A 115,343-nucleotide genomic window follows, 5' to 3' on the forward strand; every position below is an offset into this window, starting at 1 on the left:
TTTGGAGACCCGTCACATGGACGTAACTCGTATCCTCTCGGAGATCGACGCCGAAATCACTCGCCTTCAGGAAGCACGTTCAGCCCTCGTGGCCATCGGAGGCAGCGGAACGGTTGCTGCTCCGGCTCCACGTCGTCGTGGCCGCCCAAAGGGAAGTACGAACATCGCAAAAACGGTAACCGCAAAGGCCGCCAAGACTGCGGCTCCTGCGCGCACAACCAAGCGTAAGCGCAATCTTTCGCCTGAAGGCCGTAAGCGCATTGCCGACGCGATGAAGAAGCGTTGGGAAGCCCACCGCGCAAAGAAAACCAAGTAAGCGTACAAGTAAAAAGCAAAGGCGTCCGAATCTTTCGGACGCCTTTCACTTTGCCTGCAAGTTGCTGTTCCCTACCGAACAGCGATCACTTCGCGGATATTATCTTTGCCAAGTAGAAACCGTATATCGGCATAGCCACTCAGAAACTGCTCCATCTGCCGCGTTTGAAACGTAGACAGCACCGGATAATCCCCCGAAGGCTGCAACGTCACTTCGGGCTTCTCCGAGATATGGAAACGCGAAAACTGAGTCTCCGGTCCAGTTGCTTTTCCATGAGTGAACGCAAGCAGCCGTCCGCCGGGATGCAGCACATCCTTCAGCCGCGAAAAAAGAAGCGGAGCCGCTTTCGCAGGAAGGTAATCTGCCGTATCCCAAAGCAGGACGGCATCGAACTCTTTCCCTGAAAAATCAAAGTGCGTAGCAGCAAACTTTTCCGCCTGGAAGGTCGGCTTTCCATCTTCATCCGGCGCAATCCACTCGGCACTTGCTGCGTCTGCCACGACGTTTGCCATGTAGACGCTATGCCCCAGCGACGTAAGAAAGTTGATGTTTGCCGGAGAGGTATCTCCAAAGTCGAGAACGCGCAGCCCGTCTTTCTGCTTCAGAAACTCGAGCGTCTCGCCCCAGCCACGTGAGGCCCTGACGACGGGTTCTGCTGCGCCCCGGTTGTTGCCACCTTTGCTGCGACCAAACAATCCCATAGCCCCAGCTTACGCTCCGGGCTCGTGACTTTCGGCTTCATCCGACAAAGCGTTCAGCCCAGTCGAAGGTCCACCGTTCTGCCCGAGCGAGCGAGCGGCGGCAGCCAGCCCTGCAGGCATCTGCCCTGCGACGCGCGAGCCTTGAGCCTGTCCGAAGAGGCCGGGAAGGGGCTCAGGAGCGGGAGGATACGCGGCCTCCGTTTCGTGAACCGGAGCGGCTGTCTCAGACACATGCGACTCCGAGACAGCAGACAGCGAGCCGACACGGCCCCGCAGTTGAGCTTCCTCTTCCATCGAAAACCGTTTCGCCACCACATCGCCCACGACCGAGGCCGTCGCGCGAAGTTCAACGCGCTCTGAAGCGTGAAGCGTTCCTTCCACCTTACCCAGCACCAGAACATGCTGTGCGGAGATGTCTGCGCGCACACGAGCCTCGCGGCCAATCGTGACGCGAGCGCCCTCGGCGTGCACTGTTCCGTCGATCTGACCTTCGATCACAACATCGCCCGTAGCGATCAATTCGCCACGCAGATGCGCCGTTGTGCCGATCACTGTGGTCGCTTCGCCCATGTTCATCCTGTTCACCATCTTCCCGTCTGCGGCTCGAAAATCGGCTATGCCGACTTTCGACAGAGTACAGCCGAACTATACCGGGCAGCCCGCCGCCGACACAATCATTCGCGCTCCCTTTTTCTTGCGTCTAAAGTGTCACTGAGGGAGGATCGTCTCGCTTGCCTTGCTGCTTTACTCATCCCGGTCGTTTTCTTCGCGCAGCGTTCGCCGTACTCGCGCTGCATACGTCAACCGTTTTGCTCACAGCGCAAAGCGGCGAAACAGCACACGTTTCCACCAACATCCCCACACCTGTTTCCTGGGTGCAGGCGGCTACTGTGCACGAACTGCGCATCATCGATGACGATGGGGAGTTCCCTGTTCGCTATCGAAGCCGCCGCGTTGACAGCAAAAACGATATTACCCGCGAAATTATCGAAAGCCGCGAAGGCACAGTTGCGCGTCTGATCCAACGCAACGGCCAGCCTCTCCCCGCCGAAGAAGACCAGGCCGAGCGCTCACGCCTGCAGGCCATACTGGACGACCCGAGCGACTACCTTAAGAGCAAGAAGCGCAACACGGCCTCTCGTGGTTATGCCACAAGCCTCGTCAAATTGATGCCCATAGCGATGATCTACAGCTATGCAGCCGGGCAACCTCAGCCACCGAACTCGCCCGGCCAGCAGATCGTTCTGGACTTCCGTCCCGATCCTAACTTCAAGCCGCCCACAACGATCTCCGAGTTACTCACGGGGCTCGAAGGCCGCATGTGGATCGATCGCAAGACCGGCGTGCTCACCCGTGTCGACGCCCGCGTAATCAAAGGCGTCAACTTCGGCTGGGGTGTGCTCGCGCACATCTACCCCGGCGGCACCGTCGAGTTCGAGCAGGCTGAAGCAGGCAACGGGCGCTGGATTTACTCCCAGCTCAACGAGCATGTTGTTATCCGTGAATTTATGGTGAAGACCGCAAACGAAAACACGCGTATGAGCGCAGCCGAAATCCGGCTGCTACCCAACGCTCTTACCTATCGCGAAGCTATCGTGCAGCTTCTCGCTATGCCTTTACCGAAGTAAACGACTAACTCAACCGCAACGTCTTCTGGCGCACTGTAATCGCATTGATGCGCTCACGAACGATCTCGTAACCGCGCCCCGGAGTCGTCGGCACAACGATCTCTCCCTGCGCGCTGACCGTCACCTCGGGCTCGATAATGTCCTGCGCCCAGTAACGCTTCGACGCCGAGACATCGCCCGGAAGCTTGAAGTTTGGCAGGCTCGATAGCGCCACGTTCTGCGCCCGTCCGATGCCCGTCTCCAGCATCCCACCGCACCACACCGGAACACCAAACTCTTCAGCCACATCGTGTATCGCAATCGCCTCGGTAAAGCCGCCCACGCGACCGACCTTGATGTTGATGATCTTTGCCGAGCCCAACTCCAGCGCAGCGCGAGCATCACGGCGATTGCGAATCACCTCGTCCAGGCAGATCGCCGTCTTCATCTTCTTCTGCAGCTGCGCATGAAAGTAGAAGTCGTCGTACCAGAGCGGCTGCTCGATCATCAGCAGATTGAAGCGGTCCCACGAAGCAATACGATCTGCGTCATCCAGCGTATAGGCTGAGTTCGCATCGCAGCTGAGCAGAATCTCCGGCCAACGCTCCCGCACCAGGGTGAAGATCTCTTCATCCCAGCCCGGCTGGCACTTCAGCTTGATGCGCTGATAGCCCGCAGCCACTTCCTTCTCCACCGTCGCAAGCTGCTGCTCGATCGACGGCTGGATACCAATGGAGACACCACAGGCGATCTTCTCGCGTGTGCCGCCAAGCAGCTTTGCCAGAGGAATGCCCTGCCGCAGCGAATCAAGCTCCCACACAGCGTTTTCCAGCGCAGCCTTTGCCATACGATGCCCGCGAACCTGCTTGAACACATCCGGCACATCGCGACCGCTGGAGACGTCCGCCTTCAACAACCGGGGCGCAAGCTCCTGCTCAATGATCGTCCAGGCCGTATCGACCATCTCATCGGAAAAGTACGGATGCTCGCCGGCGACAGACTCGCCCCACGCGCTGAGGCCCTCGCACTCGATCTCTACCAGCAGCATGCGCCGCACGGTATGTACACCAAAGCTGGTACGGAACGGGTTCACCAACGGCATGTTTACTTCGCGCAGATGGATTGCTTCAATCTTCACTTCGATTCCTTTCGCTTCGCCTTCATCCAAAGTGCTTCAAGCTGTTCAATGTCCATAGCTTCCATCGCTTCGTGGCCGCCAGCCTCTGTTTCCACGGAGCCGAAGCGGCGACGGAACTTCGCGTTCGCGCCCCGCAACGCCCCCTCCGCATCAATCCGCAGGTGCCGAGCGAGATTGACCGCCGTGAACATCAGGTCACCAAACTCCTCTTCGACCTGCTCCTTCTTGCCAAGCTCAACCTCTACCATCAACTCGGCAATCTCTTCATCCAGCTTGGCAAAGAGCCCCGCAGAGTCCGGCCAGTCGAAGCCCACCTTCGAAGCCTTGGAGCCAAGCTTGTGCGCTTCCATCACCGCAGGCATCGAGCGAGGAACATCCTCGAGCAAACCTGTGCCAGCACGCTCTGCGCTCGCTTTTTTCTCCTCCCGCTTCACGCTCTCCCATGTCGAGACGACGGCTTCCGCGTTCTCCGCCACAGCCTCACCAAAGACGTGCGGATGGCGCCGCAGCAGCTTCGCGCTCAGGTTATCGGCAACGTCTTCCATCGTGAAGTGGCCTTCGTCCTGGGCCATCTGCGCGTAAAAAAGCACCTGCAGCAGCAGGTCACCCAGCTCATCCTTCAGTGCTGGCCAATCGCGCCGCTCAATTGCGTCGAAGACCTCGTAGGTCTCCTCCAGCGTGTGCCGCTTGATGGAGTCAAAGGTCTGCTCGCGGTCCCATGCGCACCCCTGCGGCCCGCGCAGGCGCGCCATAATGGCCACAGCCACGCCCATTGCCTGCGAGGTAGGCTCGTGCGGTTCAATCCCTGTTCCGTCTAACTCAGGTTTCATGCAAACAGATTACGCGTATCGTGGCTGCGCTTCGTATACTGCTTCCGATACCTCAACGGGAGTTCTGCAACAAACATGGCTGACGGCGGCATTCGTACCTGGCGCGCATTTCTTACTCACATGGGCACAGTAACCCTCGGCCTGCTGATCGCCGTAGGCATCGCGCAGATCGTAGAGTCCATTCGCCACCACAACCAGCGCCAGAGCCTGCAGCGCCAGATGCGCGCAGAGTCTGAGCAGAACCTGGCCGTGGTGGAAGACGACAGTAACGGCCTGCGCACCACGATTCAGAACCTCGAGGCCATGCGCACGGCGCTCGATAACGCCAAGACAAGTGGCGGCAAGTTGACCTTCGCCGTTCCCGCAGTGCAATCCGCACGCCCGGGCTGGTACTTCCGCACCCCGACACGCGCTACCTGGAACGTCGCCGTCTCCGCCGGTCGCGTCACGCTTCTGCCGGCCGAACAGGCAAAGTCGTATGGTCGCCTCGACTTCAACTCGCAGTACGTTGCAGAGTCAGAAAACATCTTCAACAACAGCTTCTACGACTACCTGACTGAACTGAGCGTGAACCACCTCGACGCCGCGACCACCGGCTCGACGGCAACGCTCACGGCGGACTCCCGCGACCGCCTGTTGCGCGCCACCGTGCAGGCGCAGGAGAAGGCCATCGACCTGTTGCAGGACCTTGCCCTGTACAAGGGCGCTCTGGAATCGGTAACCGCCGACACGCGCAGCCTCGCCGACATGTACCGCAACCAACAAAAGGCTATCGACGAAGACCAGCGCGCCGTCTCCGCGCTGCTGCATCGCGAGATTGTCACTCGATAAGCGGCCCACGCATCCTTCCAGCGCGAAACGCGTCCAATGTCTCTGGACGCGTTTCGCTTTTTCTACGTCCGCGTTCTAAGCTCAAAAACTGCCGCATGGATCTCTTCGAGAAAATCCGAACGCTGCCGACCGGCCCCGGCTGCTACCTCTACAAGAATGCAGAGGGCGAAATCATCTACGTGGGCAAGGCTAAAAACCTGCGCTCACGCGTGCGTTCGTACTTCCTGAAAGCCAACCAGCTCGCCAATCCTAAGACCGGCTCGCTGATGCGCGAGGCCGTCGACCTCGAGTACATCCTCGTCGACAACGAACGCGAAGCCCTTGCACTCGAAAACAACCTCATCAAGCAGCGCAAGCCGCGCTTCAACATCCTACTGCGCGACGACAAGACCTACCCCTACATCAAGCTCACGCTCGGCGACCGACACCCAAAGGTCTTCGTCACCCGCAAGCTGCGCAAAGACGGCGCCGCCTACTTCGGCCCCTACTTCCCCGGCAACCTTGCGCACCGGCTCGTCGACCTCATCCACCGCTCCTTCCTCATCCCGAGCTGCAAGGTCGACCTGAACCGCTATCACCCGCGCGCCTTGCCTGCAGTACTACATCAAGCGCTGCCTCGGTCCCTGCGTCGAAGACCTCATCTCCACCGACGCCTACCGGCAGACCATCCGCGACGTGCAGCTCTTCCTCGAAGGCTCCGTAGGCGAGCTGGAAAAGCGCCTGACCGCACGCATGGAGCAGGCCGCGGAAGAGATGCAGTTTGAGCTCGCCGCACGCCTGCGCGACCAGCTCATCACCGTCTCGCAGTCGCAGGACCGCCAGCGCATCGCCTCCCCCGGCGATGAAGACGCCGACGTCTTCGGCTTCCACTTCGAGAAAGAGATGCTCGCCGTCAACCTCTTCCACATGCGCGGCGGCAAGATCGTCGATCGCCGCGATATGTTCTGGGAAGACCTTCCTGACTTCGAAGACGCCGGCGACGACAACGACTCGCTCGCGCAGCCGCAGGCAGAAGACGACGACCTCATCGCCGACACAACCTTCGAACCCCATCCCGGCCAACCCGCACCAGAGATCGTTGCCGACTCCGAACTCAGCGAAGAGCACTCCGTTCTCGCCTCTCCTGAGTCTGAAGCCACCGCAGGCTTCTCCCCCGCAACGTTCTTCTCTGCGCTGCTGAAGCAGCTTTATCTCGATCAGGGATACGTCCCGCGTCACATCTACGTTCCCGTCGACTTCCCCGACCGCCAGCTTCTTGCCGACGAACTGCGCGAGCGCTCCGGCCACAAGATTGAGATCGCCGCGCCGCAGCGTGGCGACAAGCGTTCACTCGTCGACCTCGTCTGCCAGAACGCGAAACAGAGCTACGACCAGCGCTTCCGCGTGCTGCAACCTTCGATCAAGAACATGCAGGAAGCCTTGCAGGACGCACTCACGCTCGCCGAGGCTCCCAAGCGCATCGAGTGCTTCGACATCTCGCACATCCAGGGCGCTGAGACCGTCGCCTCGATGGTCGTATGGGAAGACGGCGCGATGAAGAAGGCCGACTACCGCAAGTACCAGGTGAAGACCGTCAGTGGCGTCGACGACTTCGCCTCGATGCATGAGATACTGCTGCGCCGTTACAGCAAGTTCGCCAACGGCGCAAAGCCCACCGGCAAGGACGCCGAACTACCTTCGCTGATCCTCATCGACGGCGGCCTCGGCCAGTTGCATGCGGCCGCAGCGGCGCTGCAGGAACTCGGCCTCACCACGCAGCCGCTCGCCTCCATCGCCAAGAAGGAAGAGATCATCTACGTCTACGGGCAAGAGGACGACCCCGTTGTTCTCGACCGCCGCAGCCCCGTCCTGCACGTCGTACAGAAGATCCGCGACGAGTCGCACCGCTTCGCCATCACCTACCATCGCAAGCGCCGCCAGATGCGCGACCGCACCAGCGAGATCGACGAGATTCCAGGCGTTGGAGCCATTACGCGCCAGCGCCTGCTCACCCACTTCGGCAGCGTCCGTGCCCTGAAACAGGCAGCCGAACAGAACCCCGATGCGTTGCTCGCGGTCACCAACAAAGCCACCGCAGAAAAGATACGGCGCTTCCTCGTCGAGGAAACGCCGCAGGAACCGCTGGTGCAGATCAATCGCTAATCAGAGCTTCCGCCGAACGTATTGCAGCTCGCAATGTCCCCACTCTGCAGCCCGGCTTTGAACCAGCGCTCGCGCTGTGCGCTGGAGCCATGCGTCCAGCTTTCGGGGCTTACGGAACGTCCACTCATCTTCTGCAGATGGTCGTCACCGACCGCCGCCGCCGCGCTCAGCGCATCATGAATATCCGCATCATGGATAATGCCCTGCTGCTCGGCAGAGTGCCCCCACACACCCGCATAACAGTCAGCCTGCAGCTCCAGATCGACCGACAGATGGTTCTTCTCGCTCGGCTCCTGCTGCATTAACCGCTGCACTTTGTTCTCCGTTCCAAGCAAATTCTGCACATGGTGCCCAAGCTCATGCGCGATCACGTACGACTGCGCAAAGTCTCCCGTGCTGCCGCCGAACTTCTTCAGCTCATCCCAGAAGCCAAGGTCGATGTAGACCTTCTGGTCTGCCGGACAGTAGAACGGGCCGGTCGCCGACTGGGCCGTCCCGCAGCCGGAGTACGTCTGGTTGCGGAAGAGCACCAGCTTGGCGTGACGGTACGTCTTGCCATGCTCCGCAAAGTACTTTGTCCAGAACTGCTGCGTGTTGTCGAGCGCAAACGAGATCAGATGCGCGTCACGATCTTCACCCTGCTTCTGCGCAGCCGAACGCGGTGCCTGCTGCTGCGTATATCCGCTCTGCGGCGCGCTTGTTGCACCACCGCCATGCAGGAAGCCGCCCAGGAAGTTGCGCCCCGTCACCAGGCTGATCACCAGCAGAACAAGGAAGCCGACGATGCCAATGCCTCCGCCGCCAAAACCAAAGCCGCCACCACCGCCGCCGCCCGAATCATCCCGGCGGTCTTCAATGTCGCTGCTCATGTTTCCCGGTTGCCAATCCATCGTTGCTCTCCTTCGTACTCCTGCATTTGACTTTACCTAGGATGCAGTCTGTTGCGCGGAGATGGAACCAAATCCTTCGCGACAACGTATCTTCGCATCAAGCCATGTCCACAGCGACCACATCCTCAGCCGTCGTCCGTCCACCGGATCAAGCCCTCCGCGCCACCCTGCAGCTCGCAGCCATCTTTGCGCTCGTGCGGCTGCTCTTTCAATTCGCGCTGACGATCTACAGCTCGCACCTCGGCTACGGCTACTTCCGCGACGAGTTCTACTACATCGCCTGCGGCCGTCATCTGGCCTGGGGATACGTCGACCACGGCCCCATTGTCGCCCTGCAGGCTCGCCTCAGCGAGATGCTCTTCGGCGACTCCGTCTTCGGTATCCGCGTGCTCTCCACCACCGCCGGTGCCGTCATGATCTTCCTAACCGGCGTCCTCACATGGGCCTTCGGCGGCCGCCGCCCCGCACAAGGGCTCGCGATGCTCGCGGTCTTCCTTGCTCCCGGCTTCATCGGCGTCGACGGCTTCCTCTCCATGAACTCCTGCGAAGCGATGTTCTGGATGTCGGCTCTGCTCGCGCTCGTGATGGCGCTCAAAGGCCGCAGCCCTGCCATCTGGTGGACCGTCTTTGGCATGGCTTCCGGCCTCGGCCTGCTCAACAAACCGTCGATGACCTTCTTCCTCGTCACGCTCGGCATCGCCTTGCTCTGCACCCCGCAGCGCCGCATCCTGTTCACCCGCTGGGCCGCAATGGGCATCGCGCTCGCAGTCCTCATCGCGCTGCCGAACCTCCTTTGGCAGATCCACAACCACTGGCCCACGCTGGAGTTCCTGCGCAACGGCCAGAAGGCTGGCAAGAACATCCCACTGCGCTTCCCACAGTTCCTCCTCGGACAGTTCCTCCAGCTACATCCCCTCAACGCAATCGTCTGGGTCACTGGCGTCGTTGCCCTGCTGCGGGGACGCTCGGTCAAAAACATGCGCTGGATCGGCATCGCCTTCCTTGTCTTCCTGCCGCTCATGTGGAAGCTCCACGCCAAGGACTACTATCTCGAGCCGTTCTACCCCGCGCTCTTTGCCGCCGGAGGCGTCGCCTGGGAGCATCGCAACCGCGCACGTCAACGCGTAGCCGAAGGCCGCGTCTTTGCCCTGCCCATCCTGGAAGCAACCCTCACACTCGTCATCCTCTCCTCGCTACCCATGGCCTCGCCCATCCTGCGGCCGATGACCTGGGTCCGCTACGCCGACGTCACGCACTTCCGCCCCAAAGAGCAGGAGCGCGGCAAGCAAGCTATCCTGCCGCAGTTCTACGCCGACCGCTTCGGTTGGGACAACGAAATCAACCTCGTTCTCAAGGCCTTCCGCACTCTCACACCAGAGGAGCAGCGCCACGTCTGCATCTTCACCAGCAACTACGGCGAAGCGGGAGCCATCGACTTCCTCGGCAAGCAGCGCGAGCCCATGCTCCCCCCGGCCATCTCCGGCCAGAACAACTACTGGCTCTGGGGCACCCACGGCTGCGACTTCAACATCGCCATCGCAGTGATCGGCGACAGCCTGGAAGACATCGGCAAGAAGTACACCGAGGTTCGCGTGGTCGGCATCATGGACGACCCGCTCGCCATGCCTTACGAACAGGGCCAGCACGTTTACCTGCTGAAGCATCGACGTTCCCAGGCGCCCTTCGACTGGAGCGACGAACGCTTCTACTATTAGCAAGTGAGCAAGAAACCAAAGCTAGGCCAGAACTTCCTCGTCGACGACAACGCCTGCCTCCGCATCGCCGACGCGCTCGGCGACATCAGCCAGCGCACCATCGTTGAAATCGGCCCGGGCCACGGCGCCATTACCAAGCTGCTCGCGCCTCGCTGCGCCCGTCTCCACCTCATCGAGTTCGACCCCGCACTCGCCCGGGAGCTGACCTTCCACTTCCGCGACATGCCCCACGTCACCGTGCACAACGCGGACATTCTCAAGACCGACCTCGCCCCCCTGCGTACCGAAGGCGAGTCGCTCGACGTCGTCGGCAACCTGCCGTACTACATCACCTCAGATATCCTGCTGCACCTCTTCGCCGCCGCACGCAACAACATCGTTCGCCGTGCCGTCGTGATGATGCAGCGCGAGGTCGCCGACCGGATCGCCTCGCCTCCCGGCCACAGCGAGTACGGCGCACTCTCCGCGTTCACCCAACTCCATGCCTCCGTCGCCAATCTATTTGTGCTTCCGCCCGCAGCGTTCGATCCCCCGCCCGACGTCCACTCCACCGTCCTGCGGCTGGAGTTCGCTCCGCGCTTCGCCGAACTCGGCGTGGATGCCGAGACGTTCAACAAGTTTCTCCGCGCGGGCTTTGCACAAAAGCGCAAGACACTAACCAACAACCTGCGCAACGCGGCTTACAGCAACGCGCAGCTCGACGCAGCCTGGCCTGAGTCGTTATCCAAAACCATTCGCGCAGAAGCTGCCACCCTGGAGCAGATGGGCGAGCTCTTTCTCGCATTAGAGAGCAGGAAGTAGCGGCCCGAAGGGCTCTAGTTCTTTGCCGCAGCCATCGCCAGAAGCTCACGCGCCATCTTCGTTGTACCTTCAGCAAAATGATCGTTGTTCGCAATCGCCTTCAACACAGGTTCGATATTGCCAAGTTCGATCGCACTTCCCTCCTGCGCCATCACCCAAAGCGAGACGACAACATCCGGCACCGCAGAGGGATCGGCCTTCTCCAGCCGGGCTAGCACCTCTCCCACCTGCAGCGTCTGCTGCAGGGCCACGAACGCCTCCATGGCATCATTCAGCTTTGCATCACTGGAAACATGAAAGGCACAGGTGCTCCACACATCGCCGCTCTTCCAGCGATAAGCCAGCCGCTTCGTCGCCAAACTCTTTGCCGAGCTCTCGCACGTCCCTGCACGAACAGCCTCCACACCACCCATCATGCGAGCAAGCGTCTGCGGATGAACCAGTACAGGCTTACGTGTCGCCGTCGCCACAGCACCTTCGTCGTAACGTCCGAGCCCATCACTCGAAATCTCAAGCGACCACTCAGGAACAGCAAGCCCTTTGCGCTCGAAGTGGAAGTTCACCACCTCCGGCTCTGCCGCTGAAACAAGCTCATTCCCCTCGCCAGACAACGGCAGATTGTGAACCTTCTTCTGAGCAAAAACTGGCACGCTCAGCGCCAACGACGCTACCAGCAACCACTTCATCGTTGCAACGCCTCCTGCGTCTGCGCGTTGTGGATGTGACAGATCGCAATCGCCAGCGCATCGGCGGCGTCAGCGGGCTTCGGGGCTTCCTCCAACTCCAGCAGACGAGCCACCATGAACTGCACCTGCTCCTTTGCGGCTAGCCCATACCCCACCACCGCGCTCTTCACCGCCAGCGGAGCATACTCCGCTACCGGATGCCCGCAATTCGCCGCCGCCAGCAACGCCACGCCGCGAACCTGCCCCAGCTTCAACGCCGACTTTGCGTTCGCGGAAAAGAACACATCTTCAATCGCCACGACATCCGGCTGCCAGATCGCGAGCAACGCCATCAACTCGGCGTACACCTGCGCCAACCGCGTGTGCGTTCGGTCTTTTTTGTTGAGCTTCACCGCGCCAGCGCACAGATAACGCAGCTTGGGCGTACGCGCCGCGTAGTCCACCTCCACGACACCGTACCCCGTAAACTCTGTCCCGCAATCAACGCCAAATACCCGCATAGATGGCTCCAGTCTACTTCTCGTCACTGCGGGCAGCACCTTCGGGAATCTTCCCGGTACAATCGACCACGACACCTCTGGTCCCTGCGAGCATCGTTTGAAGCGAACTTTCCATCTGGCCCCCTCTCTCGCGCTCGCCTTGCTGGCGTCCTCTGCGGCGCACGCGCAGACGTCGGCTCCTACGCCCGACCAGGTGCGGGAGCAGAGAGCGCCTCGTGAGGCCGCTCCGCTCGTTCACCCCATCACCTCGCTTCACAAACCTGCTCCGAAGCCCACGGAGGCCGCGAAAACACCCGCTAAGCCAGCCACAGCGACCAAAGAAGCCGCAAAGCCCGTCGCAAAAGTAACGGCCACGAGCGAAGTCGCAAAGCCCGTACAGAAGCTTCCCGTGAAACCCGTCCCCGCAGGAACAGCAGCAGCCAAGCCAGCCACCCCTGGGCCTGCCGCCGCACCCGCAGGCCCGATCTTCGGCCCGCTGAACCGCACCGTCATCGTGCTGGACCCTTCGCACGGTGGCCAGGATAGCGGCTCGCGCCTCAGCGACAACCTGCTGGAAAAAGACATCACCCTCGCCTTCGCTTTCAAGCTGCGCTCGCTGCTGCAGGCCCGCGGCTTCACCGTCGTCACCACCCGCGACTCCGACTCCCTCACAACCGACGGCAATCCGAACCCGCTTTCGCTCGACGACCGCGCCGGTATCGCCAACCACTCTCGCGCCATCGCCTGCCTGCTGCTGCACGCCAGCGCTGCGGGTAAAGGCGTGCACCTCTACAGCTCCGAGCTGACGCCAACAGCGGGCGAGGCCACCAACCTGCCCTGGCTGACCGCACAGTCCGCCTGGGTCAACCAGAGCCGCATCCTCATGGGCAAGCTCACGCAGTCGATCACGCGCTCCGGCCTGCCCGTCGTCACGGCCGCCGCCAGCATTCGACCGGTCGATTCCCTCACCTGCCCCGCCATCGTCGTAGAGCTGGCACCGAAGTCCGCAGGCGACCCCGGCTCCATCGACGACTCCGGCTACCAGCAGACCGCCGCCGAAGCCATTGCCGGTGCGCTCATCTTCTGGCGCAACCAGATGCAGCCGCCGCCGAAGCTCATCCCCATCCCGGTCTCCACCACCAGCGCCTCCACCACAACGGGGGTGACCCAGTGATCTCGAAACATCAGCGCATCGTCTTCTGGTGCCTCGTACTTGCCATCCTCGGCATGGGCGCGTGGCTCTTCCATGTGCATCAACGCGAGCGCGACCGCCTGCACACGCTCGCCACCGACAACACGCCACTTGACGCGCCGTACTCCGACACCGAGTCCATCACCTTCGCCCTCGCGAACGACGACACCGGAGCGATCGTCAACACGCCGCGCATGATCGCCCTGCCCAGCGAAACCACCGCCCGCGCACGCGCTCTGCTCGACCATCTGGTCAACATCTACTCCGAACCTGACAGCAAGCATCCGCTCCCCTCCGGCACAGCCGTGGACGGCGTCTTCCTCGTGCCGCTCCCGGTCGTCGGCCACGCCATCGACATGAAGGCCCCGCCCTCGGCCTCCGGCGAACACACCGCCACAACGCTCGTCCCGCCGTCTCCCGACTCGCCGCGTCCGCAAACACCTGGCGGCCTGCTCGCCGTCATCAACCTGCGCAGCCAGTTCGTGAACACGCACCCCTCTGGCGTCGAGGTCGAAAACCTCACACTGCTTTCTATGCTCGGTACGCTGCACGCGAACATCCCACAGATCGAGCAGGTCCGCTTCCTCGTCAACGGCCAGCCCCGCGAAACGCTCGCCGGACACATCGACCTCCTCCGCACCTACCCTTCGCGCGACACCGCAACCGCCGCGCCCGAGCAGTAACCCATGAGCACTCCCAGCCGCACCATCGGCGTCTTCGATTCAGGCTTTGGCGGCCTCACCGTGCTCCGTGCGCTGCTACCGCTCATCCCCAACGCCCACTATCTCTACCTCGGCGACACGGCCCGCCTGCCCTACGGGGCCAAGTCGCAGACCACCATCGCGCGCTACGCCGTGGAGAGCGCCCGCTTCCTCGAAGACAACGGTGCCGACCGGCTTGTGATCGCCTGCAACACCGCCACCGCGCTCGCTCTACCCGACATCATCGACGCCACCGGCGTGCCCGTCACAGGCGTCATCCTTCCCGGCGCAGAGGCCGCAAAAGCCGTCGCGGAAAACGCTATCGACGTGCTCGTGCTCGCCACCGCTGCGACCGTCTCCTCGCACGCCTACCGCGACACAGCCGCAACGCTCGGCCTGCAAGCGCATGAAAAAGCCTGCCCGCTGCTGGTGCCGCTCGTCGAAGAAGGCTGGACCAACCACCCCGTGCTCTTCGACGTCATCCGCATCTACCTGCGCGAGGCGCTGGACGAAATGTCCGCCCTCGGCCGCACGCCCGCCGCTGTCCTGCTCGGCTGCACCCACTACCCTCTCATCGCGGAACCGATTCAACGCATCCTGCGCGAACTCGGCTCCAGCGCCATCGTCGTGGACTCCGCCGACGCCACCGCCCACGCCGTCACCACCGCCATGCAGTTGACGCCTTCCCCCCAGCCGTCGAACGCCTCCTTCACCTGTTACGCCACAGACTCGGTCGAGAAATTCGCCCGCCTCGGCAGCCTCTTTCTCCAGCAACCCATCGCCGAAGTCCGCCTCCTCGACCTCGGCGGTTGAGTTCATCCCTACACCCTGGGCCCTACACCCTATACCCTGTTCTTATGCCTTATCTGCTGAAATCCGAGCCCGACAAGTACTCCTACGACGACCTTCTTCGCGACGGCGAAACCATCTGGGACGGCATCAAGAACCCCCAGGCCCTGATTACGCTGCGCAACATGAAGAAGGGCGAAAAGGCCATCATCTACCACTCCAACGTGGGCAAAGCCGCCATCGGCACCGCCACGGTCGTCAGCGTTGAGCTCGACCCCGCCGACGGCAAAACACCCCTCGTCAAGCTGAAGGTCGGGAAGCGTCTGAAGCGCGAGAAGCCACTCGCCGAAATCCGCGAAGCAGGTGTTTTTCAAGGCTCCGTGATGTTCCGACAGTTCCGGCTCTCAGTCGTTCCGCTCAGCGAGGAACAGTTCGACTGGCTCGTACACGGCTAAGCGCAGAACAGAGAGACAGAGAAGCCCTGGTGGGTTCTCCGCCTCTCTGTTCCTCTACTTTGTAGCCTCTTCATCGCGCCGCGCAACCTTCGCCACCAGGGCCGCCGGTAGGCGCTTGCCAATACCCGCACCCTGCGCGTGATAAATCCCCGCGCCCCCTGAGAAGAGATAGCTCCCCACGCAGGCGATCGCCGCAAACACCCCGGCCTCTGCCCCAAAGAGCTCCATCGCCATCAAAGCCGACGCAATCGGTGTGTTCGCCGCACCCGCAAAGACCGCCACAAAACCCATTCCCGCCAGCAACGATACCGGCAGCGGAATCACGTGGCTCAACGAATTACCCATCGTCGCACCGATGTAAAACAGCGGCGTTACTTCCCCGCCCTTGAAGCCCGTACCGAGCGTCACAGAGGTGAAGAGCGACTTCGCCAGGAAGTCCCAGGGATGCAGCTGTCTGCTGAACGCCTCCTGAATCACCGGCACACCCAGGCCGATGTAGCGCGTCGTCCCCAACGCAAAGACGGCGCAGCTCACGAGCAGACCACCCGCCACAGGCCGCAACTCCGGCCGCTTGATCTTCGCCTTCGCAAACGCCGAGATCGCATGCGTTGTGCGGGCGAAGAACATCGCCATCAGCCCGAACGCAGCCCCTGCCACCATCGACCAGAACAGGCTCATCACGCCAAGCTCCGGCACATCGCTCACACGATAGGGAGTATGCCCCATGTGCACCAGTCTCAGCAGATGATGCGTCACCAGATCGCCGACAAAGGCAGCGACAAAGCACGGAGCAATCGCCTCGTACGTCACAGCTCCTACCGCCAGCACTTCCAACCCAAAAATCGCCCCAGAAAGCGGCGTTCCAAAGACCGATCCAAACCCGGCAGAGATGCCTGCCATCAGCAGGACACGACGCCCTGCCGCGTTCAGCCCTAGCGGCCGCCCTAACTGGTCTGCCAATGACGCGCCCGTCTGGATCGCAGTACCCTCGCGGCCAGCCGAACCGCCAAAGAGATGCGTCAGAAACGTGCCGAGAAGGATGAACGGCGTCATGCGAATCTTGATCGTCCGCTTCGGGTCGTGCACCTCGTCGATGATCAGGTTGTTCCCCGCCTCGACATCCTTCCCGAAGTGCTTATAGAGCAGTCCGACGCAACCGCCGACCGGAGCCAGCAGCCAGATAATCCAGCGATGCGCCTCGCGGATATCCGTAGCAATCGTCAACGACCACAGCAGTAGCGCCGAGGCCGCACCCGCCATGATGCCCACCGCGATAGCAACCGGAGTCCAGCGCAAAAGTTCCCACACCAACGCGAATTGCGACGGTTGTTCTGCTTGAGTTTCCTGAGTTTGAGACACACTTCCTCCTACGAGTGAATTCGTAGGAGTCATCAGCTCTCGCGCGGCGCACGAGGCGGTTAAAGGCGGAACCCCATCGCCCTCTGGTCTATGCCTTTCAGCTTACCGCAACCACACAAAAAGAGGCCACCCCAGGGCAGCCTCTTTCGTTTCTCTAAGCCCTCGCAAACTAGTCAATCGAGATCTTGCGCAGCAGGCGGAAGTCCGAAAGCATTTTGCCCGTGCCCAGCACTACCGATGCAAGCGGATCGTCCGCAATTGAAACCGGCAGCCCTGTTTCTTCGCGAATACGCTTGTCGAGGTTCTTGATCAGCGCACCACCACCCGTCAGCACAATGCCGCGGTCAGAGATGTCCGCCGAAAGCTCAGGAGGAGTACGTTCCAGGGCCACACGAATCGCATTCATGATCGTCGCAATGCACTCACCGAGGGCCTCGCGAATCTCCGAATCCTCAATCGTGATCGTCTTCGGCACGCCTTCAATCAGGTTGCGGCCCTTGATGTCCATGGTGAGCGGCTTGTCCAGCGGATACGCCGACCCCAGCTCAATCTTGATCTGCTCCGCCGTGCGCTCGCCTACCAGCAGGTTGTACTTGCGCTTCAGGTAGGTGCCGACAGCCTCGTCCATCTGGTTACCGGCCATGCGCACGGAGCGCGAGTAAACGATGCCCGCCAGCGAAATCACCGCAATGTCCGTTGTTCCGCCGCCGATATCGACAACCATGTTGCCGCCCGGCTCCGTAATCGGCAGACCAGCACCAATCGCAGCCACCATCGCCTGCTCCACGAGATGCACTTCCGAAGCCTTGGCGCGGTACGCCGAGTCCATAACAGCGCGCTTTTCTACCTGTGTAATCTCCGAAGGCACACCGATCACGATGCGCGGATGCACCATCATCTTGCGGTTATGGGCCTTCTGAATGAAGTAGTTGAGCATCTTCTCCGTCTGCTTGAAGTCGGCGATCACACCGTCCTTCATCGGCTTGATGGCGATGATATTGCCCGGCGTACGGCCCAGCATCTCCTTCGCTTCCTTGCCCACGGCTTCCACTTCGTTGGTCACACGGTTCACAGCAATTATCGAAGGCTCATTCACAATGATGCCCTTGCCATGCGCATAGACCAGCGTGTTGGCTGTTCCGAGATCGATCGCAAGATCGCTCGAAAATAACGAAAAGATGGAACGCATGTTGCTGACGCGCCCGCTGCGCGAAGAGAAATTTGAAGACACTAGCGTTTTTCCTGATGGCCGGATTTAAGTTCGCCCGGTGTTATCTCGAATTGTAAAGCGCATAGAGCCGGCTGTGGAATTCAAGGCTTCATACCGTGGAAATGTAGACAAAAACACCCCCTAAACAACGACTTAAATCAGTCAGACCGCAGCGAGCCCCTCTTTCCTGCCGCTGCAGGACAATCCACATCACACGACCCGCTTGTTACCCTGAACAGAAGAAGCCCACCCAAGGGCTACGATTTGCAAGGAGCTCTCAGCATGATCATCGGCGTACCCAAGGAAGTGAAAGACCACGAAAGCCGCGTCGGCGTTACACCGGCAGGCGTCAAGGCTCTCACCGAAGCAGGACACAAAGTTCTCGTCGAGCACGACGCAGGCGCACTCTCCTCTTTCCCCGACGACGAATACCAGGCCGTCGGTGCAGAGATCGTCGGCGCAGCGGCCAACGTCTGGGGCAACGCCGAGATGGTCGTCAAGGTAAAGGAACCCGTGGAGAAGGAGTACTGGCACTTCCGCGAAGGCCTCACCCTCTTCACCTACCTGCACCTCGCTCCTATCCATGAGCTCACCGAGACCCTGCTGAAGAAAAAGGTCCTCGGCATCGCCTACGAAACCGTCAAGGACCGCGCCGGCACACTTCCCCTGCTCACCCCGATGAGCGAGGTCGCAGGCCGCCTCAGCGTGCAGGTTGGCGCAGCCTATCTGCAGAAAGAGCACGGCGGACGTGGCGTCCTGCTCGGAGGTGTACCCGGTACGCTGCCCGGCAACGTCACCATCATCGGCGGCGGCATCGTCGGCACGAACGCAGCCAAGATGGCACTCGGCCTCGGCGCAAACGTCACCATGATCGACCTCAACCTGAACCGCCTGCGCGAGATCGACGACATCTTCAACGGTCGCGTCCGCACGCTTGCCTCCAACAGCTACAACATCGAGAAGTCAGCGGCAGAAGCCGACCTGCTCATCGGCGGCGTGCTCATCCCCGGCGCGGCAGCTCCGAAGATCGTCACCGCCGCCATGGTCAGCAAGATGAAGAAGGGCGCCGTCATCGTAGACGTTGCCATCGATCAGGGCGGTTGCATCGAAACAGCGCATCCCACCACGCACTCGGCCCCCAGCTACCTCGTCGACGGCGTCGTTCACTACTGCGTCACGAACATGCCGGCAGCCGTGCCCAACACCTCAACCCACGCGCTCACCAACGCCACCTTCCCCTATGTACTGAAGCTCGCCAACCAGGGTCCTCTGGCGGCAATCAAAGCCGACGCCGGCCTCGCTGAAGGCGTCAACACCTTCGACGGCAAGCTCACCTACAAAGCCGTAGCCGACGCGCAGGGCAAAGAGTTCACCCCCATCACGTCTCTCTTCTAAGCTTCACGTACCCATCCCCCAAGAGCCCCCGCCGACACCTCGGCGGGGGCTTTTCTATCGTGCGCAAATTCCGTTGCTCACCGAGCCCCCGTCCCCAACTACACTGTGACCCATGGGAACCAGCGCCACGAAACGCCGCATACTCGTCATCACGCTCGGCGTCTGCCTGCTCCTTCTCTTCCTTTCCCTCGCCACGCTCAACGCCTTCAACCTCCACTTCCTCAACCCCGCTTCGCCGATCCAGACGCTGGTCTTCGTCGGCCTTTCGATCATCGCGTTCCTGCTCTTTGTCGCCGTGCTCGTCGCGCTCGTGCGGAACTTCATGAAGCTCTACGCCGACCAACGCTCGCGCATCCTCGGCACGCGTCTGCGCACCAGAATGCTCTGGGGAGCGGTGCTCGTCTCCGTCGCGCCGCTGGTCTTCATGTTCGCGTTCAGCTATCTGCTGATGAATCGCGCCGTCGACCGCTGGTTCTCGCAGCCCGTCACCCAGATGCGTGACGACGCCAACACCCTCGCCACAGAACTCTTCCGCTACGCTGCCGCCAACGCTCGCTCAGAAGCCGACTCCATCGCCGTCGAGCTCTCCGCCCAGGGCCACATCACGCCCGAGTACGCCAACGTCGCGCTGCTTCGCCACGACCTCACCCTGCAAGGCGGCTTTGCCATCGTCTACAGCGACAGCAACCCGGTCGCCGCGCTGCACATGCCCAAAGGCGCTCCGCTGCAGGTAAACGCGGTGCTGCCAGACGACAGCATCAGCGCAGGCTCGCAAAAACCACCTGCTACCGCACCCATCAGCCCCGAACCCGCGCCGCAAGCCATTCTGCAGGCCGCGCGCCGCAACGACGCCCCCTTCTACAGCATCGGCGACACCGACTACACCTTCGCCACCGCAGGCATCAAGGGTGGAGGCATGGTCGTCGTTGGTCTGCCCATCCCTCGCGGCATCTCGGCCACCAGCCTTCGCCTGCGCTCCGCCGCAGACGCCTACTGGGCGCTCTTCCGCGAACGTCGCCAGGTTCGTAACCTCTACATGGGCCTCCTGCTCCTGACCACGCTGCTCGCGCTTTTCGCCTGCTGCTGGCTCGCACTCAACCTCTCCAAGCAAGTCACGCGACCGATCGAAACACTCGCTGACGCCATGGAAGCCATCGCAGCCGGTGATTACGCACATCGTGTCTCCGCAACCTCCACCGAAGAGCTCGGCGAGCTCGCCTCCAGCTTCAACGCCATGGCCACCGACCTCGAAAGCGCCCGCGTCCTCGCCAACCAATCCAGCGCGCAGCTTTCGGAGCTCAACACAGCCCTGCTGACCCGTCGCCGCGAGCTCGAAACCATCATCGAAACCATCCCCAACGGCCTCGTCACCTTCTCGGCCGATCGTCGCCTCGTGCTCGCCAACCGCGCCTTCTACGAGCTGCTGGACCCCGGCGGTCAACGCAGCTTCCTCGGCCAGAAGCTCGAGGAGATATTCCCCGCCGAAACGCTGGAGCTCCTCGACCGCCTTTTGCAACGCTCGCACCGCATGGGCTCCGCCTCCTCGGAACTTGAGATGGCCTCCAACACCGGGCCGCGCCAGCTCTCGGCCACCGTAGCCCTTCTCGAAGACGGCCCCCAGCACGACTCCATCGGCTACGTGCTCGTGCTCGAAGACGCCACCGAACTCCTCCGTGCGCAGAAGCAGTCCGCCTGGAAAGAAGTCGCCCGCCGCGTCGCCCACGAAATCAAGAACCCGCTCACGCCCATCGCGCTGAACGCCGAACTCATTCGCCGCCATATCGACCGCCTCGAACCCGTCCTGACCGAGGCCCACATCGGCTCGCGCTCACCCGCCGTCATCCAGCGCTCCACCGAAGTCATCAACTCTTCGGTCGAAACCATGCGCTCACTCGTCGATCAGTTCTCCGCGCTCGCCGAGTTCCCCTCCGCTCGCCCTCGCCCCGCAGACGTCAACAACATCGTCGAAAACTCGCTGGCACTCTTCGCCGGCCGACTCGGCAACATCCGCGTTCATCGCAACCTCGGCGTAGAGCTCCCACTCGTCTTCGCCGACCCCAACGCCCTGCAGCGAGCGCTCTCCAACCTCATCGACAACGCCGCCGAAGCCATGCAGCAATCCCTGCTTCGCGAGATGAGCCTCAGCACCCGCATGCTGCCCTCCGGCATGGTCGAACTCAGCGTCGCCGACACCGGCACCGGCCTTACCGACGAGATGCGCGAGCGGCTCTTCCTCCCCTACTTCTCCACCAAGCAGCGCGGCACCGGCCTCGGTCTCTCCATCGCCGCGAAAATCATCCAGGAGCATCAGGGCACTATCCGCGCAGAAAAAAACATGCCCTCCGGTGCTCGCTTTATCATCGAGCTCCGTCCTGCATCTGATACACCAGAAGCCGAGCCTGCAATAGAACCCTTAACCCGACGCGCTACACTCTAGGCCCTTCCCATGACTCACGTCCTCATCGTCGACGACGAAGCCGATATCCGCGAATCGCTCGAAGCCATCCTCCGCGAAGAGGAGTACACCATCACCACGGCGGGCACCGCATCCGAGGCCCTCGAACTCGTGCGTGATGCCGACTTCCAGGCCGTTCTGCTCGACATCTGGCTCCCCGACGGCGACGGCCTCGACGTGCTCGCCCGCATCCGCGAAACCTCCGCGCAGAGCAATCCGCCCGAGGTCATCATGATCTCCGGCCACGGCACCATCGAAGCCGCCGTGCGTGCCACCAAGCTCGGAGCTTACGACTTCCTCGAAAAGCCGCTCTCGCTCGACCGTACCCTGCTCGTTCTCCGCAACGCCGTCAACGCTCATCGCCTGCGCGAAGACAACAAGGAGTTCGCCCGCCAGCAGAGCTCGCACCACGCGCTCACCGGCGAATCCGTGCCCATGAAGGCCCTGCGTCAACAGATCAAGCTCATGGCCCCCACTAACGGCCGCGTGCTCATCTTCGGCGAATCCGGCGCGGGCAAAGAGCTCATCGCCCGCACCATTCACTCCGAATCACTGCGCTGCGACCGCCCCTTCGTCGAGCTCAACTGCGCTGCCATCCCCGAAGACTTCATCGAAGCCGAACTCTTCGGCTATCGTCACGGCGCTGGCCCCAACTACGGCGGCAGCCGCTCCGTGAACCAGCCCTACGAACAGCGCGGCACCTTCGAACGCGCCGACGGCGGCACGCTCTTCCTCGACGAAGTCGGAGACATGAGCCTCAAGACGCAGGCTAAGGTCCTGCGCGCGCTCGATGAGCAGCGCTTCTATCCCGTCGGCGCATCCTCGCCCGTCTACATTGACACCCGCGTCATCGCCGCTACCAACAAGGACATCGAAGAAGAGATCGCACGCGGCAACTTCCGTGAAGACCTCTTCTACCGCCTCAACGTCATCCCCTTCTTCGTGCCGCCCCTGCGCGACCGCAAAGAAGACATCCCCGCGCTCACACGCGAGTTCCTGGCAGAGTTCGGCCAGCAGTACGGCCGCCCGCGCGTCGACATCACCGACACCGCACTCGCCACACTCAAGCAATACAACTGGCCCGGCAACGTTCGCGAACTGCGCAACGTCATCGAACGCGTCCTCATCCTCAACCCCAAGGTCCAGCGCCTCGAAGCCAAGCACCTGCCGATGCTCGTGCAGCGCACCGACGGCCGCGCCTCCACCTCTGCACCACGCGAAGAGTTCTCCTCCCTCTCCGAGGCCCGCGAAGCCTACGAGCGCGACTACATCCTGAAGGAACTCGACCGCCACAACGGCAACGTCACCCGTGCCGCCGAGGCTCTCGGCCTCGAACGCTCGCATCTCTATCGCAAGATGCGCACACTCGGTATCAACGTAGGGGAATAACTCATGCGCATCCTCATCCCTGGCGGCTCTGGCCAGGTCGGCACCATCCTCGCTCGCCACCTCACACATACCGGCCACACCGTCACCGTGCTCTCGCGCAAGCCAACACCTCAACCCTGGCAGACGCTCGCATGGGATGGCCAGAACCCCGGCCCGTGGGTTGAAGAACTCCACCGCAGCGAAGTGGTCATCAACCTCTCCGGCCGCTCGGTCAACTGCCGTTATAACGCCGCCAATCGCCGCGAAATCATTGACTCCCGCGTCAAGCCCACCCTGCTGCTCGGTCAGCTCATCGCCGCGTCCCCCACGCCTCCGCGCATCTGGATGAACGCCAGCACCAGCACCTTCTATCGCAACGCGCTCGACCGTCCGCAGGACGAGTTCACCGGCGAACTCGGTGACCTTCCCACCGAACGCGGCACTCGCGAACCAGCCAACCAGCCCGAGACCTGGAGCTTCTCCATCGACGTCGCAAACCAATGGGAGCAGGCCCTCGCCGCCATCCCCACACCGCAGACGCGCAAGATCCGCCTACGCTCCTCCATGGTCATGAGCCCAGACGCCGGCGGAGTCTTCTCCGTGCTCTCCCATCTCGCCCGCATCGGTCTCGGCGGCTCGCAAGGCTCCGGCAAGCAGTACGTCTCGTGGATCCACGACATCGACTTCTGCCGCATCGTCGACGTTCTCCTCCAGCATCCCGAAATCGCCGCCCCCTCCAACGGCGTCGTCAACATGACCGCGCCGAACCCGCTCCCCAACCGCGAGTTCATGCAGATTCTCCGCAAGGGATGGGGCATGCCCATCGGCTTTCCCGCCACAAAGTGGATGCTCGAAATCGGTACCTTCCTGATGCGGACCGAAAGCGAGCTCGTCCTCAAAAGCCGCCGGGCCGTCCCCACCCTGCTGCTCAACGAAGGCTACGAGTTCGCCTTCCCCACCTGGTCCAGCGCGGTCACCAACCTCGTTCGTCGCAGCCGTCCGGCATAGGAACTAAGGCTCCCGCTCGACCTCGGCTCCGCGCAGAATCATCCGCAGGCTGTCCTTGAAACGCAAATCGAAACGGTCCAGCAAGACGCCTCCAGCCTGCCGCATCAGCGGCAGGCGTTTCGGATCGAGCCACTCCTTGCGTTTCTCCAGATCGTAGGCAGCAGACCGCTCTCCTGGCTTCGGATACACGGCCTGCTCCTCGGTCACAAAGCCAATCGTGAACGTATAAACCGCGCTGAAAACCACGACCGCCTCGCGCAAAGTAAACCCCGCCTCCATCAGCACAGCCGCAACGCGCTCTGTCGCCTCCATGTAGACCGTATCCTGCAGCCGCGAGCCTTCCACCACGCGCGCGCCGTCACGATACTCCAGCAACAACTCCCGCAGACCATTGCCGTAGGCGTTCATCCACACCCGCCAATCGCCGCTTCGCTTCTTCGGCACAAGCCGCTCCGCACCCTCGCCAAGAATCATCGTCGCCATCGCGTCGATCAGGTCTTGCTTACTCTTGAAGTGCCAGTACAACGTCGGCGCCTGAATGCCCAGATGGGCTGCCAGCCGACGCAGCGTCAACTGCTCCAGCCCCACCTCCTGCAGCAACTCCACCCCGGCTCGAACCACCATCTCGCGATGAACTTTCAAACGCCACCTCGACACATTCGCTTGCAGACTAATTCTACCAGTGTTAGATTTATCTAACAACGTTCGATTTTCTCGAACGCTTGAGGAGATCTCCATGAAAGCAGCCGTTATCACCACCGCAGGCCAGCCCCCCGTCTACGCCGACGCGCCCGAGCCATCGCCAAAAGCAGGCGAGCTCCTCCTCCGCGTCCAGGCCTCTGCTCTCAGCCAACTCGCCAAGGGGCGCGCAGCAGGCACCCACTACAGCGCCGACAACGTCCTCGGCACCATCGCCGGGGTAGACGGTGTCGGCCTCACCGACGATGGCCGCCGCGTCTACTTCGCCCTGCCTGACGCGCCCAACGGGGCCATGGCCGAGCGCACCGCTGTCCCCGCAAGCCGCATCATCGAACTCCCCGAAGAGATCGACACCATCGAGGCCGCAGCCATCGCTAACCCCGGCATGTCCGTCCGGACCGCTCTCGTCCTCCGCGCCAACTTTCAGCCCGGCGAAACGGTGCTCATCAACGGTGCCACCGGCGCAGCCGGTAAGCTCTGCGTGCAGGTCGCGCGACACCTCGGCGCAGGCCGCATCCTCGTCTCCGGACGCAACGCCGCCGCGCTCGAAGAGCTTCGTGCCCTGGGCGCAGACATCGTCGTTCCCTTCAGCATCGACGCCAGCAACGAAGGCAGCCAAGCCTTCGAAGACGCTCTCAAGCCCCACGTCGCCGAAGGCATCGACGTCGTCATCGACTACCTCTGGGGAGCAAGCGCGCAGACCATCCTCACCACTATCGCAAAAGCCGCCGAGAGCACATCCCCCGTTCGCTTCGTGCAGGTCGGCTCTATGAGCGGCGGCAACATCCAGCTCCCCTCAGCCGCCCTGCGCTCTTCCCCACTTGTCCTGATGGGTAGCGGCCTCAAGAGCGTTCCCCTGGACCGCCTCCTCGACTCCGTCAGCAATATCTTCCGCATCTACAAAGCTGCAGGCCTGCAGGTCAGCACAAAAACCGTCCCGCTCACAAACGTCTCCACAACCTGGCTGCAGGACTCACGCGAACGCATCGTCTTTACAACCCAATCCTAAGCACTCGTCCAAACACAAAACGGCCTCGCAGAAACTCTGCGAGGCCGTTGCTCCTCTGCTTCTTACTTCATCGGTATCGTCGGCGTGAACACCGGCGTCTTCGCCTCCGAAGCAAAGCGCCAGCCCGAAAGATACGCCAGCTCCAGAATCTTCCTCATCTTCACGAAGTCGATCTTTTCCACGGTGTCCGTCGTGTGGTGATAATCCGGGTGGAAGCCCGTGAACCACCAGAACGCCGGAATATCGTGCAGAAGGAACGGGAATTGGTCGGAGCGGAAGAGCACGTTCAGCGCCGTCTCATGGTCGAACCGATCATCCAGCACCAGCCCCACAGCCTTATTCTCGTCCTTCACCTCACGCGCATACTCCGGCGAGTAATACGCCCCGATCAGGTTCAACCGGTTCGTCGTGTCCTTCGGAATCTGGATCAACCCGTCCGTCTGCGGGCTCGCCGCTTCATCACGTCCGATCATGTCGAAGTTGATCTGCGCCTTCGTCGTCGCCAGTGGCCGTAGTGGATGCGCCGCCATCCAGTACGCTCCCAGCAGCCCACGCTCTTCGCTCGCAAACACGGAGAACAGGATCGAACGCTTCGGCTTCGCGGGGTTCTCCGCAAACGCCCGCGCCAACGCCACCACGCCCACCGTGCCGGAGCCGTTGTCATCCGCTCCATGCCAGATCTGCGGGCAGGGGTGCGGATCAGCAGGCACCTCTACCGGAGGATGCGCCGGATCAGCACACTCCGTCATACCGTCATGGTCATGATGAGCAGAGATCAGAATCGTCTCCGCCGCCAGCTTCGGATCACTTCCCGGCAGCAGCGCCACCACGTTGTACGTCACGCCTTCATGCTCATAGAGATTGCGCGAGTGCAGCGTCAGCACCGTGTCCGGCAACACACGCGACTGCGGCGTCAGGTCGCGATCGATCGCCGTCTGCGCTTCACTCGGCGTAACGCCAGCCTTGGCAAACAGCTCCTTCGCGACTGCATCATTCACCAGCCCCGAAGGAATGGTCACCTCATCTTCAGCGATCGACTGATACGGTAGCGGCTTCGACCGCGTGATCGATCCACCGATCTTCGCCGCACGCTCCGCATTCGTCAGATGCTTGCGATTCGGCTCCGGCACAATGAGCACCGCCACCGCTCCATGCCGCTGCGCGTTCAGCACCTTCACCCGCGTCGTCGCGTACCGAGTATTGCCCGTGCCGTTGAAGCGCGACTTGGGATCGTCTTCCTGCGGCTCATGATCGAAGAGCAAAACGATCTTGCCCTTCGCATCAATGTTTTTGTAGTCGTCGTAGCCAAACTCCGGCGCCGTAATTCCAAAGCCTGCAAAGACCACCGGCGCAGTCACATCGACCGCATGCTTGTAACCCACATAAGCCTTCGGGGCTTCCCAGACAACCGACGTGCCATCGCGCTTCAGCGTCACCGAAGTGTTTGCCCGGTCGGGACGAAACTCCACCAGCGTGAACGGCTGCAGGTAGCTCGGCTTCCCATCCGCATCCTTCGCTGCAGGCTGCAGACCAGCCTTGCGAAACTCCTCTTCAATCCAGTGAATCGCCTTCTCATCACCGGGCTGCAGAGACATGCGCCCTTCCAGCGCATCCGAAGCGATATACGTCAGGTCCGTCTTCAACTCATCCACTGTAATCGAGTCGAAGCCTGTCTTTTCCGTGGCCGAAACCGCCGACTGCGCACCCGCAATCGGCATCACCAGCGACGCCGCCAACCCCAAAGTCAACCATCGAGCTTGCTTCACGAAGACCGTCCCTTTTCGGCGCAAACGTTTGCCAGTCACCCGGTCCGCGCCGTCACCGAGCAGCACACCACCCTCAGCAAAAACAGCAGAAACTACTCGTCGCCCTCGTCCTCGGCATCCTCTTCGTCTGCCTCCAACTCCGGGTCAAGCTCATCTTCATCCACCGGCATAAAGTCATCCAGCGCATCGTCCGTATCAGCCAGCGCACGCTCCGAACCCTGCTTCTGCGCCAACTGCTCAAGCTGGCGACGCCAATCCAGGTCTTCGATAAAGCTCCGCTTCGTGCGCCACTCGTCTTCCACCTTCACGAACAACTCAAGGAACACGCGCGTGCCCAGCAGCGATTCGACGTCCTTGCGAGCAGCCGTGCCAATCTGCTTCAGCATCGTTCCCTGCTTGCCGATCAGAATCGCCTTCTGCCCCGTACGCTCGCAGAAGATCGCCGCTGAAATCTTCGTCACCGGCAGCTTGCCGTCCTTGCCCTTGCGCATCGACGCAGGCTCTTCGAACTTCTCAATCACCACCGCCGTCGCGTAAGGAACTTCCTCACCCGTCAGCATCAGTATCTTCTCGCGGATCAACTCCGCCACCAGAAAACGCTCCGGTTGGTCCGTCAACTGGTCCTTGGGGAAGTAGCGTTGGCCTTCCGGCAGCTTCTCCACTACCTTGTCCAGCAGCAGTTCCAGCCCCTGCTTCTTCCGCGCCGAAATCGGGATCACATCCGCAAACGTATGCTGCGAGGTCCAGTGCGCGATCAAAGGCAGCAATGTCGACTTCGGCAGAGCATCAATCTTGTTCAGCACCAGGATCACCGGGCAGTCGAGCTTCTTCACCAACTGCAGCGCAAAGTCGTCCTCAGCCTTCGACATCTTGCGGCGATGCTGACCGATCGTCTTCACCGGCTTGTCTTCCAGCACGTCTTCGTCATACAGGCGATGTGTCACGTCCACGATGAACAGCACCGCATCGCGCGACTCCAACGCGTCGTGAACTTCCTGCATCATGCGCTTGTCGAGCTGCGAATCCGGCTTATGCACACCCGGCGTGTCCACCAGCACCACCTGCGCCATCGACCGGCCCGCGTCCGTCTTCGTCTTCTTGCGCAGCGGCAGTTCCAGCACGCCCTGGATGCGGTTCCGCGTCGTCTGCGGCTTGTGGGTCACAATGGCAAGCTTCTGTCCAAGCAATGCATTGAGAAGCGTCGACTTACCCGCATTCGGGCGGCCGACAATAGAAACGAAACCAGAGCGAAGAGCCATAGCTTTCTATTGTCCCATTGATAACGCGTAGAGGATAGACAGTAGAGAGAGGATAGACAGTAGAGAGACAGACCATGGATCGAAAGACGACCACCTGCCCCAGGCCCTCTCTACTGTCTAATGTCTCGCCCCTCTAAGGTCTCCTGCTACTCCGGTTCGCTGCCGCGCATCAACCGCACGCGTACCCGTTCAATCCTGCGATCGGTCGACGCCAGCACTTCCAACCGCAGCGGACCATCTTCCACCACTTCGCCCGGCAGCGGAATATGCCCGGCCATCTCGCTCACCAGCCCGCCCACCGAGCTTGCTTCGTACTCCGCCAGCACCGGCCCCAGAATCTGGTCCACGCTCGGCTCGTCCTCTGCAGAACCTTCGTTCTCGCCTTCGTCGCGCTCGCCGTCATACTCCACCCGCGAATCCTCCGTAGAGGCAGCTTCCCCCAGGAACAGATCCCGCAACCGGCTCACTTCGTAGCTGCCCGAAACATCCCAGCTCCCGTTCGCTTCCTCTACCGGAGCCTCTTCCGCATCGCTCTCGTCCTCAATCTCACCGACGATCATCTCCAGCAGGTCTTCAATCGTCACCAGTCCGGCCACACCACCGTACTCGTCGATCACGATATTCATGTGCTGCTTCTGCTGCTGCATCTCGCGCAACAACTCATTCACTTTCTTCGTCTCCGGGATAAACGCCGCCGACTTCTGCAGACTCGCCACCGTCCGTCGCTTCGCGTCCGCATCCTGTACCAGCAGCAGGTCCCGCGCAAACGCGATGCCCGTAATCTGGTCCAGCGACTCGCCATACACCGGCACACGCGAGAAACCGTGCTCGTTCACCTGCGCCGTAAACTCCTCCAGCGACATACGTCCCGACACCGCAAAAATCTCTGGCCGAGGCGTCATCACCTCGCGCACCACCTTGTCGCCAAACGCGACCACGGACCGCACCAGCGCACGGTCCTCTTCGTCCAGTACGCCTTCTTCTTCGCCCGCTTCCAGCAGCGCATCCACAGCCTCGCCAGGATGCTCTTCCTCTGCCTCTTCCTCTTCGGCCAGCGCCGCAATCGAAAGCAGCAGGCTCAGCGTCAGAGTCACCGGTAGCGTCAGGTAAAAGATCGCCTGGATCAGCAGCCGAATCTTCGCCACCCACAGCCCGCGCGTGCGCGTGAAAAACACCTGCGGGATCAACCGATCGAAGATCACCAGCACCAGCAGCAGCTCAAAAACCGCCGTCACAATCGCGCCCGGCGAGTGAGCCTCCGTCAGCCGCATCCGAATCGCCAGCAGAAACGCAATCGCCAGCAACAACACCTGCCGCAGCACCGAAGCCGACAACGCCGCCGACTCTGGCGTCAGCCGCAGCTTCGGCTGCACCCTGCGCTCCCAAGCGTCGATATTCTCCGTGTACTCGCGCGAGAGAAACTTGCCCATCTCAAAGTAGATCCGGTCGATATACGCCGTCAGCGCCAGCAGCAGAAGAAGAACCACGAGCACCGCACCAAACATCAAGCTCATGCCCGCACCTGCTTCCGCGCACTCTTCTTCACAGCGGTTTTCTTCGTAGCGTTTTTCCTGACAGAACTCTTCTTCGTCACAGCCTTCTTCGTCGCAGACTTTGCCTTAGCCGGGCTCTTTTTCGTCGCCACAGCCTTCACCGCTCCCTCGACCCGGGCAATCAGCCCATTCGGCAGCCGCAACTTCTTCCGCAGCTCGGCTTCACGCGCAGCCATCTCGCCGTGATCGACCTCATGGTCCATGCCATCGAGATGCAACATGCCGTGCAGCAGCAACACACGCAACTCGGTCGCCAGGTCATGCCCATGCTCCCGCGCCTGCCGCTCCGCCGTCTCCAGCGAAACCGCCAGATCGCCGGCGTGTTCCTCGGCCATCTCGTCATAGCCCGGAAAACTCAGAACATCCGTTGCCTTGTTCTTGCCGCGGTACTCACGGTTCAGCCGTCGCAGAACACGGTCATCGGCCAGCAGGACTTCCACCTCGCCCCGCAGCCCCACATACCCGCGCGCCGTACGCACGAATCGCGACATCCCGGCCTTCGACAACCCTAGTGCTTGCCACGCATCGCCAGCGTCGGCGACGCTTCGTGGAGGTTCGAGCGTAATCATGGTCTCTCCGATGCTACCGCAAACGCCCCACGACGTTTCGACCGCAAATAATGCAAAAGGCGCGAGGGACGTGGCTCACCGCCACTCCCTTCGCGCCTTTTACCTTCAAATTACTGTCGGGTAAAGGCGGTTTTCGCCGCTCCCGTTCCCTTATTGCCTGCCGGGCCCGCCGCTTCAATTCCCAGCGGAAGCTGCTCGGCACGCTTGTAGGTGTCGTACGCACGCACGATGCGCTGCACCAGTTGATGACGAACCACGTCGACGTCCTCAAAGTGGCAGAAGCGAATACCTTCCACTCCATCGAGCACATGCAGCGCCTCGTGCAAACCGCTCTTCGACGGCACCGGCAGATCGATCTGCGAAAGATCGCCCGTAATCACCGTCTTCGAGCCATTGCCCAGACGCGTCAGGAACATCTTCATCTGTTCGTTGGTCGTATTCTGCGCCTCGTCCATAATGATGAACGCATCGTTCAGCGTTCGTCCGCGCATGAACGCCAGCGGCGCAATCTCGATCACGTTCGTCTCCAGCATCTTGTCGACCTTCACCGGGTCGAGCAGATCATAGAGAGCGTCATACAGAGGACGCATGTACGGATCGACCTTCTCCTGCAGCGATCCCGGCAGAAACCCGAGACGTTCGCCCGCTTCCACCGCCGGTCGAACCAGCAGGATGCGCGAAACCTTCTTCGCCAGAAGCGCGCTTACCGCCATCGCCACCGCAAGATAGGTTTTGCCCGTACCCGCAGGCCCCAGCCCGAAGACCATGTCATTGGCCTCAATGGCCTCGACATACTTCTTCTGATTCGCCGTTCGCGGACTCACCATACGCTTCACACCCGCCGAACGCTGCTTTCCGCTTTCGACCAGAGCGCGCAGCGACGCCGAAGGATCGCTGACAACCATCTTCAACAACGCGTGCAGTTCCCCGTTGTGCGGGTGAACGCCGAGCTTTCGCAAATGTTCAAAGTCGGTAAAGATGCCTTCGACACGGGCCACATCGGCCGCATCGCCCAGCACCTGAATCGAATCGGAGCGGAGATCGATCTGTACATGCAGACCGTCTTCCAGAAGGCGAAGGTTCTCGTCACGTGTGCCGTAAAGCGGCTCGATTCCGGGCGTAAGGGAAAGCGCTTTTTTCACCAAAGGCGTATCTGACCTCCGTCAGAGGACTGCTCAGGTTTAGATGTGCATGAGGGGAATTCGATGGCCGCACCCAGCCCGTGGCACGCGAAGGGCTTCGCGTTTTGAGCTGCGGTCACCGGGTTGGCGTAGGCTGCCAAGGTGTTGCCGAAAGCGTAACCCCCACTACCGCACTCGTCAAGAGAAACCTGTGTAAATACCGGCAGAAACCGAAACTCTTCCAATCCCCACCTCTCCCGCCCCTGAAGCTGCCCTCCAGAACGCAATGAGTGACCTGCTTACCGCCACCCAGCCACAACGGGCAGACAAAGAAAACAACTTGCCGCATCCCCGTGCCCATGCAACACTTTCTCCCACAGTGACAATTTCCCTCGGCCCCAAAACGGCGGCGAAAGCTTTCGGAGTATTCCTTGCCATTGGAGCAGTCGTTCTGCTGTGCTTCGGAGGCCCCGGCATTTGCGGTCTAACCGGCGGCATCCTCACCAGACTCTTCCCTGCATCCGCCGTCGTGGACGGAATTGGCATATTTTCGTTCTTCGCCTGCTTATTCGGCCTGCTTCTCAGCCTTCTCTGGTTCCTCATCTCCGGCAGTATCCGGCTTTTGGGCACGCGCGCTTCCTCCGACAGCCAATAACGCGAAACCCTGATAGAATCAAACCTGCAGAGGAGCGGCTTGCACTGCGTTGATTTTGCTCGCAAGAGCGAAATCCGTTATCGGCCACCAGTCTGCATCCCATTTCCCCGACAACCGGGCAAAAGAAAGTGTAGGAATCCCTACCCATGGCAAATCACGTATCGTCCCTCAAGCGCGCTCGTCAGACTGAAACCAAGACCGCTATCAACCGCGCCAACAAGTCCAAGCTCCGTGGCACGCTCCGCGCTATCCGCGAAGCCATCGCTGGCGGCAACAAGGAAACCATCGTCGCTCAGTACCGCACGACCGTGTCGATCCTCGACAAGAGCGTACAGAAGGGCATCCTGCACAAGAACACCGCAAGCCGTTACAAGGGCCGTCTCAACGCCCGCGTCAAGGCTGCTGTCGTCAAGGCATAAGCTCAGCTCCATCTCAGCACAAAGGGTCGGCTCAGCCGACCCTTTCGCTTTTCTAAACCCTACTTCGGCGGGGCGTTCTTGTCTTTGAACTCCGGCTCTTCCCCCGGATTCAATAAACTCGGCTTCTTCCTCAGCCCCGGCACGACAGCATCTCCCATCGTCCCTTTCTCCACCGCCGCTGCCGAAGGCACAGCCACCGCTGCTGCCGTCGTCGTTGAAGTCGGCGTCGACACACTCGCCGTCACCGCCTGCGGCGCAGCCGCCAACCGAGACAGGTCCACCTTCGCGTCCCCCACCGACGGCGGCGCAAACGCGGCTATCTCTTTCCGGTCGGCAACGTCTCTGGCAGAAGGCGCAGGCAGGTCATACACCTGAATCTCATCGCCGACGAGTACCGCCAGCGTCCGCCCGTCAGCGGAAAGATCAAAGTTCTCCGGCGTATGAAACACCGGAGCCACGGCCAGCTTCAGCAGCAGATCGCCACTCTCCGTCCCATACACACGCAACTCCTGCTGACGATGCGTCTCCGTCTGGGCATTCGCCTGCCCGGGCAGCGAGTTCGTCGCCATCTGCCCCGTCGGCACATCCGTCTCGAAGCTCATGGCAAACCGCCCAGCCTCTGGCGCCGACACAAACGACGGCACCTGGCTCATCGCAGGGAAGTCTTCCTCCCACGTCTCATGCCCATCAAAGCCCAGCGACATCAGCCGCATACCCTGATTCAACCCCTGGCACGTCATCGCCAGGTACTCCGAGTTCGACATCAGCCGCAGCTTCGGCGGGCACGGCGACTCCAGCTTCCCTGCCGCAATCTCCTTCGGTTGCCCGAAGACGTTAAAGCTCACCGCCCAGTGGTTCGGGTTACCCTCTTCTGCCCACAGATAGCCATCCGAATCCAGCGGCAGCGACAACGGAATCGCCACCTTCACCGTCGCCGACGAACTCATCGTGCTCTTCTCCCCTAAGCGCACATAGTTCACCAGGTACTCCGGCTTCGGACGATTGTCCGCACCATTGCCCAGCGTCACCACCGGCCCCTTCTGCTCCTCCGGAGGAAGCTGTCGAATCACCGCCATAATCTTTCCGTCCGGCGAGCTCACCGCGCCCAGCGCCACACCCGGCTGCCGCGGCAGCGCCACGCGCAGAAACGGCTCCGTCGTCCCCAGCCGCTCCAGCGGCGAGATCAACGCCAACTCGTTGCCAATGCGAATCACGAACCGACCCTCGCCCACCGGCCACAAGTAGCGCGCATGGTCGTGCAGCATCCACTCCGTCTTCGCCAGAACATGCCCGCTCGGAAGCTGCACCACCACAGCCTCAATATTGCGATCGTCGCTGTCCTTCGTCGAGCCTTCCGTGCGTCGCACCAGCGACTTCGCTGCATACGTCACCAGCATGTGCTGCGCATCCAGCAGATTCAACGTAAAGATCGACGCGCCCAACTCCAGAAATCGAGCTGAAACCCCCGGCGCTCCCACATCCGCCAGACTGATCCGCGCTACCGGTTGCGGACCGTTGCTCTTCTTCGCCGTCGGTTTCGCCCACGCGGCAGCGCCCAGCAACTGCGTTCCCGCAAACGTCACCGCCAGCATCGATTGTAAAAATCGTCGCATCGCCACCCCTGAGTCTCCTTTACTCTGGCACAGACGAGGGCACACGCTCAAACGAGCACATGTACCCCGCACTCCCATCACCCTGAACGAGGCCTCCCGCATTGCGTCTTACGCTCCGAACTCTTCTCCCTGCCGCCACCCTGGCGCTGACCGCCGCACTCCCGATCCACGCTCAAACCGCACCTGCCACCAATCCTGCGGTCGAGCACACCACACCCGCGCCCATCTTCGACACCTCCGTCATGGACAAGACCGTCGATCCCTGCACCGACTTCTATAAGTTCTCCTGCGGCAACTTCGCCAAGCGCTATCCCATCCCGGCCGATCAGTCCGCCGTCGACCAGTTCTACCTCCTCTTCAACATCAACACCGAGCGTCTCAGCGGCATCCTCACCGACCTCAGCAAGCCCTCGCCCTCGCGCACCCCCACCCAGCAAAAGGTCGGCGACGACTACGCCGCCTGCATGGACACCGCGCGCATCGAGCAGCTCGGCCTCAAACCCATCCAGCCGCTGCTCGACGAAATCGACCGCGTCAGCCTCTCCGGCCTCCCCTACCTCTCCGGCGAACTCCAGCGCTTCGGCGTCAAAGCCTTCTTCTCCTTCGGCGAGTTCCAGGACTTCAAGGACGCCACCAGGCAGGTCGCCATCATCGACCAGGGCGGTCTCGGCCTCCCCGAACGCGACTATTACACCCGCACCGGCGACGCCGACAAGAAGCTCCGCGAGCAGTACGTCCAGCATGTGATGAACATGCTCACCCTCCTCGGCGACCCACCCCAGAAGGCCCTCTTCGAAGCCCGCAACGTCGTGGCCTTCGAAACCAAACTCGCCGAAGCGCAGATGACCGTCACCGACCGCCGCGATCCCATGAAGATCTACCACCCGGAGACCATGGCCGAGTTCAACAAGCTCGTCGGTGTCCCCTTCGGCAGCTTCTTTGAGGCAGTCCACTCCCCGCACCTCGACTCGCTCGTCAACGCCAATCCGGCGTACTTCCCTGCGCTCATCGCCACCATCCGCAGCACTCCCCTCGAGACACTGCGCGCCTACCTGCGCTTCCAGGTTGCCACCACCTTTGCAGGCAACCTGCCGAAGACCCTCGACGCTGAAAACTTCAAGTTCTATGGCACCATCCTCAGCGGACAACCCACCCAGCGCGCCCGCTGGAAGCGCTGCTCCAACACCGTCGACGGCCAGCTTGGCGAAGCGCTCGGCCAGGCCTACGTCGATCGCTACTTCGCCGGCGACTCCAAGGCCAAGGTCCTCACCATGGTCGATTCCCTCGAAGCCAGCATGGGCCACGACATCGACACGCTCACCTGGATGAGCCCCGAAACCAAGGTCAAAGCCAAAGCCAAGCTCGCCCTGATCACCAACAAAATCGGCTACCCTGACCACTGGCGCGATTACTCCAACCTCAACATCTCGCCCACCGACGCCTTCGGCAACCAGCGCCGCGCCGCCGCGTTTGAAAACGACCGCGAGCTCGCCAAGATCGGCCAGCCCGTCGACAAGAACGAGTGGGGCATGACGCCGCCGACCGTCAACGCCTACTACGACCCCTCCATGAACAACATCAACTTCCCCGCAGGCATCCTGCAGCCAGCGTTCTACGACGCCAGCTCCGACGACCTCGCCGCCAACTACGGCCACATGGGCGTCGTCATCGGCCACGAACTCACCCACGGCTTCGACGATCAGGGCGCGCAGTTCGACGGTCTGGGCAACTTGAAGGACTGGTGGACCGCCGACGACAAAAAGAAGTTCGAAGCCCGCACCGGCTGCCTCGCCAACGAGTACAGCCAGTTCACCGCCGTCGACGACGTCAAGGTGAACGGCAAGCTCACGCTCGGCGAAAACACCGCAGACAACGGCGGCGCCGTCATCTCCTTCCTCTCCTACCTCGACCAGGCGAAGAAAGCCGGACTCAACACCTCCGACAAGGTCGACGGCTTCACCGGCCCGCAGCGTTTCTGGATCGCCTTCGCCCAGAACTGGTGCGAGAACACTCGTCCCGAAACCATCCGCCAGCAGGTCCAGACCGATCCACACTCCCCCGACCACTTCCGCGCCAACGGCGTCGTCGTCAACCAGCCGGAGTTCCGCAAGGCCTTCGCCTGCAAAACCGGAACCCCTATGGCCCCGGCGCAGAACTGCCGGGTCTGGTAAGTTACTCGCCGAAAATACCGCATCAAGAAGCCTCCCCCGTCTCAAACCGGGGGAGGCTTTTTTGCTGGGGAAACGTCATCGCCGAACTAGTACTTCAACCGGAAATCGTCGGGAAATACGCTCACCGTAGGCGACCCCGGAGCCATCTCGGACGCGGGCACATTCCCGTCGAGCAGCATCGGTGTCGGAGTTGCAGGCGGCGTCAGCTCTTTCCGCTTGGAAAGCTCAACGGGGACAGCTTTGGAATCTGCCAGCTCTGTTTCGATTCTCCGCGCTGGCGCTACAGGCTCATCACGGAGCACAAGCACCGGTGAGTTCTTCGGAAGGTGGAATCGCCCACCGAAAACATATGCCGCCGCCGTGATAATCGCCGTCGTCGGAGAAAGCAGTGTCAGCGGAATCCCATAGACCTTGACGAGACTCTCCGCTAACCCCTTCACCTCTCCCGAGCGCGGAATCGAACCCGGCACCTGGGGAACCACAAACGTCGTCAGCCCCATCTCCGGATGCTTCTTCGCGTAATGCACCACGGCACGCGCCACCGCCTTCGGACTGGTCATCCCGAGGTCCGACACAAAGTTGCGGCGGACGGCCTTCGGATACAGCCGGTTAATCATCACCCGCGAAAAATCAGCGCAGTTCGTGAACGCGCCGTTGTAGCGCGATTTGTTCGGCCGATCGTTGAAGAGCGCGATGATCTCCGCATCCTGCTCCTTGCTGGAGTTCATCCGAAAGCCATAGATCGTGCGATCGTAAGCCGACCCCACCGTCTCGTACCAGTTGCCTTTCGGAGCACTGCCATCGGGCAGGTCCGGCGCAATCGACTCCAGATGCTCCCGTCGATACGCATCACGCAGACCCGCCTCCATGTCGCGATCAACCCAATCAGGAATCTCCCCCACCGAATCCACAGAGTACAAATAGCCCACCACCGGAGTGACGACCCAGTCATAGTCCTCGATGCCGTCGTAACGAGAGATCACCGCTCCCATCTCTCCGGGACGGCACGCGCGCAGCTTTAGCGGGCCATCCGCGCAGATGTGGTCAAAATAGATGGCGGAATGTCCGGAGGGGATGACGAAACGCAAATTACCATACGGCTGTTCCAACAGCACCGAGATCGAGGCCCGAGCTCTCCCCGCAGCCAAAACAACCAGCAAGACAAACAACATCTTCAGCGCTCTCGTAGACTTCTGCGAGATCGTTTGATGGTTCAACATGGCCTCCGGCGCAGTGCGCTGGTGTTCAACCCAGGCCTTCGCGACCAGGATTGAAAGTGGTAGGGACCCTGAGGGCATACGAAATTAGAGCGCATGACCAGTGTATAAGTTGCTAACAGTTTGCTGGCTTATAGACAGCTATACGCGATAATCAACAACGATGGAAGTGGAAATTCACCGTACGGAACAATTGGATATCACGCTGGCCATTACCGGAGCCAGCGGCTCGATACTCGCACGCAAAATGCTCTTCGCGCTCGAATCAGACGCCCGCGTTCGCCGCGTTCACCTCGTTGCCTCCGACAGCGCCCTTCGTGTTCTCGCCGAAGAAGCCGGCATCTCCGGTCGCTCCGATCTGCCCGAAAAACTACTCGGTCAGCCCGCAACAAAAACGATCTTCCACGCCCATAACGACATCGGAGCTCCCATCGCCTCCGGCTCCTATCCGCTCGACGCCATGATCGTCCTGCCTTGCTCCATGGGTACCCTCGCGGGCATCGCTCACGGCATCGCGGGCAACCTCATCGAGCGCGCCGCCGACGTCTGCCTCAAGGAGCGCCGCCGCCTCGTGCTCTGTGTCCGCGAAACCCCATTCAACCTCATTCACATCCGCAACATGGCCACCGTCACCGAAGCTGGAGCTACCGTCTTCCCGGTAGTCCCCTCGTTCTACAACCACCCGCAGACCCTCGACGAGATGACCTGGAACTACGTCAACCGAGTCCTCGCCCACATCGGCCTGCCCCAACCCAACGCCTACATCTGGAACGGCTAGAGCAGCCACTGCAAGCAAAAGCGGCGCCAAAAGCGCCGCTTTCCCTCTGATATCTACGCTCTAATCGTCGAATGCCTTCCGCTACCGTCCCATCGCCCGCAGCGTTCTCACCTGCGGCTGAGGAACAGGATTCGCCTTCAGAAAGTCCGCCGTCGCCGCAGCCTCGCGGGCCGAGCAGCGCGCCGGAGCCAGATGCCCACAGCCTTCCAGAATATCCAGTTCCGAGTTCGGCACCAGTTCATGAAACTTCTCGCCGACCGCAAGCGGCGTCAGCTTGTCGTCCGCTCCCCACAGAATCAGCAACGGCTTCGAGAAGCCGCCCAGCTTCGTGTCCAGCGCGTCCTTCGCCGAAGAGATATCGGCATACTGCTTGCCAATCACGCCCGAGTTGTCCGTCATGGCAGCGGCAACAGCCTTCGCCACATTCTGCGGCAGCGGCTTGGCGCTTGGCTCCATCAGCGAAAATAGCTTCTGCACATCGTCCGCGTCATGCGGTGCAAACAAACCTGCCGGGAAGCGCGGCTGCCCGCTCTCCAACCCTGCAGCATCGAAGATCACTACCCGATCCACCTTCTCCGGATGCTCCGCAGCCAGCTTCATCACGATGAAGCCACCCATCGACCAGCCTCCGAGCGACGTGTGCTGCAGGCCCAGCGAATCGATAAAGTCCTGCACAAATTTCTCTTCGGAAGCGATCGAATAATCCGCATCCGCCGGACGCGGTGAACGCCCGTAGCCGAGAAGGTCCGGCGCGTACACATGGAAGCCCGCCTTCTTCAGCCTCTTCAGCATCGGCGCCCAGCTCTCACCACGATCAGCCAGACCGTGCACCAGCACCAGCGGAATCCCGCCTCCGGTCACGCGCGGCTCTGCTTCGTAGTAATGCACCCGGCCTTCCGGCGTCATCACATAGTTGCTGCGCACATGCGCCAGGAACAAGCCAAAATGCGTCGCCTGCATATCGGCCCACAGCGGCTTACGCCAGGCCAGCAGACCCAGAACAGCAGCTACGACCACCACCAACGCCACCAGGCGACCTAAAATCCTCATCCAGCTCTCCGTTCCTTGCTCAGGCCCAACTTGCTCTGCCGTCACACCTACTTCAACGGCTTGCCGTACTCTTCGCCAAACACTGTATGAGACATGTCGAAACGGCCACCATCAAACTTGTCCGGCCCCCTCAAATGCCCTATCGCCAGCAGCGAAACAACCCAGTAGCTCATCGGCAACCGCAGCGTCTCGCAGATCTTGTCCTGCTCAAAGCCTTCCATCGGTGCCGTGTCATAGCCCAGCGTCTCCGCCATCAGCATCATCGACGTCACCGCAATCATCACCTGCTTGTTCAACCAACCGCACATCTGCGACTCGTTGAAGCTCGACAAATACTCCGGAACCGATCCAGCCGCCTGCGCCGCATAGCTCTCCGGCATTCCGGCTTCCCGGCCCATCCGCAGCATCTCGTCCAGGTCCTTGCGCCAGCCGTCCCGGTCTCCACAAGCCACGATCACGGCCGAAGCTTCTTCCACCTTGGCCTGGTTATAGCTCGCGCCGCGCAATCGTTTCAGGTTCTCCGGCTGCTGCACCACAACGAACCGCCAGGGCTGCAAATTGTACCCACTGGGCGCGTGTAACCCCGCATCCAGAATCTGCCTTAAATCCGACGCCGGGAGAGGTTCGCCGTCAAAACTCGGCGTTGCGCGTCGTTCGCGAATCGCCTGTGCCAACGTTTTTTGTGTCGTTCCCATGATTGGTCTTCTGGCTCCAAAAACGTTTCAAAGTGCTTCGCACCGGCTTGAAATTTCTGCGACCGCCGGTTGCGGCTTCAAGCCCACAGTGTATGCGATGTGCACCGACAGTGGGGCAAGTCCTTTACCACTCCGACTTCAACACCTGCGTCGCGAACGGCGGAGCACCGTCCCCGGAAGGGTCGGCAAATACAGCCACAGACTCAAACACCGTCCGCAAATCCGCATGGGCAGCCATCAAAGCCTTCACCGCCGCAACGTTGCGTGCTCGCCCCGCCATCGGGTCCGGCAGCGTCTCCGCACGATAGCGCAGCGTCAACACCAACCCCTTACCGTCGTCCGAGCCATTCGCAGAAAGCTCCGTCACCGTATAGGAGGTGTTGTCCGCTGCCCGAAGAATGTAAGGCGAATCTGTCGAAACACCGCCATGAACCTCCGGCGGCAGGGCTGCAGAACGCTCGTCGCGCAGCCCTTCCAGATGCGTCGAGGTCACAAAATTTGCCGGTCGCAGCAGACGATCGGCCAGCCCATACTCCAGCCACCCCAACCAGCTCACGTTCGGCTTCGCGGCCTTCACCCTGGCTCGAGCATCCGCCCAGTACCAGAGGCCATCATGCCCGGCCGCCATCCGTGCGTGCGGATAAAGCCCCGCCAGCTTCCACTTGCCCGCATCCTGCCGCAGCAGCATGGAGAGCACATACGGTCGCTCCCCCGCCGCTTCCACCATCGCAAACGCGTACAGTCCGCGCGAAAGCCCAGAGATGCTGAACGAAGTCGTCGACGAAGCTCCAGCAAGCTCACACGTAAAGTCTGCCGAAGAGCTGTCCCCGGGAGTGCGGGCGTTTGCATCCAGCTCATAAAGCTGTGTCACCCGCAGCGAGTCCCCGCTGATCGCGTCAGCCGTCGTCCGCACCAGGTACGCCGCCGCCGAGTTGCCCTGCAACTCCGACACCGACGCCGCGCTCACAGCAGCGGCATCGCCCGTCTTTACCGACGACGCAATGCTCAGCGCCACCTGCGCCAGCGAATCCCGCGCCCCACCCAGCATCTTGCTTTGCGTCGTGCAGCTCTGCGCTTCCGCCGCAAAACTACCCAGCACAACCGCCAACGCCGACAGGCCACAGCACGCGATCTTCGTCCTTGCCATCATCCTCACCTTCCCCGTCATCCTACCCGACGCTACGTCCGCACAGGTATGCTGAAGTTCACGGACGTTTGCGAGCTACCTTTCTGCCCGCTTCACACGTCCCACTTATCAAGATGCCATTGCCTAAGCTCACGTTCGCCTGGACCGCCGCAGCCGTCGTCGCCTCCGCCTCAACTCTCGGAGCGCAAACGCTGCCCGCCACCCCGCCGACCTCCGCGACGGCAGCCCCCTCCCCCATCGCCGCAACCGCGCCCACGACAGCAAATATGCACGGCAAACACGCTTATGTGACCTTTGCCGACGGCATGCTCAACGTGAAGGCCAACAACTCTTCACTCAACGTGATCCTGCGTCAGATCAGCGAAGAAACCGGCATGACGATCACCGGCGGCGTCGCCGACGACCGCGTCTTCGGCAACTACGGCCCCGGCGATCCCGGAACAGTCATCGCCACGCTCCTCGGGGGCACCGGCGTAAACGTCCTCGTCCTCGGAGACGACGCCAACCGCCCCAAATCGCTCGTCCTCACCCCGCGTACCGGCAGCGCAACCGCGCCCAGCCCTACATCACCTCAGTACGATGACGAAGCCCGCGCCGAAGCCCTCATCCTTCCGCCGCCCGGACAACCCGCCGTGAACATCGCCGCGCCCGGAGCCACAGGCTTCGATGCCTCGCACACCACCAGCGGCAACTCCACGCCCGTTCCCACTCCCGTGACCTCGAATGGCACAACGGCCGTCCCCGATCCCAACGGATCGCCGATAAGCTCGCCCCCCTCGGCCACCCAGCCGTACAACAACGTCAACGGCTCCAGCACGAACACCTCGCCAACGGCCTCCACGCTGCCGACGACGAACTCCGTGCCAATCGACTCGCTCCCAACCCCGTCGACAACCCCATCCTCCTCCGGCATCGTCGATTCGCCCAACGCGCCCCCCGCAGGCAGCACCACCAATCCGACCGGAACCACGGTAACCAACACCACCGTCGCCCCGGACGGCACGACCACCACCACGACCGTCACCGCACCCAACGGCGTCAGCACCCCCGAGCAGATCTACAAGAAGCTTCTCGATTTACAGAAGGCCAGGCAGGCACAAAGCACTGGCTCGACGACCACCACCACGCCCCAGTAGCCAGGGTCAGGCGTTTGCAGGCGAGTGGTTTGCAGGCGAGTGCCAAGTGGTTAGTCGTTAGTGGTTAGTCCTAACTGAACCTTGCCGATGGCAAGCAATCCAGCCCGCACAGAAAGAGGCCCTTGCCATCGGCAAGGGCCTCTTTCTGTAAATCACTAACCACTAATCACTAACCACTAACCACTAACCACTAACCACTAACCACTAACCACTCAGAGCCAAAACCGCTCGCAAGCCGCCACCATCAAACCGCCACAACCCTACGCCGTGACCGAGAACGTCTCCGCCATGCGCTGCTTTGCCACTGCGATGGAATGCACTCGAAACACCCGGAACAAGACCTGGCAGATTCCGTAGCTCACCAAAACTCCCAGCGTCAGGGACGCGAAGACCGCGCACACCAGCATCACCGTTTCCACTGAAATCCTCCAAAAAATACCGCAAACCTACAACATGAAGCGTTTTCTAGTCTGTCTCAATCCAACAGCTTTGCCTATTACCTTTAGCGGTTCCTTCTATAGCGTTTTCATCGGGTGCAAAATCTCTCCTCGCAATCGGTCCAGGCTAAGCCGTTTTGCCGCCTCGCGATAAACTAGAAGACTGGTCCCGCGACCGGGAAAAACATCTATGAGCATTACGCACATCAATGTCCGCGGAGCTCGTCAGCACAACCTGCGCGACGTCTCCGTCTCCATCCCGCGCAACACGCTCACCGTGGTCACCGGCCTCTCCGGCTCGGGCAAGTCCTCACTGGCGTTCGACACCATCTACGCCGAGGGCCAGCGCCGCTACGTCGAGACGCTCTCGGCCTACGCCCGCCAGTTTCTCGACCAGATGGAGCGGCCCGACGTCGACAGCATCGAAGGCCTTTCGCCCGCCATCTCCATCGAGCAGAAGACCACCTCGCGCAGCCCGCGCTCGACCGTCGGCACCATCACCGAGATCTACGATTACCTGCGCCTGCTCTGGGCCTCGGTCGGCCAGCCGCACTGTCCCAACTGCCACCGCCCCATCTCGCGCCAGTCTGCCGAGCAGATCCTCGCGCAGATTACCGAACGCGACGACGCTATCGGCGAACGCATTACGGTGCTTGCGCCGATTGTGCGTGGCCGCAAGGGCGAGTTCCGCGACGAGCTCGAAGCCTTGGACAAGAAGGGCTATCGCGTCCGCATCGACGGCGAAATCACCGAGATCGAAGAAGGCATGCGCCTTGAAAAGCGCAAAAACCACACCGTCGAAGCCATCGTCGACCGCATCATCCTGAAGCTTGCGCCGGACGAAACTACGCCCGACACCAAGCGCCTGCAGACCGCCATCACGACCGCGCTGACGCTCGCCGGGGGCCTCGTCCTCGTCGGCCTGCAATCGCGCGGCGGCGAGTATCTCGAGACGCTCTACAGCACCTCCATGGCCTGCCCCGACTGCGGCATCAACGTGCCCAAGCTCGAGCCGCGCTCCTTCTCGTTCAACTCCACCTACGGTGCCTGCCCGGAGTGCAACGGCCTCGGCAGCATCTTTGACTTCGACCCCGCAAAAACCATTACCGACTGGTCGAAGCCTCTGCTCGACGGCGCCATGGGCCCCGGTGGCACAGCGCAGTATCTGCTCCGGCTCATCAAGCTCCACGCCGAAAAGAGCAAGATCAATCTCAAGCAGCCCTTTGAAGCACTACCGAAGGAGCAGCAGGACATCTTCCTCTACGGCCCGCCACGCGCGGACGCCGCGCGAACAGGCTTCCACGGCATCATCCCCTACCTCCGCGACTCGCTCGAAGAGACCAAGTCTGACGGCTATCGCGAGTACATGATGCAGTACATGAGCGCGAACGACTGCCCACGCTGCCACGGCGCACGCCTGCGCCCGGAGTCGCTGGCCGTAACGATCCCGCTCGCTGCCGCCGTCGCACACCCGCCCGTGCATAGCGAAGACCACGACCTGGAGCCGATCCAGAGTTCGCACGCAGCCAAAGACTTTTCCATCGCCGACTTCACCGGCCTCTCGCTCGAACGCGCCCTCACCGGCGCACGCAGCATGAAGTTCACCGGTCGCGAAAAGCTCATCGCCGATCGCCTGCAGCGCGAGGTCATCGAACGTCTCGAGTTCCTCAACGACGTCGGCCTCGGCTACCTCTCGCTCTCGCGCTCCGCAGCAACCCTCAGCGGCGGAGAAGGCCAGCGCATCCGTCTCGCCACCCAGATCGGCTCCAAGCTTCGCGGCGTGCTCTACGTTCTCGATGAGCCTTCGATCGGCCTGCACCAGCGCGACAACCAGCGCCTCATCTCCGCGCTCGAAAACCTGCGCGACATCGGCAACACCGTCCTCGTCGTCGAACACGACGAAGACACCATGCGCAAGGCCGACTACCTGCTCGACCTCGGCCCCGGGGCCGGCAAAAACGGCGGCTTCGTCATGGCCGAAGGCACCCCCGCCGAGGTCATGGCGAACCCGAACTCCGTCACCGGCCAGTACCTCAGCGGAAAGATCGACATCGTCACCCGCCCCACCGAAGGCAAGCTGCCGCGCCCGCTCACGGGCCGCTGGCTTTCGATTGAAAACGCCACCTCGCACAACCTGCGCAACGTCACGGCACACTTCCCGCTCGGCGTCATGACGGTCGTCACCGGCGTCTCCGGCTCGGGCAAATCCACGCTCGTCAACGACATCCTCTACCGCTCGCTCGCCAAGGAACTCTACGGCAGCCGCGAAGAACCGGGCGCACACAAAGCCATCCACGGCGCAGGCGAACTCGACAAGGTCATCCAGATCGACCAGTCGCCGATCGGCCGCACCCCGCGCTCCAACCCCGCCACGTACACCGGCGTCTTCACCGCCATACGCGACCTCTTCGCCATGCTTCCCGACTCGCGCGAGCGCGGCTACAAGCCCGGCCGCTTCAGCTTCAACGTCCAGGGCGGACGCTGCGAAGCCTGCACCGGCGAAGGCCAGCGCCGCATCGAGATGAACTTCCTGCCCGACGTCTACGTGCAGTGCGAAGTCTGCAACGGTCGTCGCTACAACCAGGAAACGCTCGCCGTAAAGTTCAACGGCTACTCCATCGCCGACATCCTCGACCTCCCCATAGAAGAGGCCGTCACCGTCCTCAAGGACATCCCGACGATCCACAACAAACTGCAGACGCTCGTCGACGTCGGCCTAGGCTACATCCACCTCGGCCAGTCCGCCACCACGCTCTCCGGCGGCGAAGCCCAGCGCATGAAGCTGGCCCGCGAGCTCTCCAAGCGCCAGACCGGCAAGACCCTCTACCTGCTCGACGAACCCACCACCGGCCTGCACTTCGACGACGTCCGCAAGCTGCTCGAAGTCCTGCATCGCCTCGCCGACCTCGGCAACACGGTCATCATCATCGAGCACAACTTCGACATGATCCGCAACGCCGACTACCTGATCGACATGGGGCCGGAAGGTGGCGAAGGCGGCGGCATGATCGTCGCCCAGGGTGCGCCCGAACTCGTCGCCCACGTCGAGGCCTCGCACACCGGCAAGTTCCTACGCCGCTACTACGAAGACGCCGGAACACTCGAACTCAGCAAGCAGCTTCCACCCGTCGAACTCCCGGATTACGTGAAGAAACCACCCAAGCCGAAGTTCATCGCTCCCGAGCGTAAGACCGGCGTACCAACGGCTTCGAAGAAGAAACCCGAAGAAGGCTCCAAGCCAGCAAAAAAAGCCGCCAGGAAGACATCAAAACAGGCGGCGAAGTAACCAAAGTACCTAAAGACTGGCTGTACTCTGCCGATGAACTTAGCGGAGTACAGCCACGATGAGCCAAAACGACAGCGGCATCCGCCTCGTCGCAGAGTACAGCGTCGACACCATGATTCAGCTCGGCGCGGACCACATCATCCGCTACGCCTCTCCGGCGTGCGAAAGCCTGCTGGGCTACACCCCCGACGAGATGGTCGGACTCGTGCCAGAGCGTGACCTGATCGACCCGCGCGACATGCCCGCACTGGAGCGCACCCGCGAACGCGTCGACCATGAAGGGGCTACCGAAACCCGTACCGTCATGCGCTGGCGGCGCAAGGACGGAAGCACCGTCTGGGTCGAAACCAGAACCCGCGTCCTGCGCGAACCAGACACCAATGCAGTCCGCGAACTCGTCATCGCCGTCCGCGACATCTCCGAGCAGAAGAAGCTTGAAGAGCAGCTGGCCCTCATGGCGTTGACCGACGGCCTCACCGGCCTCGCCAACCGCCGCGCCTTCGACGAGCGCCTGGAGCACGAGTGGCAGCGCACCCTCCGCAACGGCCACCCGACCTCCCTGCTGCTGATTGACCTCGACCACTTCAAGAAATTGAACGACCGCTACGGCCACCAGGTCGGCGATGACTGCCTGCGGGCCACCGCTCGCTGCATCGACAACCAGATTCGCCGCGGCATGGACTTTACCGCCCGCTACGGTGGCGAAGAACTCGCCGCCATCCTGCCGGAGATCGACTTCGACGGCGCGATTCACGTCGCCCAAACGATCTGCCAGGCCGTCGCCGCCCTCCGCATCCCGCACCCCGACAACGTCGAAGGCAACGGCATGGTGAGCATCAGCGTCGGCGTCGCCACCGCGCTCTCTCGTTGTGGAGGCAGCATGCGTATGCCCGAAAGCCTGCTCGTCGCCGCCGACTCCGCGCTCTACAAGGCAAAACATCTGGGCAGAAATCGTGCCGAAGGAGCACTTCTTCTCACTCCGGCGGCATAACCCGCCCTCGGCCTAGTACCCTAGTTAGGCAGCATGGAAGACGCCTACGACATCCAGCACGATCCGCACCCGGCCCGGGAAGTCCCACCGGCCCGCCGCATTCCGCACTTCGGCCACACGCTCGTCTTTTTCTCGCTAACGGCGTTCTGCATCCTCTTTACAAGCGGCATCACGCTCGGCATACTCCACGCCCACTCGGCGGAAACGGCTTCGCAATACCCGCTGCCGCTGGCCGCAGCACAGGGCGTCGCCTACCTGCTGACCCTGCTCTGCTCCATGCCACTCTTCCCTGTCTTCTGGGGCGTGCCCTTCTTCACCGGCATCCAGTGGAACCTCCGCCAGGCCGTGCGCCAGTGGTGGAAGCTCGTCCTGATCGGCATCGGACTCAGCCTTCTGGCACAGTTTGCCGACCGCTTCGTCAAACAACCCGACCACGTGGACATGCTTGAGCTCTTCAAGAGCCCGCTCACCTCGTGGTGTGTCGCCATCTTTGGCAGCCTCCTGCCGGCGTTCATGGAAGAGATCGCCTTCCGCGGCTTCCTGCTTCCGTCCCTCGCGACCGCCTACGACTGGCTATCGATGGAACGCACGCCTGCCGGTCTCGACCGCTGGGAGCGCACCAGCGATCACTCGCTGCCCGCCTGGATCTTCGCCACCGTCTTCTCCAGCGCCGCGTTCGCCGCGCTGCACGGAGGCCAGCTCCACGGTGCTCTCGGTCCAATTGTGGTGCTCTTCGCCGTCTCCGTAACGTTTTCGGTCATCCGTATCCGGACCCGCTCCGTGGCTGCTGCCGCGCTGGTTCACGCGGTCTACGACGCTCTGCTCTTTGCGGAGATGGCTGTCGCCACCGGCGGCTTCCACCACCTCGACAAGCTCGGCTAAGCCGCCTGTCCGCGCCCCTGCGCAGCCAGCTTTTCCATCCAACGCTGGTTGCCGCGCAGACCGTCGGCAAGGCCCTTCACCGAGAACGCGACATCCAGCGTCCGCCACCACACCGCTGAGTCGAGCATATCGAGCACGACATCCGCAGCCTGTTCGCGCGTCGCCGCGGCCACATCCTGCAACTCTTCACGCGGAATCATCACGCGGCGTCCAGTCAGCAGCGTCAGCACAAACATCTCCTGCTCGGGAACATACCGAACCGACGTGGCAACCTCATCAGGCTCAGGATCACGCGCCTCAGCCAGCGCCCGTTCGATCATCGCTTCAGACTCCGCATCCAACGGAGCTTCCAGCTCTTCTTCAGTCATGCCTGCCTCCATGCGTTTCGTCCCAAAGCTTGCGTAATTCAGCTTCCTGCATCCGAGCGACACGGAGCACACGTCGAACTTCGTTGCGCTTCGCGTTGATTGGCTCAACGTTATCGTTCCGCGACGAGAGCAAAACACCCCCGATCGCAGGCAGATCAAGCACCATCCTCAGACTCCCATAACGGGCATGAACATGCGCCGGAGGATGGTCGTCTGAATAAATCATAAAAGAGATACCTTCGAAGCTCAGCGTACCCATTGCCTCATCCTATACACGCTCACGCGATAAACTGGAAGCACGATGATTCCGACACTCCAATGGACGCCAGAAGGCGTCAGCTTCCTCGACCAGACCAAGCTTCCGCAAGTAGAAACCTACGTCCTTGCGCGTAACTACAACGAAGTCGCCGACGTGATCCGCAACATGGTCGTCCGCGGTGCTATGGCCATCGGCGTCTCTGCGGCGATGGGCGTTGCCCTCGGCATCCAGCAGTCCACCGCCGCCACCCTGCCCGACCTCGCCGCCGAAGTCGAAGTCATCTGCGACACCCTCGCAAAGACCCGCCCCACGGCCGTGAACCTCTTCTGGGGCATCGCGCAGATTCGCGACCTCTACAACAAGCTCTCGGCCGCCAACACCGCGATTCCCGAGATCAAGTCACAGGTCGTCGCGCTCGCGCAGACGCTCTATGACGAAGACATCGCCAACCTGAAGATCCTCGGCGCATTCGGCGCAGACCTCCTCCCGCAGGAAGGCACCATCCTCACCCACTGCAACGCGGGCGCACTCGCCGCCTGTGGTTACGGCTCCGCGCTCGGCGTCATCCGCGCTGCGGTCGAGCGTGGCTACAAGATTGACGTCTTCGCCGACGAGACCCGCCCCTTCAACCAGGGCACCCGTCTCACCGCCTGGGAGCTCACCAAGGACAACATCCCCACCACGCTCATCTGCGACAACATGGCTGGCTACTTCATGGGCCAGGGCCGCATCAAGGCCGCCATCGTCGGTGCAGACCGCATCGCCGCCAACGGCGACACCGCCAACAAGATCGGCACCTACTCGGTCGCCATCCTCTGCAAGGAGCACGGCATCCCGTTCTACGTCGCCGCGCCCTTCAACACCATCGACCTCGAAACGCTCAGCGGCAAGGACATCCCCATCGAAGAGCGTGCCGCACGCGAGGTCACGCACGTCAACGGTGTGCAGGTCACGCCCGATGGCGTCGGCATCGCCAACCCGGCCTTCGACGTCACGCCTGCAAAGTACATCACCGCGATCATCACCGAGCGCGGCGTCCTTCGCGCACCGTTTGAAGAGTCCATCGCCGCCATGGCGAAGCAGACACCCGAACTCGCCACCGCGTAACCTCAACATCCACAAGAAACTTCAGGGGCCGCGCGAAACTTCTTTCGCGCGGCCCCTGTCTATCTACGCAGACTTCCATCCCCCGAGGCTTCCCTGCCCATGCGCCGACTCGCTGCTGCCATCCTGCTCCTCACCCCGCTTGCTCTCGCCGCCCAGCAACAACCAGCGCAGCAGCCCACCCAGCAGGAACAAGACGCAGGCACCGTGCCGACGATCCGCACCAGCACCCAGATCGTGCTCGTCGACGTCACCGTGCAGGACAAGCAGGGCAACCCCATCCACGGCCTCAGCAAAGACAGCTTCGTCCTCACCGAAGACAAGCATCCCCAAACCATCCGCCACTTCGAAGAGCACACCCCGGACAGCTCCAAACCCGGCCTGGCGCTTCCGCCTATGCCCGCCGGCACCTTCACCAACTACACGCCCACGCCCGAAAACGGCGCACTCAACATCCTTCTGGTCGACTCTCTCAACACCCCTCTCACCGACCAGAGCTACGTTCGCGCCCAACTCGCAGAGTTCGTGAAGAAAGCCAAACCCGGCCAACGCATCGCCATCTTCGGCCTCTCGCAACGCCTCTTCATGCTGCAAGGCTTCTCCTCGGACCCGCAGGTGCTGCGTAACTCCGTCGAGCACAAACTGATCCAGCGGCAGTCCACGCTGCTCGATAGCCCCGTCGACTCCGCCGACGCGCTCACCGACGGCATCACCGATCAGTCGATGCTCAGCTCCTCCTCGCTCTCGCAGTTCCAGGCCGAAACCTCAGCCATGCAGACGCAGTTGCGCGTGCAGTACACGCTCGATGCCTTCAACACGCTGGCACACTACCTGCAGGCGTTCCCAGGACGAAAAAACCTCATCTGGTTCTCGGGCTCGTTCCCCATCAACATCCTTCCCGACGCCACGCTCGACAACCCCTTCGCCGTCATGAACGTGAACGAAGACGAGTTCCGCGACACCACCAACCTGCTCGCCCGCGCCCAGGTCGCGGTCTATCCCGTAGACGCTCGCGGCCTCATGACCAACCCTGCGTTCTCCGCCTCGCAAAGAGGCGGTAACCTCGGCGCAAACCCCGCAGGCATCTCCAACAAAATCGCTCGCTTCGAGCAGTCGCAAGCCGACGAGCACATGACCATGGACCAGCTCGCCGACGAGACCGGTGGCCACGCTTTCTACAACAACAACGACCTCGCCGGGGCAGTCTCCTCCGCCATCAACTCCGGCTCGAACTTCTACGCACTCACCTACTCGCCCCAGAACAAGAAGTGGGACGAAAGCTACCGCACCATCAAAGTCACCCTCGCCCCAACGCTGGCAAAGGCAGGCTACAAACTCGCCTACCGCCAGGGGTACTACGCCTTCGATCCCTCAGCGCCAACGTCCAAAAAGAAGAAAGCCGATGAAGCTCTGCCCTCCGTCGTCACGACCGATGCACAGGTCGCCTCGCAAAGCACCGGAGCAGCCTTCGCCCGGGCCGCCATGGCCCACGGTGCTCCCACGCCACAGGACATCCTCTTCAAGGTCCGCGTCCTTCCCGCCTCCACCAAAGACGAACCCACGCCGGCGTACGGAAACCAACTCGATCCGCTGCATCCCGCCAGGGGTCCCTTCCGCACCATGCTCGTGGATTACGCGATCCCCGGCAGCTACTTCGATCTGACCAAGTCCCCCGAAGGCCGCTACGTCGGTGCGATTGAGTTCTCGACGCTGCTCTACGACCGTGATGGACGCCTGTTGAACGCCACCGGCCGCGCCATCAAGCTCAACCTGACGCCGGAAAACTACGCCATCTTCCGCAAGGTCGTCCGCGTCCGCCTCGAAGTCAGCGTCCCGGTAAAGAGCGGCGAAAGCTTCCTCCGCATCGGCGTGCACGACCTCAGCAACAACCGCTTCGGCGTCGTAGAAATCCCCGTAGCCTCCGTCGCAAAACTCCCGCCACCACCCGATGCACCCGCACCAGCGGCCACGCCAGCAGCAACCCCACCCACAACACAGCCCAACGCCAAGCCGTAGCAGCCCTCGCAAGAACATAGCAAGCATCGACAGCCAGAAAGCAAACCAGAAAGCATCGCCGCGAAAGCAATGCCCTCACACCCGGGGCGTAGACTCAAAGCAGCGATGAGCAGGGCCACGTTCTATCTCCGGCAGAAATCTCTCGCTCGCGGTAACGTTCTCGTCTTCGCGGGCATCATTCTGTCCCTGCCTCTCTCGCACTTCCCCCACCTGCAGCAGAACCCCTGGCTCATCGTCCCCACGCTGCTCATCGCGCTCGGCACGGCCGAGACCTTTCGCAACATCGAGCGGCGCTGGAGCTTTTACCACGCAGGCGTCATCCTCTGCATTTACATGGACCTGATGGCTCTCTTCCTCGTGCTCTTCTTCCTCATCTGTCCCTACCTCGCCCTCGGCGCCTACGTGCGTTAGCCGCCTCGGAATCGCGTTAGCCGCTACTGGATATTGACCACCAGCGTCGTCACCACAGAAGAAGCCAGCCCTCCGCCATTCAGCGTATACGTCACCGTCTGCGACCCACTCGGCTTCGTCCCTGTGCTGCTTGAAGAAGACCCGCCACCGCAACCACTCATCCCCGCCAGGCCAATCCCCAGCAGCAGAACCATCATCAGGCGCATCCCTCTGCGCTTGCGTGCGCCGAACAACGTCAGCATCAGCAACCCGGCATACTCCACACCGCGCCAGTCGCTCCCGCGCACCGCGCTCGTCGTTGCAGCCACCGAGATCGTCAGCGTAGACGTCACCGCCGACGCACCCGTCACCGCAACCGAACTCGACGCAGGCGAGCACGTCACATACGACACCGACGAAACACACGTCGCCGTCAGCGTCCCCGTAAAACCTCCGCCCGGCGTCATCGTCGCCACCACCGAGCCACTTCCTCCCGCACTCACACTCACCGGATTCGGCGTCGTCACAACCGCCAGCGGAGCCGACACCGTCAGCGTCTGCGCACTGCTCGTCGAAGCCGCGTAACTCCCCGTTGCCGCCATCGTCGCCGTCACCGCATACGTTCCCGCAGCCGGAGCCGTCGCCGCAAGCGTCGCCACACCAGACGCATTCGTCACCGCCGTGCCCAGCGTTCCACTCGCCGTCGCAAACGTCACCGTCGCCCCACTCACCGCGGGCGTCACCGTCGCCGTCAAACTCATACTCGCCCCAACATAGGTCGCAGACTTGCTCAGCGCCAGCACCGTCGTTGTCGCAATCGTCGTCACCGTCACACTCGCCGAGGTACTCGCCGCGCTGTAATTCGCATCGCCGCTATAAGCAGCCGTAATTGTGTGCGTGCTCACACCGTTCAGCGTCACGCTCGTCGTGCCGCTGCCATTGCTCAACGTAATCGTTCCAACGGTTGCGCCACCCTCCGTCAGCGTCACCGTACCCGCAGGCGTCGCCATCCCGCTTCCTCCCGCAAGCGTCGCCGTCACCGTCGTGCTCGCGCCCGAGGCGATGCTCACCGGGTTCGCCGTCACCGCAAACGTCAGCGGAGCCACCGTCGTCACCGTCAGCGTCGATACCGCGCTTGTGCTCGACGTAAGAAAGCTCGTATCGCCGCCATACGTCGCGCTCAGCGAGTGCGCCCCGCCTGCCAGCATCACCGTAGTCGCGTAGGCCCCAGACGCAAGCGTCCCCTGCGCGATCTGCGTCCCGCCGTCAGAAATTGTCACCGTCCCTGTTGGCGTTCCCGAAGCTCCACCGCTGGCAGCCACGCTCACGCTCAACGAAGCCGCCGTGCCGTACGCTACCGTCGAAGTCGCGGTCAGCGTCGTAGCCGAAGCCAGCGTCGGCCCGCTCACCGTCACCACAAACGAGCCAAAGTTCAGCGCACCATACGTCGTATCTCCCGGATACGTCGCCGTAATCGTGTGCGTCCCTGCCGCAAGATTGCTCAGCACCAGGCTCGCCAGCGAACTGTTCGTTCCATTCGCGCCCAGCGTCCCGGTTCCCAGCAACGTCATGCCCTCATAGAAGCTCACCGCCGCCGTCGGAGCAGCCGCCCCGGTATAGTTCCCCACCGTTCCGTTGAACGTAGCCTGTGAGCGCGTCGGCTGCAGCATCGCATTGAGCGTCACGCTCGCACCACCAGCCACCGTCGCCGCGTTCAGGTTTGTCGCCGTCGCAGTCGCTCCAAACAGCTCACCCACCAGCGCCGGAAAAACCGTCGCCGTCGCCGAGCAGTCATACGCTGGAGTCGCCGCCGCCGTCGCCGATCCCGTATACGTCAACCCCGTCCCCGCCTGCGTCTGCAGCGACGCCGGATACACGTTCCCCGCCAGCGCAATCGTCGCGTACGTCAACGCAGGAGAGTACGTCATCGCCTGGTCCGACACCACATTGTTCAGCGTCGCCGTCGTCAGATAGTTGGCGCTATACCCCGCAATCGAAAACGTGTACTTGCGCGTCGCCGTAGGGGCCAGAAGGTGAATATTCTGAAACACAATATTCTGAAACGACGGATACAGCGTGCCCGAGTTGCTGTTGTACAGCGGCGTCACATATACCGGCCGCGCAATGTCTCGCAGGCATACATTCTGGTACGTAATGTTCTGCACCACGCCGCCCCGGTCGATCGAGCTCTTGATGCGCAGACCGTTCTGGTTGCCGTCCTCCACCTGCCCGGCCATATTCACGTTCTGCACCAGCATGTTGCTCACGCCGCCCTGCGTATAGCTCCCGATTGAAATCCCGTGGCTCGCATAGATGTACGAGTTCGCCACCGTGATGTTGCTCGAGTTCGACGACCCCGACACCGCAATCGCGTCATCGCCCACCGAGACGTACGAGTTCTTCACCGTCACGTTCGTTCCCTGCGGATCGATACCGTCCGTGTTGTGCGACGTAAACGGCGCCTGAATCTTCACTCCCCAGATCGTTTCGCCGCTCACATTCGACGTCACGATATGAAAGTTCGGCGAGCTGCGAATCGTGATCTTGTAGAACGTCAACGACGAGCTCTTGCTCGGCTTCATGAAGCTCACATTGTCCTGGCTCTGCCCTGCCGTATTCGCACTGTCCGCGTTCGTCCACCACGAAATCCCCGTGTCCACGCCCGCCGAGTTCAGGATCGTGGCATTCCCCCGCAGGTCGATCACGCCATAGCCGTACACCCCCGACCCCGTGTTCGCCGACCCATTATTGAAGTAGAGGAAGTACTTGCACGCATTCCCGCTTGCCCCATAGCTGCCGCACGTCTCCGTCGCGCCGGACACCTGATAGTCGCTCGCTTTGCGCGACGCAAACAGCGTCACTCCGCCGTCCACAATCAGCGACACGCCGCTCGGAAGGTTCAGCGACGAGGTTAGGAACGCATACTTTCCGCCTCCGCCCGCAAGCTCCACCGCCTTGCCGCTCGCGCAGGCCGTCAACGCCGCCTGCACCCGGCTCGTGTCGTCCACCGTCTCGCTCGCAGGTCCGCTGCCCACAATCGCCTGCTGGGCGGTCAAAACCGTGCACGCCACAGGAAATATTGGCTCCGTCACCGTACGGCTATCGCCCGTCGCCAAGGTCTGCGCACCCGCCATCGACGCCACCATGGCGCACGCCCACAACCCACCTAAAACCTTTTGTACCTGCAACATTCGCGTCTGCCTCGAGCTTCGGGGAAATTCGGCGAGCATTCTCCCCACCCCACGCGACTCCTGTCAAGCCAATTAGAAAAACCTGCCTAACCGGTTGACACCCGTATCTGCAAACAAGCATCCTCATTCCCAACTCAGGAAAGAGAACCGGCCGATCCCTCTAATGTCTTCCTCCTCGATTGCCTTCGAAGAAACACCCCGTACCAACGTGCGGTGGTTCGTCTGCTTCCTCCTTTTTCTGGCAACCACCATCAACTACATGGACCGCGGCGTCTTCTCGTTTATCGAGCCACTGCTGCACAACGTGAAGTTCATGGGTTGGAACCACGCCGCCGATCAGTTCCACCAGCCGGTCTTTGACAACAACTTCGGCAACGTCCTGATCTACTTCCAGCTTGCCTACGGCGTCGGCTTCCTCTTCGTCGGCCGCATCATCGACAAGCTCGGCACCAAGACCGGCTACGCGGTCGCCATCGCCATCTGGGGCCTGGCCTCCATGTCGCACTCGCTGGTCACCAGCGTCGTCGGCTTCTGCATCGCGCGCATCTTCCTCGGCCTCGGCGAGTGTGGCAACTTCCCCGCCGCCATCAAGGCCACCACCGAGTGGTTCCCCGCAGAAGAACGCGCAAAGGCCGTCGGCCTCTTCAACTCCGGCTCGAACGTCAGCTTCTTCCTCGCTCCTCTCATCATCGCCGCCGTCACCACACGCTTCGGCTGGCGCTCAGCGTTCATCGCCACCGGCTCCATGGGCATGGTCTGGCTCGTGCTCTGGCTCAGCTTCCCGTACAACAAGCTCCGCCGCAGCGGCACCATGACCCAGGCCGAGCTTGAACCCGTCGTTGAACGCTCGCACCCCATCCTGAGCATCCTCTCGCACCCCGGCACCTATGCCTTCGCCGTGGGCAAGGGACTCACCGACGGCGTCTGGTGGTTCTACCTCTTCTATCTGCCGCAGTTCCTCAACCGTAACTACGGCCTCGACCTCGAGCACGCCTACTGGTACATCGTCACCGTCTACGTCGTCAGCTCCGTGGGCTCCATCTTCGGTGGCGCACTCTCCGGCTGGCGCATGAACCGCGGCGCAACCGTAAACAGCGGCCGCAAATTCGCCATGCTGGCAATGGCCCTGCTGGTGCTTCCGCTCGTCTGCGTTCCGCACCTCGGCACCCTCTTCCCGCACAACCCCTGGCCCGCAACGCTGGTCATCGCACTCGCGGCGGCAGCGCATCAGGGCTGGTCGGCCAACCTCTTCTCCACGCCGTCTGACATGTTCCCCGCCACCGCCGTCTCCACGGTCGTGGGCATCGGCGGTGCAGCCGGAGCGGCTGGCGGAGCGGCCTTCACCTGGATCGTCAAGCGCAACCTCTCGCTCCACCCGCTGCTCGTCTTCACCACCGCAGCCTGCGCCTACATCATCGCCCTGGCGATCTTCCAGCTTCTCGTCCCGCGCCTCGGCGCACGCCGCGAAGCCGAGTTCCCCGTCGGCGCCTAACTCCAAATCCACTCAAAACAGGAAAAGCCCGGCAAACGCCGGGCTTTTCTGTTTCCCTTCACTCCCGCGCCCACCTCCCTCCCGCTCTCCCCAAATCCCCTGCGCCACAAATCCCTTCGCGTAGCTTTGCGCCCTTCGCGCCCTTAGCGTCAAGGCTCTCCCTCCCCGAGCCGCAAATCCCCGCTCCAAACGCCCCGCAAGCACGCCCACACCGTCACCTAGTAGACTGCTAGACGGACCGAGATGCCCAACGAAAACCCCAGCAAGTTCTATCTGACGACGCCGATCTACTACGTAAACGCGCGCCCCCACATCGGCCACGCTTACACAACCATCGTCGCGGACGTCCTCGCACGCCAGCACCGCCTCCAGGGCGACGACACCTTCTTCCTCACCGGCACCGACGAGCACGGCCAGAAGATTGAGCGCAGCGCCGCCGCCGCAGGCATCCCGCCGCAGCAGTTCACGGACCAGGTTTCGGCCAACTTCCGCGCCCTCTGGGAGCGCATGGGCCTCACCTACGACCGCTACATCCGCACCACCGACGACGCCCACAAGCTTGGCGTCCAGAAGCTCTTCACCGAGCTCTACTACCGCGAAAAGATCTACCTCAGCACCTACACCGGCGCTTACTGCGTCTCCGACGAAGCCTTCGTCGACCTCCCCGTAGGAACTCCCTGCCCCGACTGCGGCAAGATCCTCGAAGAGGTCACCGAAGAAAACTTCTTCTTCAAGCTGAGCGAGTACCAACTCCCCCTCCTGAACCTCATCGAGTCGAACGATCTCGTCATCGAACCCGCGACAGCACGTAATGAAGTTCTCAGCTTCTTGCGCGGCGGAACGCCGAAGATGGTTGACGGGAAACTGCTTGTTCCGGGTGAGAACGATATCGAGCGAACTGCTGCCGGATTCCCCTACGTCCCCGGCGCCCTCAAAGACCTCTCCATCTCCCGCTCCTCCTTCACGTGGGGCATCCCCGTCCCCGACGCTGTCCAGAAGGCCTCCGGCACCACCCAGCAGCACGTCGTCTACGTCTGGCTCGACGCTCTCGCCAACTACATGACCGCCGTCGGCTACGGCTCCGACAAACCCGAAGACATCGCCTCCTTCGCCAGGTACTGGCCCGCCGACCTCCACCTCGTCGGCAAGGAGATCACGCGCTTCCACTGCATCTACTGGCCCGCGTTCCTCCTCGCTGCCGGTCTGCCGCTGCCGAAGAAGATCACCGCCAACGGCTGGCTTCTCTTCGACAACGCCAAGATGTCGAAGTCGCGCGGCAACGTCGTCCGCTCGGAAACCATCCTCGACGCCTTCGGCGAGCGCGTCTACGCTACCCAGTTCCCCGACTCCACCAAGCGCGAGCGCGACCTCTTCGCCTCCGACGTCCTCCGCTACTTCCTGCTCCGCGAGATCCCCTTCGGCCAGGACGGCAGCTTCTCCTTCGACGCCATGGTCACGCGCTACAACGCCGACCTCGCCAACGGCTACGGCAACCTCGTCTCGCGCACCCTGTCGATGATCGACAAGTACTTCGCCGGTGAAGTTCCCGCACCCGTCTTCGAAGACACCGAAGACAGCAACATCGCGCCCGACGGCTTCGACGCCGCCGTGCTCTCCCGCGCAGGCGAAGCCCTCAAGGTTCGCCTCAAGGAGCTCTCCGAGACCGACTTCGCCACACGCCTCAGCGAAATCGCCGCCTTCATCACCACCGTCGACGGCTTCATCACCGCCAACGCCCCGTGGAAGCTCGCCAAGGACGAAGCCATGCGTGGCCGCCTCGCCACCGTGCTCTACGTCACCGCCGAAGCCGTCCGCTGGGCCACCGGCCACCTCTACACCATCTGCCCCTTCGTCACCGAACGCGTCTGGGCACAGCTCGGCCTCGGCTCCATGGAACACTCTTGGCGCAACGGCGAACTGGCAAACCTCTACTGGGGCGGCCTCGCCCCCGGCACGAAACTCGGCCCTCTGGGCCCACTCTTCCCGCGAGCGGAAAAGACGCTCGCAGAGACGATGATCGAAATGGAAAACGAAAACGCACGTCCCGCGGCTCCGCTCGCGGCTGCTGCCACCCCGGCCACACCCGAACGGACGCCCACCAGCACCACCGACCCCGCAGCTCCGCCGCGCTCGCTCGACGAGCCCTCCGGCACGCTCTCCGTCGCAGGCTCCGCCGCCGTTACCACCGAGCGCGTCCACACTCCGCACACCGACGCCAACCCCAGCGGCCCCTTCGCCTCCGCAGCTTCGCAGAGCCCCGTCACCGCAGGCCCGGCAGACGCTTCACCCCAGATCACCATCGACGACTTCGTCAAGGTCGAACTCCGCGTCGCAGAAATTCTCGTCGCAGAACGCATCCCCAAGGCCGACAAGCTCCTCCGCCTCGAAGTCTCCCTCGGAGACATCCTGCCGCAGCGCCAGATCCTCTCCGGCATCGCCGAGTGGTACACGCCCGAAGACCTGATCGGCAAGCGCATCCTCATCATCACCAACCTCGCTCCGCGCAAGATGCGCGGCCTCGAATCCCACGGAATGCTCCTCGCCGCCAGCGAAGAGGGCGGCAAGCCCTTCCTCGCAACCGTCCCCGAAGGCGTCCCCGTCGGCACCCGCCTCAAATAAACTCAGCACAATGGAGGCCTCATGGAAAGCATCTCGCAATCTTTGAAGTACCTCGAACCAGCAGGCAGCGTCTCGACACCAACGAAAGTCGAGCGTTGCTTGCGCGCTCTACAAGTCGTGGCATCTTTATGGGCTGTGGCAGGTTCTATAGCCATGACATTCGCCATGCAATCGAACGCTGCCAGGTCACGCACCTTCGCCATCGGCTGCATTCTGATCTCAGCAGCCCTGTACTCCGTGCTCTTCCCTCTTTGGTACATCCTCAAACCGGAAGCATCCAGATAACTGTGCTAATCGACTCTCACTGCCATCTCGACGACTACACCGACCTCTCCGCCATCCTCGCGAACGCCTCCTCTGCGGACGTCCGCGAAGTCGTCGCCATCGGCATCGGCAACGGCCCGCACGAGATGCACGTCGCCGTCGACATCGCCCACAAACACCCGAACGTCTGGGCCACCGTCGGTGTCCATCCGCAGGAAGCCCACCAGGTCGACGTCGAATCGCTCGCCATCCTCGCCACTCTGGCAGCCGACCCCAAAGTCATCGCCATCGGCGAAATCGGGCTCGACTACTATCACGCCGAAAACCCCGATGTGGACGTGCAGCAACGCGCCTTCGTCGACCAGATGCACATCGCCATCCGCGCGCAGAAGCCCATCACCATCCACGTCCGCACCTCCGAGCTCGCGCAGCCCAACGCCAGGGCCCGCTTCGAGTCCCACGGCAACCCGCACGCCGCCTGGGACGACCTCCTGCGCCTGCTCCACGAAAGCTGGAAGCCCGCAGGCCTGCCCGGCATCATGCACTGCTTCTCCGGCAACGCCGACCAGGCCCGCGCCGCGCTCGACCTCGGCTTCTACCTCAGCTTCGCCGGCAACGTGACCTACACAAAGTCCGCCATCATTCAGGATGTCGCCAGGTGGGCCCCGGCCGATCGCATCCTCGTCGAGACCGACGCGCCGTTCCTCACGCCGGTTCCCATGCGCGGTAAAACCCCGCAGAACGAACCCGCCCACACGGCCCACACCGCGCGCTTCCTCGCCGAACTCCGCAACACCACGCCGGAAGCCATCGCCGAGCAAACCACGGCCAACTTCCGCACGCTCTTCCCCACTACAGCCGCGTCGTAGAAATCTCTACGCTCTCCTGTCTAACCTCTAATGTCTCGCCTTTGCCTTTCCTCTCCCAAGCCGACGATAATAGAAACCGTAAAGGATACAAACCATGGCAGCAGATCAAAGTTTCGACGTCGTCAGCAAGGTAGAAGTTCAGGAAGTCAAGAACGCGATCGACCAGGCGCAGAAAGAAATCGCCACGCGCTTCGACCTGAAGAACTCGAAGTCGACCATCGCCTTCGAAGGCACCGACACCGTGCAACTCGCTTCGCAGGATGAGTACACCCTCAAGGCGATCATCGAGATCCTCGCCAACAAGTTCGTCAAGCGCGGCGTCTCCCTGAAGAACCTCGACTACGAGAAGATCGAGCCTGCGGCAGGCACCTCCGTGCGCCAGAAGATCAAGGTCAAGCAGGGCATCGAGTCCGACGTGGCAAAGAAGATCGTCGCGCTCATCAAAGACACGAAGAAGAAGGCGCAGGCTTCCATCCAGGGCGACACCGTCCGCGTCTCCTCCAAGGACCGCGACACGTTGCAGGAGATCATGGGCCTGCTCCGCGGCAAGGACCTCGGCGTTGAGCTGCAGTTCACCAACTTCCGCTCAAACTAACCTCGAAACGAGTAGACTAGGCGACAGCGTGAGTTCTTTTTCCATCGCGACCTCGGCCGAAGTGCTGGATCTTTTGCGTGACGACCTTCTGGCCGTCGAGCAGGAGTTCACCACGCAGTCTCAGTCTCCCGTGCGTGTCGTCACCGACATCGCCGAGTACCTGATCGCTGGCGGCGGCAAACGTATTCGCCCGCTCCTTCTGTTGCTCGCAGCCAAGGCACTCGGCTGCACCTCTGAGTCGCGCATCCGCCTCGGCGCTGTCGTTGAAATGCTGCACACCGCCACACTCGTCCACGACGACATCATCGACGACGCCTCCACGCGCCGTGGCCGGCCCAGCTCGAACACCACCTGGGGCAACTCCAAGTGCGTGCTCGCCGGCGACTGGCTCTACATGCAGAGCTTCCAGACCGCGCTGAACGAGCGCAACTTCCGCATGCTCGACCTCCTCATCTCGCTCACGCAGGAGATGGTCGAAGGCGAGCTGCTGCAGATGGAAAAGCTCGGCCACCTCATCAACGAGGAAGAGTACTTCGACCTCATCTACCGCAAGACCGCCTGCCTCTTCAAAGTCTCCATGCAGCTCGGCGCAGTGGTCACCTACCCGGCTTCAGAGAACCTTCTTCCCTACGAAGAAGCTCTCGGCGAGTACGGCCGCAACCTCGGCCTCGCCTTCCAGATCGTGGATGACGTCCTCGACCTCACCGCGCAGGATGTGATTCTCGGCAAGCCCGCCGCCAGCGACCTTCGCGAAGGCAAAGCCACACTCGCCGTGATCCACGCTCTCGAGCGCGGCACCGGAGCCGACCGCGAAGCGATCCGCACCGTCATGGCCGACCGCAGCTTTGCGCGCATCGACCACACACAGATCCTCGAAATCCTGCGCCGTCACGGCTCCCTGGCCTACGCCATGGAAACAGCGCAGGCCTACGCAGAAGTCGCCCGCCAGTCGATCTCGACCCTGCCGGAAAGCGACTACAAGCGCGCTCTGATGTGGGTCCCCGGCTTCGTCACCAGCCGCGACCGCTAAGCAAAAAAATACTTGCCTTCACCATGTACTTCGTTGATAGTGAAGGGGTAATCACCCAGGCTATAGCGAAGCATGATCTCTCTTGAAGTTTTTTCAGAGTTGCTTGAAGTCCTGTACTCCGCCCCGCTAAAGGCGGAGATGTGGGATCAATTCCTCGATCTTCTCTGCAAGGCCACGGACTCCAGCGGAGCCTTCCTGCTCTGCGCCGACATGAGTCTTGGCCACAGCATTCGCTCCCAGGGCGGCGTCATGCTCTCGACGCAGGACGTTGAGGCCTATCGCGACTCCTACGTCTCGCGCGATCTCTATCGCATCCAGGTCATTCGCCATCAGGCGCTGGGCGTCGTGGATCTCGACACCCTGATGCCTCGCGCCACGCTTCTGGCCTCAGACCTCTACCGCGACATCCTCGCACCCTCTGACCTCATCTACCCCGGCCTCGCCGTCTTCACCTGCGAGCTTCGCCGCATGGAAGCCATCAGCTTATGGCGCTCCGAAGCGCAGGGGCCCATGACCGCCGAAGCCACCCACATCCTCAAGCTGCTCTACCCTCACATCAAGTCCGCACTGGAAATTCGCCGCGCCCTCGGCGTCAGCGAGGACCTTCGCCAGCAGACCAGCGCCATCGCAGACGCCAGCCCCACTCCGACACTGCTCGTCTCGCACGATAGAACGCTGCTCCAGGCCAACGCCGCCGCCCGCAAACTACTCGACAAAGGCGAGGGAGTTCTGCTCCGCAACGGCCAGCTCCACGCCATCCACCGTACCAGCGATGCAGAGCTCCGCAAGCTTCTCGCCGGATTCCAGACGCAGCTTGAACTCTCCGCGGCTCCGCGCCTGTCAAACCCGATTCATCTTCTGCGAGCGAGCCACCGCGCACCGCTCAACGCCGTCGCGTCCCCCACACAGTACGCCCCGGGCCACCACGCCGTGCTCCTGCTGATCACCGACCCCGAACGCCCGCCCTACACCCCGGAAGACGCCCTTCGCGAGCTCTACAAACTCACCCCGGCCGAAGTCGACATCTGCGCCGGCCTGTTGAGCGGCAACTCGTTGCAGGAAGTAGCCTGGCACCGCAAGGTTTCTCTGGGCACCGTACGCGGCCAGCTCAAAAACATCTTCCTGAAGACAGCGACCACCTCACAAAGCGAGCTCACCCGCCTGCTGATGCAGCTCCCCGTAGCGCCTCCGGAAACTGACGCACCGTAACGACTACAGACCCGTCAAACGTTATGGAAGCAACGCCTGCAACGGTTTTGCCCAGTCAGGTAATGGCTCCGTCCAGACCATCGACTCACGATGACCCGCCGCCACAAGGCAATATCCCGCAGCAGTGGAGTTATCCAGAAGAATGGCTACATCCGCCAGAGGCAGTAATCGAGCCATATTCGCCAGAGTCCGCGGGTAACGCCTTCGTTGATCCTCTTCCGGCACATCGTGCAGTCCCTTGAGAACGCGGGCCTTCACACGAGCAATATTGATCTCTACGGAAGTCGTCCCAATAAAAATAAGGGAGAGGAGGAACCCATTCGCCTTGGCTCGCGAAGCCATACGGAGGTAAGTGTTGCCAGATAGCGTCGTCTCCACCGTAAAGCTTTGCCTCGAGGCGATAAGCTCTTCTGCGCGCAACAGAACCCTTCGTCCCGCCTCCATACTGTGATCATTATTCGGGAGAGTTTCTCGAAGAGCACGCGCGACGGCGTCAGGATCCAAAAGCGGAGCGCCCTGGAAAGCCTCACGAGCCGAAGACGTCAACGTACTCCTCCCTGCGCCGTTCGATCCAGCAAGAATCGTAAGCGTCGGAGAGCTCATGCAGCGTCAGGCTGTTTTACGGGGGTGTTCTTCTGCTGCTCGAGAACCCACTCGAGCTTCTTCAACTCCCAGGCGACACCTTCGCGACCACGCTTCACCAGCATCTCAGCGAATTTTTGAACATCGACCTCGGCATCCATAGCCAATTCAGACTACTACTCTTCCTCGTAAGCGTCATCCATATCGTCATCGCCTTCTTCTTCGGCGACAGCCATAGCAATCTCTTCGACCTGCACCGGTCCACCGGCCTCCGGCTCGACCAGAGCCTGCAGCTTGGCCTCGGCGTTCGCCAGCACCGTCTTGCACGAGCGCGACAGATGCACGCCGCGCTCAAACAGCGCCACCGAATCCTCCAGCGCCAGGTCCCCGCGCTCCAACTGCTCGACGACCTTCTCCAGCTCCGCTAAATCCTGTTCAAACGCTGCCATTAGACCGCTACCTCCTGCATCTCTGCGGGCACAAGCCCCAGCACCTCGGCTGCCAAAGGATACTTGCCGAACGGAGCCGAAACCTGCACACCCTGAACCTCGCCGCGCACCGCTGCCAGCATCTCCTGCGCGATAGCGACACCCTCAGCCAGCCCCGCTTCCTTGCTGGCGGCGTTCGCCATGCGGGCCAGAATCTCCCTCGGCATCGCGACCTTCAAATCGTTCTTCATAAACTCCGCGTTGCGGAAGCTAGTCAGCGGCCAGATGCCCGCCACCACAGGGATGCGGAAACCCTCTACGCGCTTGAGAAACTCCTCCAGCAGACGCAGATCAAAGACCGGCTGCGTAATCGCATACTCCGCGCCCGCTTCCACCTTCGCCGCAAAGCGCCGCACCTCGTGCTCCATGTCAGGAACACCAGGATTCGCCGCCACCGCCACACTGAATCCGGTCGACTCTCCAATCGGATTGCCGCCAATATCCAGCCCGCGATTCAACCCGCGCACAATGTTCGCCAGTCCGATCGCATCGACGTCAAAGACCGCCGTCGCATCCGGATAATTCCCCATCTTCGGCGGATCACCCGTCAGGCAAAGAATGTTCTTCAGCCCCAGCGACGCCGAGCCGAGCAGATCGCTCTGAATCCCCAGCACATTGCGATCACGGCAGGTGTAGTGCAGAACGCTCTCCACCCCGACCTTCTGCTCAATCTGCAGACACAGGCTCATCGCGCTCATGCGCGCACTCGCCCGCGGCGAATCCGGCACATTGATCGCGTCCACCCCGCACTGCTTCAGCAACGCAGCGCCAGCCAGCTCCTTCGAGCAATCCACACCCTTCGGCGGAACAATCTCCACCATCGTCACAAACTCGCCGCGAGCTATCTTCCGCCCAACCAGCGACCGCGTCTCCAGCGCCGGAGGCTCAACGCCCTTCCCTTCGACCACCGCAACCGTCGAAAGTCCGGCCTCTCCGCTCGCCTGGGCATCCATCGCGCGCAGCGCCGAACGCATCGACCGAATATGTGTCGGCGTCGTTCCACAACAGCCACCCACCCAGCTCGCTCCCGCGCGCACAAACTTCCGCGCAAAGCTCGCCATATACTCCGGCGACGTCAGATAAATATTGCGGCCTTCCACCTCGCGCGGAAGCCCGGCGTTCGGCATCGCCACCACCGGCACATTCACCACCGCGTGCATACGCTGCACCGCTTCCAGCACAACCTGCGGACCCGACGAGCAGTTCGCTCCCACGGCTGAAGCTCCCGCCGCCACCAGCGCCTTCGCCGCATCCTCCGCCGGCGTTCCGTCGAGCATCTTCACCTGCTCGTCCACCGTCACCAGCACCACCACCGGCAGTTGCGGAGCCACATCCTTCGCCGCCGCCACAGCCTCCACCGCTTCGGCCAGCGACATCATCGTTTCCACAATCAGCAGGTCCACGCCGCCATCGGCCAGCGCCAGAATCTGCTCCGCGAACACCGCGCGGGCCTCTGCAGCAGAAACTTCGCCCACCGGCGCCAGCTTCACACCCAACGACCCCACAGCCCCGGCGACAAACGCCTCGGTATTGTGCTTCTCCCGGGCAGCCTCCACCGACTGCCGCGCCAGCCGCGCTCCCGCCAGGTTGAACTCACGAACCTTGTCCGCCAGATCGAAGTGCGTCAGCCGAAAGCGATTTGCTCCAAACGTATTGGTTTCAATCACCTCCGCCCCGGCCTGCAGGTACTGCTGGTGAACGGAACGAACGGTTTCGGCCTGGGTCACGTTCAGCTCGTCGTAGCAGCGGTTGATGAACACGCCACATCCGTAGAGCATCGTGCCCATCGCGCCATCGCAAAGAACTGTGCGTCCGCCGAAAAGTTTTGCCTGCACCTCGTTCATCACTCTCGTCCTACACCCTCTCTGGCTAAACCTCCATGGTATATCGCTCTCCGTCCACGGGCTTCCCTTTGCTATACTCAGCCTATAAAGTTCGCGGTAAATGCGGTGTTCGCGTTCGGTTTGGAGTCGTTCACGTTGAAGAAGAAGAGCCTGTTTGCCCAGCTCCTCGCTGGGTTTCTTCTGGCGGCAGCTGTCATAGCCATCACTGGTTGCGGCACCGTCCTGTATCACGAGCCGGCGTATACCTACGCTGGCCGTCCGTATCCCCCCAGCGGCCTCCTGCAGCGCGTGCTGGTCACCTATACGACGAACGGCAGTTCTGGTGCAGCACAAATGCTCGACGGTCTTCGCGACCTTCGCGGCAACATCCAGGACACCATCCAAAGCTTCCCGATCAGTGGCTACAGCGCCAGCTATCCGAACCAGATCATGAACTTCCCCGAGCAGCAGCGCGGTTACGTTTATGACCGTACCGGCGGCGTACTGACCACGATCAACTACTCCACCGAAGCCAGTGGCGGACAGGCTGCCAGCTTTGGCGCCAACTCGCCCTCCGTGGACGCTGAGCCGAACGGCACCCGCTTCATGGGTGCGGTTTACTCGCAGGGCGTTCTCGAAGTTGCAGGCGCAGGCGGAAGCTACATCTCGCTCAACCTGCCCGGTGTCTACAAGGTCGCCATCAACCAGGGCAACAGCATCCTGCTCGCCATGGTGCAGAACTCGAACACGCTCTACCGCGTGATCAAGCTTCCGCAGACGACCAACCCCGTGCTGCCTCCCGGCTACATCGACTGCGAACCCATCACGCTGCCGGTCTACTGCGTCGTCCCGGTTAAGGGTACCTTTGACCACCCCTACGACGCCTACTTCTCGCTCGACGGCTCCTCCGTGTTCATCATGAACTGCGGCCCCGAGTGCAGCGGGACCACCGCAGGCGTCACGGTTCTCGACCCCTCGATGCTCCAGGTGGATGAAATCCCCACCGTGGCTCCGCTCGACGCTGCGGCTCCTACCGCGCAGAAGACTCTTCCTGTCGCCAACCCTATTCCCGTGCCAGGCGGCGCGACGATAGGCTTGTCTGACTCGAACAACCTGTACGTCGCGGGCCAGCAGTTACAGACCACCGGAACCTACAGTGGCCTGTTTGCTGGAAACCTCAGCACGATCAACCTGACCTCCTACGCGGTCACCTCGAAGATCTCCATCTCCGACGGCACGCATACGCGTCTGCTCTTTGCGGATGACAGCACCCTCTGGGCAGGCTCCACCAGCTGCGCAAACGGTGTACGTGCGGCAACCGCAGCCACCGAGCTCAGCAGCGGCGGCGTCACCGATCAGGCTGGCGATTACAACTGCCTCACCCGCATCAGCCTTGCTGGAACCGCGCCCACGGCAACCATCATCCCGCAGGTCGTTCAGTCCTCGACCTCGCCGGTTACGGTTCCCTACCCCAACACCAACCTCAATCAGTACTACTACGGCGACCTCGCCGGTATTTGCTGGGTGCAGAACTACCACAAGGTCTACACGGCCTACGGTGGACAGATCCACGCCTTCCAAACCGCTGACGGCACGGAGATCAACAACCAGTACCTCACCGTCCAGGGCACCGTTCTTGATGTGGCGTACATGGATGCCATCTCCAACAGCGCCAACTAAACGAGACACCTGATGTCACACTTCCTCGACCCCGTGCCGGCAACCCCGAACGGGGTCGACGTGTCTTCGCCCACCGTAGAGGTTCTCGCCATCGCCGCCCATCGCGACGACGTCGAACAGACCTGCGGTGGCACCCTTCTCGTGCAACAGGCCCTCGGCTCCCGCACCGGCATCCTCGACCTCACGCGCGGCGAAGGCGGCACACGCGGCTCTGCCGCAGAGCGCGAAGCCGAAGCCAACGCCGCCGCAAAGATCCTCGGTGTCACGCACCGCGAAGCCCTCGACCTCCCCGACTCCAACGTCCGCAACACACTCGAGAACCGCCTCAAGATCGCCGCCGTCCTTCGCCGCCTGCGTCCGCGCGTCGTCATCCTTCCCTACTGGGAAGGCCGTCACCCCGACCACTACAGCGCGGCCACGCTCGGCTACGAAGCCTGCTTCCTCGCAGGCCTCTCCAAGCTGGATCTCGACCCCATCCACGGCAAACCCCACCGGCCGTACAAGATCCTCTACGCTTCGCTCTACGCCGACGTACGCCCCACCTTTGTCGTCGACATCACGCCGCACATCGAAACCCGCCTGCAGTCTCTCCTGGCCTATCGCTCGCAGTACGGCGCACAAACCAGCGGCTCAGGACTCTTCGTCCCCGAAGAAGACATCCGCGAGCGCATGTACGCGACCGCCCGCCACTACGGCCTGCTTGCAGGTGTGCGTTACGCCGAGCCCTTCGTCCAGAAGGAAGTCTCGCTCGTCACCGACCTCATGCACCTTCCCGTCGCGAGCCTTTAGACAAACCAGCCGCGAGCCTTTAGACAAACCAGCCGCAAGTCGTTAGACAAGCCCATTATGGGTCTCGAGACGAAGCGATTGCGAGCCTGTAAACAAATACCCTCATTCCACTTCAATTCATAGCGATTGCATTTTTTTCTTCACATCGTGCAATCCAACTAATCCGTGTGCGCGTAACTCTGACGTTGATGTACGCCTAACGTCCAACGGTCGTTCGCACGCTGATCGATCACACATAAGTTGCGATCGGTCGCGTGGAACTTACGTTCCAGCACACGCGCCCTCTCGTGCCTGAACGCAAGCTCACCCCATCAGGAGAAGCACCCGTGGATCCTATTACTGGCAAACTACAGAGCCTCGTTGAAAAGTCGCGCACCCGCCGCGCCTTCCTCGCCGGAGCCGGTTCCGTCGCAGCAGCCGCTGCCCTTGCAGGTTGCTCCGACGACGGCACCATCGCTCTTCCCGCAACCAGCACCGTCACCGACGCCGACATCCTCACCTTCGCCCTCAACCTCGAGTACCTCGAAGCTGAGTTCTATCTCCGCGCCGCTACAGGTGCAGGCCTTGCCTCCGCCAACATCGGCGGCAGCTCCGCTGGTGCGGTCACCGTACCCACCACGACCAAGCTCTCCGGCCTCACCAGCTTCCAGCAGAACCTGCTGAACGAACTGGCCTACACCGAGCAGCAGCACGTCGTCTATCTCCGCTCCGCTCTCACCGCTGCCGGTGCCACGCCCATCAACCGGCCCGCCATCGACTTCGTGAACTCGTTCAACGCCATCGCGTCGCTTGCCACCATCGGCTCAAGCTTCAACCCCTTCGTCAACTTCGACAGCTTCATCACCGCTGCCGCGATCTTCGAAGACGTAGGCGTTACGGCGTACAACGGCGCTGCTCCGCTCATTAGCGCAGCAGGCGTCAAGGCAGGCTACCTCGCAGCCGCCGCAGGCATCATGGCAACCGAGGCCTATCACGGTGGCGCTCTGCGCGGATACATCATCAACCAGGCCGTCACGCTCGGCACCACGGCGTACCCCTACTACACCTACTTCAACCTCATCCAGGGCGTCGTCTCCTCGCTCTCCAGCAGCTACGGCACGTTGAACCTTGCAGGAGCTTCCGCTACGGCGACGGTCACCGTTCCCACCACTGTCACCTCTGACAATGCGGTTCCGGCTGACTCCAACGCTCTGGCCTACCACCGCACCACGGATCAGGTCCTGCACGTCGTCTACGGCACCTTCTCGCCCACCTCGGGTTCCACCACTCCCGCAGCAGGCGTCACCAAGGGTGGCTTCTTCCCCGCTGGCCTCAACGGCAACATCACCGCTACCAAGTCCTAAAGGAGAAGATCATGGCGAACCAGGAAACACTGAAACTCGACAGCATCATCGCAAGCCGCCGTGCACTCCTCATGGGAGGCGGCGCAGTAGCCCTCGCATCCGCATTCCTGCCCAAGCAGGCCAGCGCGGCACTTACCCCCTCGTCCATCTCGGACGCCGACATCCTCAACTTCGCCCTCAACCTCGAATACCTTGAGGCGAACTTCTACTACCTCGCCGCCTATGGCACCACCATCTACGGCGCAGCCTCTCCCCTCACCATCACCGGCACAGGCACGCAGGGTACGGTAACGACCGTCGCTTCGCCGAAGGTCACCTTCACCTCGCCCGTCATCGCCGCCTACTGCGTCGAAACCGCGATTGAAGAAGGCCGTCACGTCTCCTTCCTGCGCAATGCGCTCAGCACCGGCGCCGTCGCCATGCCTGCCATCGACCTCAACTCGACCACCAGCGGCACCGGCGCGTTCGACAAGCTCGCCCAGGCAGCCACCATCGGGACCAGCTTCAATCCCTTTGCCAGCCAGGCCAACTTCCTCGTCGGCGCCTACATCTTCGAGGACGTCGGCGTCACCGCATACTCCGGCGCAGCCCCACTGCTCAGCACGGCCAACCAGCCGAGCTCGAACTTGCAGGCCGCAGCCAGCATCCTCGCCGTCGAGGCGTACCACGCCGGTCTCATCCGGGCCAGCATCAACCAGCTCGACCCCAACAACTCCCTCGGTCTGCTGACCTACACGCAGAAGATCTCTGCGACCCGTCAGCTGCTCGCTAACCAGACCCGCACCACCAGCGTCACGGACGACATCGGCCTCAGCACCGGCGTCACCGTCTCCCTCGCCGGCACCTCTGCCACCGCCACCACCGTGGTCGATGCAGACGCCACCAACGAGGTCGCTTTCGCCCGTAGCACCAACGCTGTGCTCAACATCGTCACCGGCGGCGGGGCCCTCAGCTCCGGCACCAAGGCTACGGGGGTCTTCTTCCCCGCGGGCCTGAACGGCAACATCGCGTAAAACGTTTCAAAACCTCACGGGGCGCACTCATTTGAGCGCGCCCCGTATCTTTTTCCCTCAAATTTTCCTCAAAAACGCTGGTTTGCGAGCTTATTCCGTACAAAAACCTCTAGCTCTTCGCTCCGAAAAAACGTTTCATTTACGCGCAAGCAAGGCTTCCCCCGCAGCAGCGAAGCCGCCACGTTCTCCCAGTTTGCCGCACCCGTCCCCACCGCATCGCCCACACAAACAAACGCATCGATGCGATCTAAATACCTCAAAGCAGACTCTTTAAAGTCATCCACCCGGCCGTCCACCACGAACAAAGCCAGGTCAGGCTTCACAAAACGCAGCACGCTGTTGGACTCCACAATCGCATCATCGGCTTCACCGATCAGCATGCGCACCCTCGGCATCGCCTCCGCCAACTGCCCCTGCCGCGTCCTCACCCACATCGATCGTTTTGCGCCTGCTGTGAGGTAGCGGGCGGTGTCTTTATTGCTTGTGGTGGAGCGCTCTTCGCTGATCGCAATCGTGTGGTCGTCGGTAGCACAATCGCAAGGCTCGCCGTTCGCCGAACACACGCCGTGGCCGTACTGCGTGATCTTGATCGCAGTCCACGCGCGCTCAGGAAAAGCTGCGATAACACCAGCCATTACGCCCGTTTTCCCGATGTTCCGTGTGTGTCCGCCGACTACAACCAACGCCATCGCGCACCCCTCACTTACTTCAGACGCCGCAGCCGCGCCAACGACTTCATCAGGTTGCGAATCGGCTCCGCCGGGGTCCCTGCAAACATCTCGCCAGGCCCCTTCACCGTCGCTCCGCGAAACACGCCAGCCTGCCCGCCAAGAATCACTCCCGGCCCAATGCTGCAGTGATCGGAAATTCCGACTTGCCCGGCCAGAACCGCTCCATCGCCGATCACACACGAGCCCGAAATCCCGACCTGCGCGGCGATCACAACATTACGCCCGACACGCACGTTGTGCCCAATATGCACCAGATTGTCGATCTTCGTGCCCTTGCCAATCCGTGTTTCCCCCAACGCGCCGCGATCAATCGTGGAGTTTGCGCCAATCTCGACATCGTCCTCGATCACCAGCGCACCCTGCTGCGGAAATAGCGTGTACTCGCCCGTCTTCGCATCGCGTGCATAGCCAAAACCGGTCGATCCCACCACAGCTCCCGCCTGCAAGACGACACGATTACCTAACACCACGCCAGCGAGCACCTTGGCCCCCGGCCCGAGGGTGACATCGTCACCCAGCACAGCATCGGCTTCCACCACGGCGCCAGCAGCGATCCGTGCACGAGCCCCGATCTTTGCGGAAGCGTCTACAGCCGCCGCTGGATGCACGAACCCTACGCGCACAGGCTCCAGCGCCTTTGCCAGCTTCGCAAACTCCAGGCGGGGATCCGCTACCGCCACGACACGCTCATCGCTCACCGCAGCGGCCAGCGCCACGGTGGTCAGCACCACACCGGCCTGCGAAGCCAACGCGGCCTGCAGCGCCTCTTCCTTCTCGGCAAACACAGCGGCATCGGCCCCGGCGTTCTCTGTCGCAGCCACGCGCTTCACTCGCGCCAGCACATCTCCAAGCTCCACGCTTTGCCTCCCTTTAGTACAACGACGGTTCGCCCGCAGGCCGCGTCTTCCAGCGCCGATGCACCCACAACCACTGCTCCGGATACTGCCGGATATACTGCTCCAGAGTCGCGGTAAACTTCGCCGTATTGGCCACGATGTCGGCGTCGCTATCGCCAGTGCGCGACAACTCGATCTCATGGCCGAAGTGCAGCACATACTTCTGCTCGTCTTCGTGCCATGCCAGAAAGCCCGGCAGCACCGCTGCGCCCGAGTGCATCGCTACGCGTGCCAACCCGGAGGCGGTGCAGGCCTGGTGCCCGAAGAACGGCACGAACACACCCTGTGGCGGCGTCATGTTCGTGTCCATCAGAATGCCAACGGTCTCGCCACGCTTCATCGCCGAAAGCAGACCGCGCGCAAAGTCGTCCTTGTGCAACGCTTTATTGCCGTGCAGCGAGCGGATACGGTCCACAAAGGCGTCTACGCGTGGGTTATCCAGTCGCCGAATCACCATCGACATGGGATGCCCCATCAGCGAGTGGAAGAAGCTTGAAAGTTCCCACGCCCCCAGATGCGCGGTCAGCACCAGCACGCCCTTGCCTTTGGCCTCTGCGGCGAGAAAACGCTCCATGCCCTCGTCATAGCGCACAAACTTCTGCGCCGCTTCGCGGGTATAACCGCTCATCTTGCAGAACTCAGCAACCTGCCAACCGAGGGAACGAAACTCTTTGCGGAGAATCTGGTCGCGCTCCGTCTCACTCTTCTCAGGAAAGGCGATCTCGAGGTTGCGCATGCCCACGCGTCGCAGCCGGGAAGACGACTTCAGCGCTACCGCTCCCAGCCCCGCACCCACAGCCCGAGCGACTCCACGCGGCAGAAGGCCCACACCGCCTACCAGAGCGCGCAACGCCCAATACTCGGCCGCTTCGCGAAGCGTGCCTTCGCCGTCGCGGCCTTTACTCTTCTGCTTGTTCTTCGTCTCGCTCAAACAGCTATCAGTGTACGCAAGCCTTGCCTTCAAAAACGCAACAAGGGCAGCCATAATGGCTGCCCTTGTTGGATAGTGCTTACGATTGGTTTACTGGTTAACCTTCGAGATGACGAAGTACTTGGCAACCGTGTGCACGAAGCGACGAGCGTTCGGCGGGGTGGCATGCTTGCCAGCCAACACCTGAGCGAAGGGCAGGTCTGCGCCGTACTCTGCACGCATATCGTCGCCGTCGTCGTCGAGAACCGTGCCGTCAAGATCGATACCCGCAAAGAGACCCTTCGAACGCGAGTAGGTCAGGAACTCAGCGTTGAGCTTCCAGTCCGTACCAGCCTGGGCGTTGCGGCCCACGGGGCCTGCCGAAGCAGCAGCGTCTGCACCCAGCTTGAACTTGTTGGCGAGCATGTGGTGCAAGCCGTTCTTGTTCATCGCGACAATGACAAGATCAGTCGACTGACCACCGATCTGCCAGCCAAAGCTTCCGCCTGTCAGCTTCACCATCACGGGAGCCGACCAGCCACCCGGCGTACGGCAGGTTGCCGCGCCACGGCCATACTGTGCGCCGAGGATGAAAGCGCCCTTCTTGTATGCCGGAATCACAACCACGCAGTATGCACCCGAAAGGATCGACTGGGGAATGCCCTTGTCCGGCGAAGCCATGATCTCAGTCAGAACGTTCGCAGCGTTATCAAGACGGTCCCCAAGCTTCGCATCCTGCGCCTGAGCCGGAACCAGCGCGGCACTCATAGCCAACGCACAAATTGCACCCACAAACTTTTTCATCGCAAACCCTCTCTTTTTCGGCCGGAGCCTTTTTCTAAAATTTCCGTAGCCAATTTCTCTGATGGTGAACATCCCACGCTGGTTGTGTGCACCACGCTACGGAAGTAAAAAAAATGCATCCTGCCCGCAAAAGAAAAAATGGGGGTTGTGAACCGCGACTCGTCACCGCGCTTCACAACCCCGCTTCTCCCAGGTCTGTACTGAAACCATAGTGACGCCTTTCGTAATCATTGACAAGGGTACTAATGGTTGTAGACCTGCGTTACCACCTTCGTTAGCTGGTTACCTGCTCCTGCTCCATCGCCCGAAGGGTCAGTTCCACCCTGTTTGCAGAGCCGGATTTGCGCAACATTCGGCCTAAATGGGCCTTTACCGTGGTTTCGTCGATGCCGAGAAGCTTGGCAATATCGCGGTTTGTGCGCCCATCTTTCAGCAAATGGAGGACTTCCTTTTCGCGCGGGGTCATCAGGGAAGCAACCGGTTCGGCCACGCCGGCACCGCTTCCCTGTACGCCGCCAGCATCGATCAGGCGGGCCAGGACCTTGCGCGGAGCCCATACCGAGCCGTCGAGAACGACTTCCATCGCCATGCGGAACTCCGCTTCGCTGGCGGTTTCCAGTAAGTACCCTCTGGCACCGGTGCCGATGATGGTCTGGACGTACTTCTGGTCAACGCTTTCGCCGACCACGATGACTCGAAGCATGGGAGCCTCGCGCCGCAGACGCGCAAGCAGATCGTTGAGACCAGCGCCTGCCGCTCTGGCGTCCAGCACCAAGGCCTGCAGCTTCCGCAGATGAGAAACGAGTTCCTCAAGCCGCAGGAGAACAATCTCCAGCCCAGTAATTTCTTCCAGAATGGATTCCAGCCCGACCGCACGCATGGGGTCGACCGCCACTACACCGACACGTTGCCTGGCACTCTCTTCCATTGCACACCCGAGGGATTCATCGATCGATTCGAACATCTACTGGTGCTGGCTTCATCGATCTCTGCCGAGCCGCAACGTAGCTGACTTAGAGCTTTGGCAGAACGATTCCGTGCTGCCGCATGTACTTGCCGTTGCGATCGCCGTAGCTGACTTCGCACTGCTCATCGCTCTGGAAGAACAGAATCTGGCACAGGCCTTCGTTGGCATAGACACGGGCGGGCAGCGGCGTAGTGTTTGAAATTTCCAACGTCACGTAGCCTTCCCACTCCGGCTCAAACGGCGTGACGTTCACGATGATGCCACAGCGAGCGTAGGTGCTCTTGCCGACGCAGATCGTGAGCACATCACGCGGAATCTTGAAGTACTCCACCGAGCGGGCGAGGGCGAACGAGTTTGGCGGAACGATGACGCTGTCCGAAGTTACGGTGACAAACGAGCGTTCATCGAAGTTTTTCGGATCGATAATCGCCGAGTTGACGTTGGTAAAGATCTTGAACTCGTCGGAGACGCGCAGATCGTAGCCATAGCTGGAGAGCCCGTAGCTGATTACGCCTTCGCGTACTTGCTTTTCGCTGAACGGCGAGATCATGCCGTGTTCAGTTGCCTGCTGCCGGATCCACTTATCGCTCTTGATCGCCATGCATTTTCCTCGCACACCACGGCTATGCCCGGTGTGTCTGACATTTGCTTAGGGTACCTGCTTACGCAGGAAGTCGGGCTTTGCACATGAGCCTATCGCAAACTCCTGTGGCTTACATTGACAATCGAAAATGGGCTCACCTACCATCGTGATTACCGGGCGTACATCGCTCCCTCACATGCACCCTCGTCGTGCATGCTCCGGAAAGGAAGGCGACCCCTTTGATCAAGCAGGATCTCGTACAGCGCGTGGTAGACCGCACCGGTCTTCCTCGTATTAAAGCCGAGGCATCCGTAGATGCCATCTTCGAAGCGATGAAGAAGGCACTTACCGGAGGAGAACGCATCGAGCTTCGCGGCTTTGGTGTCTTCACCGTAAAGCCGCGTAAAACGGGCGTCGGACGCAATCCGCGCACGGGGGCCGAAGTCTCCATTGCACCGGGAAAGGCAGTTCGCTTCAAGCCCGGCAAGGAGCTCCACCTGCTCGATTAGGGATTCTCAGCAAGCCTTGTCCGCAGGGCTTGCCAGACATCTTCAGCGCGTGAGGTAGCTCCACTAATCCGTATGGAAACCCTCTCGAACGCTGCAAAGGCGTCTGCTCGTGCCCTTCGCCAGGGACGAAAATCCTCATCAGCAATGCTCACAACGCAGGCCGCTCTGGGCCTGCTGACCCTTTGCACCTCAACGTGCATCGGGATGCGGTACATGGCGAACTTCCGCCATGGACGCTTCCCGTTGGCCAGCGAAGCCGACCTCTTCCCTTTTCGCTGGATCGCAGAAAACCTCCACAGCTTTGCGCAGGGGCTTCCGTTCTCGCTGACACTGCTGGCGATTCTGCTGGCGCATGAGTTTGGCCACTACTTCGCCTGTCGCTACTACGGCGTCGGCGCGACGCTGCCGTTCATGATCCCGATGCCGTCGCTCAGCGGAAGCGCCGGGGCCGTCATCCGGCTGCGACAGCGAGTGCGTACCCGACAGGCGTTGCTGGGTATCGGCGCGGCAGGGCCGATCTGCGGGTTCGTGGTGGCGGTCCTTACGAGCGCGCTGGGGATGCGGCTTTCGGTCCCGGCGGCGGCAGCTCCGGAGTATCTCGTTCAGCTCAACTCGCCGCTGCTTTTTGTTCTGCTTCAACGCGTGCTGCATCCGGCTCATCTTGCGAGGAACGGCCCGCTGCTCTGGCATCCTGTGCTGTTTGCGAGCTGGATTGGCCTGCTGATCACGTCGCTGAACCTTATCCCCGCGGGCCAGTTCGACGGCGGACACATCGTCTTCGCGCTCTCGCCCCGTGTGCACAAAGCCGCGACTACAGCGACGATGCTGGCTCTTGTGCTGCTTACGATCACGAGCTTCATTGGCTGGTTTCTTTGGGTGGTGATGCTGCTGGTTCCGGCGCTGCGCAAACCTATGTTGAAGGATCGCAGCCCCGTGACGCCGACGATGAAGTGGATCGCCTTCTGCACGGCAGTCGTGCTGCTGCTCAGCATCGTTCCTGAGCCCATCCAGCACGCCAGCCTGCTTGCGTTCCTGGAGCAGCATCACTGGTAAAGACGGCGTTACATCAGGCGCAGCGCGTCGACGTCCACCACGACGTTGCGCCGTGGAATACCCTCGACATCCATCCACGCGAGCATCGCCTTCAGCACTCGCTGGAGCGTGTCGCGACGCTCTGACTTCAGCACCAGATGGTAGCGATAGATCCGCTTCACCTTCGCCAGCGGAGCCGCGGCGGGCCCCAGCACGCGCACTCCCTCGGACTTTGCAGGCAGCAGGAAACGCCCCAGACGGGCGGCGATGTCCAGCGCCTCTTCCAACTGCTCGGACTGCACGACCACGTTCGCCAGGGCGGCCAGAGGCGGATATCGCATCTGACGCCGGAAGTACATCTCCCGCGCGGCGAAGCCGGTGAAGTCGTGCTCCCGGGCGAACTCGTTGACGTAGTGGTCGGGCTGGTAGGTCTGTACGAGGACGCGCCCCGGCAGTTCACCACGCCCGGCGCGGCCGCTGACCTGTGCGAGAAGCTGAAAGACACGCTCCGCTGCGCGGAAGTCCGGCAGGCTCAACGCAAAGTCCGCGCCAACGACGCCGACGAGCGTGACGCCGTGGATGTCATGCCCCTTCGCGATCATCTGCGTGCCGACGAGCAGGTTGATTTCGCCCGAGTGAAGTCGTGAGAGCAGCCGCTCCATGTCGCCGCGCGTCCGCACCGTGTCGCGGTCCATACGACCGATGCGAGCGCCGGGGAACAGCTCCTGCAGCTTCTCTTCCCCCTGCTGCGAGCCTGCGCCCATGTAGTACAGGTGGTCGCTCTCGCACTTTGGGCAATGCGACGGCACGCCGCGCCGAAAGCCACAGTAGTGGCACTCCAGCCGTTCGCCCACGCGAGCTTCGCCGCCGTTCGAATCCTCTTCTCCGTGCTTGTGATACGTCATCGAGATCGCGCAGTTTTCGCACTCGATCTTCTCGCCGCACTTCCGGCACATGACCACGAAGGAGTAGCCACGCCGGTTCAGCAGGATGATGACCTGCTCGCCGCGATCGAGCGTCTTCTGGGTCTCTTCGATCAGCTTGGAGGAGAACATCTGCTCCTGGCCGGTGGTGCGGAACTCCTCACGCATGTCCACCATTTCGACCTTGGGCAAGGGGCGTCCGCCGACGCGCTGACGCATCTCGATGCGCTCGTAGCGGCCGCGCTCGGCGTTGTTCCAGCTCTCCAGAGACGGTGTCGCCGAGCCGAGCACCACGGGGATTCCGCGCAGTTTTGCGCGCATCACGGCTACGTCGCGACCGTGGTAACGCGGCGTCTCCTCCTGCTTATAGCTGGCGTCGTGCTCTTCGTCGACGAGGATGAGCCCCAGCTCGGGCATGGGCGCATAAACTGCAGAACGCGTGCCTACGACGACACGCGCCTCGCCTCGACGGATTCGGTGCCACTGCTCGGCACGCTCGTCCGGCGTGAGCTGGGAGTGCAGCAACGCGACCTCGCTGCCGAACGCTGCGACCATCGTCGAGGCCATCGCAGGCGTCAGCCCAATCTCCGGCACCAGCAGCAGGACGCTCTGCCCCATTGCCAACGCCCGCTGCATCGCGGCCACGTAGACCGCGGTCTTGCCCGAACCGGTGACGCCGTAGAGCAGCATCGGGTGAAAGCCCTTACCGATGCTCTCGCCCTGATCATCAGCCTTCGCGGCCTGCCCCTTTTCCATGGCAGCCACAATCGTGGCGAGTGCTTCGGTCTGCGACTCGTTCAGCGAGTGCTCATGGGCGAACTTCTTGCCAAACGCTCCGAGCCCGGAGACGTGAAACGCCTCGGCCTGCTCGTCGATCCGCACCAACCCGCGCTTCACCAGCGTCGTCAGCGTGGACTCCGGCACACCGGCCCGCTCCAACCGATCGCGCAGATCGCGCAGTACCGCACGCCCGCCAGCCCCAGCCAGCTCTGCCATCGCGGCGAGCTGATTTTCGTTCAGCTTCGGTAAGCGCTTGCCGCCTTCAGCGGTCTGGCTTCCGGCGTCTTCGTCTGTACCAACACCTGTGCCCTGCTCCACGAGAACGGCGATTTTTTCCAGCCGACGGGCGTCGCGCACCTCAGCCAACGCTTCGCGGACCAGCCACTTCTTGCGTGCCATGCCATCGAGCAACGCTTTGCGCGCGCCGGTTGCCGAACGAATCGTCGCAGGCTTTACGGCATCGCCAGCCTCGAGGTAGTTGAGGACGGCATACTCCTGGTTCTGCTCTTCGACGGTGAGCCGCGAACGTCGCGAAGCCCCACGCGCTGCCTCGTAAAGCACCTTTCTCCCCTGCTCGCCCATGCGGTACGTCCACTGCCGCCGTACTTCGGCCATCAGCGGCATCATGCCGCGCAGCACCTCGCCGAGCGGCGCGCAGTAGTAGCCAGCGACCCACCGGCCAAGCTCCATCAGTTCATCCGAGAGCAGTGCCTCTTCGTCCATGACGCGCTCCACCGGCCTGGCCTCGATGCCTTCGGCAGGCGGCGTGTCATGCACCGCCACCACCACTCCCATCAGCTTCTGCCCGCCAAAGGGAACGAGCACACGCGCGCCAATCTCTGCCTCCGCACCCTTCAGCGCGTAGGTAAAGCTCTGGTCCATAGGGACCGGCAACACGACATCGCAAAACTCAGCCACTGTAGTAGGGTAGTGGCGATGCCACACAAGCGACAATCTATCGCTCTGCAAAACGTCTTTTGCATTTCCGTCCTTGCGCTCTGCAACCTGCTTCCACAAGCCATTTCAGCGCAATCCAACGCGTCCCATGCAGACTCCACCGCGCAGATCCAAAAGATCGACGGAGTGAACTTTTTCGTCACCGACAACACAAACCTTGAGTACGTCCCGCTCGTGAAACCCGACGGAAATGGTTACGACCATCGCCTGCTCGCGGTCCAAACCCACAAAGAGTGGAGCGAGGAAGTCGACGGTTCACGAGGTTCGGTCACTGTGACAGCGTACCCTGTGGCTGGAAAGAGCGAACCGTCACTCTGGTCGTTCCATGCGGAAGGCAATCAGGGAGAATCTGTGCCTCAAACCGAACTCTTTCGCGTCGACATCTTCCCCTGCTGCGCTTCTGCTTTTCGGCGCACCTACTTCAGCGTGCGCAACGGACACAAGCTCTACGTCACCAGCTCCCGCCAAACCGGCCCAGATACGAGCCTGATCGAAGTCTCCCACGACAACAACGGTCACTATGACGGAGCACACTTTGTCGCCTTTGGAGAAGACGGACCCGCCAGTGACGCCCTGCTGCTTCAACTCGGCACCGACACAGAACTCATGCAGCAGCTAAGAATCAAAGGCGTTGAGATCAATACCGACGAAGACCTCCCGCGGCTCAAGCTCCTGACCAAAGACGGTAAGAGTTCAATGAACCAGCGTCTCTTTCTTACCGGCGACGACTTCGACTTTCTGATCCAACTCAGCCTGTCTGACGCTGAAAGACCCGACGCGAAACGCACCTACAGCCGAAAGCTCACTATTCCCGTAGAGCACGGCATTATGAACCTCAAGAAAGCCAAGACGCCTGCAGGCATCAGCCTGCAGGCGTCTTCTAAACTCTAGCGATCAGCTAAATCGCCGCTTCCGGCAACATCGCCCGCAGCTTCTTCAACTCCTTCGCGGCAGCCTTCTTCTCCTCCATCAAAGCTGCCACGCGTGCTGGAACATCTGCGGCTCCAACGCTCAGCGTCTTCGCTACGGCAGTTAGTGTCTGGTAGTCCCTTCGCGCGGCCTTTGTTGCACGGACGCCGCAGCAGAACTCCACTCGCCAGCCCTGCTTCACCTTCTCCAGCTTCCGCACCAGCACGCCGCCGATTGCGCCCGTGTTGGACACATGGGTTCCGCCGCAGGCGTTGAACTCCACGCCCTGCATCTGCACGATGCGGATTCTCCCTGGGCGATCGGGAATCTTGCGTAGATCGCCGCGCGACAGCATCTCCTGGGCGTACTCGGGCTGCACCCAGTTGACGATCACCGGACGGCCTTCTGCAACGACACGATTTACGGCGTTCTCGACCAGCGTCAACTGCTCGTCCGTGGGCCGCTCCTTCGTGTCCAGGTCGATCGTCGAAGACTCCGCACCCAGATGGAACGACACCGTCGCCATTCCCAGCTCGCGAAGGAACATGGCACTCAGCAGGTGCTGCCCCGAGTGCTGCTGCTCGTGGTCGATACGCCGCGCCGAATCGACACGGCCCTGAATCTCCGTGCCTTCGACCAGCGGCTTGCGGATGTAGTGCCAGACCTCGCCCGCATCGTCTTCCTCGACGAGTTCGACCGGCACCTCAAGCACCGCGCCGGACTTCGCAATCGCAATCAGCGTGCCGGTGTCGTGGGGCTGACCGCCGCCGGTGGGATAAAACGCCGTCTCGTTCAGCGCCACACGCCAGAACTGCCCCTGCTCGTCCTTCGAGACCAGTTGAATTTCCGCAATCTCGGCGTCGAACTCGAGCTGCGACGATGTGTAGTAAAGCCTCTCCGCTGCCACTGTTACTTCTGCTCCTGAACCATGCGCTGCAACGCTTCTACTTCCGCCTTCGAACCCACCACCAGCGGTGTACGTTCATGCACGCCCTCGGCCTGCACCTCAAGAATCCGCGTCGCGCCGTTTACCGCCGCGCCGCCTGCCTGCTCTGCGATCATCGCCAGCGGATTGGCCTCATACAGTAGCCGCAGCTTGCCCTTCGGGGTCTTGTCGGTCGGCGGATACAGGAAGACGCCGCCCTTCAGCATCGTGCGGTGGAAGTCCGCCACCAGCGAGCCGATGTACCGCGCACCGTATGCCTTGCCGTTCAGCTTCTTATCAATCAGCATCTGCACGTACTCGCGGTAGACCTGCGGCCAGCTCGCCGCATTCGCCTCGTTGGTCGAGTAGTACGGGCCCTGCTCCGGCATCTTCATGTCTTTGGAGGTCAACACGAACTCGCCCTTGCCATCCAGCGTGAAGCTTGCCACGCCGTTACCGGTCGTCAGAAGCATCACCGTCGACGGGCCATAGACCACGTACAGCGCGGCAACCTGTGCGGTGCCCGGCTGCAAGGCTGTCGCGGTCGCGTCGCCGCTCACTTTCTGGATCGACACAATCGTGCCCACGTTCACGTTCACATCAATGTTCGACGAGCCATCGAGCGGATCAAAGATCGCCACAAACGCGCCGTTCGGATGGTTGAAGACCACCGGAGCATCATCCTCTTCGCTCACGATTGCCGCCACCTGCGACACCGCGCCAAGCTTTGAGATCAGCACGTCATTGGCGAAGACATCCAGCTTCTGCTGCTGCTCGCCCTGCACGTTCACCGCGCCCACCGCGCCGTAGACATCGCTCAGTCCTGCCAGTCGAATTCGTCCGGCAATCTCTGTACAGGCCGTGGCAATCGCTCCCACCACTTCGCCCAGCCCTGCTCCTGCTGCATACTCGCTAGCGTTCATCCGGCATCTCCTATGCATCTATTTTCGCAGGCTGATGCTATCAATGGCACGCAACCCTGCTCAAACCTGCCACCACGCTAATCGCGCACCCGTCTTCGTGAAACGAAAGTGGGAGAACTTTTCTCCGGTCAGACCGGTATTCTCGTAGAAAAGCCTTAATCCGATCAAGACCATCAGGAGAGTTGCTTCAAAAGCGACCGTCTGCAGACCCCCAGGATGATATCCACTCCAAAAGCCGGCCAGGTAACCCAAAAACTGCTGCTCTGCGCGATTCCAGCCTTCGCTGCAGTGCATCTTACGATCCTCTTGCTGCTGCGCGGGCACTTCGTTCTGTTCAGCTTTATTGTCGGCCTGGCACCGCTTCTGGCGGCCGCCTGCATTCTGTGGCGCACACAGCAGATCGAGCGCTGGCACCGGTCTGCGTGGTACTGGATCACCGTTGGACTGGTCTTGTGGTCAACGGCGCAGATGAATGAGTTGCACGTCACGCAACTGGCGAACAACACTACGCCCACCTTTGCCGACTACCTCTTCTTTCTTGTCGCGATCCCGCTGCTGCTCGGAGCCTCCAGCACACCGGCAACGCGTAATATTCCCAGCGTTCGCGTACTGAATGCGCTGCAATCCGTACTGGCCACGGGACTGATTTACGTCCGCATCTTCCGGATGCCGGTCAACGCCTCGACGGGCGGCGTCAGCGCGCTCTACGACATTGAGTTCCTCGTCCTGTTCCTCACCGTCTCGCTGCGGTATCTGTCGGCCACGGTGCCGGAGGACAAACGCACGCTTAGCGCACTGTGGCTCTACTTCGCGCTCTATATGCCTGCGGAAGCCACCGTGGACTACGTCTCACGGCTCTACCATCTGCAGGTCGGCACACCGCTCGATCTGGTCTTCACCCTGCCGTTTCTCTTCCTCGGATGGCGCGCGCTGAAGATGCCCACAGACGAAGTCGACAACGCAACGGATAAAGCCGCGCCTCGGTGGCGTCTCTTTCTGCAAAGCCTCTGCCCCATGCTCTTCACCTGCGGCGTCTTCGCGCTTGGGGTCTCGGTCGCCTCGCAACACCTCGCCATCGCCAGCATCGTCATGCTGCTCACCATGGTGCTACAGGGACTGCACTCCGGCGTGATCCAGACGAGGTTTGTTCTCGACCGCGAACGACTCCAGCGGCAGGAGCAACAACTGCTCGACGCCAACGCCAGGCTTGAAGAGCTTTCGCTGGTCGACCACCTCACCGGCATCTCCAACCGCCGACACCTGGCCCAGGTGCTGGAGCGCGAGTGGGAGCGTGCGGCGCGCCATAACGAGTGGATTTCCATTCTGATGATCGACGTCGACTACTTCAAAGGCGTCAACGACAAGCACGGCCACGCGTACGGCGATGAGTGCCTTCGCGCGCTTGCGCAACTGCTGACACAGATCAACCGCGATATGGATTTCTCATCCCGCTACGGTGGCGAAGAGTTTCTCGTCATGCTGCCGAGCACGAACGCCACGGGAGCAAGCACCGTTGCCGAACGCCTGCACTCAGCGCTGCGGGAATGTAATTTGATCAACGAGGCATCGCCTCTTCAGCGGTTGACCGTCAGCATCGGTATCGCCACCACGAAGGTGCACCGCGGCATGAGCAGCGCACCGTTTCTAGAAACTGCGGACGCCGCGCTCTACGAAGCCAAACAGGCTGGCCGCAACCAGACACGCGTGGCCAGGGAGATGGTCGGAGTCCAGGGATTCTCTGACCGAGCGGCGTCCCGATAGGGACCACACCGCGGCTGCCAACGACTCAGCGAGAAAGCTGACTCAACCCTGCGAGCAACGCTTTATGAAAGGCCACCGGGTCCTGGATCTGCGGAGCATGACCGAGCGCGGGAAACTCCACTAATCTGGCACCGGGGATTCTCGCTATCGCCTGCTTCGCCAGCACAGGGTAGTTCCCTAACTGCGCGCGAATCGCGGCAGGCGCTAAGTCCTTGCCGATCGCCGTGTTGTCCTTATCGCCGATCATCAGCAATGTGGGTACAGCAATATGCTCGAACTCGTAGAAGACCGGCTGCGTGTAGATCATGTCGTACAGCAGCGCCGAGTTCCACGCGACTAATTCTTTGCCGGGGCCGCGATACATCCCTGCCAGCATCTGCACCCAGGGCTCGTAGTTTTCACTCCATGTGCCTGCGTAGTACGTCGCCTGTTCGTACTTACGGATTCTCTCCGCGCTTGTTTGTAACTCCCGCTGATACCACTGATCGACCGAGATAGAAGGCACGCCTTTTGCCTTCCAATCCTCCAGACCAATCGGATCGACCAGCACTAACTGCTCCGTCGCAGCCGGGTACATCAGCGCATAACGAATCGCAATCATCCCACCGGTCGAGTGAGCGATCAACGTCGCCTTCGCAATCCCCAGCGAATCGAGCAAGGCGTGAGTATTTCTCGCTAACTGTTGAAAGGTGAACTGGTAGTTCTCCGGCTTCGTCGACTTACAAAAGCCGATCTGGTCCACAGCGAGCACCCGATAGCCAGCCTTCGACAGGACATCGATCGAGCCTTTCCACGTTGCCGAGCAGAAGTTCTTGCCGTGCAGCAGGACCACCACCCGGCCGTTCGCCACAGCAGGCTTAACGTCCATGTAGACCATATGCATTGCCTGCTTCTGCGAGGAGAAATTGAACTGCTGCACCGGGTACGGATACTCGTAGCCCTGGAGTTCTGGACCATACGCAGGTGCATCTGTCGCCGCACCCTGCGCCCACGCCATGCCACCGCACATCAAAGCCAGTAAACCGAGAACGAGTACCTTCCGCATGGCAAAACCCCCTTTTCTGTTTACCGAAGAGTCGTATGCACGCGCGTATCGAACGGTCCACCTAGCAACGGCTGCACCTTATTGCGGAACGCTACCGTATGGTCCGACCCCACGTGCCGGTCATACGCTGTGCGGTCGCGCCACGTCTCCACGATCGTAAAGTGATTGCTCGAGCCAACCTCTTCATACACACCGTACGACACCAGACCTACGTCCTTCTTTGTCGCCATACGCTCCGCGTCCAACAACGACTCCGCCGTCTCTACGGCCTTTGGCAGATACGCGTCCGGCTTGATGTCAACATGGCTCACCACGGTCACAGGTTCAGACTTCGCTTGTGCCCTGAGCGTAGCGCTGCCTGCCGTTGCCACCAGAACCAATGCCATCCACTTCGCTCCAACCTTCACAAGCTCTCCTCACACGCACCAGGCGATACCTTGATGGATGTGCTGCTCTTCGAACCCGATTCATCGGAACTTCCAATGGAAGCGATGCGTTCCGCTAGCGCCTCTTTCTCTTCGCCTTCGCAGCACCATTCGCAGCAACCGCCTCACGCACCAGAGCCTGCAGCGCTTTCACGTCCAACATATCCCCTTCTCGCAGATCGACAGCCCGCCGGACGCTCCCCTCAAGGCTTGCATTGAACATTTTCGCCGGGTCCGGCAACGATGCGCCCTTCGCGAACGTCAGCTTCACCACAGCCTTGTAGGTCTCTCCCGTGCAGAGAATCCCGTCGCATGACCAAACAGGCACCCCACGCCACTTGATTTCCTCGACAATCGTTGGGCCAACCGCAAGGATCGCTTCGCGCACTCGCGCCAACATCTCTCCACGCCAATCACCCAATCCCAGAATCTTCGCGCTAATCAACTCCGCTACCGTTTCCATTGGAACCTCCTATTTATCGGGATAAATCCTCTCCAGCACCTTTGGCAGATCCTTTTTCACAAACTCCGCCGAGTTCTTCCGCGGAAATAAATGCCCGGTCTTCTCTGCAATCACCATGTCGGCCATGCCATGCAAGAGCGCCAGCCCCGCAAACTCGTCAGCGGCATCTTCGAACTTCGAGAAGTCGAGTTCATTCTTCCCCTGATACACAGCAATCGCATGAGCCAGCCGCTTGCCCGCACGCTCAGTCACTTCCTTGTACCGGGCATCCGTACGATCAATCAGGTCATGACGAAACATCAACCGGAAATGCCCGGGATACTCCTGTGCGAACTTCACGAACGTATACGACAACGACCGCACATTCTCTGCGTAATCCTGCTTCACTGCCGCAAGCAGCACTTCGTCCGCACGCGCAAACGCCAGCAGCGCGACCTCTGTCAGCAAGCCCTTCGCCGAACCAAAGTGGTGCGCCGGCGCGCCAGGAGAGACACCCGCACGCTGCGCCGCCGCACGCAAGGAGAAGCCCTCAAGACCGCTCTCCGCAATGAGAGCGTCCGCAGCTTCAATCAAAGCCGACCGCAGATCCCCGTGATGGTATGTCGTTCGCTTCTTTGGCATGGTCAATAAGAAAATCTATACGGTGTTCAGATAAATCTAGACACTGTTCAAATTGGAGGGTACTCTAACCATCGAGTGCACTCAATACTCCAAGTATAGGGATGTTGACTATGAAAACCTGGCTGATTACTGGAGCCTCACGCGGCATGGGCCGCGTCTGGACCGAGGCCGCCCTCCTGCGCGGAGACAAAGTCGCCGCGATTGCCCGTTCCACCGCTGAGTTCGCTCCTCTCGTCGAGCGTTTCGGCGAAGCCGTCCTTCCTCTCGCCGCCGATGTCTATAACGTGGAACAAGTGAACGCCGCCGTCGCCCAGGCACATGAGACATTCGGCTGCCTCGACGTCGTCGTCAACAACGCGGCCTACCCCCTGGTCGCCACCATCGAAGAGGCCACTGACGAAGAGATCAAGGCCATCTTCGGTACCAATGTTCTTGGGAACGTTCACATCCTTCGCGCTGTTCTGCCCATTCTGCGGGCACAAGGCAGCGGCCACGTGCTGGGCATCTCCAGCACACTTGGCCTCGCCTCCATGCCATTGATCGGCTATTACGCGTCGACCAAATGGGCTATCGAAGCCATCTACGAGAGTCTCGCGCTGGAGGTTGCAGCCTTCGGGATCAAGGTCTCGATCGTCCAGCCGGGAGCGTACGCGACCGAGTTTGGCGGACAGCAGTCCGGCAAGCTGGGCACACCGATGGAGGAGTACGCCTCTGTCCGTCAGGGCGTCTTCTCTCACCTCGCCACCATGCAGCGAGGGGAACCGGCAGCCACGGCCGACGCTGTCCTCAAACTCGTTGACGAGGAAAACCCGCCGCTACGCCTTATCCTGGGCAGCGACGGTTTGCCGCAGGCCCAGCAGGTCTTCGCGAAGCGGCTTGCCGAAGCGGAGGCGTGGAAAGAGGTCTCCGACTCCGCGCAAGGCAAATCCACCACAGCAAGCTAGACCAACATGCGGGCGTCGGCACACAAGCCGACGCCCTACAATCTGTTCATGCTGTCTCGTCGCCGCTTTCTCGTCACCGCCGCCGCCACTGCCCCAGCCTTTGCACTGCACGCGCAGGAGAAACCCGCCGAGCCAACCGCCTGCGAAGAGCCCAAGCTCCCTGAATCCATCGCCGCGCTCACCGACCGCAGCAAAGACATCGTCCCCATCACGATCGACGAGCGCAACGACCGGCTCGACCTCGCACGCGAGTTGATGAAGCAGTACAAGCTCGATGCGATCCTCGTCACCAACGGGCCCTCGCTGCGCTACTACACCGGCGCCAAATGGTGGCCTTCGGAGCGGCTCTTCGCCTACGTGATCCCGCAGTCGGCTGCGCCGCTGATCATCTGCCCGTTCTTTGAGCGTGACCGCCTGGCAGACCTGCTGCTGCAGTTTCCGGAGCGCGAAACCACTATCACCTACCTCTGGCAGGAGAACGAAGATCCGTTCGTGATCCTTCGTCGCGCGCTTGCTGAAGTCAACGTGACCGCCGGTACGCTTGGCGTCGAAGAACAAACGCCCTACGGCATGACGAACATGATCGCGCAGGCCTGTCCCGCGCTGAAGATCGCTTCCGCAACCCCCGTCACGGCAGGCCAGCGCTCGCTGAAATCGCCCGCCGAAATCGCGCTCCTCCGACTGGCCAACCAGATCACCTTCGACGTATACAAGGCCGTGTACCTGTCCTCTGCCCCCGGCGACACGAACCGCAAGGTTTCCGCGCTCATCGCCAAAGCCTATGAACGGTGTGGCGTTCAAGGCGATGCTTCGGTCAACGTCGGCGTGGCGACGGCCACGCCCCACGGCTCCAACAAAGAGCAGATGATCCACGAGCGCGAGATGGTCTGCTTCGACGATGGTTGCACCGTCGACGGCTACACCTCGGACATCACGCGCTCCTTCGTCTACGGCACTCCTACCGATGAGCAGCGCACGATCTTCGAGATCGTCCGGAACGCGCAGTCCGCCGCTCTGGCCGCCGCTCACCCGGGCGTAGAGATGCGCGCGATCGACGCCGCTGCCCGTTCGGTCATCGAAAAAGCAGGCTACGGGCCCGGCTATCAGTTCTTCCAGCACCGCGTCGGCCACGGCATCGGGCTGGCGATGCACGAGTGGCCCTACCTCGTCGGCGGCAACCCGCAGAAGCTCGTCCCCGGCATGTTCTTCTCCAACGAGCCGGGCATCTACCTGCCCAACAAGTTCGGCGTCCGGCTGGAAGATGACATGCTCATCACCGACCGCGGTGCAGAGCTCATGACCTGGCAGTCCCCTTCGCTGCAAGACCCCTTCGCCATTCCCGCCAAGGGAACGCCACAGCCCGTGGAGACTCCAGCCGATAAGCCTGTCGAGGTAAAGCCCACCGACGCACCGGCAGCCGAGACGCCCAAACCCGACGCGGCAAAGCCAGATGCCACCAAACCGGAGACGCCCGCAGCCGATCCGGCCAAGCCCGCAGAGGCTCCCGTGGCGAAACCTTAGCGGGCTGTCGAGGCTTTCCTCACCCTGCCGCAGCTTCCACCGCGAATCCACCTGTAAACTGAACAAGCCATGTTTGAAGCACTTTCCGACAAACTCCAACGCTCGTTCAAAAACCTCCGCGGCCAGGGCACCCTTACCGACGAGAACATCAACGACGCCCTGCGCGAAATCCGCGTCGCCCTTCTCGAATCCGACGTCAACCTTGACGTTGCGCGCGACATCATCGAGCACATCCGCGCCAAGGCGCTCGGCTCTGAAGTCGCCACCTCGCTGAGCCCCGCCGAGCAGATCGTCAAGATCGTCCGCGACGAGCTCATGGAGGTCCTCGGCAAGGACACCGCACGCTTCAAATTTGCCGCGCAGCCCCCGACCGTCATCCTGATGGCGGGCCTGCAGGGCTCCGGTAAGACGACCACCACCGGCAAGCTTGCCGCATGGCTCAAGAAGGGCGGCCACCGCCCCCTGCTCGTCTCCGTCGACGTCTATCGCCCCGCTGCGCGTGAGCAGTTGAAGGTTGTGGCCAAAACGGTCGGCGTGCAAATTTATGAAGGCAAGCTGTCTGAAACCAGCGGCACAGCTGACGTTCTTCGCCTCGCCAAGGAAGCCTTCCGCGAAGCCCGCAACTTCGCCAACGACGTTCTGATCGTCGACACCGCTGGTCGTCTGGGCATCGACGAAGCGCTCATGGACGAGATGGCGCAGCTCAAGAAAGAGCTGAACCCGAGCGAAATCCTCTTCGTCGCCGACGCGATGACGGGCCAGGACGCGGTCAACTCCGCGAAGGCCTTCAACGATCTGCTGCAGATTACCGGCTCCGTGCTGACGAAGATGGACGGCGACTCCCGCGGCGGTGCTGCGCTGTCGATCCGCAACATCACGGGCCAGCCGATCAAGTTCCTCGGCACGGGCGAAAAGCCTGACGCCTTCGAGCCCTTCCACCCGGACCGCATCGTCTCGCGCATCCTCGGCATGGGCGACATCGCCACGCTGCTCGAGCGCGCGGAGGAGAAGCTCGATAAGGACAAGGCCACCGCGTTTGCCAAGAAGGCGCTCTCCGGCGACGGCTTCTCGCTCGAAGACTTCCGCGAGCAGCTACGCCAGATCAAGAAGCTCGGCTCGATGCAGAGCATTCTGAAGATGCTTCCTTCGGTCGGCCCGTTCCAGGGCATGCAGCAGGCTGCCTCACAGGTGGACCAGAAGCAGTTCGACCGCGTCGAGGCGATCATCAACTCGATGACGACCAAGGAACGCCGCAACTCCGGCATCATCAACGGCAGCCGCCGCAAGCGCATCGCGCTGGGCGCTGGCGTTCAGGTCAGCGAGGTGAACAACCTCCTGAAGCAACACGCCCAGATGTCGAAGATGTTCAAGACGATGGGCACCCCCGGCGGCGCCGGCAAGATGCAACAACGCCTCATGTCCCAAATGGGCGGCCTGCGCGGCGGCGGTGGCTTCGGAAGATAGCAGATTGCATCTTCACCGGAAGGCGTGAGAGCATATTTTAAGACACGCCATACACGGAGTTCTATTTTGCGCAAGAAGCTCTATTTGCTTACGGCATTTCTGTGCCTTAGCCCACTGGGTTGCAAGAAGAATGTACAGCCGCCTTCCGACACAATAAGGTCCCTTTTCAAAGCAGCGAACGAAAGCCGCTACGACGATTTCGAAAAACTCTTGACGCCTGCATTCGCTAAGAAACTCGAGGACGCGGATCCTCTTGCAATGCAACACCTGGCCGATGCGGCAAGCGAAAAGGGAACATTTGATAGCCTCGATATCGTAAGCGAGGAAGTTCACGGTCAAGGTGCAACTGTAACTTATATAGCCAAATACAAATCAGCGCAGCCACACAACCGTTCTGTTCAACTCTTACAACAAGACAACGTTTGGAAGGTGGCGAGCGTTCCGACGACCACTGACACGGCGACATCTTCTGCCGCAGCTCAAATCGGTTCCCAGTCTCAAGCGGCAACTCCCCCTCAAGATCTCAGAGCCGTTATTAGTTGCGGTATGAACGGTTTTCAAAACCTCAATGCAATGGCTTGCTTTGCCGGTGAAACGAGTACCGAAGTCGAATTGCAAAATGGAAGTCAATATGGCCTGTATAAGAGCTATCAGCTAGGTACGATAGGGCAGCAGACGTTCAGAGGGCTTGAAATCCATCTAAACAACACCTTCGACCTCAAAGCTCAAAACGCCTCACCATCATTAATACTCGGAATCCGAATTTTTGATGCCAAGACCGGTCGAGTTATGTTTCAGAAGCAAGTTTCTCGATTTGGCGTCATAGAGATAAGCAATCGCGACATAGCGAATATGATCCCGATCAAAGCTCCCGAACCCCAACCCGCCTCATCAAACGTTGCTCCCCCTGACCGTGCAAGCTCTAGCGTGAGTGCCGGTCCGACAAATTCAGTTTATGGATATCTCGACGAGATTAAGATAACGCCAATTGGGCCAATCACACGCGTTTCTGCTTCCGGTTGGGCTGGTGATACAACAAAGAGTACTCTGCCTGAAGCAATTTTCATCAGCCTCGACGGTTCCACTGCGTGCAACACCAGCCCAAACGTGAGTCGTCAAGACGTTGCTGACAAGTTTGGCTCTAGCATGCTTTCGAGTGGATGGGCGTGCACCTTCGTTATCCCGAATGGCAAAGCGGGTATTCATCGAATTGAAGCTACAGCATCATGGTCTTCGGCCTCCGAACACGACACTAGACCGTTGCAGGGCGTGAAGATGGTCCGCACAAACTAAGGCACGAGACCGATGTCAGAACATAAAGAAGGACACGCTGTTAGTAGTGATCGTTCTTATCAAACGGCTGTCGAGGTTTGGAAGTTTCAGGTTGAACAGTACTGGACAAGATCAAGCTACTACGTTGTCTTCGAGCTCGCACTCGCGGCCGGAATATGGAAGATCTTCGACGAGAGACACTGGTTCACCTCCGGATTTCTCTCTTTAGGTGCGATTTTATTTACCGTTCTTTGGCTTTTGAACAATGAACGCCTCAATGATTACATCAACTATTATTGGCGACGCCTCAAAGCCATCGAGCCTGAATTGGGTATTCCGGTAGAGCGGCAGATTTTCGCATGCATACATAATCTCGATGGACTTAAGCGACGCGGACGACGCCTAAGTTACCGATTTTATGGACAGCTACTCCCTCCAATTTTTCTCTTTGCATGGGTCTATATGTCCACATGGTCTTTTCTGTTAGCTCTCCACGTCATTCACACAAATTAGGCGACGAAACGAAGGATCCGACAAAGATTGGAAGGGCACGACTTCGGTCGTGCCGTAAAATACCGTGCCGCAGACGCTTCCGCTCTGGCGAAGACTCTGGTGAGCACGCCCGCGAAACGACCCGCTTGTCTTCCTCCATCAAGCTACTAATGATCGCGCAGAGCATTCGACTCTTAATCGACAAATCCAGCCCCACCTGCGTTACCCTTCCCGCATGGGCCTGGACGCTGTAGAAATCGTGCTCCGCTGCGACGAGTTCTTCGGAGTTACCCTCGCCGACGAAGACCTCGCGCAGACGGCCACCGTGCGCGGCCTCTACGAACTCATCTGCCGCCAACTCACGCTTACGTACCAGCGATACAATTCCCCATGCTCACCCCAGCCCTCATCGCCAGCACGCCAAGCGACCAGGAGCTCTTCGACCACATCTGCAAAGAACTGGAAAGCCGCATCCCCCAAAGCGTCTACGAAAGCTCCGCAGCTTTCTCCAAAGCCATCTACCAATTACCGCGCGGCCTTCAGGCCATGCAATCTGTGTATGAGCTCGACATCAGCATGACGCTCGACGATCTGGCGTGGCACTTCCTCAATCACCCTGCGGACATCTCCTCCCGCCGCACCTACGAAGGCCTGCTCGAACTAGAACTTCCCGCAGAGGCCTCTCTATTCAAACAGGCGTGGGATATATGGGCACCCCACCTTGAGCAGTACCGCCAACACGGCGTCGGCGAGCAAGAGCCACACGACTACCTCGAATCAATCGGCGTACAAAAGCCGATCAATCCGTTGAATGACCAGCTATGGAAGCTCTTGGAAAAACCCAATAACCTCGGCCTCATGCAAGCGTGGGTAAACTACGCCCGCAAGTATCCCGAACGCTGCATCGACTCCACTGACCAGGAGAGCGGCTGTCGCAGCGTAATCGAGCCAGTAAATTTGTCGCGCTAAGATACTCACATCATGCCGAGCGCCAGCCGTCTTACCCGTCGTCGAGTTCTTCGTAACAGCAGCGCCCTTCTTGCGGCTGCGGCGCTGCCGCATTCGCTCTTCGCCGACATTACGCTGCCGGTGCTTGAGGTTGCGTCGGCAGGCTCCATCCGGCCGCTGCTCGAAGGGCCGATGAAGGCTGCTGTCGCTACAGAGCTGCGGCTCGACCTGCAGGAGCATGGCGGCGGTGCCGATGCGGTTGCCCACGAGATTCTCACCGGGACGCTGCGCCCCGACCTCTTCGTCCCCGTGACGGCAACGCCGATGCTTACGCTGTTGCAGGCTGGTCTCGCCATAGCGGCTACGCCCATTGCGCGTTCGGAGCTAGTGCTCACCTACAGTCCCAAAAGCCGCTTTGTGGAGCAGCTCGCACAGGCGGCCTCCGGCAAGCTTGCGTGGTGGGAGGTGTTGCAGCAGCCCGGTCTGAAGATAGGGCGCGGGAACCCGGCTGCTGATCCTGGAGCTCGCTGCATTCTGTTCGCCATGATGCTGGCGGAGAAGAAGTACAAGCTGCCCGGGCTTGCACAGCGGCTGCTCGGGCCTGCGCTGAACCCCGCGCAGGTTATGCCCAACGTCGGGGTGTTGCTCAAGAGCGGAGAGCTCGATGTGAGCGCGTCGTATAAGGTCAGCGCGATCGCTGCGGGGATGCCGTACATTCCGCTGGCTCCGGAGATCAACCTCAGCCACGCGGACGTTCGTGCGGCGAACCCCGAGGTGCAACTGGAGATCGAGGGCAAGAGCCTTCGGCCGGACCCGATCATCTTCTATGCGGCTGTACTGAAGGCCGCTCCTCATCCTGCGGCGGCAGAGGCCTTCTTCCGTTGGCTGGTAACTCCGGCAGCGCAGGCGATCTTTGTTGGAGCGCATTATGAGCTGCCGGGGAAGCTAGCTCAGCTCACAGCTTAGCTAGGCCATGGCAGCGACATCGCGCACCAGCTCGAGCTGTCCCTGCCCCCGGCGTTTGTCCTCGTACATGGCACGATCGGCCACCAGGCAAAGCTCTTCGGCGTCCTGCGCATCGTCAGGGAAAAGCGCGAAGCCGATGCTGAGCGAAGGCCGCAGAATCGTGGTTCCATCGGTCAGGATGACGGGCTGCTCGGCCAGTTCGCGGAACTTTTCGCGCACGGCCATGGCCCGCTTGCGCGCTGCAGCAGGCCCTTCGGGCATGATTTGATCCCTGCCACCGAAGTCCGATACAACCAGCAGAAACTCATCGCCGCCCACACGCGCGAGGGTGTCCGCTTCCCGCGTGTTGCCGCGCAGACGAGTCGCTACAGCACAGAGCAGTTCGTCCCCTGCCTTGTGTCCCTGGGTATCGTTCACGCGCTTGAAGTCGTCGAAGTCGATGTTGAAGATCACCAGTTGCGAACCATCGCGACGAGCACGCGCAAGCGCCTGCTGCAGGCGGTCGGCAAACAGCCGTCGGTTCGCCAGCCCAGTCATCTCATCGTGCAGCGCGTCGTACTCCGCCTTGGCCGAGTGCTCATCCAGCGACACCATCAGCAGGCCGAACATCACGACGAACTTCTGCAGATCCCAGATCTGATCCAGCATCGGAACCAGTTCTTTATGAACCGACGCAATCCACGGATGGATGAGAAAGCAGAACGCCCAGACAAAGAAACCGCCCGCAACCATCACCCGGCCATAGCGATTCTTCGGCAGGCTGATCATGAAGGTCGTGCCCAGCAGTGCGAAGAGCACGCCAAGCACAGCGTAGACGCCCTGCCGCAAATCACCTGACGCGAGACACACGATGACAGGTGCCCAGGTGAGCGTGGTGGCAACCAGCATCCATCGCGGATAGCGCAACAGCAGCCCTGCAGAAGCGCTCAGCAAGACTCCTACCGCGGCGATCGACAGATAGAGAGATAACGGCCTTATATCCAGCCCGTAGGCCGTCTCCATCGCAAGAAAGGGCAGCGCGCAAAGGGTAAGAAACAGGACTGGGCGCTTCCAGAAAGCCATTCGCCCACTTGCCGCGTACAGGAAAATAAAGCCTGCAACGAGATAGGCGTCAGCGCAAAAGCATGGACCCAGCGATGCACCTGCAGCGATGTCTCCAGGCGGTAGACGATCCGAGCCAGTCCTTCGGCAGCGATAAGAGCCAGAGCAAAGACCCACAAACGGACAGCACCGGTTTCATCCCGGCGCTTTGCAAGCAGCACAAGAGCCATGATCGAGAATCCGACCAGACCCGGCAGTTCCGTAAAGTGTGAAATGTCGCTCATATCGTCCTCAGACGAAACAATCTCAACAACGTATATCCATTGTGCGTGCTGCGGGACAACACCTGAAATCACCCAACACGGTGATCTCAAAAACCATACTAGGTATGGAGACCGAATACTTCATGCGTCTGCGATGTGAGTAATTTCGATAGTGTTTCAGGCTCGCACTATGCAGTCAAACATCTCTCCTCACGACAGTTGCGACTTCTCCCACGAAGAGTTCGTCTCAGTGCGAGAACTACTACTTACGGAGGAGACTGCATGACGCAGCTGCTACTGGAAATGACCGTTGTCCTGCTCGTCACGTTAGCTTGTGGAGCTTTGAGCCGCAAACTAGGACAGGCTCGCGTCATCGGAGAAATTATCGGCGGCATCCTGCTCGGCCCCTCTCTGTTTGGACGCCTTGCCCCGCATACCGCAGCCTGGCTTTTTCCGCCGCAATCGCTTGCTCCTTTTGACACGCTTTCGACCGTCGGGCTCATCCTCTTCTTGTTCGTCATCGGCTCCGAACTGAATTTCGAACACCTGCAAAAGCAACGCGGGACAGCTCTTTTCGCCTCAAGTCTCAGCATTTTGCTACCGTTCAGTCTTGCTGCTCTGTTTGCACACGCGATCCGCGTACGCTTCGCCCCCAACAACGTAGGCAGCCTGCCGTTTGTACTCTTCCTTGGCGTCAGCATGAGCATCACGGCGTTCCCGGTGCTGGCCCGCATCCTCGAAGAGCGCCGCCTGCAGGGCACTTCCCTTGGAGTGACAGCCATCCTCTGCGCGGCGGTCGATGATGTCTCCGCCTGGACGCTGCTCGCCGCTGCGCTCACGCTCATCCCGCATCGTGGAGGCGACGGCTTGCCATTATCGATACGGCTGGTCGGGCTTCTGATCTATCTGCTGCTCATGCTCGGCGCTGTTCGGCCACTTATCCATCGCGTAACGCGCCGGCTGCATGATCGGCCGATGCAATATGAGCTTCTCGGCGTCATTGTGGCGCTGGTGCTGGCGTCTGCTGCCGCGACGGAATGGCTCGGGGTGCATCCTCTCTTTGGCGCCTTCATCGCTGGCTGCTGCTTCCCTCGCGTCCCCGCGTGGCAGCATGAAATCCGCTCCAGACTGGACATGCTTGTCAGCGTGTTGCTGCTGCCCTTCTTCTTCGCCCTTACGGGAATGCGCACGCGTTTTGATCTGCTGAACAGCCCTCGGGTCTGGGGCTGGACCGCCGTCATTCTGGTGATCGCCGTTGCAGGCAAGATTGGCGGAGCCGCGCTGGGTGCCCGACTGACGAAGCAATCGTGGCGCGATGCCCTTGCCCTCGGAGCACTACTGAATACGCGAGGACTCGTCGAACTCATCGTCCTGAACGTTGCGTACAAGGTAGGCATCTTCTCTCCTACGCTCTTCACCATGCTGGTAGTGATGGCGTTGCTCACGACGATGCTGACCTCGCCGATGCTCGACCTGCTGAAAGTTCGCCCCAGTGAAAGCCTTCCCCCTGTTTCCTCTCAGGAGACCGCCGGTTTTACACTGGAAGCCTGATGACCTACTCGAGCGAGCCACCGACCGACCACGCGAACTCCCTGCAGACGCGGCTGGATGAGATCACCACCAACACGCGTGCGCTGGTTCAGCCCGAGCGTCTGGCGATCACTGATGCCTGGATCGCAGAGCTCTTCACCACAGGCATAGAAGACCGCGTGCTGGGCGTGGGAGCCAAAGCGCCGGAGTTTTCTCTCCCTGACGGCACGACCGGCAAGGCCGTTCGCTCGTCGGATCTGCTTGCCGTTGGTCCGTTGGTACTGAAGTTCTTCCGCGGTCGCTGGGATCCGTACGATATGACGGACCTGATGGCGTGGCAGGCCAGCTACGCCGAGGTTCGCCGGCGTGGCGCTCTGCTCGTCGCCGTCTCGCCACAACTGCAGCGGCAGAATGATTTCACCGCCGGACAGCACTCGCTGACCTTTCCCCTGCTTACAGACGCAGGATGCGCGCTCGCAGAAAGCTTTGGCATGGCCTACGCCCTCCCGGAGCACATGCAGGTTCACATGCGCTCCATCCTGATCAACATTCCCTTTACGAACGGCGATGCGACCTGGCGTCTGCCTCTTCCGGCAACCTTCGTCATCGGGCAGGATGGCAGCATCCTCTTCTCCGAAGCGCATGCCGATTACCGAGTACGTCCGGAACCAGCCGATGTGCTGGCGGCGCTACCCGGCAAATAGCTGCGGGCATCGGCGGCTCAAAATGTAGGCTTCTGTAACTGTATTTACAAAATGATCCGGGCTCTTTGCGTTTGCAGGCAGAGACTGACAACGACCCGGAGTGAAATAATGCTCCTGACGCGACCAGCGAATCGACAGGAGCAATGTTTTGAGCCAAGATCTGACATCCCTTCCGGCATGGAAAGCCCTCTCCGCACACGCAGAGGCACTGAAGTCCACCCACCTGCGCGAACTCTTTGCCAGCGACCCCGCACGCGGCACGACCTTCACGGCTGAGGCTACAGGACTGTTTCTCGACTACTCGAAGAACCGCATCACTGCTGAGACCGTGAAGCTGCTCGTCGAGCTCGCCGAAGCCTCTGGCCTGAAGGCCCGCACCCAAGCGATGTTCACCGGCGAGAAGATCAACATCACCGAGAACCGCGCCGTGCTGCACGTTGCGTTGCGCGCGCCCAAGGGTGAGGTCATCAAGGTCGATGGCGAAGACGTCGTTCCCGAAGTGCACGCGGTGTTGGACAAGATGAGCGGCTTTGCCGACAAGGTTCGCTCGGGCGCATGGCTCGGCTACACCGGCAAGCGCATCAAGAACATCGTCAACATCGGCATTGGCGGCTCTGATCTCGGCCCCGTCATGGCCTACGAGGCGCTGAAGCACTACTCCAACCGCGACCTCACCTTCCGCTTCGTTTCGAACGTCGACGGCACGGATTTTGCTGAGGCCGTACATGATCTCGACGCAGAAGAGACGCTCTTCCTCGTCGCCTCGAAGACCTTCACCACGCTCGAGACGATGACCAACGCGCACTCCGCGCGTACCTGGGCACTCGCAACGCTGAAGCAGACGGAAGCTATCGCCAGCCACTTTGTCGCCATCTCCACCAACGAGAAGGAAGTCGCGAAGTTCGGCATCGACACCGCAAACATGTTCGGTTTCTGGGACTGGGTCGGCGGACGCTACTCCATGGACTCGGCCATCGGTCTCTCCACGATGATCGCGGTAGGCCCGGACAACTTCCGCGAGCTGCTCGCTGGCTTCCATGACATGGACGTGCACTTCCGCACGACCCCTATCGAGAAGAACCTGCCCGCTCTGCTCGGCCTGCTCACCGTCTGGTACACCGAGTTCTTCGACGCACAGACTGTGGCAATCCTGCCGTATGACCAGTACCTGAAGCGCTTCCCGGCTTACCTGCAGCAGCTCACCATGGAGTCGAACGGCAAGCACGTCACGCTGAGCGGCAAGCATGTAGACTATCAGACCGGCCCGATTTACTGGGGCGAGCCCGGCACCAACGGCCAGCACTCGTTCTACCAACTCATCCACCAGGGCACGCGCCTCATCCCCTGCGACTTTATCGGCTTCTCGAAAACACTGAATCCGCTCGGCACCCACCACGATCTGCTGATGGCGAATGTCTTCGCGCAGACCGAGGCGCTGGCGTTCGGCAAGACTGCGGAAGAAGTGCGCGCTGAAGGTGTGGCCGAGGAGCTCATTCCCCACAAGGTCTTCGAAGGCAACCGTCCGTCGAACACCATCCTGGCGGAAAAGCTGACGCCGCGCCTTCTGGGTTCCCTGATCGCGCTCTACGAGCACTCCGTCTTCACACAGGGCGTGGTCTGGCAGATCGACAGCTTCGACCAGTGGGGCGTCGAGCTCGGCAAGGCCCTGGCAACGCGAATCATCAAGGAAATCGCGGGTTCCGGCGAGTTGAAGCATGACTCTTCGACCAACAATCTGATTGCCAGGTACAAGTCCGCAAAATAACAACCAGCCGATTATCGACCAGGTTGTGCGAAATACTTGAATGCGGCCGCGCTGTGCGTTTATCGTTAGGCACAGCGCGGCCTATATCTTTTAGGGGATCGCGCTAGAGGAAATGCTTCGCCATGCCTACTTCTACAGTGTCTTCGCCCGCTGCTGCTTCCCTTCCTGACCCTGCCGCCCTTGCGCTGGCAAAGTCCAAAGTGCTTCCCGCCGCCGCACTCGAGGTTTACACCGGCGATCCGAACTTCATGGCATCCCTTGCCCGCGGTCTGGTAGTGATTCAGGCCTTCACCCCGCAGATGCCCCAGATGACGATCTCCCAGCTGAGCCTGCGGACTGGATTGTCTCGCGCTGCTGTTCGGCGCTGTCTATACACCCTGGTCAAACTCGGCTTCGCTGGCGCGGATGAAACACAGCGCTACTCCCTGCGGCCGAAGATGCTGACGCTCGCCAACACCTACACCGCCTCCAGCACGCTCGCAAACGCCGCGCAGCCGATTCTGGAACGCATGTCGGCCGCGCACGGCGAAAGCTTCTCCGTCGCAACGCTGGACGGTGACGACATCGTCTACATCGCACGCACGTCCGTAACGCGTGTCATGAGCGTGGACCTCCACATCGGCTCGCGCCTCCCTGCGTTCTGCACCAGCATGGGCCGCGTTCTGCTGGCGTACCTTCCGCAGGACCAGCTTGAGGCGTACTTTGCTCGCGTTCACATGGAGCAGTTCACGCCGAAGACGATCACGACCCAGGAGAAACTTCGTCTGGCTCTGCGCAACGTCCGCCGCAACGGCTACGGCCTTTGCGACCAGGAGTTCGAGGTCGGCCTCCGCTCCATCGCGGTGCCGGTCCAGGCTCCGAACGGACGGGTTGTCGCCTGCGTCAACCTGAGCGGCCACGCTCCCCGCATGCCCATGCTGGAGATGCAGACACGCTTCCTGCCTCCCCTGCGTGCCGCAGCCATGGAACTGAGCGCGTTCCTCCGGTAAGCCGATAACCGATTCCCATTTTGGGAGGTGACCTCTGGTATACCCTGCCGTTGTCACCTCTTGGCAAAATTGTCCCGTCCAAATAACGATGAAGGCAGTAATTCGCTGCCACTGGTTTGGAATGGGACGTTGGTGTGACACAAGTACGACAAACGTCCTGACTCGAACCCGGGTTTCCCTCTACTAGAAAACCCGGTCTTCGAAGTAAAATAATGGTTACTAACCCATTTAGGATGCGATGAGCCTGGTACTCGAGTTTCACGAATCGGCAACACATCATCAGGAAAAAGCTTCCGGCGCAGTTGCCGGTCGCCGCAGCGTTCCGCCAGCAGTGATTTATTGCCTGCTGGTTGTTTTGCTGCCGATTCTGGCTATTCCGGCGTTCATCGCCCTCGGTCGATCGGACTTTTTCATCCATCACGGAGCCAGCGTCTGGGTTCAGTCCAACGACTCGGTCTTCGCCATGCGCAATCGTCAGTGCGATGTTCTGGTCTACGGCGACTCCACCGCCATGACGGGCATTGACCCGGAACTGGTCGAGAACAACACCGGCTTCCACGTCTGCAATATCTCCGTAACCAACGCGGTGCTCGCGGTTACGGGTAATCTGACCCTCGACCATTACCTGCAGCAGAACGGCCGCCCGAAGGTGCTGGTCGTACAGCTTTCGCCGGATGACTTCCAGCAGGGCAACCGGGTCTGGCAGCACACGATCTACGCGGAAGGGCTGCTGGAGCTCCTGCGCCACGGCTCGCCAGCCGAAGCCCGACAGGTGCTGATCAGCCATCCCCATGAATCCATTGCGTTTGCGGGCTATGCGGCTGGTTTTTCAGCGTATTACGCCATCAAGGACGTCTGGTTCCGCGTCAGCCATATCCGCTCCGAAGAAGACGCGGTGCAGGTTCGCAACGGCTTCTTCACCCCGCCATCCCCTGCCCGCAAGTACTGCACGCCAATGGACACCTCGGTCGACGGCGACGGCGGCAACTTTGCCCGCTCGCTTGCTGATGACTATCGCAAGCGCTACTCGGCTCAGAGCGCTGTCGTTCTGGTAGACGTCGCCCCGATTCCTTCCTGCGATGGCAATCTGAAGGCGTTTTCGAGCGAACTTCACGGCATTACGAGCAACAACCTGCAAGCACTTCCAATTGGGCTCTTCAACGACGGCCGGCACTACACCGCACGAGGCTCCCAGGTGGTTTCCACCCTGCTCTCCCGTCAGATTAATCAGGTCGCTCTGCAGAACCCCGCCATTGACGATCGCACTCCCCCGTCCCTGCCTCCGATGCTTGAAGCGCAGTTACGCTCTGTTTCTTTGAACCAGTAGGTCCGGCCCGGCCAGACCGTTTGATACGCTAGGCGACGTACCGCCTTCCTCTTTTTTGCGCCGATGGCAGGTGCGCACGCCACCCGATGCTCTTCAATTCCTACATCTTTATCTTCTGCTTTCTGCCCGTCACCATGCTGGGCTTCCATTTGCTGGGCAGAAGTGGACGGCGCCCCGTCATCGCATGGCTGGCGCTCTGTTCCGTGGTGTTTTACAGCGTCTGGAACCCGGTCTTCGTTTTCTTCCTGCTGGGTTCGATCGTGGTCAACTACCTGGTTTCGGTGAGCATCGCCTCTGCTCCCGAGGGTAGCTCGCTGCGGCGGCAGCTTCTTGCGGTCGGCATCGGCCTGAACCTGCTGGCGCTTTTCCGCTTCAAGTACCTCTTCAAGACGCTACTGCTGCTGCACCAACTGCATATCCCCGCCCCGACAGCGCACTCCGTGATGCTTCCCCTGGGCATCTCGTTCTTCACCTTCACGCAGATCTCGTACCTCGTCGATCTGGCGCAGGGACAAGCCGAGCGGCAGGACCTGCTCAGCTACATCCTCTTCGTCACCTTCTTCCCTCACCTCATCGCCGGACCGATTCTCCACCATAAGGAGATGATGCCGCAGTTCGCCGTCGGCCGCCGCTTCCAGCTCGTGCCGTCTGACGTCTCGCTGGGGCTGACGTGGTTTCTGCTGGGACTGGGCAAGAAGGTTCTGATCGCCGACAAGCTCGCAGGCGGGGCGGACATGGCGTTCTCCCACGCCGGGCATCAGTCTGCGGCTTCCGCGTGGGCAGGCCTCGTGCTGTACACCATGCAGCTGTACTTCGACTTCTCGGGTTACTCGGACATGGCGCTGGGGCTGGCGCGTATCTTCTCCATTCGCTTCCCGCTGAACTTCGACTCGCCCTACAAGGCAACCAGCGTCACCGAGTACTGGCAGCGCTGGCACATGACGCTGACGCGCTATGTCACGCTCTATCTGTACAACCCGCTCCTGCTCAGCGTACAGCGCCGCCGACTCGCGGCGGGCAAGAAGATCTCTCGCAAGTCGCTGGCGACAGTGGGCGGCTTTACCGCCATGGTCGCGTACCCAACGATCGTGACCATGCTGCTGACGGGCCTGTGGCACGGCGCGGGGCTTCAGTTCCTGATCTTCGGCCTGCTCCACGGCATCTACCTGACGGCGAACCAGGCGTGGCGCCACTTCCGCACCAAGCGCAAGGGCGCAGCGCCTGATCCACCGACCGGACTGATGGTGATGGCCTGCCGCATCGGGGTGTACTTCCAGGTTGCGTTCGCGCTCATCTTCTTCCGCGCGGACGACATGCGCGGGGCCATCGGTATGTTGAGCGACCTCGTCGGACGCCACGGCGCGGGCCACGTCGGCGGCCTGCTCGAAGGCATCACGGGCCTCTGCCTGATCCCCGTGGTGTGGTTCATGCCAAATACTCAGCAGATTCTGGGCGAAGAGCCCGCCGGCGCGGCTGCGCCCTCGTCGCTGTTCGCCAAACTGCGCTGGACCCCCACTATCGGCTGGTCAATTGTGATGGCGGTGCTGTTCTTCGCGGTGCTCGCCAATCTGGGCGAAACGACGTCATTCCTCTACTTCCAGTTCTAAGCACAGCGTGCATGAAAGCCCCATGAATAAAGGCTTTTCTTCGTCCTCGACGCAAGTACAAAAGTCTTACACACGGCTGCTCGCGAAGCCGGTATTGTCATTCATGTAGACCGCTGAAAGGCAAGAGGACCAAGCATCCAATGAACTCCACGATGACAGAACAAAACGTCGCCCCTGCAGGAAACGGCACCACGCCGAACGCTGCCGAGGCTACCGCGCGCAAGATCCGCGAGGATCTGCGTATGGGCCGCGAGCACCAGGAAGGCCGCATCAACTGGGTCACCGCAATCGCGATGGGCATTTTCCATGTGGGCGCTATCGCCGCTCTGTTCTTCTTCTCGTGGAAGAACCTTGCAGCCGGTGTCATCATGTACTTCCTCGCGATCAACGTCGGCATTGGCATGTGCTATCACCGCCTGCTGACGCACCGCGGCTACAAGGTTCCACGCTGGCTGGAGTACGTGCTGACCACGTGCGGCTGCCTGGCTCTCGAAGGTGGACCGATCTTCTGGGTAGCGACACACCGCGTACACCATCAGTACTCTGACCAGGAAGGCGATCCGCACACGCCGCACGACGGTACCTGGTGGTCGCACGCTGGCTGGATCATCTCCGGTCGCGCCCTCCACTCGGAGACAGCTCTCCTCGGCCGCTACGCTCCCGACCTTACCCGCGACCGCGTACAGGTCTGGCTCTCGAAGTACATGTGGGTGCCGATCACGGTTGCCGGTCTGCTGCAGATCGCTCTGGGTGCGGCCATCGCTCCTGCCGGTCACCGCGTCGTCGGCGCGCTGGGCATGGTGCTCTGGGGAACGTTCCTCCGCACGGTTCTCGGCCTGCACGCAACGTGGCTGGTGAACTCCGCTTCGCACCTCTGGGGCAAGCGTCGCTTTGAGACTCGCGATGACTCGCGCAACAGCTGGTGGGTTGCGATCTTCACCGGTGGCGAAGGCTGGCACAACAACCACCACGCACACCCGGTAAGCGCACGTCACGGCCTCGTCTGGTACGAGTTCGACATCAACTACTACGGCATCTGGGTGATGGAGAAGCTGGGCCTCGCCAAGAAGGTACAGATCGCCAAGTGGGACCCTGCCGATCCCCGCCCTGCGGGCATGTAAGCAACAAGCCAATCAAAAGCAGAAGCCGCTCGAAGCCGAGCGGCTTCTGCTTTTTGGCCGCTATACTTCCCTTTAGCGATGAACCTTACTCGGCGACGTGGCGCGATTGCATTTTTCATCACGCTGGGCGTGTGCCTGACGGCGCTGGCCGTTGCACTCAACATTACGTGGATCCACAACAACGGCCGCCGACTGGCAATCGACCTGCTCGGCGTTCTTCTCTTCTCCATCCTCATCGCAGGCGTGGTGCTGAACACAGTCTTCCTCGTGCGTGAGATCCGCCGCAACGAGCGACAAGACTCCTTTCTGAACGCCGTCACCCACGAGCTCAAAACCCCTATCGCCAGCATTCGCCTCTATCTCGACACCCTGCAACGCCGCGAGGTGGACGACGCACAGCGGCAGAAGTTCTACACCACCATGCGCTCCGACACAGACCGCCTGCTCGCCACTGTCGAGCAGGTGCTGAAGGCCGGTGAACTCGGCCAGCGAGAACGTGCCGGCCGCTCCACGCGCATTGACTTCTACTCCCTGGCGAAGGAGTGCATTGCCACGGCACTCAGCCGACACCACCTGCCTACCGACGCCATCACGCTTGCCGAAGTTCCCGGCGGTGTGCGCCTGCATGTGCTCGGCAATATCGAAGACCTACGCACCGCCATCGCCAACCTGCTGGACAACGCCGTCAAATACTCGCCCGAGGGCGTTCACGTCAGTTGCCGCATCGCCATTGAGCACTACACCTGGGCCGTGCTCTCGATTACCGACAGCGGCCTCGGTATTGCTCCACGGGAGTTGAAGCGCATCTTCAAACGCTTCTACCGCGCCGCATCCAGCGACCGCGTCAAGATCAAGGGCACCGGTCTCGGCCTCTTCCTGGTGAAGACCATCGCACGCCAACACGGCGGCGATGTTCGCGCCGCCAGCGAAGGTCTCGGCGAAGGGTCTACGATGTTCTTGAAGCTGCCGCTGGCTATCGCCAACGGCGTCTCCGCCGAGAGTACCGATGCCTGAAGCCACACACCAACCGCTCATCGCCGTTATCGAAGACGAAGACCACATCGCGCAAGCACTGGTCTTCAATCTGGAAGCCGAAGGCTATCGCGTCCACCACGAAGCTGACGGTGACGCTGCCGCACAGTGGCTGCTCTCCACGGACGAACGCCCCGCGGCCATCCTGCTCGACGTGATGCTGCCTGGCCGCGATGGCTTCTCCATCGTCCGCGAGCTGCGCGAGACCAACCGCTACACACCTGTGCTGATGCTGACGGCGCGAGGACGTACCGAAGACATCGTCGAAGGCTTTGCCTCGGGCGCAGACGACTATCTCCCCAAGCCGTTCGATCTCAACGTGCTGCTCGCCCGGCTCTCCAGTCTTCTTCGCCGAATGCAATGGCAGAGCGCCGCAGCCGTCGGCGGCGAAGCCCCCATCGAAAACTCGCCGTCCACGATCGAACTCGCAGGTCGCACGATCGACCTCGACGCGTTGGAGATTCGCCAGGGCGACCAGACGATCCATCTGACCATGATGGAAGTCGACCTGCTGCGCTACCTCGTCGAACGTCCCGGCAAGATCGTCGCCCGCAAAGAGCTGCTCGACAAGGTGTGGCATGTGCATGAAGACACAGACACTCGCGCCATCGACAACTTCATCGTGCGCCTGCGTCGCTACCTGGAGCCCGATCCTTCAACCCCTCGCCATCTGCTTACCGTGCGTGGGGTTGGCTATCGCTTCGTCAACGAACCGGCCGAGTAGCCGCGCCGCCCAGCAACGGAATTCCCCCAACCACATCCAATAGGCATGACGATGGAACTTCAGATCGAGAAAATGAGCTGCGGCGCCTGCATTCGGCGCGTCACACAGACCCTGAACAGCCAGCCGGACACACATGCGGAAGAGGTTCGTCTCGGCAGTGCGCGTGTCACCTCCGCGCAGCCTGCGGAAGAGCTTCTGCGCGCTCTCGGCGAAGCGGGCTTCCCGGCACACGTCACAGAAGCCTGATGGCCGACACCGGGCAGTTGCGTCTGCGCATTGAAGGCATGAGCTGTGCCGCATGCCAGTCGCACGTCCAACGAGCGCTCGCCTCTGTCGAAGGCGTCCAGAGCGCGAACGTCAACCTGATGACGAACACTGCGGACGTCGCCACCGCAGGCGAGGTTCCTACCGAGGCCCTGCTCCGTGCCGTGAAGCAGGCGGGCTATCAGGCAGTTCTGCCGAACGCCGCTCCCTCCACGGCGAAGGCGGCGAGACACACACTTCCTCTTCGCACTCGCGCCCTGCTCACGCTGCTGATCGGCCTGCTGGCCATGGCGCTTTCCATGCCGCTGATGATGACCGGCGCCACCGCCGATCCGTTGCTGCGCTGGCTTACGCTGCACCTCATGCCCGCGATGCCTGCGTGGCTGATGTCGGTTCCAGCATCCGCGCTGCGCTGGACGCTCTGTGCGCTCTCCGTCGCCGCCATGGCCATGGCCAGCGAGATCTACACCGCGGCATGGCGAGCCGCTCGCCACGCCGCCAGCAACATGAACACGCTTGTCGCACTGGGAACACTCAGTGCCTTCGGCGCGTCGCTTGCCGTCACCGTCGCGCCGCAGTGGATGCAGCAACACGCCGCCACCACCGACGTGTACTACGAAGCGGTCGCGTTCATTCTGGCGTTCCTTCTGCTTGGCCGCTGGCTGGAAGCCAAGGCAAAGCACCGCGCCACCACAGCGCTCGAAGCCTTTGGCAAGCTCGACGCACAGGACGCTCGCTTCCTCGCCGGGGCAGACGACACGCTGCCAGCCGCCTGGGCGCAGGCCAACGAAACGCTGCTGCCGCTCGACGCTCTCGCGGTTGGCGACTTCCTCCGCGTTCTGCCCGGCGATCGCATCCCCGTCGACGCCCTCGTCGTAGACGGACGCAGTTCGGTGGACGAGTCCATGCTCACCGGCGAGCCTTTGCCCGTCGTACACACCAGCGGCACACGCGTCAGCGGCGGCACGGTGAACCTCGACGGCGTGCTCGTCCTGCAGGCCACCGCGCTGGGCGAAGACTCCACCGCGGCCAAGATTGCGAAGCTGCTCGAAGAAGCGCAATCCGGCCGCGCCGCCCTGCAGCAACTGGGCGACCGCGTCAGCGCCGTCTTCGTTCCCTCCGTGCTGGTGCTCGCCGCTTTCACCTTCGCGCTCTGGATGCTCGTGGGTCATGCAGGCTTTGCGCGCTCGCTTTCCATCGCCGTCTCACTGCTCATCGTCGCCTGCCCCTGCGCCATGGGGCTCGCAGTCCCGGCAGCGGCCACCGTCTCCATCGGCCGCGCCGCACAACTCGGTCTGCTCCTCAAGGGAGGCGACGTTCTCGAACGCCTCGCCTCCATCGAGGTTCTAGCGCTCGACAAAACAGGAACGCTCACCGAAGGCCGGCCGCAGGTCTCGCGCTTCACCCTGCACGATCAACGCTTCGCCGAGAGCGATGTTTTGCGCTGGGCCGCCTCAGTGGAGCAGAACACCACGCATCCGCTGGCGCTCGCTGTTCTCCACTACGCCCAAGCGCAACAGATCGCCCCTGCCGCAGCGATCGACGTACACGTGCTCCCCGGCGAAGGCATCACCGCCCAGGTAGAAGGCCACGGCATCGCCATCGGCAACGCCGCCATGTTTGACGATGCGCTGCTCTATACGCCTGCTCCAGCTGCAACGCCGCTCTTTGTCTTCGTCGACGAGCAGTGGACAGCCACGCTCGAAGCCGCCGACACACTCCGCGCAGAGGCAGCAGAGGCCATGCAGCAGCTCAGGAGCCTGCGGGTCGAGACGATCATAGTCACCGGCGACATCCGCTCCTCAGCCGAGTTGATCGCCCAGCAGGCTGGCGTCACCGAACTGCGTGCAAGCTGCACCCCCGCCGACAAGGTCGATGTGGTGCAGGAGTTACAGCATGGCGGCCAACGCATCGCGATGGTGGGCGACGGCATCAATGACGCCGCGGCCCTCGCTCAGGCCGATTGCGGCATCGCCATGGCCGGCGGCACGGACCTCGCGCGCGAGGCCGGTGACGTCCTGCTGCTGCGCCAGGACCTCCGCCTGCTGCCGCTCGCGGTCCGGCTCGCGCGGCAGACCCGAACCGTCATGCGCACCAACATTCTGTGGGCGCTTGGGTACAACATCATCGCCATCCCGCTGGCCGCGGGAGCGCTTTATCCTCATTTCGGCATCCTGCTCAGCCCCATCGTCGCCAGCTCCGCCATGGCGCTCAGTTCGGTCAGCGTGCTGGCAAACTCGCTTCGGCTGCGCCGCGCACGATAAACTGCTGCTAGTTGTACGGTCAGGTTTCCGGTGCGCATTTTCACGCGGTATATTCTTCGCGAAGTGATCGGCTACGCCCTGTTGGGCGGAGTCCTGTTCACGTTCATCCTCTTCATGCGCTACCTGCTGCCGCTGATGGAGCTGGCGGTGCGCGGCCTTGCGGGCCCCGGCGACATTCTGCTGCTCATCGGCTATCTGCTGCCGAACTTCCTCACGCTCACCATCCCGATGGCCGTACTGATCGGCACCCTGCTCGGCCTCAGCCGTCTCGCCGCAGACAGCGAAGTGACTGCCATGCGCGCCAGTGGACTCGGCGTAACGGCCTTCGTCCGCATCGTCGGCCTGCTTGCCATGGCGATGTGGGGCATCGGACTCGCGAACACGCTCTACGTCGCGCCGCGCGCCACCCAGGCACTGCTGCAGTATGACGATCAGGCCAAGAACACCACACAGGCACAACTTCTGGTGGAGCCGCACGTCTTCAACGAAAGCTTCAAGAACTACGTCCTCTACGTGCAGGACGTAGAGCCCGGAGCCAACGGCACCGCGCTCTGGAAGCACGTCTTTCTGGCCGACACCTCGAAGGCCGCGACTCCGTACGTCATCACCGCACAGCGCGCCGTCGTGCTGCCCGGCGAGAACGGCGCGCCTCGTATCGAGCTCGACAACGGCACACGGCACGACCTTTCTCGCGACGATCCTTCCCGCTACGACATCTCCACCTTCGCCACGGCCACGCCTCCCATGCAGGCGACAGAGCAGGGCGAGAACTCTCACCTTACCCGCCGCGATACGCCGCTGCAGGCCATGCTTACCAGCGAACTCTGGGCAAAGATCCACCAGTCCGGCGACACCCGAACATACCGCATCGAGCTGCAACGCCGCTTTTCGTTTCCTGCCGCCTGCCTGGTGCTGATGCTGGTCGGCGTGCCGCTGGGCCTCTCCTCCAAGCGAGGAGGCAAAGGCACCGGCTTCGTCGTCACGCTCTTCCTTGTCTTCGTCTACTACTTCGCCTCGTCCATGGGCATTGCTTTAGCGCGGCAGGGCAAGGTTTCGCCCTGGCTAGGGGTTTGGGGGGCGAATATGATCTTTGCCCTCGCAGGCCTTCTGCTGATCCAGCAGATGTCTCGCGGAGGTCTCGCCCTCGGTCTGCTCTCGCGCGTCGGCATGGGCCTCAGCCGGATACTTCAACGCCGCAAGCCCGTGACCACCACAGACGAAACCGCCTCCAGCTTCAACCCGTGGATTCAACAGATGCGTCGCGCCCTGCACAGCCGCTTCCCGCTGCTGCTGGACGAGTACGTCATGAGCAGCTTCCTGAAGAACTTCGTGCTGGTGCTCTTCTCGCTCACCGTACTATTTCTCATCTTCACTTTCTTTGAGCTGATCGGCGACATCATCAAGTACCGCACGCCGCTCGTCACCGTCGGCGACTACCTGCTCAACCTGATTCCGTTCATCCTCTACAACGTCACGCCGATCTGCTCGCTCGTCGCCGTCCTCGTCACCTTCGGTACGCTGAACCGTACCAGCGAGCTAACCGCGATGAAGGCCACCGGAACCAGTCTCTATCGCGTCATCGCGCCGGTGCTGCTCGTCGCCGCCATGCTCTCAGTCGCGCTCTTTGCCTTCGACGAGGTTTACCTGCCTGCAGCCAACCGGCGCCAGGACGCCCTGCTTGCCACCATCAAGGGCAAACCCGCGCAGACCTACCTGCGCCCCGATCGCAAGTGGATGTCCGGGCAATCCGCCGGGTCGACCAACCCGAACCGCATCTTCTACTACCAGTTCTTCGGCCAGGACACCAACGTCTTCGCCAACCTCACCGTCTTTGAGTTCGAGCCCGGCACCTTTAAGCTTCGCCGCCGCATCTTCGCCGCCAGCACGCACTGGGACGAGAACCAGCACCAATGGGTCTTCGAAAACGGCTGGGAGCGCACCTTCGCCGGCGAAACCATCGCAAGTTACCGGACCTTCAACAACGCCACCTTCCATGAGATCCACGAGCAGCCCAGCTACTTCAAGAAAGAAGACCGCCAGTCGCAGCAGATGAGCTTCACCGAGCTCCGAAGCTACATCCACGACCTGCAGCAGAGCGGCTTCGATACCATGCGACTGCGCGTGCAGTTGAACCGCAAGCTGGCCTATCCGCTCATCACGCTCATCCTCGCCATGTTGGCGATCCCCTTCTCGCTGCAGGCTGGAAAACGCGGCTCCATCGCAGGCATGAGCGCGGCTGTCGGGCTGGTCATCGCCTACTGGGTCGTCGCGGGCATCATGGAGAATCTTGGCAACGTCAACAGTCTGCCAGCGGTGCTCGCGGCCTGGTCACCCGACCTGCTTTTTGCCTTCGCGGGCGGCTACCTGCTGCTGCGCACTCCCACCTGAGCGGGTTTCCGCTTACACTGGAGGCCAGATGAAACCCTCGATCGTTTCCGCGTCCCTCCTCGCTCTGGCCGCCTCGTCGCTGGCAGTGTCCGCACAAACCACAAAACCTGCCGTCGCTCACAGAACCTCGGTCACGCACAAGGCAACCGTGCCCGCTGCTGGTGGATGCGCCACTGTCCCGGCATACTCTGACAAGATCCCCGCCCTTCCAGCAGGTGTCTCCTGCCCGAAGCCGCTCTACACCATCACCCGCCGCCCCGAACTCGTACTGGATTACGCTTCGCCACTGCTCAGCCCCGCGCTGCGTGAAGCACTCGACGCCAAGCCACTCACGATCTCGCTCGTCTACGTCGACACCAAGGTCGGCACCGGCGAACTCGCCAAGCCCGGCAAGTGGTACACCGTGCACTACACCGGCTACCTGCCCGACGGCACCAAATTTGACTCCTCCGTCGACCGCGGCGAGCCTATCTCCTTCCCCTACGGCCAGCATCGCGTGATCCAGGGCTGGGACACCGGCTTCGAAGGCATGCACGTCGGTGGCAAGCGCCGCCTCTTCGTGCCCTACCAGCTTGCCTACGGCGAACAGGGCCACCCGCCCGTCATCCCCGCCAAGTCTGAGCTGATCTTCGACGTCGAACTCGTAGCCCAGAGCGACGAGCAGCCCAAGCCAGCTCCGAAACCGGCTCCGGCTCCCAAGACAGCCCCGAAGCCAGAAGCTTCGCCTGCTGGAACCACGGCCCCACCGCCGACCACCTCGGCGACGCCAGCTTCCTCCACCAAGCCCGAAACCAAGTAAACTGCTCCACCGAAAGGCGGCTACTGGCTGATTCTGAGCCGTAGCCGCCTTTTCGTTCATCCAACGGAAGTCGCCATTATGATCAAGCGCCTAAGCCCCCTCTTCCCTTATCTCCGACGCTACTGGCGAAGCTTCGCCTGGGGCGGACTCGCGCTGCTCATCTACAACTGCTCCAAAGCGCTGCTTCCGCTGCTCATCGGCACCGCCGTCGACGGACTGCGCCACGATCTCTCCGCCCACACCATCGCTCGCTACACGCTCATGGTGCTCGGCGTCGCCATCGTCTCCGGCGTCTTCCTTTACCTGATGCGGCAGATCATCATCGGCGCCTCGCGTGAGATCGAGTTCGATCTCCGCAACGACCTCTTCGCCCACCTCGAACTACAGCCGCCCAGCTTCTTCCAGCGTCATCGCACCGGCGACATCATGGCCCGCTCCACCAACGACCTGAACGCCGTCCGCCAGTTGCTCGGCCCGGCGATTATGTACTCGGCGAACACGGTCATCTTCACGGCTGCGGCGTTGCCGTTCATGCTCCGCATCAGCCCGCACCTCACGCTGTACGCGTTCCTTCCACTGCCCTTCGCGTCCATCCTCGTGCAGTACTTCGGCGCCAAGATTCACACGCGCTTTGAACGCATTCAGGCGATGTTCTCGGACATTTCTGCGCAGGCCGAGGAGAACTTCTCCGGGGCTCGCCTCATCCGCGCCTTTGCGCAGGAAGAAGCGCAGATTGCAGCCTTTGAAGAGTCCAATCGCGAGTACATCAATCGCTCGCTTCGCCTCGCCCGCCTGATGGCGATGCTGTGGCCTACGCTCGAACTCGTGCTCGGCCTCTCGCTGATGGTCACGCTGCTCGTCGGCGGCCGCGAGGTCGTGTTGCACCACATCACCGTCGGCCAGTTCACCAGCTACAACGTCTACATGGTGCAACTGACGTGGCCCATGATCGCCATCGGCTGGGTTGTGAACCTCGTTCAGCGCGGCGCAGCCAGCGTCACACGTATTCACGAGCTCATGCTCGAAGTTCCTGCGATTGACGACAGCAACGTCTCCCCCGCGCTCGCAGAGAAGCCGATTCAGGGACACCTCAGCTTCAAGCACCTCAGCTTCACCTATGCGACCGGGCCCGAAGTGCTGCATGACATCTCACTCGACATTCCCGCAGGCACAAGCCTCGCCATCGTTGGTCCAACCGGCGCAGGCAAGAGCACGCTGACCGCACTTATCCCGCGCCTGCAAGACTCGCCTGCAGGCATGGTGCTGATCGATGGTCACGCCATCACCGAGTACCCCCTCGCGACACTTCGCTCCGCCATCGGCGTCGTCCCGCAGGAGACGTTTCTCTTCTCCTCATCCATCCACGACAACGTGGCCTTCGGCGTACCGAACGCGACCCGCGAAGAGGTCATCGCAGCAGCTCGTGTCTCGCACATCGCCGAAGAAATCCTCGAGTTCCCGCATGGCTTCGACACCATCGTGGGTGAGCGCGGCGTTACACTCTCCGGCGGCCAGAAGCAGCGCACCGCCATCGCCCGCGCGGTTCTCCGCAACCCACGCATCCTCATCCTCGATGACGCGCTCGCTTCGGTCGACACGTACACCGAGGAGCAGATTCTCAGCGCGCTCAACAGTGTCATGCAGGACCGTACCACCATCCTCATCGCGCATCGCGTTTCTACCGCACGCAGCGCGGACCGCATCGCCGTACTCGTCGACGGTCGCATCTCTGAGCTTGGGACGCATGAAGAGCTGCTCGCACTCGGCGGCTACTACAGCGAACTGGCGGAAAAGCAGAGCCTCGAAGAAGAACTGGCAACGGTCTAACGCCACAAGACAAACAGCAAAGAGCGCAGCCTAATATCGGCTGCGCTCTTTGTTTTACCACTGGGTTACAACCCTACGCGGCCCAGGCACGCGCCTTGTTGTCATCGGAAAACTCCTGCGCCAGGCTACGCGCCGGAGCCCCTGCAAACGCTTCGGCCTTCGTTCTCAGCTCACGCGGCAACGCCTTGTTTGCCTCCGGATCTCGCGCCACAACCGTCCACGCGTCACGCACGTTACGCAGACACAGAATCACCTCCTGCAACGCCTCAGCGGAAGCTTCAT

The 115,343-nt window shown here is 61.5% G+C and carries 105 protein-coding genes, 1 pseudogene and 1 riboswitch (1 of these 107 only partly in view); of the genes and pseudogenes, 62 read left to right on the plus strand and 44 right to left on the minus strand.

Translation table 11 applies throughout. The annotated features are described in order from the left end of the window. Window positions 1-16: 16 nt before the first annotated feature. The gene (locus PW792_11075; protein MDE1162470.1) at window positions 17-316 is read left to right on the plus strand and encodes a hypothetical protein; all 300 of its coding nucleotides are present in this window, start codon (window positions 17-19) and stop codon (window positions 314-316) included. Between the two features lie 71 nt (window positions 317-387). On the opposite strand, the gene PW792_11080 is transcribed toward PW792_11075, so the two are convergent. Next, entirely contained in the window at window positions 388-1,017 is a 630-nt protein-coding gene (locus PW792_11080; protein MDE1162471.1) for a class I SAM-dependent methyltransferase, read from the minus strand. Between the two features lie 9 nt (window positions 1,018-1,026). Beyond that, window positions 1,027-1,587 carry a polymer-forming cytoskeletal protein gene (locus PW792_11085; GenBank protein ID MDE1162472.1) on the minus strand — a complete coding sequence of 187 codons (561 nt, stop codon included), beginning with the start codon at window positions 1,585-1,587 and terminating at the stop codon, window positions 1,027-1,029. Window positions 1,588-1,748: 161 nt separating this feature from the next. Here PW792_11085 and PW792_11090 point away from each other — a divergent pair, with 161 nt between their 5' ends. Continuing rightward, window positions 1,749-2,645 carry a hypothetical protein gene (locus tag PW792_11090; protein MDE1162473.1) on the plus strand — a complete coding sequence of 299 codons (897 nt, stop codon included), beginning with the start codon at window positions 1,749-1,751 and terminating at the stop codon, window positions 2,643-2,645. A gap of 4 nt (window positions 2,646-2,649) precedes the next feature. Here PW792_11090 and menC read toward each other — a convergent pair whose 3' ends face one another. Beyond that, the gene (gene menC, locus PW792_11095; protein MDE1162474.1) at window positions 2,650-3,762 is read right to left on the minus strand and encodes an o-succinylbenzoate synthase; all 1,113 of its coding nucleotides are present in this window, start codon (window positions 3,760-3,762) and stop codon (window positions 2,650-2,652) included. Continuing rightward, window positions 3,759-4,592: a nucleoside triphosphate pyrophosphohydrolase gene (gene mazG, locus PW792_11100; GenBank protein ID MDE1162475.1), complete on the minus strand. Its 834-nt coding sequence runs from the start codon at window positions 4,590-4,592 to the stop codon at window positions 3,759-3,761. The genes menC and mazG overlap by 4 nt, the downstream gene beginning before the upstream one ends. A gap of 75 nt (window positions 4,593-4,667) precedes the next feature. Between mazG and PW792_11105 the strand changes: the two genes are divergently transcribed. Both PW792_11105 and uvrC read left to right on the plus strand, forming a co-directional pair. Then, on the plus strand, window positions 4,668-5,423 hold the full coding sequence (locus PW792_11105) for a hypothetical protein (GenBank protein ID MDE1162476.1): 756 nt from the start codon (window positions 4,668-4,670) through the stop codon (window positions 5,421-5,423). A 95-nt stretch (window positions 5,424-5,518) separates the two neighbouring features. Then, window positions 5,519-7,565, plus strand: a pseudogene (gene uvrC / locus PW792_11110) (excinuclease ABC subunit UvrC). Here the strand turns inward: uvrC and PW792_11115 are convergent. Next, window positions 7,562-8,455: a neutral zinc metallopeptidase gene (locus PW792_11115; GenBank protein MDE1162477.1), complete on the minus strand. Its 894-nt coding sequence runs from the start codon at window positions 8,453-8,455 to the stop codon at window positions 7,562-7,564. The pseudogene uvrC and the gene PW792_11115 sit on opposite strands and share 4 nt — an antisense overlap. Before the next feature lie 104 nt (window positions 8,456-8,559). On the opposite strand from PW792_11115, the gene PW792_11120 reads away from it, so the two are divergent. Then, window positions 8,560-10,170 carry a glycosyltransferase family 39 protein gene (locus PW792_11120; protein ID MDE1162478.1) on the plus strand — a complete coding sequence of 537 codons (1,611 nt, stop codon included), beginning with the start codon at window positions 8,560-8,562 and terminating at the stop codon, window positions 10,168-10,170. 3 nt (window positions 10,171-10,173) lie between these two features. Continuing rightward, window positions 10,174-10,971 carry a 16S rRNA (adenine(1518)-N(6)/adenine(1519)-N(6))-dimethyltransferase RsmA gene (gene rsmA, locus PW792_11125; protein ID MDE1162479.1) on the plus strand — a complete coding sequence of 266 codons (798 nt, stop codon included), beginning with the start codon at window positions 10,174-10,176 and terminating at the stop codon, window positions 10,969-10,971. 14 nt (window positions 10,972-10,985) lie between these two features. On the opposite strand, the gene PW792_11130 is transcribed toward rsmA, so the two are convergent. Further along, the gene (locus tag PW792_11130) at window positions 10,986-11,657 is read right to left on the minus strand and encodes a hypothetical protein (protein ID MDE1162480.1); all 672 of its coding nucleotides are present in this window, start codon (window positions 11,655-11,657) and stop codon (window positions 10,986-10,988) included. Next, window positions 11,654-12,157, minus strand: a complete 504-nt coding sequence (ruvC, locus tag PW792_11135; GenBank protein ID MDE1162481.1) for a crossover junction endodeoxyribonuclease RuvC — start codon at window positions 12,155-12,157, stop codon at window positions 11,654-11,656. Before ruvC ends, PW792_11130 begins: the two co-directional genes overlap by 4 nt. A gap of 97 nt (window positions 12,158-12,254) precedes the next feature. On the opposite strand from ruvC, the gene PW792_11140 reads away from it, so the two are divergent. Genes PW792_11140 through PW792_11155 form a run of 4 tightly spaced genes read left to right on the plus strand, consistent with a single transcriptional unit; the run spans window position 12,255 to window position 15,273 of the window. Beyond that, window positions 12,255-13,310 carry an N-acetylmuramoyl-L-alanine amidase gene (locus tag PW792_11140; protein MDE1162482.1) on the plus strand — a complete coding sequence of 352 codons (1,056 nt, stop codon included), beginning with the start codon at window positions 12,255-12,257 and terminating at the stop codon, window positions 13,308-13,310. After that, a complete protein-coding gene (locus PW792_11145) occupies window positions 13,307-14,011 on the plus strand; it encodes a GerMN domain-containing protein (protein MDE1162483.1) in 705 nt (234 codons plus the stop codon). Before PW792_11140 ends, PW792_11145 begins: the two co-directional genes overlap by 4 nt. A gap of 3 nt (window positions 14,012-14,014) precedes the next feature. After that, the gene (murI, locus tag PW792_11150) at window positions 14,015-14,842 is read left to right on the plus strand and encodes a glutamate racemase (GenBank protein ID MDE1162484.1); all 828 of its coding nucleotides are present in this window, start codon (window positions 14,015-14,017) and stop codon (window positions 14,840-14,842) included. 44 nt (window positions 14,843-14,886) lie between these two features. Continuing rightward, window positions 14,887-15,273, plus strand: a complete 387-nt coding sequence (locus tag PW792_11155; protein MDE1162485.1) for an EVE domain-containing protein — start codon at window positions 14,887-14,889, stop codon at window positions 15,271-15,273. Window positions 15,274-15,327: 54 nt separating this feature from the next. On the opposite strand, the gene PW792_11160 is transcribed toward PW792_11155, so the two are convergent. Further along, entirely contained in the window at window positions 15,328-16,581 is a 1,254-nt protein-coding gene (locus PW792_11160; GenBank protein MDE1162486.1) for a voltage-gated chloride channel family protein, read from the minus strand. Between the two features lie 67 nt (window positions 16,582-16,648). Then, a riboswitch (Fluoride riboswitch) is annotated at window positions 16,649-16,722 on the minus strand. 79 nt (window positions 16,723-16,801) lie between these two features. Further along, window positions 16,802-17,821: a rod shape-determining protein gene (locus PW792_11165; GenBank protein ID MDE1162487.1), complete on the minus strand. Its 1,020-nt coding sequence runs from the start codon at window positions 17,819-17,821 to the stop codon at window positions 16,802-16,804. Window positions 17,822-18,124: 303 nt separating this feature from the next. On the opposite strand from PW792_11165, the gene ald reads away from it, so the two are divergent. The 4 genes from ald to PW792_11185 all read left to right on the plus strand — a co-directional run bounded on the left by ald (window position 18,125) and on the right by PW792_11185 (window position 24,068). Further along, on the plus strand, window positions 18,125-19,237 hold the full coding sequence (gene ald, locus PW792_11170) for an alanine dehydrogenase (protein ID MDE1162488.1): 1,113 nt from the start codon (window positions 18,125-18,127) through the stop codon (window positions 19,235-19,237). Between the two features lie 112 nt (window positions 19,238-19,349). Beyond that, the gene (locus PW792_11175; protein MDE1162489.1) at window positions 19,350-21,674 is read left to right on the plus strand and encodes an ATP-binding protein; all 2,325 of its coding nucleotides are present in this window, start codon (window positions 19,350-19,352) and stop codon (window positions 21,672-21,674) included. Window positions 21,675-21,683: 9 nt separating this feature from the next. Beyond that, window positions 21,684-23,081, plus strand: coding sequence for a sigma-54 dependent transcriptional regulator (locus PW792_11180; GenBank protein ID MDE1162490.1), 1,398 nt, complete (start codon window positions 21,684-21,686; stop codon window positions 23,079-23,081). 3 nt (window positions 23,082-23,084) lie between these two features. After that, window positions 23,085-24,068, plus strand: coding sequence for a DUF1731 domain-containing protein (locus PW792_11185; GenBank protein ID MDE1162491.1), 984 nt, complete (start codon window positions 23,085-23,087; stop codon window positions 24,066-24,068). A gap of 3 nt (window positions 24,069-24,071) precedes the next feature. Here the strand turns inward: PW792_11185 and PW792_11190 are convergent, their stop codons facing one another. Continuing rightward, complete coding sequence (locus tag PW792_11190; GenBank protein MDE1162492.1) at window positions 24,072-24,710, minus strand: TetR/AcrR family transcriptional regulator C-terminal domain-containing protein; 639 nt, start codon at window positions 24,708-24,710, stop codon at window positions 24,072-24,074. A 94-nt stretch (window positions 24,711-24,804) separates the two neighbouring features. Between PW792_11190 and PW792_11195 the strand changes: the two genes are divergently transcribed. Beyond that, entirely contained in the window at window positions 24,805-25,776 is a 972-nt protein-coding gene (locus tag PW792_11195) for a zinc-binding alcohol dehydrogenase family protein (protein MDE1162493.1), read from the plus strand. 62 nt (window positions 25,777-25,838) lie between these two features. Here the strand turns inward: PW792_11195 and PW792_11200 are convergent, their stop codons facing one another. From PW792_11200 to PW792_11220, 5 genes are all read right to left on the minus strand, one after another. Further along, the gene (locus PW792_11200) at window positions 25,839-27,542 is read right to left on the minus strand and encodes a M28 family peptidase (GenBank protein ID MDE1162494.1); all 1,704 of its coding nucleotides are present in this window, start codon (window positions 27,540-27,542) and stop codon (window positions 25,839-25,841) included. 92 nt (window positions 27,543-27,634) lie between these two features. After that, complete coding sequence (gene era / locus PW792_11205) at window positions 27,635-28,801, minus strand: GTPase Era (GenBank protein MDE1162495.1); 1,167 nt, start codon at window positions 28,799-28,801, stop codon at window positions 27,635-27,637. 146 nt (window positions 28,802-28,947) lie between these two features. Then, window positions 28,948-30,315 carry a hemolysin family protein gene (locus tag PW792_11210; protein ID MDE1162496.1) on the minus strand — a complete coding sequence of 456 codons (1,368 nt, stop codon included), beginning with the start codon at window positions 30,313-30,315 and terminating at the stop codon, window positions 28,948-28,950. Then, window positions 30,312-30,923 carry an rRNA maturation RNase YbeY gene (ybeY, locus tag PW792_11215; protein ID MDE1162497.1) on the minus strand — a complete coding sequence of 204 codons (612 nt, stop codon included), beginning with the start codon at window positions 30,921-30,923 and terminating at the stop codon, window positions 30,312-30,314. Before ybeY ends, PW792_11210 begins: the two co-directional genes overlap by 4 nt. A gap of 110 nt (window positions 30,924-31,033) precedes the next feature. Beyond that, on the minus strand, window positions 31,034-32,068 hold the full coding sequence (locus PW792_11220; GenBank protein MDE1162498.1) for a PhoH family protein: 1,035 nt from the start codon (window positions 32,066-32,068) through the stop codon (window positions 31,034-31,036). 262 nt (window positions 32,069-32,330) lie between these two features. On the opposite strand from PW792_11220, the gene PW792_11225 reads away from it, so the two are divergent. After that, entirely contained in the window at window positions 32,331-32,699 is a 369-nt protein-coding gene (locus tag PW792_11225) for a hypothetical protein (protein MDE1162499.1), read from the plus strand. 146 nt (window positions 32,700-32,845) lie between these two features. Beyond that, on the plus strand, window positions 32,846-33,118 hold the full coding sequence (gene rpsT, locus PW792_11230) for a 30S ribosomal protein S20 (protein MDE1162500.1): 273 nt from the start codon (window positions 32,846-32,848) through the stop codon (window positions 33,116-33,118). A gap of 59 nt (window positions 33,119-33,177) precedes the next feature. Here the strand turns inward: rpsT and PW792_11235 are convergent, their stop codons facing one another. Further along, a complete protein-coding gene (locus tag PW792_11235) occupies window positions 33,178-34,731 on the minus strand; it encodes a hypothetical protein (GenBank protein ID MDE1162501.1) in 1,554 nt (517 codons plus the stop codon). Window positions 34,732-34,832: 101 nt separating this feature from the next. Between PW792_11235 and PW792_11240 the strand changes: the two genes are divergently transcribed. Continuing rightward, window positions 34,833-36,902, plus strand: coding sequence for a M13 family metallopeptidase (locus PW792_11240; GenBank protein MDE1162502.1), 2,070 nt, complete (start codon window positions 34,833-34,835; stop codon window positions 36,900-36,902). 86 nt (window positions 36,903-36,988) lie between these two features. On the opposite strand, the gene PW792_11245 is transcribed toward PW792_11240, so the two are convergent. After that, window positions 36,989-38,122 (minus strand): hypothetical protein, encoded by a 1,134-nt coding sequence (locus tag PW792_11245; protein ID MDE1162503.1) that lies wholly within the window; start codon window positions 38,120-38,122, stop codon window positions 36,989-36,991. A gap of 160 nt (window positions 38,123-38,282) precedes the next feature. Between PW792_11245 and PW792_11250 the strand changes: the two genes are divergently transcribed. Then, window positions 38,283-38,897: a UbiX family flavin prenyltransferase gene (locus PW792_11250; protein ID MDE1162504.1), complete on the plus strand. Its 615-nt coding sequence runs from the start codon at window positions 38,283-38,285 to the stop codon at window positions 38,895-38,897. An 81-nt stretch (window positions 38,898-38,978) separates the two neighbouring features. On the opposite strand, the gene PW792_11255 is transcribed toward PW792_11250, so the two are convergent. The 3 genes from PW792_11255 to PW792_11265 form a co-directional block, all read right to left on the minus strand. Continuing rightward, complete coding sequence (locus PW792_11255) at window positions 38,979-39,947, minus strand: alpha/beta hydrolase (protein ID MDE1162505.1); 969 nt, start codon at window positions 39,945-39,947, stop codon at window positions 38,979-38,981. A 47-nt stretch (window positions 39,948-39,994) separates the two neighbouring features. After that, complete coding sequence (locus tag PW792_11260) at window positions 39,995-40,642, minus strand: nitroreductase family protein (protein ID MDE1162506.1); 648 nt, start codon at window positions 40,640-40,642, stop codon at window positions 39,995-39,997. A 124-nt stretch (window positions 40,643-40,766) separates the two neighbouring features. Continuing rightward, window positions 40,767-41,789, minus strand: a complete 1,023-nt coding sequence (locus PW792_11265; protein ID MDE1162507.1) for a hypothetical protein — start codon at window positions 41,787-41,789, stop codon at window positions 40,767-40,769. Window positions 41,790-41,908: 119 nt separating this feature from the next. On the opposite strand from PW792_11265, the gene PW792_11270 reads away from it, so the two are divergent. Next, on the plus strand, window positions 41,909-42,925 hold the full coding sequence (locus tag PW792_11270) for a hypothetical protein (GenBank protein MDE1162508.1): 1,017 nt from the start codon (window positions 41,909-41,911) through the stop codon (window positions 42,923-42,925). Between the two features lie 260 nt (window positions 42,926-43,185). Here PW792_11270 and PW792_11275 read toward each other — a convergent pair whose 3' ends face one another. Further along, window positions 43,186-43,344, minus strand: coding sequence for a hypothetical protein (locus PW792_11275; protein ID MDE1162509.1), 159 nt, complete (start codon window positions 43,342-43,344; stop codon window positions 43,186-43,188). 208 nt (window positions 43,345-43,552) lie between these two features. On the opposite strand from PW792_11275, the gene uvrA reads away from it, so the two are divergent. From uvrA to PW792_11290, 3 genes are read left to right on the plus strand one after another with little or no spacing between them, the layout of a single operon-like run. Next, complete coding sequence (gene uvrA, locus PW792_11280) at window positions 43,553-46,648, plus strand: excinuclease ABC subunit UvrA (GenBank protein MDE1162510.1); 3,096 nt, start codon at window positions 43,553-43,555, stop codon at window positions 46,646-46,648. Between the two features lie 58 nt (window positions 46,649-46,706). Then, on the plus strand, window positions 46,707-47,639 hold the full coding sequence (locus PW792_11285) for a sensor domain-containing diguanylate cyclase (GenBank protein MDE1162511.1): 933 nt from the start codon (window positions 46,707-46,709) through the stop codon (window positions 47,637-47,639). Window positions 47,640-47,672: 33 nt separating this feature from the next. Beyond that, window positions 47,673-48,521, plus strand: a complete 849-nt coding sequence (locus PW792_11290) for a CPBP family intramembrane metalloprotease (protein ID MDE1162512.1) — start codon at window positions 47,673-47,675, stop codon at window positions 48,519-48,521. Here the strand turns inward: PW792_11290 and PW792_11295 are convergent. After that, on the minus strand, window positions 48,518-48,889 hold the full coding sequence (locus PW792_11295) for a DUF2442 domain-containing protein (GenBank protein MDE1162513.1): 372 nt from the start codon (window positions 48,887-48,889) through the stop codon (window positions 48,518-48,520). The two genes, PW792_11290 and PW792_11295, sit on opposite strands and share 4 nt — an antisense overlap. Before the next feature lie 301 nt (window positions 48,890-49,190). On the opposite strand from PW792_11295, the gene mtnA reads away from it, so the two are divergent. The 3 genes from mtnA to PW792_11310 all read left to right on the plus strand — a co-directional run bounded on the left by mtnA (window position 49,191) and on the right by PW792_11310 (window position 52,679). Continuing rightward, the gene (mtnA, locus tag PW792_11300; GenBank protein MDE1162514.1) at window positions 49,191-50,255 is read left to right on the plus strand and encodes an S-methyl-5-thioribose-1-phosphate isomerase; all 1,065 of its coding nucleotides are present in this window, start codon (window positions 49,191-49,193) and stop codon (window positions 50,253-50,255) included. Between the two features lie 99 nt (window positions 50,256-50,354). Further along, window positions 50,355-52,268 (plus strand): VWA domain-containing protein, encoded by a 1,914-nt coding sequence (locus tag PW792_11305; GenBank protein ID MDE1162515.1) that lies wholly within the window; start codon window positions 50,355-50,357, stop codon window positions 52,266-52,268. 105 nt (window positions 52,269-52,373) lie between these two features. After that, window positions 52,374-52,679 (plus strand): permease, encoded by a 306-nt coding sequence (locus tag PW792_11310; protein MDE1162516.1) that lies wholly within the window; start codon window positions 52,374-52,376, stop codon window positions 52,677-52,679. A 23-nt stretch (window positions 52,680-52,702) separates the two neighbouring features. On the opposite strand, the gene PW792_11315 is transcribed toward PW792_11310, so the two are convergent. Further along, entirely contained in the window at window positions 52,703-55,849 is a 3,147-nt protein-coding gene (locus PW792_11315; protein ID MDE1162517.1) for a glycosyl hydrolase family 28 protein, read from the minus strand. Window positions 55,850-56,012: 163 nt separating this feature from the next. Between PW792_11315 and PW792_11320 the strand changes: the two genes are divergently transcribed. The 7 genes from PW792_11320 (at window position 56,013) to PW792_11350 (ending at window position 63,927) form a co-directional block, all read left to right on the plus strand. After that, entirely contained in the window at window positions 56,013-57,341 is a 1,329-nt protein-coding gene (locus PW792_11320) for an MFS transporter (protein ID MDE1162518.1), read from the plus strand. 243 nt (window positions 57,342-57,584) lie between these two features. After that, entirely contained in the window at window positions 57,585-59,960 is a 2,376-nt protein-coding gene (metG, locus tag PW792_11325) for a methionine--tRNA ligase subunit beta (GenBank protein MDE1162519.1), read from the plus strand. Between the two features lie 21 nt (window positions 59,961-59,981). Next, entirely contained in the window at window positions 59,982-60,245 is a 264-nt protein-coding gene (locus tag PW792_11330) for a hypothetical protein (protein MDE1162520.1), read from the plus strand. A 2-nt stretch (window positions 60,246-60,247) separates the two neighbouring features. Next, the gene (locus tag PW792_11335; protein ID MDE1162521.1) at window positions 60,248-61,093 is read left to right on the plus strand and encodes a TatD family hydrolase; all 846 of its coding nucleotides are present in this window, start codon (window positions 60,248-60,250) and stop codon (window positions 61,091-61,093) included. A gap of 94 nt (window positions 61,094-61,187) precedes the next feature. Beyond that, window positions 61,188-61,688 (plus strand): YajQ family cyclic di-GMP-binding protein, encoded by a 501-nt coding sequence (locus PW792_11340; protein ID MDE1162522.1) that lies wholly within the window; start codon window positions 61,188-61,190, stop codon window positions 61,686-61,688. Window positions 61,689-61,716: 28 nt separating this feature from the next. Then, window positions 61,717-62,718 (plus strand): polyprenyl synthetase family protein, encoded by a 1,002-nt coding sequence (locus PW792_11345; GenBank protein MDE1162523.1) that lies wholly within the window; start codon window positions 61,717-61,719, stop codon window positions 62,716-62,718. A gap of 72 nt (window positions 62,719-62,790) precedes the next feature. Beyond that, on the plus strand, window positions 62,791-63,927 hold the full coding sequence (locus PW792_11350) for a hypothetical protein (protein ID MDE1162524.1): 1,137 nt from the start codon (window positions 62,791-62,793) through the stop codon (window positions 63,925-63,927). A 21-nt stretch (window positions 63,928-63,948) separates the two neighbouring features. Here the strand turns inward: PW792_11350 and PW792_11355 are convergent, their stop codons facing one another. From PW792_11355 to PW792_11370, 4 genes are read right to left on the minus strand one after another with little or no spacing between them, the layout of a single operon-like run. Beyond that, on the minus strand, window positions 63,949-64,530 hold the full coding sequence (locus PW792_11355) for a zeta toxin family protein (protein MDE1162525.1): 582 nt from the start codon (window positions 64,528-64,530) through the stop codon (window positions 63,949-63,951). Next, entirely contained in the window at window positions 64,527-64,676 is a 150-nt protein-coding gene (locus tag PW792_11360) for a hypothetical protein (GenBank protein MDE1162526.1), read from the minus strand. The genes PW792_11355 and PW792_11360 overlap by 4 nt, the downstream gene beginning before the upstream one ends. 9 nt (window positions 64,677-64,685) lie before the next feature. Continuing rightward, window positions 64,686-64,958 (minus strand): exodeoxyribonuclease VII small subunit, encoded by a 273-nt coding sequence (gene xseB / locus PW792_11365; GenBank protein ID MDE1162527.1) that lies wholly within the window; start codon window positions 64,956-64,958, stop codon window positions 64,686-64,688. Continuing rightward, a complete protein-coding gene (locus PW792_11370; GenBank protein ID MDE1162528.1) occupies window positions 64,958-66,841 on the minus strand; it encodes a bifunctional homocysteine S-methyltransferase/methylenetetrahydrofolate reductase in 1,884 nt (627 codons plus the stop codon). The genes xseB and PW792_11370 overlap by 1 nt, the downstream gene beginning before the upstream one ends. 135 nt (window positions 66,842-66,976) lie before the next feature. Here PW792_11370 and PW792_11375 point away from each other — a divergent pair, with 135 nt between their 5' ends. From PW792_11375 to PW792_11390, 4 genes are all read left to right on the plus strand, one after another. Then, window positions 66,977-68,500: a hypothetical protein gene (locus PW792_11375; GenBank protein MDE1162529.1), complete on the plus strand. Its 1,524-nt coding sequence runs from the start codon at window positions 66,977-66,979 to the stop codon at window positions 68,498-68,500. 12 nt (window positions 68,501-68,512) lie between these two features. Continuing rightward, complete coding sequence (bshB1, locus tag PW792_11380) at window positions 68,513-69,289, plus strand: bacillithiol biosynthesis deacetylase BshB1 (protein MDE1162530.1); 777 nt, start codon at window positions 68,513-68,515, stop codon at window positions 69,287-69,289. Window positions 69,290-69,615: 326 nt separating this feature from the next. Further along, window positions 69,616-70,632 (plus strand): ferritin-like domain-containing protein, encoded by a 1,017-nt coding sequence (locus PW792_11385; GenBank protein ID MDE1162531.1) that lies wholly within the window; start codon window positions 69,616-69,618, stop codon window positions 70,630-70,632. Between the two features lie 11 nt (window positions 70,633-70,643). Further along, the gene (locus PW792_11390; protein MDE1162532.1) at window positions 70,644-71,645 is read left to right on the plus strand and encodes a ferritin-like domain-containing protein; all 1,002 of its coding nucleotides are present in this window, start codon (window positions 70,644-70,646) and stop codon (window positions 71,643-71,645) included. 68 nt (window positions 71,646-71,713) lie between these two features. On the opposite strand, the gene PW792_11395 is transcribed toward PW792_11390, so the two are convergent. From PW792_11395 to dcd, 6 genes are all read right to left on the minus strand, one after another. Then, window positions 71,714-72,334, minus strand: coding sequence for a hypothetical protein (locus tag PW792_11395; protein ID MDE1162533.1), 621 nt, complete (start codon window positions 72,332-72,334; stop codon window positions 71,714-71,716). A 14-nt stretch (window positions 72,335-72,348) separates the two neighbouring features. Beyond that, window positions 72,349-73,233, minus strand: coding sequence for a UDP-3-O-(3-hydroxymyristoyl)glucosamine N-acyltransferase (locus PW792_11400; protein MDE1162534.1), 885 nt, complete (start codon window positions 73,231-73,233; stop codon window positions 72,349-72,351). Between the two features lie 13 nt (window positions 73,234-73,246). After that, a complete protein-coding gene (locus PW792_11405) occupies window positions 73,247-74,203 on the minus strand; it encodes a lysophospholipid acyltransferase family protein (protein ID MDE1162535.1) in 957 nt (318 codons plus the stop codon). Window positions 74,204-74,293: 90 nt separating this feature from the next. Continuing rightward, window positions 74,294-74,986 carry a lipid-binding SYLF domain-containing protein gene (locus PW792_11410; protein ID MDE1162536.1) on the minus strand — a complete coding sequence of 231 codons (693 nt, stop codon included), beginning with the start codon at window positions 74,984-74,986 and terminating at the stop codon, window positions 74,294-74,296. Window positions 74,987-75,260: 274 nt separating this feature from the next. Beyond that, window positions 75,261-75,950, minus strand: coding sequence for a response regulator transcription factor (locus PW792_11415; GenBank protein ID MDE1162537.1), 690 nt, complete (start codon window positions 75,948-75,950; stop codon window positions 75,261-75,263). A 49-nt stretch (window positions 75,951-75,999) separates the two neighbouring features. Continuing rightward, window positions 76,000-76,554 (minus strand): dCTP deaminase, encoded by a 555-nt coding sequence (gene dcd / locus PW792_11420; GenBank protein ID MDE1162538.1) that lies wholly within the window; start codon window positions 76,552-76,554, stop codon window positions 76,000-76,002. Between the two features lie 221 nt (window positions 76,555-76,775). Between dcd and PW792_11425 the strand changes: the two genes are divergently transcribed. Both PW792_11425 and PW792_11430 read left to right on the plus strand, forming a co-directional pair. Continuing rightward, a complete protein-coding gene (locus PW792_11425; GenBank protein MDE1162539.1) occupies window positions 76,776-77,045 on the plus strand; it encodes an integration host factor subunit beta in 270 nt (89 codons plus the stop codon). A gap of 213 nt (window positions 77,046-77,258) precedes the next feature. Beyond that, a complete protein-coding gene (locus PW792_11430; GenBank protein MDE1162540.1) occupies window positions 77,259-78,098 on the plus strand; it encodes a site-2 protease family protein in 840 nt (279 codons plus the stop codon). An 8-nt stretch (window positions 78,099-78,106) separates the two neighbouring features. Here PW792_11430 and priA read toward each other — a convergent pair whose 3' ends face one another. Next, window positions 78,107-80,698, minus strand: a complete 2,592-nt coding sequence (priA, locus tag PW792_11435) for a primosomal protein N' (GenBank protein MDE1162541.1) — start codon at window positions 80,696-80,698, stop codon at window positions 78,107-78,109. A 165-nt stretch (window positions 80,699-80,863) separates the two neighbouring features. Here priA and PW792_11440 point away from each other — a divergent pair, with 165 nt between their 5' ends. Beyond that, complete coding sequence (locus PW792_11440) at window positions 80,864-81,628, plus strand: hypothetical protein (protein ID MDE1162542.1); 765 nt, start codon at window positions 80,864-80,866, stop codon at window positions 81,626-81,628. A 7-nt stretch (window positions 81,629-81,635) separates the two neighbouring features. Here PW792_11440 and PW792_11445 read toward each other — a convergent pair whose 3' ends face one another. Genes PW792_11445 through PW792_11455 form a run of 3 tightly spaced genes read right to left on the minus strand, consistent with a single transcriptional unit; the run spans window position 81,636 to window position 83,788 of the window. Beyond that, the gene (locus PW792_11445) at window positions 81,636-82,553 is read right to left on the minus strand and encodes an alanyl-tRNA editing protein (GenBank protein ID MDE1162543.1); all 918 of its coding nucleotides are present in this window, start codon (window positions 82,551-82,553) and stop codon (window positions 81,636-81,638) included. 2 nt (window positions 82,554-82,555) lie between these two features. After that, window positions 82,556-83,494, minus strand: coding sequence for a class 1 fructose-bisphosphatase (gene fbp, locus PW792_11450; GenBank protein ID MDE1162544.1), 939 nt, complete (start codon window positions 83,492-83,494; stop codon window positions 82,556-82,558). 60 nt (window positions 83,495-83,554) lie between these two features. Then, window positions 83,555-83,788, minus strand: a complete 234-nt coding sequence (locus PW792_11455; GenBank protein MDE1162545.1) for a hypothetical protein — start codon at window positions 83,786-83,788, stop codon at window positions 83,555-83,557. Here PW792_11455 and PW792_11460 point away from each other — a divergent pair. Next, complete coding sequence (locus PW792_11460; GenBank protein ID MDE1162546.1) at window positions 83,783-85,255, plus strand: GGDEF domain-containing protein; 1,473 nt, start codon at window positions 83,783-83,785, stop codon at window positions 85,253-85,255. The two genes, PW792_11455 and PW792_11460, sit on opposite strands and share 6 nt — an antisense overlap. 25 nt (window positions 85,256-85,280) lie before the next feature. Here PW792_11460 and PW792_11465 read toward each other — a convergent pair whose 3' ends face one another. The 4 genes from PW792_11465 to PW792_11480 all read right to left on the minus strand — a co-directional run bounded on the left by PW792_11465 (window position 85,281) and on the right by PW792_11480 (window position 87,809). After that, entirely contained in the window at window positions 85,281-86,300 is a 1,020-nt protein-coding gene (locus PW792_11465) for an alpha/beta hydrolase (GenBank protein ID MDE1162547.1), read from the minus strand. Window positions 86,301-86,320: 20 nt separating this feature from the next. Further along, a complete protein-coding gene (locus PW792_11470) occupies window positions 86,321-86,686 on the minus strand; it encodes a putative quinol monooxygenase (protein MDE1162548.1) in 366 nt (121 codons plus the stop codon). A 115-nt stretch (window positions 86,687-86,801) separates the two neighbouring features. Then, window positions 86,802-87,188 (minus strand): DUF1801 domain-containing protein, encoded by a 387-nt coding sequence (locus tag PW792_11475; GenBank protein MDE1162549.1) that lies wholly within the window; start codon window positions 87,186-87,188, stop codon window positions 86,802-86,804. Window positions 87,189-87,197: 9 nt separating this feature from the next. Next, complete coding sequence (locus tag PW792_11480; protein ID MDE1162550.1) at window positions 87,198-87,809, minus strand: TetR/AcrR family transcriptional regulator; 612 nt, start codon at window positions 87,807-87,809, stop codon at window positions 87,198-87,200. Between the two features lie 110 nt (window positions 87,810-87,919). Between PW792_11480 and PW792_11485 the strand changes: the two genes are divergently transcribed. The 7 genes from PW792_11485 to PW792_11515 all read left to right on the plus strand — a co-directional run bounded on the left by PW792_11485 (window position 87,920) and on the right by PW792_11515 (window position 95,416). Beyond that, complete coding sequence (locus tag PW792_11485; GenBank protein MDE1162551.1) at window positions 87,920-88,753, plus strand: SDR family NAD(P)-dependent oxidoreductase; 834 nt, start codon at window positions 87,920-87,922, stop codon at window positions 88,751-88,753. A 6-nt stretch (window positions 88,754-88,759) separates the two neighbouring features. Then, entirely contained in the window at window positions 88,760-90,274 is a 1,515-nt protein-coding gene (locus PW792_11490; protein ID MDE1162552.1) for a M24 family metallopeptidase, read from the plus strand. Between the two features lie 69 nt (window positions 90,275-90,343). Then, entirely contained in the window at window positions 90,344-91,738 is a 1,395-nt protein-coding gene (ffh, locus tag PW792_11495) for a signal recognition particle protein (GenBank protein ID MDE1162553.1), read from the plus strand. 66 nt (window positions 91,739-91,804) lie between these two features. After that, on the plus strand, window positions 91,805-93,031 hold the full coding sequence (locus PW792_11500; GenBank protein ID MDE1162554.1) for a DUF4878 domain-containing protein: 1,227 nt from the start codon (window positions 91,805-91,807) through the stop codon (window positions 93,029-93,031). A 12-nt stretch (window positions 93,032-93,043) separates the two neighbouring features. Then, on the plus strand, window positions 93,044-93,523 hold the full coding sequence (locus PW792_11505; protein MDE1162555.1) for a hypothetical protein: 480 nt from the start codon (window positions 93,044-93,046) through the stop codon (window positions 93,521-93,523). A gap of 369 nt (window positions 93,524-93,892) precedes the next feature. Continuing rightward, complete coding sequence (locus PW792_11510; GenBank protein ID MDE1162556.1) at window positions 93,893-94,471, plus strand: hypothetical protein; 579 nt, start codon at window positions 93,893-93,895, stop codon at window positions 94,469-94,471. A 12-nt stretch (window positions 94,472-94,483) separates the two neighbouring features. After that, window positions 94,484-95,416: an extracellular solute-binding protein gene (locus tag PW792_11515; protein ID MDE1162557.1), complete on the plus strand. Its 933-nt coding sequence runs from the start codon at window positions 94,484-94,486 to the stop codon at window positions 95,414-95,416. On the opposite strand, the gene PW792_11520 is transcribed toward PW792_11515, so the two are convergent. Together PW792_11520 and PW792_11525 are read right to left on the minus strand one after the other, a co-directional pair. After that, on the minus strand, window positions 95,417-96,349 hold the full coding sequence (locus PW792_11520; GenBank protein ID MDE1162558.1) for a GGDEF domain-containing protein: 933 nt from the start codon (window positions 96,347-96,349) through the stop codon (window positions 95,417-95,419). 41 nt (window positions 96,350-96,390) lie between these two features. After that, window positions 96,391-96,741 (minus strand): hypothetical protein, encoded by a 351-nt coding sequence (locus tag PW792_11525; protein MDE1162559.1) that lies wholly within the window; start codon window positions 96,739-96,741, stop codon window positions 96,391-96,393. 261 nt (window positions 96,742-97,002) lie between these two features. On the opposite strand from PW792_11525, the gene PW792_11530 reads away from it, so the two are divergent. The 14 genes from PW792_11530 to PW792_11595 all read left to right on the plus strand — a co-directional run bounded on the left by PW792_11530 (window position 97,003) and on the right by PW792_11595 (window position 115,061). Next, on the plus strand, window positions 97,003-98,271 hold the full coding sequence (locus PW792_11530) for a cation:proton antiporter (protein MDE1162560.1): 1,269 nt from the start codon (window positions 97,003-97,005) through the stop codon (window positions 98,269-98,271). Then, window positions 98,271-98,954 carry a peroxiredoxin-like family protein gene (locus PW792_11535; protein ID MDE1162561.1) on the plus strand — a complete coding sequence of 228 codons (684 nt, stop codon included), beginning with the start codon at window positions 98,271-98,273 and terminating at the stop codon, window positions 98,952-98,954. Before PW792_11530 ends, PW792_11535 begins: the two co-directional genes overlap by 1 nt. A 148-nt stretch (window positions 98,955-99,102) precedes the next feature. Further along, window positions 99,103-100,719 (plus strand): glucose-6-phosphate isomerase, encoded by a 1,617-nt coding sequence (gene pgi / locus PW792_11540; protein MDE1162562.1) that lies wholly within the window; start codon window positions 99,103-99,105, stop codon window positions 100,717-100,719. A gap of 122 nt (window positions 100,720-100,841) precedes the next feature. After that, the gene (locus tag PW792_11545) at window positions 100,842-101,708 is read left to right on the plus strand and encodes an IclR family transcriptional regulator C-terminal domain-containing protein (protein MDE1162563.1); all 867 of its coding nucleotides are present in this window, start codon (window positions 100,842-100,844) and stop codon (window positions 101,706-101,708) included. Between the two features lie 238 nt (window positions 101,709-101,946). Continuing rightward, on the plus strand, window positions 101,947-103,035 hold the full coding sequence (locus PW792_11550) for a hypothetical protein (protein MDE1162564.1): 1,089 nt from the start codon (window positions 101,947-101,949) through the stop codon (window positions 103,033-103,035). 86 nt (window positions 103,036-103,121) lie between these two features. After that, window positions 103,122-104,642: an MBOAT family protein gene (locus tag PW792_11555; GenBank protein MDE1162565.1), complete on the plus strand. Its 1,521-nt coding sequence runs from the start codon at window positions 103,122-103,124 to the stop codon at window positions 104,640-104,642. A gap of 242 nt (window positions 104,643-104,884) precedes the next feature. Next, window positions 104,885-105,763 (plus strand): fatty acid desaturase, encoded by an 879-nt coding sequence (locus PW792_11560; GenBank protein MDE1162566.1) that lies wholly within the window; start codon window positions 104,885-104,887, stop codon window positions 105,761-105,763. A 78-nt stretch (window positions 105,764-105,841) separates the two neighbouring features. Beyond that, entirely contained in the window at window positions 105,842-106,777 is a 936-nt protein-coding gene (locus PW792_11565) for a HAMP domain-containing sensor histidine kinase (protein MDE1162567.1), read from the plus strand. Further along, entirely contained in the window at window positions 106,770-107,519 is a 750-nt protein-coding gene (locus PW792_11570; protein MDE1162568.1) for a response regulator transcription factor, read from the plus strand. Before PW792_11565 ends, PW792_11570 begins: the two co-directional genes overlap by 8 nt. A gap of 51 nt (window positions 107,520-107,570) precedes the next feature. Beyond that, a complete protein-coding gene (locus PW792_11575; GenBank protein ID MDE1162569.1) occupies window positions 107,571-107,765 on the plus strand; it encodes a heavy metal transport/detoxification protein in 195 nt (64 codons plus the stop codon). Beyond that, a complete protein-coding gene (locus PW792_11580; protein MDE1162570.1) occupies window positions 107,765-110,047 on the plus strand; it encodes a heavy metal translocating P-type ATPase in 2,283 nt (760 codons plus the stop codon). Before PW792_11575 ends, PW792_11580 begins: the two co-directional genes overlap by 1 nt. Before the next feature lie 30 nt (window positions 110,048-110,077). Further along, the gene (lptF, locus tag PW792_11585; GenBank protein ID MDE1162571.1) at window positions 110,078-112,435 is read left to right on the plus strand and encodes an LPS export ABC transporter permease LptF; all 2,358 of its coding nucleotides are present in this window, start codon (window positions 110,078-110,080) and stop codon (window positions 112,433-112,435) included. A 28-nt stretch (window positions 112,436-112,463) separates the two neighbouring features. Further along, the gene (locus tag PW792_11590; protein MDE1162572.1) at window positions 112,464-113,234 is read left to right on the plus strand and encodes an FKBP-type peptidyl-prolyl cis-trans isomerase; all 771 of its coding nucleotides are present in this window, start codon (window positions 112,464-112,466) and stop codon (window positions 113,232-113,234) included. Window positions 113,235-113,312: 78 nt separating this feature from the next. Next, window positions 113,313-115,061: an ABC transporter ATP-binding protein gene (locus PW792_11595; GenBank protein MDE1162573.1), complete on the plus strand. Its 1,749-nt coding sequence runs from the start codon at window positions 113,313-113,315 to the stop codon at window positions 115,059-115,061. 73 nt (window positions 115,062-115,134) lie between these two features. On the opposite strand, the gene fliS is transcribed toward PW792_11595, so the two are convergent. Continuing rightward, window positions 115,135-115,343, minus strand: the end of a protein-coding gene (gene fliS, locus PW792_11600; GenBank protein ID MDE1162574.1) for a flagellar export chaperone FliS. It continues 286 nt past the right edge of the window; only the last 209 of its 495 coding nucleotides appear in the window; its start codon lies off the right edge, out of view; its stop codon occupies window positions 115,135-115,137.

The organism is Acidobacteriaceae bacterium (assembly GCA_028283655.1).
Lineage (GTDB): Bacteria > Acidobacteriota > Terriglobia > Terriglobales > Acidobacteriaceae > Granulicella.

Coding starts and splice junctions, on each gene's coding strand:
- PW792_11075 (MDE1162470.1), top strand. CDS start 17: ATGGACGTAACTCGTATCCTCTCGGAGATCGACGCCGAAATCACTCGC.
- PW792_11080 (MDE1162471.1), bottom strand. CDS start 1,017: ATGGGATTGTTTGGTCGCAGCAAAGGTGGCAACAACCGGGGCGCAGCA.
- PW792_11085 (MDE1162472.1), bottom strand. CDS start 1,587: ATGGGCGAAGCGACCACAGTGATCGGCACAACGGCGCATCTGCGTGGC.
- mazG (MDE1162475.1), bottom strand. CDS start 4,592: ATGAAACCTGAGTTAGACGGAACAGGGATTGAACCGCACGAGCCTACC.
- PW792_11105 (MDE1162476.1), top strand. CDS start 4,668: ATGGCTGACGGCGGCATTCGTACCTGGCGCGCATTTCTTACTCACATG.
- PW792_11115 (MDE1162477.1), bottom strand. CDS start 8,455: ATGGATTGGCAACCGGGAAACATGAGCAGCGACATTGAAGACCGCCGG.
- PW792_11120 (MDE1162478.1), top strand. CDS start 8,560: ATGTCCACAGCGACCACATCCTCAGCCGTCGTCCGTCCACCGGATCAA.
- PW792_11130 (MDE1162480.1), bottom strand. CDS start 11,657: ATGAAGTGGTTGCTGGTAGCGTCGTTGGCGCTGAGCGTGCCAGTTTTT.
- ruvC (MDE1162481.1), bottom strand. CDS start 12,157: ATGCGGGTATTTGGCGTTGATTGCGGGACAGAGTTTACGGGGTACGGT.
- murI (MDE1162484.1), top strand. CDS start 14,015: ATGAGCACTCCCAGCCGCACCATCGGCGTCTTCGATTCAGGCTTTGGC.
- PW792_11155 (MDE1162485.1), top strand. CDS start 14,887: ATGCCTTATCTGCTGAAATCCGAGCCCGACAAGTACTCCTACGACGAC.
- PW792_11165 (MDE1162487.1), bottom strand. CDS start 17,821: ATGCGTTCCATCTTTTCGTTATTTTCGAGCGATCTTGCGATCGATCTC.
- ald (MDE1162488.1), top strand. CDS start 18,125: ATGATCATCGGCGTACCCAAGGAAGTGAAAGACCACGAAAGCCGCGTC.
- PW792_11175 (MDE1162489.1), top strand. CDS start 19,350: ATGGGAACCAGCGCCACGAAACGCCGCATACTCGTCATCACGCTCGGC.
- PW792_11180 (MDE1162490.1), top strand. CDS start 21,684: ATGACTCACGTCCTCATCGTCGACGACGAAGCCGATATCCGCGAATCG.
- PW792_11185 (MDE1162491.1), top strand. CDS start 23,085: ATGCGCATCCTCATCCCTGGCGGCTCTGGCCAGGTCGGCACCATCCTC.
- PW792_11195 (MDE1162493.1), top strand. CDS start 24,805: ATGAAAGCAGCCGTTATCACCACCGCAGGCCAGCCCCCCGTCTACGCC.
- era (MDE1162495.1), bottom strand. CDS start 28,801: ATGGCTCTTCGCTCTGGTTTCGTTTCTATTGTCGGCCGCCCGAATGCG.
- PW792_11210 (MDE1162496.1), bottom strand. CDS start 30,315: ATGAGCTTGATGTTTGGTGCGGTGCTCGTGGTTCTTCTTCTGCTGCTG.
- ybeY (MDE1162497.1), bottom strand. CDS start 30,923: ATGATTACGCTCGAACCTCCACGAAGCGTCGCCGACGCTGGCGATGCG.
- PW792_11225 (MDE1162499.1), top strand. CDS start 32,331: ATGAGTGACCTGCTTACCGCCACCCAGCCACAACGGGCAGACAAAGAA.
- rpsT (MDE1162500.1), top strand. CDS start 32,846: ATGGCAAATCACGTATCGTCCCTCAAGCGCGCTCGTCAGACTGAAACC.
- PW792_11235 (MDE1162501.1), bottom strand. CDS start 34,731: ATGCGACGATTTTTACAATCGATGCTGGCGGTGACGTTTGCGGGAACG.
- PW792_11245 (MDE1162503.1), bottom strand. CDS start 38,122: ATGTTGAACCATCAAACGATCTCGCAGAAGTCTACGAGAGCGCTGAAG.
- PW792_11250 (MDE1162504.1), top strand. CDS start 38,283: ATGGAAGTGGAAATTCACCGTACGGAACAATTGGATATCACGCTGGCC.
- PW792_11255 (MDE1162505.1), bottom strand. CDS start 39,947: ATGAGGATTTTAGGTCGCCTGGTGGCGTTGGTGGTGGTCGTAGCTGCT.
- PW792_11260 (MDE1162506.1), bottom strand. CDS start 40,642: ATGGGAACGACACAAAAAACGTTGGCACAGGCGATTCGCGAACGACGC.
- PW792_11265 (MDE1162507.1), bottom strand. CDS start 41,789: ATGGCAAGGACGAAGATCGCGTGCTGTGGCCTGTCGGCGTTGGCGGTT.
- uvrA (MDE1162510.1), top strand. CDS start 43,553: ATGAGCATTACGCACATCAATGTCCGCGGAGCTCGTCAGCACAACCTG.
- PW792_11285 (MDE1162511.1), top strand. CDS start 46,707: ATGAGCCAAAACGACAGCGGCATCCGCCTCGTCGCAGAGTACAGCGTC.
- PW792_11290 (MDE1162512.1), top strand. CDS start 47,673: ATGGAAGACGCCTACGACATCCAGCACGATCCGCACCCGGCCCGGGAA.
- PW792_11295 (MDE1162513.1), bottom strand. CDS start 48,889: ATGACTGAAGAAGAGCTGGAAGCTCCGTTGGATGCGGAGTCTGAAGCG.
- mtnA (MDE1162514.1), top strand. CDS start 49,191: ATGATTCCGACACTCCAATGGACGCCAGAAGGCGTCAGCTTCCTCGAC.
- PW792_11305 (MDE1162515.1), top strand. CDS start 50,355: ATGCGCCGACTCGCTGCTGCCATCCTGCTCCTCACCCCGCTTGCTCTC.
- PW792_11310 (MDE1162516.1), top strand. CDS start 52,374: ATGAGCAGGGCCACGTTCTATCTCCGGCAGAAATCTCTCGCTCGCGGT.
- PW792_11315 (MDE1162517.1), bottom strand. CDS start 55,849: ATGTTGCAGGTACAAAAGGTTTTAGGTGGGTTGTGGGCGTGCGCCATG.
- PW792_11320 (MDE1162518.1), top strand. CDS start 56,013: ATGTCTTCCTCCTCGATTGCCTTCGAAGAAACACCCCGTACCAACGTG.
- metG (MDE1162519.1), top strand. CDS start 57,585: ATGCCCAACGAAAACCCCAGCAAGTTCTATCTGACGACGCCGATCTAC.
- PW792_11330 (MDE1162520.1), top strand. CDS start 59,982: ATGGAAAGCATCTCGCAATCTTTGAAGTACCTCGAACCAGCAGGCAGC.
- PW792_11340 (MDE1162522.1), top strand. CDS start 61,188: ATGGCAGCAGATCAAAGTTTCGACGTCGTCAGCAAGGTAGAAGTTCAG.
- PW792_11350 (MDE1162524.1), top strand. CDS start 62,791: ATGATCTCTCTTGAAGTTTTTTCAGAGTTGCTTGAAGTCCTGTACTCC.
- PW792_11355 (MDE1162525.1), bottom strand. CDS start 64,530: ATGAGCTCTCCGACGCTTACGATTCTTGCTGGATCGAACGGCGCAGGG.
- xseB (MDE1162527.1), bottom strand. CDS start 64,958: ATGGCAGCGTTTGAACAGGATTTAGCGGAGCTGGAGAAGGTCGTCGAG.
- PW792_11370 (MDE1162528.1), bottom strand. CDS start 66,841: ATGAACGAGGTGCAGGCAAAACTTTTCGGCGGACGCACAGTTCTTTGC.
- bshB1 (MDE1162530.1), top strand. CDS start 68,513: ATGTCACACTTCCTCGACCCCGTGCCGGCAACCCCGAACGGGGTCGAC.
- PW792_11390 (MDE1162532.1), top strand. CDS start 70,644: ATGGCGAACCAGGAAACACTGAAACTCGACAGCATCATCGCAAGCCGC.
- PW792_11395 (MDE1162533.1), bottom strand. CDS start 72,334: ATGGCGTTGGTTGTAGTCGGCGGACACACACGGAACATCGGGAAAACG.
- PW792_11410 (MDE1162536.1), bottom strand. CDS start 74,986: ATGAAAAAGTTTGTGGGTGCAATTTGTGCGTTGGCTATGAGTGCCGCG.
- PW792_11415 (MDE1162537.1), bottom strand. CDS start 75,950: ATGTTCGAATCGATCGATGAATCCCTCGGGTGTGCAATGGAAGAGAGT.
- dcd (MDE1162538.1), bottom strand. CDS start 76,554: ATGGCGATCAAGAGCGATAAGTGGATCCGGCAGCAGGCAACTGAACAC.
- PW792_11430 (MDE1162540.1), top strand. CDS start 77,259: ATGGCGAACTTCCGCCATGGACGCTTCCCGTTGGCCAGCGAAGCCGAC.
- fbp (MDE1162544.1), bottom strand. CDS start 83,494: ATGAACGCTAGCGAGTATGCAGCAGGAGCAGGGCTGGGCGAAGTGGTG.
- PW792_11455 (MDE1162545.1), bottom strand. CDS start 83,788: ATGCACTGCAGCGAAGGCTGGAATCGCGCAGAGCAGCAGTTTTTGGGT.
- PW792_11465 (MDE1162547.1), bottom strand. CDS start 86,300: ATGCGGAAGGTACTCGTTCTCGGTTTACTGGCTTTGATGTGCGGTGGC.
- PW792_11470 (MDE1162548.1), bottom strand. CDS start 86,686: ATGGCATTGGTTCTGGTGGCAACGGCAGGCAGCGCTACGCTCAGGGCA.
- PW792_11475 (MDE1162549.1), bottom strand. CDS start 87,188: ATGGAAACGGTAGCGGAGTTGATTAGCGCGAAGATTCTGGGATTGGGT.
- PW792_11480 (MDE1162550.1), bottom strand. CDS start 87,809: ATGCCAAAGAAGCGAACGACATACCATCACGGGGATCTGCGGTCGGCT.
- PW792_11485 (MDE1162551.1), top strand. CDS start 87,920: ATGAAAACCTGGCTGATTACTGGAGCCTCACGCGGCATGGGCCGCGTC.
- PW792_11490 (MDE1162552.1), top strand. CDS start 88,760: ATGCGGGCGTCGGCACACAAGCCGACGCCCTACAATCTGTTCATGCTG.
- ffh (MDE1162553.1), top strand. CDS start 90,344: ATGTTTGAAGCACTTTCCGACAAACTCCAACGCTCGTTCAAAAACCTC.
- PW792_11505 (MDE1162555.1), top strand. CDS start 93,044: ATGTCAGAACATAAAGAAGGACACGCTGTTAGTAGTGATCGTTCTTAT.
- PW792_11510 (MDE1162556.1), top strand. CDS start 93,893: ATGCTCACCCCAGCCCTCATCGCCAGCACGCCAAGCGACCAGGAGCTC.
- PW792_11515 (MDE1162557.1), top strand. CDS start 94,484: ATGCCGAGCGCCAGCCGTCTTACCCGTCGTCGAGTTCTTCGTAACAGC.
- PW792_11525 (MDE1162559.1), bottom strand. CDS start 96,741: ATGAGCGACATTTCACACTTTACGGAACTGCCGGGTCTGGTCGGATTC.
- PW792_11530 (MDE1162560.1), top strand. CDS start 97,003: ATGACGCAGCTGCTACTGGAAATGACCGTTGTCCTGCTCGTCACGTTA.
- PW792_11535 (MDE1162561.1), top strand. CDS start 98,271: ATGACCTACTCGAGCGAGCCACCGACCGACCACGCGAACTCCCTGCAG.
- PW792_11545 (MDE1162563.1), top strand. CDS start 100,842: ATGCCTACTTCTACAGTGTCTTCGCCCGCTGCTGCTTCCCTTCCTGAC.
- PW792_11550 (MDE1162564.1), top strand. CDS start 101,947: ATGAGCCTGGTACTCGAGTTTCACGAATCGGCAACACATCATCAGGAA.
- PW792_11555 (MDE1162565.1), top strand. CDS start 103,122: ATGCTCTTCAATTCCTACATCTTTATCTTCTGCTTTCTGCCCGTCACC.
- PW792_11560 (MDE1162566.1), top strand. CDS start 104,885: ATGGGCCGCGAGCACCAGGAAGGCCGCATCAACTGGGTCACCGCAATC.
- PW792_11565 (MDE1162567.1), top strand. CDS start 105,842: ATGAACCTTACTCGGCGACGTGGCGCGATTGCATTTTTCATCACGCTG.
- PW792_11570 (MDE1162568.1), top strand. CDS start 106,770: ATGCCTGAAGCCACACACCAACCGCTCATCGCCGTTATCGAAGACGAA.
- PW792_11575 (MDE1162569.1), top strand. CDS start 107,571: ATGGAACTTCAGATCGAGAAAATGAGCTGCGGCGCCTGCATTCGGCGC.
- PW792_11580 (MDE1162570.1), top strand. CDS start 107,765: ATGGCCGACACCGGGCAGTTGCGTCTGCGCATTGAAGGCATGAGCTGT.
- PW792_11590 (MDE1162572.1), top strand. CDS start 112,464: ATGAAACCCTCGATCGTTTCCGCGTCCCTCCTCGCTCTGGCCGCCTCG.
- PW792_11595 (MDE1162573.1), top strand. CDS start 113,313: ATGATCAAGCGCCTAAGCCCCCTCTTCCCTTATCTCCGACGCTACTGG.